The 85,559-nt window shown below is 69.6% G+C and carries 68 protein-coding genes and 6 pseudogenes (1 of these 74 cut by a window edge); 37 read left to right on the top strand and 37 right to left on the bottom strand.

All coding sequences use genetic code 11. The features are described from left to right. Positions 1 to 149: 149 nt before the first annotated feature. A complete protein-coding gene (locus ACFYM0_RS33435; protein WP_388508088.1) occupies positions 150 to 527 on the bottom strand; it encodes a hypothetical protein in 378 nt (125 codons plus the stop codon). A 134-nt stretch (positions 528 to 661) separates the two neighbouring features. Here ACFYM0_RS33435 and ACFYM0_RS33430 point away from each other — a divergent pair, with 134 nt between their 5' ends. Both ACFYM0_RS33430 and ACFYM0_RS33425 read left to right on the top strand, forming a co-directional pair. Further along, positions 662 to 2,071 (top strand): hypothetical protein, encoded by a 1,410-nt coding sequence (locus ACFYM0_RS33430; protein ID WP_388508086.1) that lies wholly within the window; start codon positions 662 to 664, stop codon positions 2,069 to 2,071. An 85-nt stretch (positions 2,072 to 2,156) separates the two neighbouring features. After that, entirely contained in the window at positions 2,157 to 2,573 is a 417-nt protein-coding gene (locus ACFYM0_RS33425; protein WP_388508084.1) for a PAAR domain-containing protein, read from the top strand. Between the two features lie 38 nt (positions 2,574 to 2,611). Here the strand turns inward: ACFYM0_RS33425 and ACFYM0_RS33420 are convergent. The 9 genes and pseudogenes from ACFYM0_RS33420 to ACFYM0_RS33380 form a co-directional block, all read right to left on the bottom strand. After that, positions 2,612 to 2,716: pseudogene (locus ACFYM0_RS33420) on the bottom strand (hypothetical protein); the annotation flags it as partial. A 138-nt stretch (positions 2,717 to 2,854) separates the two neighbouring features. Beyond that, positions 2,855 to 5,668: a stealth conserved region 3 domain-containing protein gene (locus ACFYM0_RS33415; RefSeq protein WP_388508082.1), complete on the bottom strand. Its 2,814-nt coding sequence runs from the start codon at positions 5,666 to 5,668 to the stop codon at positions 2,855 to 2,857. Next, positions 5,665 to 6,669: a hypothetical protein gene (locus tag ACFYM0_RS33410; RefSeq protein WP_388508079.1), complete on the bottom strand. Its 1,005-nt coding sequence runs from the start codon at positions 6,667 to 6,669 to the stop codon at positions 5,665 to 5,667. Before ACFYM0_RS33410 ends, ACFYM0_RS33415 begins: the two co-directional genes overlap by 4 nt. Beyond that, positions 6,662 to 8,431 (bottom strand): stealth family protein, encoded by a 1,770-nt coding sequence (locus ACFYM0_RS33405; protein WP_388508117.1) that lies wholly within the window; start codon positions 8,429 to 8,431, stop codon positions 6,662 to 6,664. The genes ACFYM0_RS33410 and ACFYM0_RS33405 overlap by 8 nt, the downstream gene beginning before the upstream one ends. Positions 8,432 to 8,599: 168 nt before the next feature. Further along, a pseudogene (locus ACFYM0_RS33400) lies at positions 8,600 to 8,740 on the bottom strand (transposase); the annotation flags it as partial. Positions 8,741 to 9,078: 338 nt separating this feature from the next. Then, entirely contained in the window at positions 9,079 to 9,777 is a 699-nt protein-coding gene (locus ACFYM0_RS33395) for a CE1759 family FMN reductase (RefSeq protein ID WP_388508078.1), read from the bottom strand. Continuing rightward, entirely contained in the window at positions 9,774 to 10,871 is a 1,098-nt protein-coding gene (locus tag ACFYM0_RS33390; protein WP_388508076.1) for an LLM class flavin-dependent oxidoreductase, read from the bottom strand. The genes ACFYM0_RS33395 and ACFYM0_RS33390 overlap by 4 nt, the downstream gene beginning before the upstream one ends. A gap of 239 nt (positions 10,872 to 11,110) precedes the next feature. After that, complete coding sequence (locus ACFYM0_RS33385) at positions 11,111 to 11,368, bottom strand: hypothetical protein (protein ID WP_388508074.1); 258 nt, start codon at positions 11,366 to 11,368, stop codon at positions 11,111 to 11,113. Between the two features lie 169 nt (positions 11,369 to 11,537). Continuing rightward, positions 11,538 to 11,857: pseudogene (locus ACFYM0_RS33380) on the bottom strand (hypothetical protein); the annotation flags it as partial. Between the two features lie 970 nt (positions 11,858 to 12,827). On the opposite strand from ACFYM0_RS33380, the gene ACFYM0_RS33375 reads away from it, so the two are divergent. Together ACFYM0_RS33375 and ACFYM0_RS33370 are read left to right on the top strand one after the other, a co-directional pair. After that, positions 12,828 to 13,565: a hypothetical protein gene (locus tag ACFYM0_RS33375; RefSeq protein ID WP_388508073.1), complete on the top strand. Its 738-nt coding sequence runs from the start codon at positions 12,828 to 12,830 to the stop codon at positions 13,563 to 13,565. Between the two features lies 1 nt (position 13,566). After that, positions 13,567 to 15,252, top strand: coding sequence for a hypothetical protein (locus tag ACFYM0_RS33370; protein WP_388508070.1), 1,686 nt, complete (start codon positions 13,567 to 13,569; stop codon positions 15,250 to 15,252). A 154-nt stretch (positions 15,253 to 15,406) separates the two neighbouring features. Here the strand turns inward: ACFYM0_RS33370 and ACFYM0_RS33365 are convergent, their stop codons facing one another. The 4 genes from ACFYM0_RS33365 to ACFYM0_RS33350 all read right to left on the bottom strand — a co-directional run bounded on the left by ACFYM0_RS33365 (position 15,407) and on the right by ACFYM0_RS33350 (position 19,233). Further along, a complete protein-coding gene (locus tag ACFYM0_RS33365) occupies positions 15,407 to 16,432 on the bottom strand; it encodes an FUSC family protein (protein ID WP_388508068.1) in 1,026 nt (341 codons plus the stop codon). Positions 16,433 to 17,106: 674 nt separating this feature from the next. Next, on the bottom strand, positions 17,107 to 17,778 hold the full coding sequence (locus ACFYM0_RS33360; protein WP_388508066.1) for a class F sortase: 672 nt from the start codon (positions 17,776 to 17,778) through the stop codon (positions 17,107 to 17,109). Continuing rightward, entirely contained in the window at positions 17,775 to 18,626 is an 852-nt protein-coding gene (locus tag ACFYM0_RS33355) for a hypothetical protein (RefSeq protein WP_388508063.1), read from the bottom strand. Before ACFYM0_RS33355 ends, ACFYM0_RS33360 begins: the two co-directional genes overlap by 4 nt. A 172-nt stretch (positions 18,627 to 18,798) precedes the next feature. Further along, on the bottom strand, positions 18,799 to 19,233 hold the full coding sequence (locus ACFYM0_RS33350) for a YbhB/YbcL family Raf kinase inhibitor-like protein (protein ID WP_388508060.1): 435 nt from the start codon (positions 19,231 to 19,233) through the stop codon (positions 18,799 to 18,801). A 911-nt stretch (positions 19,234 to 20,144) separates the two neighbouring features. On the opposite strand from ACFYM0_RS33350, the gene ACFYM0_RS33345 reads away from it, so the two are divergent. Next, on the top strand, positions 20,145 to 20,603 hold the full coding sequence (locus ACFYM0_RS33345; RefSeq protein WP_388508058.1) for a hypothetical protein: 459 nt from the start codon (positions 20,145 to 20,147) through the stop codon (positions 20,601 to 20,603). A 653-nt stretch (positions 20,604 to 21,256) separates the two neighbouring features. Here ACFYM0_RS33345 and ACFYM0_RS33340 read toward each other — a convergent pair. Beyond that, on the bottom strand, positions 21,257 to 21,475 hold the full coding sequence (locus ACFYM0_RS33340) for a cold-shock protein (RefSeq protein ID WP_388508114.1): 219 nt from the start codon (positions 21,473 to 21,475) through the stop codon (positions 21,257 to 21,259). A 348-nt stretch (positions 21,476 to 21,823) separates the two neighbouring features. Here ACFYM0_RS33340 and ACFYM0_RS33335 point away from each other — a divergent pair, with 348 nt between their 5' ends. From ACFYM0_RS33335 to ACFYM0_RS33285, 11 genes and pseudogenes are all read left to right on the top strand, one after another. After that, positions 21,824 to 22,267: an MFS transporter gene (locus ACFYM0_RS33335; protein WP_388508055.1), complete on the top strand. Its 444-nt coding sequence runs from the start codon at positions 21,824 to 21,826 to the stop codon at positions 22,265 to 22,267. Positions 22,268 to 22,843: 576 nt separating this feature from the next. Beyond that, the gene (locus tag ACFYM0_RS33330) at positions 22,844 to 23,107 is read left to right on the top strand and encodes a DUF4404 family protein (protein ID WP_388508052.1); all 264 of its coding nucleotides are present in this window, start codon (positions 22,844 to 22,846) and stop codon (positions 23,105 to 23,107) included. A 519-nt stretch (positions 23,108 to 23,626) separates the two neighbouring features. Further along, a pseudogene (locus ACFYM0_RS33325) lies at positions 23,627 to 23,740 on the top strand (IS5/IS1182 family transposase); the annotation flags it as partial. Positions 23,741 to 24,831: 1,091 nt separating this feature from the next. Then, the gene (locus ACFYM0_RS33320) at positions 24,832 to 26,718 is read left to right on the top strand and encodes an amidohydrolase (RefSeq protein ID WP_388508049.1); all 1,887 of its coding nucleotides are present in this window, start codon (positions 24,832 to 24,834) and stop codon (positions 26,716 to 26,718) included. A 100-nt stretch (positions 26,719 to 26,818) separates the two neighbouring features. Then, positions 26,819 to 27,481, top strand: coding sequence for a hydrolase (locus ACFYM0_RS33315; RefSeq protein WP_388508046.1), 663 nt, complete (start codon positions 26,819 to 26,821; stop codon positions 27,479 to 27,481). A gap of 48 nt (positions 27,482 to 27,529) precedes the next feature. Then, positions 27,530 to 28,054 carry a DoxX family protein gene (locus tag ACFYM0_RS33310; RefSeq protein ID WP_388508043.1) on the top strand — a complete coding sequence of 175 codons (525 nt, stop codon included), beginning with the start codon at positions 27,530 to 27,532 and terminating at the stop codon, positions 28,052 to 28,054. Further along, positions 28,035 to 28,766 carry a YoaK family protein gene (locus ACFYM0_RS33305; protein ID WP_388508040.1) on the top strand — a complete coding sequence of 244 codons (732 nt, stop codon included), beginning with the start codon at positions 28,035 to 28,037 and terminating at the stop codon, positions 28,764 to 28,766. Before ACFYM0_RS33310 ends, ACFYM0_RS33305 begins: the two co-directional genes overlap by 20 nt. A gap of 93 nt (positions 28,767 to 28,859) precedes the next feature. Continuing rightward, positions 28,860 to 29,783: a pirin family protein gene (locus ACFYM0_RS33300; RefSeq protein ID WP_388508037.1), complete on the top strand. Its 924-nt coding sequence runs from the start codon at positions 28,860 to 28,862 to the stop codon at positions 29,781 to 29,783. Between the two features lie 673 nt (positions 29,784 to 30,456). Next, a complete protein-coding gene (locus ACFYM0_RS33295; RefSeq protein ID WP_388508035.1) occupies positions 30,457 to 31,230 on the top strand; it encodes a type 1 glutamine amidotransferase domain-containing protein in 774 nt (257 codons plus the stop codon). Positions 31,231 to 31,591: 361 nt separating this feature from the next. Continuing rightward, positions 31,592 to 32,548: a hypothetical protein gene (locus ACFYM0_RS33290; RefSeq protein WP_388508032.1), complete on the top strand. Its 957-nt coding sequence runs from the start codon at positions 31,592 to 31,594 to the stop codon at positions 32,546 to 32,548. A 425-nt stretch (positions 32,549 to 32,973) separates the two neighbouring features. After that, entirely contained in the window at positions 32,974 to 34,635 is a 1,662-nt protein-coding gene (locus ACFYM0_RS33285; protein WP_388508030.1) for an FG-GAP-like repeat-containing protein, read from the top strand. Between the two features lie 1,054 nt (positions 34,636 to 35,689). Here the strand turns inward: ACFYM0_RS33285 and ACFYM0_RS33280 are convergent. Then, positions 35,690 to 36,550, bottom strand: a complete 861-nt coding sequence (locus tag ACFYM0_RS33280; RefSeq protein WP_388508027.1) for an MBL fold metallo-hydrolase — start codon at positions 36,548 to 36,550, stop codon at positions 35,690 to 35,692. A 543-nt stretch (positions 36,551 to 37,093) separates the two neighbouring features. On the opposite strand from ACFYM0_RS33280, the gene ACFYM0_RS33275 reads away from it, so the two are divergent. The 3 genes from ACFYM0_RS33275 (at position 37,094) to ACFYM0_RS33265 (ending at position 41,685) form a co-directional block, all read left to right on the top strand. Beyond that, positions 37,094 to 38,398, top strand: a complete 1,305-nt coding sequence (locus ACFYM0_RS33275) for a sensor histidine kinase (RefSeq protein WP_388508024.1) — start codon at positions 37,094 to 37,096, stop codon at positions 38,396 to 38,398. A gap of 1,764 nt (positions 38,399 to 40,162) precedes the next feature. Continuing rightward, entirely contained in the window at positions 40,163 to 40,879 is a 717-nt protein-coding gene (locus tag ACFYM0_RS33270) for a hypothetical protein (RefSeq protein WP_388508021.1), read from the top strand. Beyond that, entirely contained in the window at positions 40,879 to 41,685 is an 807-nt protein-coding gene (locus ACFYM0_RS33265) for a hypothetical protein (RefSeq protein ID WP_388508018.1), read from the top strand. The genes ACFYM0_RS33270 and ACFYM0_RS33265 overlap by 1 nt, the downstream gene beginning before the upstream one ends. On the opposite strand, the gene ACFYM0_RS33260 is transcribed toward ACFYM0_RS33265, so the two are convergent. After that, on the bottom strand, positions 41,653 to 41,934 hold the full coding sequence (locus tag ACFYM0_RS33260) for a hypothetical protein (RefSeq protein ID WP_388508015.1): 282 nt from the start codon (positions 41,932 to 41,934) through the stop codon (positions 41,653 to 41,655). The two genes, ACFYM0_RS33265 and ACFYM0_RS33260, sit on opposite strands and share 33 nt — an antisense overlap. Before the next feature lie 237 nt (positions 41,935 to 42,171). Between ACFYM0_RS33260 and ACFYM0_RS33255 the strand changes: the two genes are divergently transcribed. Both ACFYM0_RS33255 and ACFYM0_RS33250 read left to right on the top strand, forming a co-directional pair. Next, the gene (locus tag ACFYM0_RS33255; protein WP_388508012.1) at positions 42,172 to 42,594 is read left to right on the top strand and encodes a hypothetical protein; all 423 of its coding nucleotides are present in this window, start codon (positions 42,172 to 42,174) and stop codon (positions 42,592 to 42,594) included. A gap of 260 nt (positions 42,595 to 42,854) precedes the next feature. Next, positions 42,855 to 42,959 (top strand): annotated as a pseudogene (locus tag ACFYM0_RS33250) (ABC transporter ATP-binding protein); the annotation flags it as partial. A gap of 442 nt (positions 42,960 to 43,401) precedes the next feature. Here the strand turns inward: ACFYM0_RS33250 and ACFYM0_RS33245 are convergent. Continuing rightward, on the bottom strand, positions 43,402 to 45,489 hold the full coding sequence (locus tag ACFYM0_RS33245; RefSeq protein ID WP_388508009.1) for an N-acetylmuramoyl-L-alanine amidase: 2,088 nt from the start codon (positions 45,487 to 45,489) through the stop codon (positions 43,402 to 43,404). Positions 45,490 to 45,849: 360 nt separating this feature from the next. Between ACFYM0_RS33245 and ACFYM0_RS33240 the strand changes: the two genes are divergently transcribed. Beyond that, the gene (locus ACFYM0_RS33240) at positions 45,850 to 47,508 is read left to right on the top strand and encodes a hypothetical protein (RefSeq protein WP_388508006.1); all 1,659 of its coding nucleotides are present in this window, start codon (positions 45,850 to 45,852) and stop codon (positions 47,506 to 47,508) included. A gap of 933 nt (positions 47,509 to 48,441) precedes the next feature. Here the strand turns inward: ACFYM0_RS33240 and ACFYM0_RS33235 are convergent. After that, positions 48,442 to 48,978, bottom strand: a complete 537-nt coding sequence (locus tag ACFYM0_RS33235; RefSeq protein ID WP_388508004.1) for a transposase — start codon at positions 48,976 to 48,978, stop codon at positions 48,442 to 48,444. Positions 48,979 to 49,476: 498 nt separating this feature from the next. Here ACFYM0_RS33235 and ACFYM0_RS33230 point away from each other — a divergent pair, with 498 nt between their 5' ends. From ACFYM0_RS33230 to ACFYM0_RS33215, 4 genes are all read left to right on the top strand, one after another. After that, entirely contained in the window at positions 49,477 to 50,133 is a 657-nt protein-coding gene (locus ACFYM0_RS33230; RefSeq protein ID WP_388508001.1) for a hypothetical protein, read from the top strand. Between the two features lie 599 nt (positions 50,134 to 50,732). Next, positions 50,733 to 52,394: a hypothetical protein gene (locus tag ACFYM0_RS33225; protein WP_388507999.1), complete on the top strand. Its 1,662-nt coding sequence runs from the start codon at positions 50,733 to 50,735 to the stop codon at positions 52,392 to 52,394. Continuing rightward, positions 52,379 to 53,992: a penicillin-binding transpeptidase domain-containing protein gene (locus tag ACFYM0_RS33220; RefSeq protein WP_388507997.1), complete on the top strand. Its 1,614-nt coding sequence runs from the start codon at positions 52,379 to 52,381 to the stop codon at positions 53,990 to 53,992. Before ACFYM0_RS33225 ends, ACFYM0_RS33220 begins: the two co-directional genes overlap by 16 nt. 461 nt (positions 53,993 to 54,453) lie before the next feature. Further along, positions 54,454 to 55,389, top strand: a complete 936-nt coding sequence (locus tag ACFYM0_RS33215; protein WP_388507995.1) for a helix-turn-helix domain-containing protein — start codon at positions 54,454 to 54,456, stop codon at positions 55,387 to 55,389. On the opposite strand, the gene ACFYM0_RS33210 is transcribed toward ACFYM0_RS33215, so the two are convergent. The 3 genes from ACFYM0_RS33210 to ACFYM0_RS33200 form a co-directional block, all read right to left on the bottom strand. After that, the gene (locus tag ACFYM0_RS33210; RefSeq protein WP_388507993.1) at positions 55,376 to 55,939 is read right to left on the bottom strand and encodes a hypothetical protein; all 564 of its coding nucleotides are present in this window, start codon (positions 55,937 to 55,939) and stop codon (positions 55,376 to 55,378) included. The two genes, ACFYM0_RS33215 and ACFYM0_RS33210, sit on opposite strands and share 14 nt — an antisense overlap. Positions 55,940 to 56,251: 312 nt before the next feature. Beyond that, positions 56,252 to 57,070 carry an alpha/beta fold hydrolase gene (locus ACFYM0_RS33205; protein WP_388507991.1) on the bottom strand — a complete coding sequence of 273 codons (819 nt, stop codon included), beginning with the start codon at positions 57,068 to 57,070 and terminating at the stop codon, positions 56,252 to 56,254. A 43-nt stretch (positions 57,071 to 57,113) separates the two neighbouring features. Next, entirely contained in the window at positions 57,114 to 57,722 is a 609-nt protein-coding gene (locus ACFYM0_RS33200) for a TetR/AcrR family transcriptional regulator (RefSeq protein ID WP_388507989.1), read from the bottom strand. Positions 57,723 to 57,862: 140 nt separating this feature from the next. Between ACFYM0_RS33200 and ACFYM0_RS33195 the strand changes: the two genes are divergently transcribed. Continuing rightward, positions 57,863 to 58,666 (top strand): alpha/beta fold hydrolase, encoded by an 804-nt coding sequence (locus ACFYM0_RS33195; protein WP_388507987.1) that lies wholly within the window; start codon positions 57,863 to 57,865, stop codon positions 58,664 to 58,666. 103 nt (positions 58,667 to 58,769) lie between these two features. Then, entirely contained in the window at positions 58,770 to 59,000 is a 231-nt protein-coding gene (locus ACFYM0_RS33190) for a hypothetical protein (protein WP_388507985.1), read from the top strand. A 77-nt stretch (positions 59,001 to 59,077) separates the two neighbouring features. On the opposite strand, the gene ACFYM0_RS33185 is transcribed toward ACFYM0_RS33190, so the two are convergent. Next, the gene (locus ACFYM0_RS33185; RefSeq protein WP_388507983.1) at positions 59,078 to 60,724 is read right to left on the bottom strand and encodes a prenyltransferase/squalene oxidase repeat-containing protein; all 1,647 of its coding nucleotides are present in this window, start codon (positions 60,722 to 60,724) and stop codon (positions 59,078 to 59,080) included. A gap of 1,169 nt (positions 60,725 to 61,893) precedes the next feature. Beyond that, entirely contained in the window at positions 61,894 to 63,630 is a 1,737-nt protein-coding gene (locus ACFYM0_RS33180; protein WP_388507980.1) for an amidase, read from the bottom strand. A gap of 143 nt (positions 63,631 to 63,773) precedes the next feature. On the opposite strand from ACFYM0_RS33180, the gene ACFYM0_RS33175 reads away from it, so the two are divergent. Further along, on the top strand, positions 63,774 to 64,499 hold the full coding sequence (locus tag ACFYM0_RS33175; protein WP_388507978.1) for a TetR/AcrR family transcriptional regulator: 726 nt from the start codon (positions 63,774 to 63,776) through the stop codon (positions 64,497 to 64,499). A gap of 135 nt (positions 64,500 to 64,634) precedes the next feature. Beyond that, positions 64,635 to 64,942 (top strand): annotated as a pseudogene (locus ACFYM0_RS33170) (NUDIX hydrolase); the annotation flags it as partial. Here ACFYM0_RS33170 and ACFYM0_RS33165 read toward each other — a convergent pair. Then, positions 64,885 to 65,376: a MerR family transcriptional regulator gene (locus ACFYM0_RS33165; protein ID WP_388507975.1), complete on the bottom strand. Its 492-nt coding sequence runs from the start codon at positions 65,374 to 65,376 to the stop codon at positions 64,885 to 64,887. The pseudogene ACFYM0_RS33170 and the gene ACFYM0_RS33165 overlap by 58 nt on opposite strands. 6 nt (positions 65,377 to 65,382) lie before the next feature. Here ACFYM0_RS33165 and ACFYM0_RS33160 point away from each other — a divergent pair, with 6 nt between their 5' ends. After that, complete coding sequence (locus tag ACFYM0_RS33160; protein WP_388507972.1) at positions 65,383 to 65,670, top strand: hypothetical protein; 288 nt, start codon at positions 65,383 to 65,385, stop codon at positions 65,668 to 65,670. 151 nt (positions 65,671 to 65,821) lie between these two features. On the opposite strand, the gene ACFYM0_RS33155 is transcribed toward ACFYM0_RS33160, so the two are convergent. Continuing rightward, positions 65,822 to 66,379 carry a hypothetical protein gene (locus ACFYM0_RS33155; RefSeq protein ID WP_388507970.1) on the bottom strand — a complete coding sequence of 186 codons (558 nt, stop codon included), beginning with the start codon at positions 66,377 to 66,379 and terminating at the stop codon, positions 65,822 to 65,824. Positions 66,380 to 66,481: 102 nt separating this feature from the next. Here ACFYM0_RS33155 and ACFYM0_RS33150 point away from each other — a divergent pair, with 102 nt between their 5' ends. Continuing rightward, positions 66,482 to 66,724 (top strand): hypothetical protein, encoded by a 243-nt coding sequence (locus ACFYM0_RS33150; protein WP_388507968.1) that lies wholly within the window; start codon positions 66,482 to 66,484, stop codon positions 66,722 to 66,724. A 41-nt stretch (positions 66,725 to 66,765) separates the two neighbouring features. Here ACFYM0_RS33150 and ACFYM0_RS33145 read toward each other — a convergent pair whose 3' ends face one another. After that, positions 66,766 to 67,551, bottom strand: coding sequence for a GNAT family N-acetyltransferase (locus tag ACFYM0_RS33145; protein WP_388507965.1), 786 nt, complete (start codon positions 67,549 to 67,551; stop codon positions 66,766 to 66,768). A 532-nt stretch (positions 67,552 to 68,083) separates the two neighbouring features. On the opposite strand from ACFYM0_RS33145, the gene ACFYM0_RS33140 reads away from it, so the two are divergent. Beyond that, on the top strand, positions 68,084 to 68,770 hold the full coding sequence (locus ACFYM0_RS33140; protein ID WP_388507962.1) for a response regulator: 687 nt from the start codon (positions 68,084 to 68,086) through the stop codon (positions 68,768 to 68,770). A gap of 29 nt (positions 68,771 to 68,799) precedes the next feature. Here ACFYM0_RS33140 and ACFYM0_RS33135 read toward each other — a convergent pair whose 3' ends face one another. Both ACFYM0_RS33135 and ACFYM0_RS33130 read right to left on the bottom strand, forming a co-directional pair. Beyond that, positions 68,800 to 69,228: a hypothetical protein gene (locus ACFYM0_RS33135; RefSeq protein WP_388507959.1), complete on the bottom strand. Its 429-nt coding sequence runs from the start codon at positions 69,226 to 69,228 to the stop codon at positions 68,800 to 68,802. A 300-nt stretch (positions 69,229 to 69,528) separates the two neighbouring features. Then, entirely contained in the window at positions 69,529 to 70,347 is an 819-nt protein-coding gene (locus ACFYM0_RS33130; protein ID WP_388507957.1) for an SDR family NAD(P)-dependent oxidoreductase, read from the bottom strand. 898 nt (positions 70,348 to 71,245) lie between these two features. Between ACFYM0_RS33130 and ACFYM0_RS33125 the strand changes: the two genes are divergently transcribed. After that, positions 71,246 to 71,371 carry a hypothetical protein gene (locus ACFYM0_RS33125; protein ID WP_388507954.1) on the top strand — a complete coding sequence of 42 codons (126 nt, stop codon included), beginning with the start codon at positions 71,246 to 71,248 and terminating at the stop codon, positions 71,369 to 71,371. Positions 71,372 to 71,447: 76 nt separating this feature from the next. Here the strand turns inward: ACFYM0_RS33125 and ACFYM0_RS33120 are convergent, their stop codons facing one another. The 8 genes from ACFYM0_RS33120 to ACFYM0_RS33085 form a co-directional block, all read right to left on the bottom strand. After that, positions 71,448 to 73,991, bottom strand: a complete 2,544-nt coding sequence (locus ACFYM0_RS33120; protein ID WP_388507952.1) for a DUF4118 domain-containing protein — start codon at positions 73,989 to 73,991, stop codon at positions 71,448 to 71,450. 43 nt (positions 73,992 to 74,034) lie between these two features. Beyond that, positions 74,035 to 74,724 (bottom strand): response regulator, encoded by a 690-nt coding sequence (locus ACFYM0_RS33115; protein WP_388507949.1) that lies wholly within the window; start codon positions 74,722 to 74,724, stop codon positions 74,035 to 74,037. A gap of 122 nt (positions 74,725 to 74,846) precedes the next feature. Next, on the bottom strand, positions 74,847 to 75,563 hold the full coding sequence (locus tag ACFYM0_RS33110; protein ID WP_388507946.1) for a potassium-transporting ATPase subunit C: 717 nt from the start codon (positions 75,561 to 75,563) through the stop codon (positions 74,847 to 74,849). 4 nt (positions 75,564 to 75,567) lie between these two features. Beyond that, the gene (kdpB, locus tag ACFYM0_RS33105; protein WP_388507943.1) at positions 75,568 to 77,673 is read right to left on the bottom strand and encodes a potassium-transporting ATPase subunit KdpB; all 2,106 of its coding nucleotides are present in this window, start codon (positions 77,671 to 77,673) and stop codon (positions 75,568 to 75,570) included. Further along, positions 77,670 to 79,334, bottom strand: a complete 1,665-nt coding sequence (gene kdpA, locus ACFYM0_RS33100; RefSeq protein WP_388507940.1) for a potassium-transporting ATPase subunit KdpA — start codon at positions 79,332 to 79,334, stop codon at positions 77,670 to 77,672. Before kdpA ends, kdpB (ACFYM0_RS33105) begins: the two co-directional genes overlap by 4 nt. A 6-nt stretch (positions 79,335 to 79,340) precedes the next feature. After that, on the bottom strand, positions 79,341 to 79,430 hold the full coding sequence (gene kdpF / locus ACFYM0_RS33095) for a K(+)-transporting ATPase subunit F (RefSeq protein ID WP_266875664.1): 90 nt from the start codon (positions 79,428 to 79,430) through the stop codon (positions 79,341 to 79,343). Continuing rightward, the gene (locus ACFYM0_RS33090; protein WP_330299843.1) at positions 79,427 to 79,582 is read right to left on the bottom strand and encodes a hypothetical protein; all 156 of its coding nucleotides are present in this window, start codon (positions 79,580 to 79,582) and stop codon (positions 79,427 to 79,429) included. The genes kdpF and ACFYM0_RS33090 overlap by 4 nt, the downstream gene beginning before the upstream one ends. Positions 79,583 to 79,691: 109 nt before the next feature. Beyond that, positions 79,692 to 80,444: a DUF4118 domain-containing protein gene (locus ACFYM0_RS33085; RefSeq protein ID WP_388507937.1), complete on the bottom strand. Its 753-nt coding sequence runs from the start codon at positions 80,442 to 80,444 to the stop codon at positions 79,692 to 79,694. Between the two features lie 277 nt (positions 80,445 to 80,721). On the opposite strand from ACFYM0_RS33085, the gene ACFYM0_RS33080 reads away from it, so the two are divergent. From ACFYM0_RS33080 to ACFYM0_RS33070, 3 genes are all read left to right on the top strand, one after another. Further along, complete coding sequence (locus ACFYM0_RS33080; protein WP_388507934.1) at positions 80,722 to 82,605, top strand: APC family permease; 1,884 nt, start codon at positions 80,722 to 80,724, stop codon at positions 82,603 to 82,605. Positions 82,606 to 82,883: 278 nt separating this feature from the next. Continuing rightward, complete coding sequence (gene kdpB, locus ACFYM0_RS33075) at positions 82,884 to 85,037, top strand: potassium-transporting ATPase subunit KdpB (RefSeq protein ID WP_388507931.1); 2,154 nt, start codon at positions 82,884 to 82,886, stop codon at positions 85,035 to 85,037. A gap of 297 nt (positions 85,038 to 85,334) precedes the next feature. Further along, a protein-coding gene (locus ACFYM0_RS33070; RefSeq protein ID WP_388507928.1) for an APC family permease crosses the window boundary here: on the top strand, positions 85,335 to 85,559 show its start. Its footprint extends 1,713 nt past the window's final position; the window shows 225 of its 1,938 coding nt (coding positions 1–225); the start codon lies at positions 85,335 to 85,337; the stop codon falls past the right edge of the window.

Here is an 85,559-nt window from a genome sequence, read left to right as displayed (position 1 = left end):
GAAAGGCCGTCCCTGCGGGGTTCGTGGATTCAGTGTCTGCCCGTGGAGGTTAGAGGAGGGCTAGAGGAATCGGTGCGAAGGACTGTCCGTTCAGGATGTCTTTGTTTCCTTTCTTCCCGAGGCACAAGGGAAATGGCCGCGGGCCGGGCTCAGACGACTTCCGTGCCGCTGATGCCGACCCGGACCGTGTCGGTGCCGTCGAGTGACACCCGGTAGCGGCACAAGGAGATCGGCCGCCTCATCGCCATGTCATGCCATCCGAACCCGCTGAAACACAACCACACCGGGGAGGTCTGGTCCGGCCCGATGGTGGCGGTCGCTTCGACCCCCACGTGGTCGCGCAGCGCCACTGTGCACTCCAGGTGCCCGGTACCCGGGCGGGGCATGAAGCGGAACGACACGGTATCCGCCCGGATGAAGACCATGCCGTCGCGGATCTCATTGCACCCGATGTCGAATTCGAGCAACTCGGAGTCGCCCCACAGGTCCGGCACGGAGTAAGGCTCTGTTGTCACTTTCACATCCATGAATGCATTCTCCAGCCCGCCGGACCGTCTCGAAGGGTGTCGGCCGGTCGTCTGCACGAACGCGAAAGGGGTCTGCCCGTCGTCCTGACCGGGTGTCGGTGCCCGGCCAGGACGCGCGGCCCGAGAGTGGCTCCATGGGAGTCATCGCGTCGCTGGACGATCGGGAAATCGCCGTAGAGGCCGGCGAGAGCGCGACGTGCGCCGTCCGCCTGCACAACGACGGTCGCACCGTCGACACGTTCACGCTGGACGTGCTGGGAGAAGTCGCCGCCTGGACGTCCATCGAGCCGGAGAGCGTCAACGTCTTCCCCGGTGATGACGCGGTGGCCGTGGTCACCTTCGCCCCTCCCCGCTCGGCCGAAGTGCCCTGTGGGACGAAGGCCTTCGCCCTGCGCGTCATGGCGCAGGAGGACACCGACGGGTCGGTGATCGAGGAAGGCACCGTCGAGGTGCTGGGCTACTCGGAGGTGGCGGCCGAACTGGTACCGCGCACCGCCCGCGGCGCCCGGACGGCGCGTACCAAGCTGGCCGTCGACAATTTCGGCAACGGGCCGGTCACGGTCCAGTTCACGGGCAAGGACGAGAGCGGGGCCGTCGCCTTCTCCTTCAAGCCGGCCCAGACGGTCGTCGAGGGAGGGACCACCCAGCTGATCCCTGTCCGGATGAAGATGAAGCAGCGCTTCCTAACCGGGCAGCCCAAGACCGTACCCGTCGAGATCGGCCTGACCGCCTCGGACGGCGCCAAGCTGGAGACCACCGGTGTGGTGGTCCAGCCCGCGCTGTTGCCCCGCTGGTTCCCCAAGGCGTTGACCTTCGCAGTGGCCGGAGTGATCCTACTGACCGTAATGGGGCCCGTCCTCTTCGACGCCAGGCCGACCTCCAAGGCCATCAGCGGGGGCCGGGCGGATGCTGCCGGCGGCCCTGGTACAGGCACCGGAGCCGGTGCCCAGGCATCACCTTCTCAGGGCCCGTCGCAAACGCCCGGAACCCCCCCGTCGCCTACGCCGCAGCAGACCGGCGGGGCGGCCCAGGGGCAGGGACAGAACGGGGGCCAGGCACCGCCGGCCGGCTCCACCGGCGGGGGTGGAGAAGGTGGCGCCGGCGGCTCGGGTGGTTCCGGTGGTTCCCAAGGCGCGTCCACCGGTGACCGGTCTGACGGTTCCGGAGGCGCCGCCAAGCCACCGGCCGGCGGAGGAACGCAGACGGTCTCGGAGAACATCCGCATCCCGGGCCGGGGCAACACGGACAGCTCCGGCTTCCTGACGAGCAGCCGTGTGGTGGGCCCCGGTCAGACCATCACGGTCGGCGAGGTCGTCGTCAGCAACCAGGTCGGTTCCGCCGGCACCATGGAAATCCGCAAGGACAACACCGTCCTGCTCGAACTCGATCTGGCCACCACGCCGAGCAGCTACCGCAAGCACTTCCCCACCCCCATCACCTTCAAGTCCGGCGAGAAGATGGTGGTGGCCGTCCAGTGCGAGTCCGAGAGCGGCACGTGCACGCCCGGTGCGCTCTTCCCCTCCGCCAAGGTAACCAAGGGCTGAGCCACGCGTACGCCCCTCCTGCACAGCGCAACTGCCCTCCCGGCCCGCTCCCTCTGATCCCCCGCTCCCGAAAGGCTGGTACGACATGCCCCGACTTCCGGCGGCCCGGCTCGGTGACAAGGTCACCGGCACCGACATCCACATGGTGATCCCCCCTCCGCCCAGCCCTCCCACCCCCCAGCCCATGCCGTTCCCGTACCAGGCCACCCTCACGGGAGGCTGCTGCCCCACCGTGCGCATCGGCGGCAAACCTGCGGCGACCCTGTCCACCACGGCGACGATCAGCCCCCCGCACGTTCCTCCCGGCCCGATGGCGTTCGCGCCCCAGGTCCCACCCCCCACGAACACGGGCACCGTCATGAAGGGCAGCGCGAGCGTCCGCATCGGCGGCAAGCCCGCGGCACGCGTCGGCGACACCGTGCAGACGTGCAGCTTCCCGGCGCCCGCGCCCAACGGGCGGATCATGCCGCCCGTCCCGCAGCACGGGGTCAGCATCGGCTGAGCGGCCCGACCGGTGCGCAGCGGCACCGGTCGAACCGCTCACCGGCCGGTGGCCGCGGTGCGGGCAGGACGTCGGTCGTCCCACGAGGGATCGGGCGGCCCGATGACGGCGACGTCCGCCACTGCGGGGTGGTCGGCGAGCGCCTGCTCGACCGACTCGGGACGAGGGTCTCGCCGCCCGTGCGGGGCGTCCGTCTTAGGCTCCCCTCGGCAGTGCCGGCGCGCGACGCCACCGGAGTGCCGCGGCCGAGCCGATGCCGGCGGCGCCCGGAGAGCCGAGCCTCAGCCCTTCTCGAACCGTGACGGTACCGGGAAGTAGGCGTTCAGGAAGGCTCGTACCACGCGGTGCTGTTCATCCTCGGGCACTTCGGCGTCCGCCGATTCGCCGATGCAGAAGACGTCGCGATTCCGTTGGGCGAGCAGCCGACCGAGCACGGAGTGGTGCTCGCGGTCACCGGCGTCCACGTAGCCGCAGGCGAGCGCGGAGGGGACCGACGTCCCGGTGAGGTATCCGTAGTGGTGGTGCAGGGACGAGGTGATCGAGAGGTCCGTTGCGGACCGGAACGGGGCGCTCGCGGTCGCGGACACCTGGTCGGGGAACCTGTCGCCGATCTCGGCCAGCACGCTGCGGCGCAGCGGGTGGGGTGCGTGGAGGAAACCGTGGGTGGCGACGCGGCCGAAGGCCTGCTCCAGCAGCGCGCGGTTGTTCTTCGCCGCGGCGAAGTAGCCCTCGTCGTCCGGGGTCCTCGGACCCGGCGGGACGGCGGTCGGCGAAAAGAACATCTTCGCCGTGCCGTTGCTCAGGAAGAACGCGCCCGGGGCGAGCGGACGGCCGAGGAAGACGTCGTCGTTGACGTAGAGGAAGTGCTCCGACAGCCCCTCGACGCGGTGCAGCTGGCTCTCGATCGCATGGGAGTTGAACGTCGGCAGCCAGGACGGCTCCGGGAAGAGGTCCCGGTGGGAGACGACCTCGAGGCCCGGCTGCCGGGTGTCCAGCCACTCGGGGATCTGATCGTCCGTGACGAGGTGGATCGTGCGCACCCACGGCGCGAACATCTGGAGGGACCTGAGCGAGTAGCGCAGTTCGTCCCGGTTGCGGAAGCGGACGTCCCCGCTGTCGGCGCCGTCGAAGGGCATGCCCATGCGGCGCCGGACGCGGTCGCGCCGCTGCCGCCAAGCCGGATCGGTGTCGTCGACCCACGTGTAGACCACGTCGATCGGGAAGTCGACGTCGGACATCAGTCTGCGGGTGAACGCGGCCGTCGTCGGGTAGGCCCGGTCACCGATCGTGAGCGTGGCGGTGGGTGCCAGCGAGGGGAGGCGGCGGCCGACGAGCGTCGGCAGGCGCGGGCTGCTGTGCCACCCGTCCTCGTCCTCCTCCCAGAACTCCACCCTGCAGCCGTAGGCCGGCCCGTACCGCAGGGTCCGGCTCGAAGTCGTGACGGGCTGGAAGATCCGCACGCCGGCCACGTCACCGACGGTGTCCAGGCACTCGGCCAGGACCGCGCCCGGTGCCGCGCCGCGGGGGGTGATCAGTTCCCCGTAGACGGGCTTGCCGTGCAGCAGGGCGGCGAGGGAGCCGAGGGCGCGTCCGCGGTGCTCGACGGGAACGGCCAGCGAGTAGTGCGCGGTTCCGCCGTCGCGGACGAGCACGAAGGGGACGCCGGCCGTCGTGAGGGCGTGGGAGGCGATCTCCAGGTTGAGGCGGGCCATCGTGGGGGCGTCGATGTCGTCCCGCTCCTCCGCCAGCCGACCCGCGGAGCGGATGAGGGTGCGGCTTCGGGCCTGGATCACCAGCTCGCGGGCCTTTTGCTCGGCCGTTGAGTCGGGGAGCAGGCTGACCGGCGCGGCGAGGCCGAAGCTGCCGGTCCCACCCTCCGTGATCCGCCTGGCGGCACGGTCCGCCCGCGCCGCCAGGCGTGCGGCGGTGTCGCGGCCGGTGAGGAGGCCCTCGAAGAGCCCTTCCCACCGGGCAGTGATCTTCTCGCCCGAGAAGCGCTCTCCGACGCCGGTGCGGGCGGCCCTTCCGAAGGCCCGGCGGCCGTCGTCGTCGCCCATCAGACGAGCCGTGGCCTCGGCCAGCGATTCGACGTCGCCCGCCGGTACGAGGAATCCGTCCACACCGTGCCGGATGATCTCGGCGGGGCCGGTGACGACGTCGTAGGCGATGGCGGGGACGCCCGCGGCGAACGCTTCCACCAGGACGAGCCCGAACGCTTCGTTGCGCGACGGCAGCAGGCACAGGGCCGCTTTGGCCCACTCCTCGTCCATGCGGTCCGTGCGGCCCATCAGTTCGACCCTGGACTGGAGTCCCAGTCCTTCCACGAGTTGGCGGAGCCGCACCTGCTGCGGGCCGTCCCCGAAGATGCGCAGCGTCCAGTCGGGGAAGTCGCCGCAGACGAGGTGGAAGGCACGGATCGCATGGTCCACCTGCTTCTCCGGCGTCAGCCTCGCCGCCATCACGATCGTCTTGCTCTCGAGGTCCGAGCGGGGTCGGTAGCCGTCGGGCAGGGCGTTGGGGATGACGGTGAGTTCGGGCGCCGCGTCCCGGAGCGATTCCGCGAACCAGTCGCGGGTGCGCTCGGTGAGGGAGACGAGGGCGTCGACCCGGGGGGCGTAGACGAGGAGGGGTTCGCCGGAGGTGCCGCGGAGCTGGGAGGCGCGGTGCTCTTGGTGGACGGTGACGACTCGCGCGGGCGCGAGCTCCACTGCGGCGGCCATCAGGGCAGGGGTGGTCGTGACCAGCACGTCCGATTCGAGGGAGCCGAGCGCTGCGGTCATCTCGATGTCGGAGAGCCGGTTGAAGGCGCCCTCCCAGGACGGCTTGACGATCTCGCTGGGAAGCGAGACCAGGGTGTGGCAGGCCGCCTCGTCAAGGGTGGAACTGCGGGTGGGACGAGCGGCGGGGCCGGTCTGGTCGACGAGGTAGCGCCGCTTCACCTTCCGGCCCGCTTCGAAGAACGGCTCCGGCCGCGTTTTGAAGATGCTGAGGACCTCCACGTCGTGGCGGTCGGCGAGCTGGTTCGCCTGGGTGTACACCGCCATCTCGGTGCCGCCCATTTCGTCCGCCCAGGTGAGCAGGTAGGTGACCTTCACTGGAGTTCCTCCGGGCTGCGGGCTGCTGACAGGTGGTCGGCGCAGTCGACGACGAAGGCGCCGGCAGCGGTGACGCGAGGGTGGACACGCACCACGGAGCCGTCGGCGAGGGCCACGATGCGGAAGGCGGAGCGGTGGACCCGCCGGAGATGCCGGACGTCCGTCAGCTTCCGGGCGATCTTCAACCGGGTGCGTCCGGCCCGGAGATACAGGTCCCAGGTCGGTGCGTGCCCGGGTGCTGCGCGCATCGCGGCGAGGGGGAGGTCGAATGCGAAGCGGTCGCCCTGCCAGTCGGGGCGGACCGTGACGGGGTGGCGGGGGCCGCCGCGCGGCACGGCCTGCGCCGTCGTGTCGGCGGTGGGGGTTGCTCCGACGAGGCGGCCGTGGACGGTCACGCGGTCCCAGAGGGTGTCCAGGGATACCAGTTCGGCGTGCGGGCGGGGACCGCGGACCTTCAGCAGCGCGAAGTCGTCGAGGGACCGGACCACCCGGAACGTCGCCCCGTCGGCCGGCGACGGGCAGTGGTCCAGCGTGGGGTCGTCGGGAGGTCCCTGGACGGCGGCGGCAGCCCTGACCTCCGTACGCCGGGACCGGCCGGCGGGATCCGTGACGATGAGGGCCGCCCGCCACAGGCCGTCGCCCAGCACGGGCCCGCGGGCGCCGGACTCCGGGTGGTCCGCGTGGCGCAGGGGGGCGGTCACGGTGAGCAGCACGGTGCCATCGGTCCGGGGTTCCGGTTCGAGGGGAGTCTGCACGCGGTCGGCGCCGCATTCGAGGACGAGGTGGGCCGTGCTCACGCTGTCGCCGGGTACGGCCACCGCGAAGTTGAGGGTCCGGCCGCCGGCGACCGACAAGTGCAGGGGGCGCAGCCACGGCCGGGGACGGATGCCTCCGGAGAAGGCGGGGACCGTGTGCGACTGCCGCGTCCGGCGACGGAGACGTACCGCGGCCCGGTGGACGCGTCTGGCTGCGCCCACGGCGTGGCGCAGGGGCCTACTCACCGGTACCTCCCGGTCGGGCGGCGTTCGTGTCGTTCCCGCGCTCGTACGGGCCGGGCACCGGGAAGTAGTCCTCCAGGAACGGGTGCATCAGCGCCTGCTGTTCTTCGGTGTCCTGCCCCGTGGAGACGGTGTCGTTGATGCAGAAGACGTGGCGGTCCCGGTGTGCGAGGAGTCGGTCCAGGCGGGTGGGGGTGTTGGGCTGGGAGAGGTCGAGGTAGTCGTACCGGAGGTCGCCTGGGACTGCGCGTGCGCTCTGGTAGGCGTAATAGTGGTGCAGGCTCGACGTGATGGACAGGTCGTCGATGCTGCGGAAGCGGTTGGCGGCGGTGACGGCGTGCGGCGTGCGGAACTTCTCCTCGATCTCCGTCAGGATGCTGCGGCGCAGGGCGTGCGGGGTGTGCTTCATCTTCTGGGTGAACGTGGTACCGAATTGGCTCTGGAGCAAGGTCCGGTTGTTCTTGCCGGCCGCCGCGACGGGAGGGTCGTCCGTGTGGGGCACGCCGAGCGGGACGAGTGCCGATGAAGGGAAGAACTTGCCGATCCCGTTGGCGTGGAAGAAGTCCTGGGGAACGGTGGGGCGCCCGAGGAAGACGTCGTCGTTGAAGTAGAGGAAGTGCTCCGACAGGCCCTCGATGTGGTGGAGCTGGCTCTCGATGGCGTGCGAGTTGAACGTGGGCAGGAGCCCCGGGTCGCTGAAGATGTCCCGGTGGCTGATCACCTGGAGGCCTGGGCCGGACGTGTCGAGCCAGTCGGGTGTCTGGCCGTCGGTGACGAGGTAGACGGTGCGGATCCACGGGGCGTACTGGTGCAGGGACCGCAGGGAGTAGCGCAGCTCGTCCCGGCTGATGTAGCGCGCGGCGTTGGCGGCTTCGGCGTGGTAGCCCGTGCCGCCGGCCGCGGCCCGGCGGCGCAGCCAGTCCGGATCCCCGCCGTCCACCCAGGTGTATACGGCGTCGATGGGGAAGCGGACCTCCTCGGGGAGCGGGTCGGCGAATTCGGCGCGGGTGCGCACCTGGAGCGGCGCGGTGCCGGCGGGGCCGGCGAAGGGGGACGCCAGGCTGGTGAACAGGGCGTCGGAGACCTCGACGGGTGCGGTGTCCAGCGGGACCTGTGCCGTGGTCCGGTTCGGGCGGGGGGCGATCAGCTGCCCGTCCTTGCAGGTCCAGAACTCGATGTCGCAGCCGTACTCCGGGCCCAGCACGAGCTGCAACTGCGGGTTGCCGTAGTACCGGGTCAGACGGATCACGTCGGCGTGCGCCAGATCGCGCCAGGTGGACGGCAGCCAGCCGCGGCATCCTGCGCGGGCCTTACGCCCCCGCCCGCCCGCCGACGAGACGTACGTGGGCCGGTCCTTGCACAGCTCGGCCAGCGCCTCGAACACCGCGGGGCGGTCGTCGGCCGACACTCCCAACGCCGCCGCGCTGTCGCTCAGGCCCCGGACGGCGAAGTAGTCGACTCCCGCCCGTTCCAGGGCCGAGCAGACGGCGGCGAGATTGCGCCCGCGCGCCTGGAGGGGAGACAGGTCCGGTACGACGGCCACCGCTCTCGGTACGCCTTCCACCGGGCACAGCACGCGCCCCCGTCCGGAGGACACCTCGGGGAAGCGGCGCGCCTCCCAGGTCGCCCGGAGGCCCGCCACGGCTCCCCGGGCGGACGGCGCGGCGGCCAGTCGTGCCTTGACCTGTCTGCGGGTCTGCGGGCCGATGCAGTCCGCGAGGGTCCGGCGTACGCGCCGCGGCAGGCCGCGCCGGTACGCGCGCACCCACCACGACACCTCGGGGTTCTGCCGCAGCGCTATTCCTGCGGATTCGTGTGCGGCCGGATCGGATCTGCGATCGGCCAGTGCGTCCCGATTCACCAGTGAACCTCTCGCGGGGCGGCAGACGGAATGGATCTGCCCCCACTGTCGGCCGGGCCGCATTCCGCCGAATCCGCCGATCGGCCCCCTGCCGCGGGGGACGTCGCTTCCCCCACCGGCCCGGGCGGCGAGGTGGGCGGCGCTGGGGAAGGAGGTGCAGTCGCCGACGCTGACCAGGAGAACGGCTGCGGTCCTGACGCCGGCTCCCGGGACCACGACGGTCTGCTCGTCCAGGGTGTTCTCACGCGCCAGGCCGTGGGAACGGCAGGGGAGGGGCAGGGGGACGGCGGGCTAGCGAACCGCCGGCGAGCCCACCGCGCAGGGGGGCGAGGAGGGGCCCTGGCCGGCATCGGCGGCCGGGTCGTTCCCGAGCGCGACGTCCGTACGGTCCACCTGCTCACCGTCGCCGCGCTCCACGAGCGCCTGAGGACCGGCAAGCCCCGGGACCCTCCGATGCCGACCCCCTGTTCACCTGTGTACCGGGCGGTCTCGGGGGCACCGGAGGGTACGACGGCCTTGCGGACAGCCAGGAGCAGGGGTGAAGGCGGACGTCATTCGGCGCGTAGTGCGGCGAGCCGTTGTTCGAAGGGGATGACCCGGAAGCCGTCGGCCGGGTCCACGGAGGTGATGGCGCCCGTCAGCGATCGCGGGGCGATCGCGGCGGTGGTGTCCACGTCCGGGACGGCTGCGGCGCCTGTGGCCGGGGCCGGTTCCGGGGCGGCGCGGGCCGTGAAGCGGGCCAGTTCGGTGCCGGCGCGGGTGATCCGGCGGTCCAGGCCCTCTTCGCCCCAGTCCTCCGAGGCCGCGTACACGGCGGTTGGCAGGACGAGCGCGCGCAGGTAGGTGAACAGCGGGCGCAGGGCGTGCTCGGTGACGAGGGAGTGGCGCGCGGTACCGCCGGTGGCGCCGAGCAGTACGGGCTTGCCGGTGAGGGCGTCCTTGTCGATGAGGTCGAAGAAGGATTTGAACAGGCCGCTGTAGGAGCCGGCGAAGACGGGTGTGACGGCGATCAGGCCGTCCGCGGCGGCCACCGCGTCGAGGGCGGCGGCCAGCGTGGCGGACGGGAAGCCGGTGACGAAGTGCCGGGCGATGTCGGTCGCGAGGTCGCGGAGTTCGATCACCTCGACCTCGACCTCGACCTCGACCTCGCCCGCCTCCGTCCGTCGGAGGGTCGCGGCCGTCAGGCGGTCGGCGAGCAGCCGGGTGGAGGAGGGGGTGCTGAGCCCTGCGGATATGACGACGAGCTTCATGCCTGGACCGCTTCCTCGGTGGTGCGGGCCGCGGCGACGCGGGCGGCGTGGGTGGGGGCGTCCGGGACGCCGGCCGGGCGCAGGCTCGCGAATTCCTTGCGGAGCACGGGTACGACTTCCTCGCCGAGCAGGTCGAGCTGTTCGAGAACGGTCTTCAGGGGCAGGCCCGCGTGGTCCATCAGGAAGAGTTGGCGCTGGTAGTCGCCGGCGTACTCGCGGAAGGAGAGGGTCCGCTCGATGACCTGCTGCGGGGAGCCGACGGTCAGGGGCGTCTCGGCGGTGAATTCCTCCAGCGACGGGCCGTGGCCGTACACCGGCGCGTTGTCGAAGTACGGGCGGAACTCGCGGACAGCGTCCTGCGAGTTCTTGCGCATGAACACCTGGCCGCCGAGTCCGACGATGGCCTGTTCGGGGGTGCCGTGACCGTAGTGGGCGTAGCGCTCGCGGTACAGCTTCACCATCTGCTCGGTGTGGGAGGCCGGCCAGAAGATGTTGTTGTGGAAGAAGCCGTCGCCGTAGTAGGCGGCCTGCTCGGCGATCTCGGGCGAGCGGATGGAGCCGTGCCACACGAAGGGCGCGACGCCGTCCAGGGGGCGCGGGGTCGAGGTGAAGGACTGCAGCGGAGTGCGGAACTTGCCCTTCCAAGTGACGACGTCCTCGTCCCACAGGCGGCGCAGCAGCGCATAGTTCTCGATGGCCAGATCGATGCCGTCGCGGATGTCCTTGCCGAACCAGGGGTAGACCGGTCCGGTGTTGCCCCGGCCCATCATCACGTCCATGCGGCCGTCCGCGACGTGCTGGAGCATCGCGAAGTCCTCGGCGATCTTCACCGGGTCGTTCGTGGTGATCAGCGTGGTCGACGTCGACAGGACGAGCTTCTCGGTTCGGGCGGCGAGGTAGCCGAGCATCGTCGTGGGAGAGGACGGGACGAACGGCCGGTTGTGGTGCTCGCCGGTGGCGAAGACGTCGAGGCCGACCTCCTCGGCTTTCTGTGCGATGGCGAGCATCGCCTTGATCCGCTCGTGCTCGCTGGGCGTCCGTCCGGTCGTCGGATCGGTGGTGACGTCACCGACGGTGAAGATCCCGAACTGCATGGCTGGCTCCCGTTCAATGTTGTTGACTATTCAACTATATCGATAAACGGGAGGTCTGGCCAAAGCATTCCCGAGGGGGCTTGGGCGCTGCGACCGGGTGGGGTCGAGTCCGCCCGCCAGCAGACCGTAAGGCCGGCACCGGGCTGCTGCATCGACGCATCGCAGCGACGATGTGCCTAGTGCTGCGTCGGGGGTCGGCGGCGGGGCCGGACGATGACCGGTGGAGCGCGGGACGCACGTCAGCCAACCTTGAGGCTGAAGGACCAAGTGGCGTTGGTGCCGTCCTTGGCGATCTGCTGGGTGAAGTCCTGGTCAGCGGCGGCGTTGGAGGCGGCCGCGGGCGGGGCGTCGGCCGCATGCGCCAGGGCTGCGCCGCCGATCGAGACGATGGGTACCGCCAGGAGCAGTGCGGCACACGCAGCGGTGCGCAGGGTGCTGCGACCGGGGCGTGCGGAACCGGAGGGGCGGTCGGTCGAATGGACATGACGTTCCTTCATGTTGGACTTTGCCTGTCCCTCAAGCGATATTCCGCCATGACCACCGGGGCCTGCTCCAACGGACAAGAGGAGGGGTGCCGTCCTCCTGACGAACGTCATGTGCCGCCCGCGGGACCGGCCTGCCCCGCGGGCGGCACGGCCTCAGCCCGCGGACCGGGCCCGGCCCCGCGGCGGCCTGCACGGCCGCCTCGGCCGGAGTGCGGGCCCCGGTCGTGCTCAGACCCCCGCTGCTCTCCAGGTGGGCGCGGACGAACCACTGGAAGAGCTCCAGCCGCGCCAGCTGGCCGATGAGCATGTCGTGGGTGACGGGGTCGAGGACGTCCGCGTCGGTCAGTGCGGCCCCATGACGTTCCAGTGTGCGTGCTTGAGGGTGAGCGCCAGGTCGTTGAGCGCATGCAGGCGCATCTGCAGTGCGCCGATCAGCGGGGTGGACTGTTCCTTGCTGAGTCCGGGAACAGTGAACGGGGCCTCCTGGGGGGACTGGATCATGGGAAAGTACTCCTGAGGCCGTGAGGTCCCCGACCGGCGTCGACGCACGCATCCGTCCGCGTCCGTCCGCCGGGTGCCCGACGGCCGGGCACCGCCTGGTCGGGAGACGCGGTTGACCAGGCCAGGCTAGGTCGCCGCCGGGGCCCTGAACTGCCCCGATCGGCGCCCTCGGAGGATGGCTCGGCGCAGCCCGTCGACCTACGTCCTTTGGTCGGCGGGAGGGCACGACAGCGGGACGGCACAGGATCCGACGCGGCTCAACGCCCGCCGACCACCGGTCGCACCGGCAGTTCTACGGCCACCGAGGGCCCGTGGGGCACTACGCCCTTCAGGATGACTCGCCCGCCCGCCCGCCCATGCCCTCCGCCCGGACCCGCTGCGACGACATCCCGAGGTGGCCCTCCTGGGCCTTCGCGACTCACCAGCGGCGCGGAAGACCAGCTCGTCCACGGCAGTGGGGCCGGCACTCCGGAAGGAGAACTCCACCTCGAAGCCGCCCCGCCGCGCCCCTCCTCGAACAGGGACCGCAGGGTCGCTTCAGGCCGGCCAGTTCGACCTGGTCCGGTGCAGCTCCTTCACCGGCGAACGGAGCTGCCCGGGCCATCGGCGAGGGCGGACTCCAGGCGGGTCAGGTGGCCTGTGGTGTCTCCTCGGCCCGTCCCGCCCCCGGCCCATCTCCTCCACATGGAGCTTCGCAGGCAGCACGCTCTGCAGGGCGCCGTCGTGGAGCACCTCGAGGATCCGTCCCGCCCGTGCGACGTGCCCGATCCGATTCCGTGCGTGGTCCGGACATGCACACATCGGCTCGACCGTACCCATATTCATGTGCCTCTCCGTCTACCCCAACAGACCCGGGCCAGAGGCCTTCGCGCCCTAGGCTCCGACACATGCCCAGTTCGTCACAACGGGAAATCAAGAATCCGCCCGCCGCCGCGACTCCCGCAGCGCCCGCAAAGGAAACATGACACTCATGGAAAACATTGTCCAGCCGAATGAACTCTGGGTCACCCATCTCGCATCCGGGGCACTCGACGATTCGGTCATCGCATGGCACCGGGACATGTGGCTGTCTCATCGGGGTGACCTGGTTTCGTTCAGGTCGTGGCTGAACGGCCATTCCGTGTGGGCTCCCGACCACCCCGAAAATTGGGCGGGGGTTGCAGCTCTCTGCACACAGACATCGGAAGTTCCGGCGGAGTCGATCCTGGCCGCCTGGGTGTGGCGTGCCGCTTTCCTCCGCCTGGCGCACTACAGCAAGTCAGCCGAGTTCTTCGCGTACATCTCCGACTGTGACGACGAGGCCCGCGCCGCTTACGTGGTCCATTCTCTCGAACTGCACAAGAGCCAGCTGAAGGACTGCGTGCCCGCACTCACGTCACACCCCCATGGATTCAGCGAGCTGGCTCTCACCATGAACCTGAATGTCCTCGAAAACCTTCTGGCAAGAGCAGACGAGCATCACGTAACGGAACCCGCCAGGGGCGAAAGTGGGTCGACGGATTCTCGAAATGCCGTGCTGGAGGTGGGCGGCCCTCAGATCGGCCATAAAAAAGAAGTCGAAGCCGTCGAAAACCTTTTGGATTCCTACGTGGAAGCCATGAAGGGGCAGATACCGGAAGCGATGGACCGCGGTATCGCAGCCCAGATTCTTGCCCAAGCCCTCATCGGGCAAATTACACAGAAGATGACCGACACGGGAGTCAAGTGACATGGAAATCGAGAAGAAGGAAGAACGGGAATTTCAAATTCTGTGCGCAACCGAGGCGAGGAGGCTGCTCGATACACATGGAATAGAGTACACCGAAAAACAGCTCATCAAGCTGTACCGAACCAACTGGGTCGACCGTGGAGACATTATGGTCGAACTCATCAAGAAGCGTGTCAATGTCGAAAAGAGAGCACCCGTCGGAAATAGTTGGAAGAAGGTTAGGAAGCAGGGGAACCAGAGCGGGACTTTCGTCGAGAAGTATGGTCTTCGAAAGCCTCAGGATCGGCACGAAATATCGAAGACGCTCGCGACCCGCGTCTGTACCGCACTGCTCGCCAAGCTCAACCTGGGTGCCGAAATACAGGCGATGATGTTCGAGGACGGGGACATCGTCCTTGCCGCGAACAAATCTGACGCCAACGACCACATCAGAAAGGTCGATGTCAAGGGGATCATCTCGGCCTACGCTCAGGAACTTGACGGCGAGAAATGGAATATAGAGCGGGAAGATCAGGCCGCCATGGCCCACGAGGCAGATCAAGTGCGGCAGGTGGACAAACTGATAAAAAGCGAAAAGTATCGCACCGAGAAGTCTCGGGAGGCCGCAAACGAGCAGCACCGTGTCATCTTCCTCAAGTCCCTCGAAACGATCGCCAAGCGCAGCCTCGTAAAGCACGGTGGAGGCGTTGCCGAATTCCAGTCATGGGTGACGGACCCCAATCGGAACCATGGAATATTCTGGCTCAGTACCGAGGGAAAATGCCACGCAGAGCAGGCCCTCGTGGCAGCGCTCCTCGCGAGCGGCATGAAAACCCCGGTCACCATCGCGGGCACTAAAAGGAACTGCACCACGTGTTGGCTTCTCCTCAAATTTTCAGTCGATCACTCCTTGCTCACTCTGACGTACCCACTGGGTGACAGCCCGCCTGGCGGATATTGGTCCGAGTCGTCTCGCGACAGCATGAAGCAGCTCATGGAGAATGGAGCAGAGTTCATGGATGAAAGAGGTTGGGAGCATCGCGAAGACGACATCACGGACGACGTACGAAAAGAAGCCAAGGAAATGGTCACCGCCGCACTCGTCGATACATTCGACACGTGGCTGAACGAAAACTTCCCGAAGAGGAATTACGGAACCCGGATCATTAAAAAGAGCAAGGATGAGCGCGGAGCCGTACCGAGCCCATTGGAAAGGAGAACCCCCTCCTTCACTCAGTCCGATGACGAGCGGATGCAGGAGGATAACGAGGGCGCAAAAGACAATGAGAAATTCAAGGTCAAAGTACCCAAGCAGAAAACCGAGGATAAGTCCCTCCGCCGTTTCAAGATCGTGAAATCGAGGCAACTTGGCGCTGATGCTCTGAAGCTGGACCAAGTGTGGGTGTGGGACGAGGTGAAAATAGTCGCAAAATCAGGAGGGGAACGGTACGCGACGACCACCTTCGAGGTGGATGGAAGTGGGAAGCTCTGGGTCAGGGTCAATTTTGGGAGCAGTGTCAAGGAACTGCCAACTGTGCGTGTCGGGGATTTGATACTCAAGGAGGGGGAATCCTGCGAATTCAGTGGAGTCCTCAAAGTGGGGAAGTCATCCTACAAGAGCGATGAATATGAGACGAGGAAGCGCTCGACGGAAGACCCCGGGGACGATGCGGAGCTCGCCCACAAGAAGAAGAAACAGAAGAAGTAGGTAAGTGATCAACTGCCGTGGACCGCTGTGGGAACTCGCTGCATCCGAGGCCCTTGGTTCCCGCCAGGCCGTAGCGAACTCGCATGAGGTCCGTGGTGAGCGACAGCTGTTGGGGCAGGAGAGGAGGCAGGTAGCCCGTACCCGTGGAAAGGGCTCAGCGGTTCGGGTCCAGGGCATCGAGGATGCGCAGAAAGGGACGGCGCAGGACAACCACGGCGGGCCGGGAATCCGTGCGCGCGTAGTCGGCGAGTGCGGTGCGGGCGGTGGCCGCGGCTGACCCCGGGTCGGCACCGGACAGTGACCGGCGGATCGCCTCGGCCGTGGGGGCGGCGAGCCGCACGAGTCGGGGCGCGGCGTCCGCCAGCACGGGGACGAGGTCGGGCCGGTCGGCGAATGCCGCGACCTCCTGGGCCAGCGTCGACACGTGGGTGGCGAGCAGCCCGGCGGTCTCGACGGCCCGCGCCAGTCCGGCCACCTCCCGACGGTGGTGACGGCGCAGGGGGTTGAAGCGCAGCAGGAGCTCTGCCTCGTGTGCCCGCGCGGCATGGGCTTGGACCACCGAGCAGCTCTCGGTGGTGAGGGTGAGGTTCTCGCGGGCTGGTACGGGGCCCGCTCCCACGGCCGCCACGCAGCCGTCGAGGGCGGCAGTGAGGCGGGTCCGGCAGTCGTCGGCGAGGCGGGTCAGGACACGGCGCGGGTGGGGCGGCCAGAGCAGGGGCGCGAGCACGATAGTCACCACGGCTCCGGCCCCTGTCTCCCACAGTCGGTGGAAGCCGTAGGCGTCGGGGGAGGGGTTGGCGAAGACCAGCAGGGAAGATACGGCCACCTGGAGGTTCAGCCCGCCGGCCCGTAGGACCATGCCCAGCGCCAGTCCCGCGGCCAGCACAAGAGCCAGGGCGGTGGTGGAGGGGCTGACCACGTTCAGGACCGCGATGCCCAGCAGCACACCCGCGAAGACGCCGAGAACGCGTTGGAACGACACGACCAGCGCGTTCATGGGGTCCCCGCGCAGGGCCACGAGCGGCACGATGGCCGCGTAGACCGGCGGCTGGTCGGCGCCGAGCCACAGGGCCACCTGCCATCCGACGACGGCGGTGACCAGGATCCGGGCCGCGGCGGGTCCGTCGGCGGCCACGATCGTGCGGATGCGGTCCGAGTATGCCGCGACGGGTGTGCCCACGCTGCTCATCCGTCCCTTTCACGGTGCGGTGGGGGAGAACGGTAGGGGCAGTGTGGCCTCCGTGCCTCCCGAGGTGTGCGAGGCGTACGGAGTGTCGTGGCGGATCCGCGATCAGGCGGGCCGCCGGACCGGAGGGGCGCGCCGCGAGCCACGGCCCCAGCCGGGCGACGCGTGCGCTCCTGCGCGCGGGGACGCGGGTGTGCGGAGCGACTCCGGTTACCGGTGGTGTAAGAGAGCTGGTCACGCGGTGTCGCTTCCAGGACGTAGCACGGGCCGTCCTGGTCAGCGCTCACTCGACGCCGCGCTAAGTCGGCCTGTGCGGAAGCCTGTTCGCCGCCGAGCCCGAGAACCGGCGGGGGATCGGTCCGTACGGCGCGCCCGTTGCCCCGGCGCATTCCGTGGTGGACAGTCTCGGCACCATACCCACCACCGTCCCGTGACTGCCTGTCGTCTTGGGGGAGTCGCCGGCGCTCCGACCCTGACGGCACCCCGAGCGGTCCCCGCCCCGATTCCCCGTGCGGCGGGGGCCGCTCGCGCCCGCAGACGGCTGCCGCCGTGGTGCGGCGCCGTCTGCGGACCGGGTCAACGGTAGTGGGCGTGTGCCGGTTCGTCAGGCCTGACCTGTGAAGACGGGACGACCGGCGTAGTCCCGACGGACGCCGTGCGGCCGCCGGTCAGGGGGTGGAGGAGGCGAGGGTGGCGTAGACGACGAGGTTGTCGAGGTAGCCGCTGCCCGTCGGGCCTGCCGGGACGGCGCAGGTCACCAGCCGGAGCTGAGGCGTGTTCGTGGCCCCGTATACGGCCTCGGAGGGGAAACGGGACTTCCGGTAGATCTCCGATTTCGTCACCTTGAAGACCGCCGTGCTGCCGTCCGCGCGTACCGCCTCGATCCGGGCGCCGGGCCGGAGCTCGTGGAGGCGGTAGAAGACGCCCTTGCCGTACGAACCCACCGTGACGTGGCCGAGTAGCACACTGGCGCCGGTCTCGCCGGGAGTGGGGGAGCCGTCGTACCAGCCGGCGGGGGAGTCGGCCGCGATGGGAGGCACCCTGACCGTGCCGTTGGCGGCGAGCCCAAGTGGGACGACCTTGCTGTCCACACCGATCGAGGGGATCTCGATCCGTTCTGGCGCGGACCGGGCCATGGCGGCGGGCTGCGCGGGCCCCGCAGAGGCCGGGGCCCCGACGGCTGGGATGTCGCCGTGCTGTGGGAAGGCGAGGGTGGTGAGGGCGGCCGCCACCAGGACCAGGGCGGCGCACACCCACAGCCAGACGCTCCGCCGCCGGTTGCGCTCTTGGTGCGCTGCCCCGGCGGGATCGGGCGTCGGCTGGGCAGGGAAGCCGCTCACCGCTTGTGCGCCCGCAGCCGGCGGCGGCCGAGGAAGCCGACCGCGCCGGCCGCTGCTGCCAAGCCGACGCCCTCACCGGTCTTCTGGAGCGGGCTCTGCTGCCCGCCGTCGGCCACCACACCGGTGTCGGGCGCACCGCTGGGGATGCGGTCCGGGGTCGTGGGCGCGACGGGCGTCGTGGGTGCCACGGGCGTCGCGGGCGTAGCCGTGTGCGTCGGAGTCGGAGTCGGAGTCGGAGTGGGCGGCGGAGCGACGGAGAGGTCGGTGGAGAACTGCGGGTGGACCGGAGGGGCCCCCGGGATCGTGCTCTTGGCCGTACAGGTGACGGTGACCGGGTACGTCGTCGGCTTCACGGCGTCGGGCCGCACCTGTGCCGCGGCTTCGAACCCGGACGGGTCCGAGGTGGCGATCGTTGCCTGTCCGCCGACGAATGCGTTCGAGGTGATCGAGTCCACGGCGATGGCGCCGGAGGGGCACGTACCGGAGATGTCGAGGCTGTCCGACGTCAGGATCTGGTGCCGGCCGAGGGCGGTCGACTCGATCACGAGGGACCCCGGGGTGGTGCTGCCGGTGTCCGGCGTACCCCCGCCGCCGAGGGCGGCGCCCCCGCCGTCCGTGTCCGTGCCGGAGCCGTTCGCCGCGGTGCCGCTGTCCGCGCTGCCCGTGCCGGAGCCGTTCGCGGTGGTACCGCTGCCCGTGCCGCCGCCGTCGGCGGTCGGCCCGTTCGCGAGAACCGTGACGTTGTGGATCGTGGGGGCCGCAGCGAATGCCTGCGTGGCTCCGGGGAGTATCAGTGCGGCCGCTCCGATGGCGGTTGTCGCGATACCCGTTGCAATGATCGACCTCATGCCCTGTCTCCTTCTGAGCGCGTTCCAGGCCGGATCCCCGATGGGGGCGCCTGCAATGTCGCGAGGCCCACTCTTCGCCGGGTAGGGGTGTCCCGTCGTGGTCCGATCGGGGGACCGGCCGGTGGATACGCGGTCTCTGAGGGGGGCCGCCGGGCAGCGGACCGACGCGCGGTCAGTCCCGCCGGAGGAGGCCCGTCAGTACCGCCTGCCCCAGGACGTGACCCGTCATGGAGGCTTCCCATTCCCGCCTGCCGGCCGTGTCGGAGAGGTCGAGCACCGTGTCCAGGGCGTACAGCGTGAAGAAGTAGCGGTGGGGGCCGTCCCCGGGCGGCGGCGCCGGTCCGATCCAGGTGTTGGTGCCGCGGGTCGTCCGGCCCACCACCGCCAGGTGGGCGTCCTCCCGGAACAGGCGGCGCTGCACCGCCGGGATGTTCCACAGCACCCGGTGGTCGAAGTTGCCGTCCGGGCGCCGGTCCCGCGGTACGTCCGGGTCGTGTACCACCCTCGCCAGGCTGACGGCCCCGGAGGGCACGTCGTCGAACAGCAGTGGCACGGGAGACTCACTGCCGTCCACGGAGTGCCGGGCTCTCGATTCTCGTGCCGCCATGCTCTCGGAAGACGGGTCGGTCGGCCCGGCGAGAACCCTGCTCCCCTCCGGTCCGGTCGGCCCCGGTGCCGGAGCCGGGCGGGTGGGCGACCCGCCGTACGGGGACGGCCCCAGGCGTGAGGCCTGGGCAGCAGGTGCGGCTGGGTCGGGAACTCGGCGTACCCGACGGCGGCCCGGTAGCCACCGGTATTGCACCGCAATAAATGGCTCTATATCTATTTATCGATAGCGTGCGGCTGTTGCCGGGAGCTGAGGTGCGGCGGACTGTGCTGAGCGGGTCTACTCACAGACTGGTTACTGCCGGCTCTTTCACGCCGGAGAGCGGTTGCCGCATCAGCCGTGCATGCTCCTCATGTCACGAACGGTCCTGCACCGAGCTGCTTGTCTTCTTGTTGAGCAGTGCATCCGGTGTGCACTTCCGAACCTACGGGGTGCACCGACGGGCCGGATGGACCAATCGGCCGGGATGCTGGGGGGAGCGCCCCGTCCTCCGGCAGGCCCCCTCAGAGGTCTTGACGGCGCGGAGAACTCACACTGTCGTTACCTGCCGGTAGTCGGTTCAACGAGATCTGGAATGCGCTCGTGTTCCACTTCACCGAACGCGCGCCGGTATGGGGGACGAGCGGGCCGAGCGCTTACCAGATCCCGGTCGGTCTCAACCGAGTGATCACATGTGGCGGATTTTCGTCCTCACTTTCTCCTCCACCACCGTTATGAGAACGCCAGGTCGCAGCCGTCCACCCCCACGGGGAGCTGTGCGACACGGGATGCCGTGGTGGTGCACGGCTGCCCGGACGTCGGCGGACCCTGGCACGAGCCGGGGCCGGGGCCGGCTTCCCGAACGCTTCCCCCGAAGCCTTCTCCCGGTGTTCCTTGCCGGGAAGTGACGTGGGCCCCTGATCGTCGGTGTGGTGACTTCGCTCGGCATACCGGCTTTCGAGGGGGCTCTATTGTCGACGAACTTGCTCGTTTCGACGGCGACGTCGCCGACGGTGTTGTTGGTCGCGCCGCCGAGCCGGGCGGTGTTCTCCTTGAACGTGCTTCGAGTGACCTTGGTGGTGGCCCCGTTGCGGCTGTCGATGGCACCGCCCGGGCCCGTGGCACGGTTGTTGCGCAGGGTGCTGTGCGTGACAGTGAGGCTGCGGGGCCCGCCGCCGTTGAAGATGGCCGCACCCACGGTGCCCGTGAAGTTTTCGGCGAAGAGGCTGTCGATCAGTGCGGCTTCTCCGTTGCTGCGCAGCCCGCCGCCGTCGGCGGTCGAGGTGTTCCTGAAGAAGGTCGCGGCCCGGGGGCTGAGCTTCCCGTCGTTGAGGAGCCCGCCGCGGTTGGTCGCGGAGGAGCCGTTGCGGAGGGTGAGATGGTCCCCGTGAGGCTTCCGGTGGCACCGGCGTGGAGCAGGTGGAAGGCCGTGGTGCCGGCGTGCATGATCGTGGCGTCCTGGCCGTGGATCGTCACGGCGGTGGTGATCGGGGGCAGGCCGTCCGGCCCTCCGCCGTTGTTGGGGGACAGGACGTAGACGCAGCGCCTGGTCAGCGAGAGGTCCCGCCACCGGCCGCGTTCACGTCGCTGATGGCGGCCACCAAAGCCAGGGCCTGCGGACGGGCGAGCGCGGCAGACTTCGCGGTGGCGATGGTGACGAGGAGGGGTCGCCGCCGCGATGGCTGCGGTCCTGGTCCGACTCATGGGTGAGGTCTCCTGGCGGGCGATCGACACCATCCGTCGGGGGTACAGACCGGGCGCCGCGGTTCCTGCGGGGAGGATTCCCCTCTGCGGATCGTGTCTTGAATGGGTCGCGCCATTCTTGCCACGCGTACAGGGCATTTCCGGAATTCCAGTATGAGGAAATGGGTGATCCATCGAGTCGGCGGCAGAAATGCGGGCTCGGGTGGAGATCGCGTCGCGGTGCGTCGCCGCCCGCAGCCGCACGAGCTTGACCCCGCCGTCGGTGCGACGAACTAGTCGTCACGCTGACGGCGGGGTCACCTGAGGTCGCCAGGCTGCCGGGTCTGAGCTTGTCGAGGCGTCAGACCAGGGGGAGGGGAGCGACGACCACGTTCACGGCCTGAAGGCCCTTCGGGCCCTTCTCCACGTCGAAGGTGACCCGGTCCGCCTCATTGAGCGACTTGAAGCCTTTGCCGATGATGGCGCTGTAGTGGACGAAAACATCAGCGCTCCGATTCTCGGGGGTGATGAACCCGAAACCCTTTTCGCCGTTAAACCACTTGACTGTTCCTGCTGCCATTGCTTTCCCACTTCTGGTGATTGTTGAATCAGCGTGGCCTTGGATGAAGAATCCCCGGAGCCCGCCGATTCCGATGCCTCCATCACACACCATGCGGCTCATTTCCCCACCCCTCGTCCGGCCAATTGACAGGGCAGTCAGACGGGCACGACGACTGATCAATGCGCGATCCGTCCCGGTAAGCGTCGTGCGGGCGCGTGCCGTCGGTGGCACGCCCTGTGCGAGGCCGTCCCCCTCGTCCTCGCGGGTCCCGCTCGGCGATCGGTACGGCCCCAAGCGGATACTCCGGACCGGTCAGGCCGGCTTCACCGCCGCCTCGACGGTCTGCGCGCTGGCTCCGGCACTGCGGTGCTGGTCGCCAACCGGGCCGTCCAGAGCGTGGCCGCGGCGCTGATCGCACCGCAGATCATGTCGCTGATCGTCCACCTGTTCCCCGCCGAGGGGCGGGGCCGGGCGCTGGACGCGTTCGGTGCGGTCAGTGGTGCGGCGTTGGCCGCCGGGCTGCTCGCCACCTGGACCTGCCGGCGGGGGATCTTCCTGCTCAACCTGCCTGTCGGTGTCGTCGGGTGGATCGCCGCGGCCCGGCTGCGGCCCGACTGGACAGCCCGCCCGGAGGCGCCGGCTGGACCTGTGGGGCGTCGTGCTCAGCGGCCTGGGCCTGACCGCGTTGGTCTGCGGCGCGCAGAGCGGCGAGGCGTACGCCCGGGGCAGCGTGACCCGGCCGGTCACGATCCCTTCGATCCTCGCCTTCGGACTATGGGCGTGGCCTACGCGGCTACTTCCTGCCCCTGATGATCTACGTGCAGAACGACCTCGGCTACAGCGCCCCGGCTGCAGGAGCCGCCACGGTCCCGATGTTCGCCCTGACCTCGCTCTGCGCACGGTTCGCCGGCACGCGGTCCGGCGCCGTCGGCCCCCGCGCGCTCGCGGCACTCGGGTGCGTCCTCCTTGACCGCGGGCACCGGATCCCTCGCCCTGCTGCTCGACCGGGGCACCGGGCTCGCAGTGCTGACGCCCTCGCTTCTGCTGTGCGGAGGCGTCGGCGGCGTCGGCATCGGACTGCCCGACCCCGACCCCGGCCCCGACGGTCTAGGCATGGCGGATGACCGATGGGCGGATACTCGGTGCGCCCCGGTTCCCCTAGCTTCGACGGACGGGTCAGCGAGTGGCGGCCCCTCAGTTGCCCTTTCGGCCGGACTTCGTTTGCGTCGGGGCAGCAGCACCCGGGTGCAGGGTGACGTCAAGGGACGGCCGTTGCCCTGCACCCTCGTGTCTGCGGGCGTCCACCTCGTGCCGCGTCGGGCGGCCGGTGCCACGATGCGACCACAGCCCGCCCGGACCGGCCATGCGCACGAAGGATGATCAAGATTGTCGGCACGTGAACTGGAAGGGCGGTTGATCTCCCTGCGCGAGCAGTTGGAGCGTCATCCCTCCGTCTCGCTGAAGGACCGCGAACACCTTGAAGGGTTTCTTGAGCAGGTCGAACGGCGGGGCACGGTCGATGCGGCCGCCCCGGACGGTCGTGTGGGAGAGGCCGTGACGCTGGCGGCAGAGAGGTTCGATCTGGGCCACCCCGCTCTGGCCGCGACCCTGCAGAGCATCGGAGTGGCGTTGGCGAACATGGGGATCTGACACGGGACCCCGGCCGGACCACGGCGCGGCCCGTCGGCCGGGCCCGCGCCTACGCCGAAGCGGGCTTCCCGGCCCGGCGCGATGCGTGTCCGACCCGTAGTACCGGCAGCCGGACACCTGGAGTCACCTCTCCGGGCAGTCACCGCAGCGGCACGGCCTGTTCGGGCGAACGGTGAGATGGCCCCGCTGGAGGAGGAGGCTCTGGTCCTCCGGCCCCTGGTGCAGCCAGCGGGTGAAGGACCTGCGGCACGTCGCTATGAATGCTCTCACTGTGTCTCCGTCTCTAGTCCGCGCCGAACCCTAGGCGCACCCGAACGGCGGGCGGAAAAGGATGGGATCGAAGCCGTCCGAAGCCGTCCGAAGCCGCGGAGGATGCGGTTCGAGCCGGTAGCGGCGCAGATGTGCGAATGGTTCGGGCCCGCACAGGGCCCCGACCAGGTTCTCCTCCGTGGGGCGGCTGGGTGAGGACCGACCGTCGGATCACCCGGAGGACCTCGGATCCACTGATCCGAGTAGCCCGAGAACTACCGCTGCTCCACTGCTCATCAGGTCGTCATCGACGCCGACACCGACCTCGTCGTGGTGGTCGGCCGGCCACTGCCCGGAAACCGCCACGGCTCACGCGGTTGGGAGGCAGCCGCGGGAGACCCTCCGCGACGGGCGCCTCTCAGGCGACAGCGTCCATCACGCCCGTGTAGCGGTGACTCCCGTACGGCGGCACCACGTCCGACACGCCTCCTCCTCCCGGACGGACACCCTCGAAGATCAACCCATCCCCACCCGGACACCGTGACAGCACCCTGCGGTCGGCATCAGCACGAGCAGGAGTGCAGGAGCGCAGGAGCGCTGAAGGCGCTTCGCTGCGTACCCGGCCTCCAGGACCCTGTACACCGAGTGGGGCCCTGATGCTGGGCGACCCGGATCGGGGCCGACGGCACAGGCCGTCTCGGCCGGCGGGGCCGGGAGTTCGCCTCGGTTTTCGCCCGTGTCGAGTTACGGCGCCCGAAGCCCGTCAGCAGCACGCTCGACCGGATGGTGGCCCTCACCAATTCGGTGTGGCTCGGTCCCGCGTCGACCTCCAAGCCGTCTGCCGGGGCGGTCAGACCTTCCCGCAGGCCATTCGATCCACGAACAGTCGGAGCCAGGTGGCACCCTTGGCCGGCATCGGTGGCGCGGCCGCTTTCAACGGCCCCGACAACGACCCCAAGGCGTCCCTCACAGGCCTGCCCGACAGGTCCGCCGAGGCGATCGCCCTCGACAGTGACGACACCCTCTGGACCACCTCGTGCCAGACCAACGGGCAGTGGCAGGCGTGGCAGCAGTCGGCCGGCCCGTGCGGCCAGGGCCGGCCGGCGCCGACCGCCCTGGCGGGCCCCGCTGAGGGGCGCGCGCCACGTCGTCCGCCCCCACCCGTGCCGCGGGTCCGCAGGAGCATCCTCCGGTCGGTGGACCGGCAGGGGCCCCACCCCCGCAGGGTCCCGGCTCTGTGGAACCCCTGCCCGGCGTGCCGCGGATCATCGGCCGGTTCATCGACGGCCGGTGGAGCTCCGAGGCGGACCTACGCCAAGAGGATGCCGCATTGTCGTCAAGTTGATCCTTCAACGAGTGGATGTGGGCGGGCGCACGGTGCTGCTTTCGTGTCCTTGCCGCTTCCGAGTCGCTCGTCCGGCCGTCCCAGTGGCGCCGGGCCGAGCGCTCGGGCCCATGTCACAGGAGGATTTCGGATGGTCTCCACGATGCCGGTCGGGGGGCTGGTGCCCACCGCCACCCCCGACGCTGCGGACCTCGTCGTCCGCAACGCGAAGATCCACACGGGAGACAGGTCCCGCCCCGCCGCCCAGGCGATCGCCGTCCGGGACGGCCGTGTCCTGGCCGTCGGCGACGACCAGGACACCGCCCCCCACATCGGCCCCGCGACGCGGGTGGTCGACGCGCTCGGCCGCCGGATCGTGCCCGGGCTCAACGACTCCCATCTGCACGTCATCCGCGGCGGCCTCAACTATGTGCTGGAGCTGCGCTGGGACGGCGTGCGCAGCCTGCACGAGGGCCTGGCGATGCTGCGCGAGCAGGCCGCCCGGACACCCAAGGGCCAGTGGGTGCGCGTGGTGGGCGGCTGGTCGGCCGAGCAGTTCGTCGAACGCCGGCTGCCCACCGTCTCCGAGCTCAACGCGGCCGCCCCGGACACGCCGGTCTTCGTCCTGCACCTGTACCAGTCGGCGATCCTCAACCGGGCCGCCCTGAAGGCCGCCGGCTTCACCCGGGACACCCCCGATCCACGGGGCGGCCAGATCGTCCGGGGCCGGGACGGCGGGCCGACCGGCATGCTCCTCGCGGCGCCCAGCGCCCTGATCCTGTACTCGACACTCGCCAAGGCCCCGGTCCTCGGCGACGAGGACAAGAAGACCTCCACCCGCCACTTCCTGCGGGAGCTCAACCGCTTCGGGCTCACCTCGGCCATCGACGCGGCCGGCGGTTTCCAGAACTTCCCCGAGAACTACGCCACCGTCGTCGAGCTCGCTAAGGCGGGCCGGCTGTCGCTGCGCATCGCCTACCACCTCTTCCCGCAGACCGCGGGGCAGGAGCTCGCCGACCTCACCCGCTGGATCGCCACGGCCCGTCCCGAGGAGGGCGACGAGTGGCTGCGGCTCAACGGCGCCGGGGAGAATCTGACCTGGGCCGCGGCGGACTTCGAGAACTTCAGCCAGCCCCGCCCCGAGCTCGCCGCGGACTACGAGGCCGAGTTCGAGAAGGCCGTCCGCCTCCTCATGGAGAACGGCTGGGGCTTCCGGCTGCACGCCACCTACGACGAGACCATCCGCCGAGACCTCACCGTTTTCGAACGGCTCGCCGCCGAGGGACTGTTCCCGGCCGGCAACCGCTGGCTGTTCGACCACGCCGAAACCGTCACCGAGGACAGCCTGGACCGGATCGCAGCGCTCGGCGGCGCCCTGTCGGTGCAGAACCGGCTGTCCTTCCAGGGCGGGGCCTTCGTGCGCCGCTACGGCATCGGCGCCGCCGCCGACGCACCCCCGCTGAGGGCCATGCTCGAACGCGGCTTGACCGTCGGCGCCGGGACCGACGCCACCCGCGTCTCCAGCTACAACCCCTGGGTCGCCCTGCACTGGCTGGTCTCCGGCCGTACCGTCGGCGACCTCATCGTCCGCTCGCCGGCCAACCGGGTCGACCGGTGCACCGCCCTCGCCATGTTCACCGCGGCGGGTGCGGAACTCACCGGCGAGCAGGACGTGAAGGGCGTCCTGGCCCCCGGCTACCTCGGCGACTTCGCCGTCCTGTCCGAGGACTTCTTCACCGTTCCCGAACCCGTGATCCCGCACATCGAGTCCCTCCTGACGGTCGTGGGCGGTCGCATCGTCTACGCCGCCGGCGAGTACGAGGGTCTCGACGAGGAACTCCCGCCGGTGAGTCCGTCCTGGAGCCCGGTCGCGCGCTTCGGCGGCTACCAGGCCTCCGGGCCCGGCCGGGGCGTACGCCAGGCCCAACTGATCGGCGAGGCAGCCGGCGAGTCCGGCGAACACCTCCAATGGCGGGTCCGCCGAGGCCTCGCGCCGCAGCGCGGGGACACCGTCGTCGATCCCTGCGTCTCCTTCTGAACCTTTACCGATGCGCCGGTCCGCCGGTCCGCCGGTCCGTCGGCCACCGAACCACCATCACCGATCCACCGTTGATCCACCACGAAAGGCAGTACTCCCCATGTTCGACACCACCCAGGTCACCGCGACCCCCAGCGCCGACCTGCTCACCCCCGACAACTGCGTGGTCCTCTTCGTGGACCACCAGCCGCAGATGTTCTTCGGTGCCGGCAGCGGCGACCGCACGGCGACCATGAATGCCACCGTGGGCCTGGCCAAGGCCGCCCGCGTCTTCGACGTACCGGTCGTCCTCAGCACCGTGGCCGCCGAGTCCTTCTCCGGCCCGATCATGCCGCAGCTCGCCGACGTCTACCCCGACCTCAAGATCATCGACCGCACCACGATGAACGCCTGGGAGGACGAGAGCTTCGTCGAGGCGGTGAAGGCGACCGGCCGCACCAAGCTCGTCATCGCCGGCCTGTGGACCGAGATCTGCGTGGCCCTGCCCACCCTCTCCGCCATCGCCCAGGGCTACGAGGTCTACGTGGTGGCGGACGCGTCCGCCGGCGTCACCCCGGAGGCGCACGAGCACGCCATGCAGCGCATGGTCCAGGCCGGCGCGGTCCCGATGACCTGGGTCCAGGTGCTCCTGGAACTCCAGCGCGACTGGGCGCGTGGCGAGACGTACGTCGCCACCACCGACCTGGTCAAGGAGCACGCCGGCGCCTACGGCCTCGGCGTCGTGTACGCCCAGGCCGTCATCGGCGCCCACGCCGCCGGCTGACCCGGCAGACGACGAAGAAGCAGAAGCAACAGGAACGGCAGGAACACCATGGACACCGGGCTATTCATCCTCCGGCTCGTGACGGGACTTCTCATCGCCGGGCACGGAGTGCAGAAGGTCAGCTTCCGGCTCGGAGGCGCCGGCCTGGCCGGGGGCACCGAGGAGTTCCGGCGGGACGGGTTCCGCGGCGGCCGGCTGACCGCGCTCGCCGCGGGCATCGGCCAGATCGGCTCCGGCCTGTTCCTGGTGGCCGGGCTGCTCACCCCCCTGGCGGCGATGGCCGCCGCGGGGGTGATGACGGTGGCCACCACCGTCAAGTGGCGCCACGGGCTGTGGGTGCAGAACGACGGGTACGAGTACCCGCTGTTCCTGGTCGTCGTGGCGGGAGCGCTCGCGTTCACCGGCCCCGGCAGCGCATCCGCGGACCAGGTGCTCGGACTGGATCCGTGGCCCACCTGGGTCTCGGCCACCGCCTTCGTCGTCGGTCCCGTCAGCGGCCTGCTCGTGAGGGTCCTGCTGCACCGCAACTCCTTCGCGGAAGGAGCATCCGGCGGTGCGCGCTCTGCTGCGTGACGCGGTCCGCACGCTGGTCCCCCCGAAGGGGGACCAGCACGGCCCGCTGCCGCCCGTGATGCTCGCACTCACCGTCGTCACGGGCCTGGTGGACGCGGTGAGCTATCTGGGACTTGGGCACGTCTTCGTCGCCAACATGACGGGCAACGTGGTGTTCCTCGGCTTCGCCCTGGCGGACGCCCAGGATTTGTCGGCACTCGCCTCCGTCGTCTCGGTGGCCGCCTTCCTCACCGGTGCACTGGCCGGCGGACGCTTCAGCGTGCGGTTCGCCCCGCACCGGGGGCAGCTGCTGGCCTCGGCCATGACCGTACAGGCCGCGCTGTTCGCCGGCGCCCTCGTCACCACCCTGGCGGGCCACGACGAGGTGAGCACCGCCGTCCAGTACACCTTGATCGTGCTCCTCGGCCTCGCCATGGGACTCCAGAACGCGGTCGCCCGACGGCTCGGCGTCCCCGACCTCACGACGACCGTGCTCACCCTCACCCTGACCGGGCTCGCCGCCGACTCCGGCCCCGCCGGCGGCACGGCGCCGAGGCCCGGCCGACGGATCCTGTCCGTACTTGCGATGCTCCTGGGCGCACTCGCCGGAGCCCTGCTCCTGAAGATCGGGCTCTCCCTCGTCCTGGGAGTGGCGTTGGCCCTACTGGCCGTCGGTGCGGTGGTGCTGTGGCGGCTCTCGACACCGGGTGCGCCATGGGCCGCCACGCGATGAGCCGGAAAGTGCGGACGGGCGGCCGTGCACCGGCATGACGATCACCCCACCGTGGTCGGGAACGGATCCACACGGTGGAGGGAAGGACCGGAAATGGGTGACGCCGAGGTCGACGTCCTCAGCGCCCGGGACGTCCCGCTGGGCGGACTGCGTGGCATGAGGGTGCGGCGCACGCTGCCGCAGCGGGCGCGCGCGCTCATCGGGGCCTGGTGCTTCGCCGACCACTACGGCCCCGACCTCGTCGCCGACACCGGCGGCATGGACGTCGCCCCCCACCCGCACACCGGATTGCAGACCGTCAGCTGGCTGTTCAGCGGCGAGATCGAGCACCGCGACAGCCTGGGCACCCATGCCCTCGTGCGGCCCGGCGAGCTCAACCTCATGACCGGCGGCCACGGGATCTGCCATTCGGAGGTCTCCACTGATGCCACGACCGTGCTGCACGGCGTCCAGCTCTGGGTGGCCCTCCCTTCCGCACACCGCCACGCCCCCCGAGCCTTCCAGCACCACGCCCCCGAGCCCCGCCGTATAGAGGGGGCCGAACTGCGGGTCTTCCTGGGCACCCTCGCCGGGGCGACCTCCCCCGTGCACACCTTCACTCCACTCCTGGGTGCCGAGATCCTGCTCGACGCCCGAGCCACCGTCACCCTTGACACCGACCCGGCCTTCGAGCACGGCCTGCTCGTCGACGAAGGCGACGTCCGGCTCGAGGGCACCCTCCTGCGCCCCGCCGAACTCGGCTACGCCGCCGCCGGACGCGCCGGCGTCACCCTCGCCAACGAGTCCGACCGCCCGGCACGCGCGGTCCTCCTGGGCGGCCCGCCCTTCGAGGAGGCGATCGTGATGTGGTGGAACTTCATCGGCCGCAGCCACCAGGACATCGTCGAGGCGCGGCAGGCGTGGGCGCAGGCATCCGAGCGCTTCGGCCGTGTCGAGGGCTACCCCGGCGATCGGCTGCCTGCCCCGAACCTGCCCAACGCCGTCCTCTCCCCCCGCCGGAACCCAGCCCCCCGCTGACCTCCCACCGAGAGGCCGGCCATGAGCGAGCAGACGACCACGGCCTTCGTCGTCCGTCGCGTCGAGGACCGCCGGCGCTACGAGATCCTCGTCGACGGGGAGCGGGCCGGCCCGGCCTCGTACCGAGATCGCGACGACCAACGGGTCTTCTTCCACACCGAGGTCCACACAGGCCGGGGGCTCGCCGCGGTCCTCGTGAAGCAGGCGTACCGCCGGCTGCGGGGTGCCGACCGCCGGCTCCCGCCGCCCCGCCCGCGTGCCGGGTGCGGTACCCGCCCGATGGCATGCCCTCCCACCGTGCGAAGGCGCGGACGAGGGGGTCGCACTGCCCGGTCCCACCGCGGCGGCCACCCGATCCAGAGGCAGGGACGTCGTCTCCAACAGGGCCCTGGCCCGTCCGCGACGCGCCGCGTCGAGGAGCTCGCGCCACGAGGTGCCGTCGTCGGCCAAGCATCCTCGCCCATCAACGTCCCGCCCTGTCCCTGGAGTCAAGGAGTTGGCCTCCCCGGTCAATGCCGGCGCGGCAGGAGCCCCGTAGGGTCGGCTCACCGGCCCCGGGCACAGAGCCGCCTCCCGTCGCTCCTCCGGTGCCCGGGGTCGACCGGCCCGGGTCTTGGCCCGCCCCGCCCGTCACTTGGCCTCCCGCCGTGTCCGTCCACCTCCAGGAGCACGTGTGATCCTCTTCCTGCTGCCCGCGTCCGACTACGACCCCACGGAAGCGGCGGTCCCCTGGGCTGCGCTGCGGCAGGCGGGCTACGACGTGCGGTTCGCCACTCCGGAGGGGCGGGTAGCCCTGGCAGACCCGAGGCTCACGGACAAAGGGTTTTCGTGGCTCTCTCCGTGGCTGATGACCCGGCGCGCCGAGCTGGCCGCGTACCGGCGCCTCACCGAGGATCCCCACTTCCGTTCTCCCGTGCCGTACGCCGAGGTCGACACGACCGTGGTGGCCGGGCTCTTCGTTCCCGGTGGCCATGCCCACGGCATGCGCACCATGCTGGAGGACCCCGTCGCACAGGGGTTGTTCGCGAACGTGTTCACCCGGGGCCTGCCGGTGGGTGCGGTGTGCCACGGCGTGCTCCTGGCGGCGCGCGCGAAGGACGCCGCCACCGGACGCTCGGTGCTCTACGGCCGCCGTACCACGGCCCTCACCACGCTGCTGGAACTGACCGGCTGGAACCTCACCCGCCTGTGGCTGGGGCGGTACTACCGCACCTATTCGACCACGGTCCAGGAAGAGGTCACCGCGGCCCTCGCCGAACCGGGGCACTTCCTCGCCGGTCCCCGCCTGCCGGTGCGCGACAACGCCCGGCGGCCGGGCCGCGGGTTCACGGTGCGGGACGGCAACTACGTCTCCGCGCGGTGGCCGGGGGACTGCCACCGCCTGGCGGCGGACTACCTGGACATGGTCCGCTCCCACGGCGCCGATGTGGCGGACAGAGCCGGCTGAAGCGGATTTCGGCGGGGTACTAGTACTCAAGGCGGGGCTTCCGGCCTATTCAAGGCCCGGATCGGGGCCTGCATTCTCAATCTGGGTCGTCGCAGCCGCCCTTGGCACAGATTTCGATTCCGGTGGATCCACAGCCACCTGAAGCCAAGGGTCCGGCATGTGAAAACGCCCAGGAATGAGAAACGAAGCAGGCCCCTCTGATCATCCTGGAGCATCGTTGAACCGCAAGATCGCTGTCTCGGCACTGGCCGCGCTGGCCGTCGTCTCGACCTCCGCAGTCGCACAAGCTGCTGACTCCGCCCCGCCCCGCTTTTGCCACTACAACGGCGCCCTCGCGTGTGCCGCGAATTTCCGCGAACTCGTGAAGATCGCAACGTTCGGAACGGTGCAGGACGCGCCGCTGACGCCGCCCAGCGGACAGGCCGCACTTGACACCCTGCGCAAGCGCATGGAGCAGGCCAATCCGTACCTCTCGTCCATGCACTTCTCCAACCCCGACTGGTCGGGGAGCGTGCTTTCGATAGCCGCGAACGGCTGCAAGGGCGGCATGACGCGGCCGGCCATCATGAACATCAACCGCATCGACGCCAGTTTCGACAACCGCGTCAACTCCGAGATCGGCATGAACGGCTGCCAGGTCAGCCCGGCGGAGCACCCCGACCGCACCGGGTACATCGGTCACGCCCGGCCGATCGGCTGGCACAACCCCGGCACCGCTCTGTACAACCAGATCACCTCGATCTCCTACTACCCGACCCCCACGGTGGCCGAGGCCGCGAAGGCGTGCAAGGAAGGAGCCGCGAAGTGCACCCTCAACGGTACGACGAGTTCCGCGATCGTCCCCGGTGAGAGCAAGGCCGTGGCCTTCAGCACCAACTGCACGACCGTGGTCCAGAACAGGGCCCTGTGGTGGGAGACGAGCGTGGCCAACGAGGAGTCGATGGAGACCGAGTACGGGCAGAAGCTCACCATCGGTCTTGAGTTCGGAGACCTCAAGACCGGCATCGAGGCGTCCTTCGCGCAGAGGTACGGGCACTCCACCACGAACACCACGACCTTCAAGCAGCAGGACACGGTGAACATCCCCCCGAAGACCCGGAGCATCCTTTACAAGACCCCGGTCTTCGAAGTGCTTTCGGGCACGGCCACGGCGCAGATGAACGACGGTGGGGCGGTCGTGAACCTGCCGTGGAGCGTCAAGCAGGCCGTCGCCGACGGATCCGACGGTCTGACGTGGGACGAGATCCCCCTCACGGCGGCCCAGCTCGCAGACCCGGCCCTGTGTCCGTTCTCGGGCGGCGTCACCCGGTCGCTCTGACCCGGCCGGCCCGAACAGGCCGAACGGCGTGGACCGCGTCGTAAGGAGGGCGACCCCATCGCCACACCTGCGGCGCGGTCTGACGGGCCCCCGGCGGGAGCGCGGCGGGCCGGCAGGAGCCGATCCTGTTGGTGGAGCGGTCGGACCCGGAGCGTCCTGAATGCTTCGGTCCGACCGGGAAACCTGTCCCGCTCAGCTGGGCGGGTGAACGGGGCGGCGCCACGGAGTCCGGCGCACGGCCCCGGACCACACGGGTGTTCCGATGGGAGCTCTCTTCCCGCCTGCCGCCTCCTTGTTCTGTTCTGTCCCGTTCCGACCTCAGTGCTGGGCGACGGCATGCGGTCAGGGGGCCGCCCTCGCCGTACGAGGAACTGATGCAACGTCGGACCAGGTCCAGGCTGATCGCAGTCGCTCTGTCCCTGCTGGTGGCCGTCGGTGCCCCGGCGGCACCTTCCGCCGTGGCGGACGGCCCTCCGTCCCCCGCGGCGGAAGGCCGGGCAACGCCCGGCCGGGCCGCCGACACCGTGCTCCCCGGCACGGCACCGCCCCTGCGCTTCGTCAGTTACAACATCTGCGGCAACAGCTGTGGCTCGGCCTCCTACGACAACCAGCGCCGCATCAACTCGATCGTGGCCCAGGCCGGTGTCACCACGTGGAATGCCGATCAGATCTTCCTTCAGGAAGTGTGCCGGCCTCAGTACGACGCCGTCCTCGCCAGGCTCCGCACACTCGGCTATCGCGGGCTGTACAGCCGGACGGTCCTGGGCCGGCCCGGCATCTGCGGCAACGCCGATTACGGCAACGCCGTCTTCGTCAAGGGAACGGTGCAGGAGAGCCTGGACCTGGATCTGACGGTCGGCGGGGAGAAGGAGCCGATCCGGGTCCCCTGTGTAAAGAGCACCATCCAGTACCGGACCAGCTGGGCCTGCTCGGTTCATCTGTACTGGGACGACGGCACGCTGGCCGTCCCCGAGGCAGACCGCCTGGCGGCGCGTGCGCGAAGCTGGGAGGAGCAGGGCATCCCGGTGGTCCTGGCAGGCGACTTCAACCACTCCCCACGCAGCTCCACACTCACCAGGTTCTACGACCGCGCCATGGCAGACGGCGCGATGGGGGAATTCATCGAGGCTGATCAGTCCGACGCGGAATTCTTCGACCCGACGGCCTGCACCCCCGGGGTCACCCGTGCGTGCCGCTCAGGGGAGGCCACGGTGCCCCTGCTGGGCAAGAAGCTCGACTACGTCTTCCTCAGCGCCGGCGACTTCACCTCCCCCGCCGCCGACGTACGGCCCCTGGATCCCCTGGTCTCCGACCACCGCATGCTGCGCTCCGCCGCCGCCTGGACCGACTGCGGACCTTACGATCCGCGCCGGGCCGCGTACTTCCGACGCGATGCAGCCGGGGCACTCTTCCGGATCACGGGCAGCGGCAATGGTGCGTTCACCGGCGCGTGCAAGGTGGGTACGGGCTGGATGATCATGCGGCACGTGGTCCGCCAGCCGACTACAAATGCACTTCTGGCCATCGATACCGACGGTGGCCTGTGGCGCTACGCGCCGGATGCCACGGGCGCGTACTCAGGCGCCACTCGCACGCGCGCAGGCACCGGCTGGCAGGCGTACGACGCGGTGCTGGCACCCGGTGACACCACTGGAGACGGCCGGTCCGACCTGCTTGCACGTGACACCGCGGGCAGTCTGTGGCTCGCGGCCGGCAGAGAGGACGGAACCTACCCGGCGCCGGTTCGCATCGGCACCGGATGGCAGACCTACAGCGCGTTGGTCGCGCCCGGCGACTTTTCAGGTGACGGTCGGCCCGACCTCCTGGCCAGGGACCGCAACGGCGTGCTGTGGCTATTCCGGGGGGACGGCAGGGGCGGGTTCGCCCCGCGTGCTCGGATCGGCAACGGCTGGAACATCTACGATGCCCTCGTGGCACCCGGCGATGTCAATGGGGATGGTGTGCCCGAGCTGCTGGCCCGCGACGGATCCGGGGTGCTGTGGCTCTACCGGGGCGAAGGGTCCGGCTCGTACCGACCCCGGACGAGGGTCGATGCCGGCTACCCGACCGGCGAACTGCTCTTCTGACATCCTCCGCGACCGCGTGCCCCCTGTTCTTTGTGAGGGGGTGTGGTCGAGGGTGACGTTTCCGCCTTCTTTGTGGACGTCAGCGGGGGTGTAGGCCGCGACATTGCCTGTGACACGGAAGTCGTTGAGCGTTGCGTCACCCTGGTTGTGAATGCCGGCGCCGGGGCTTGCCCATCGGACTGCTTCGAGAAGAAGAGCTCGCACAGGCGGTCCAAGACCTCCAGGCGCGCCTCGCAGGCAATGTCGGTCGGCACCGCGAAGCCTGCCATCCCGTGCAGGGCGGCGAGTTCGGTGGGCGACAACGGTTCCTCGGAGCAGGAGGCGACCGCCGCGACAATCGAGTCCCGCTCGGTGTGGAGGAGGACATTGCACATCCATACGGCCAACCGGTGCAGGTCCGGGTAGGGGTAACAAGCACAGAGCAGACGAGTCGAATGAGCGCTCTCGATCGCGCGCCGCGTACCGGTGCTCAGGGCCCAGAAGTCGACGGGGTACCCGGCATGGCAGGCATTGACCATCTCCGTGGCCGGCTCGTCCTTCAAGTACCGCAGCAAGGCGGAGAGTCCCCGGCTCCTCACGGCGGGGTGGCACCCCGGAGCGAAATAGAAATCGGGAAAGCGCTCTTGCTGACAGGTGTCGAACTGCACGTCATTGCTCCGAGTCGACTGCCGATACGCCCCGCGCGGGGTGGGTGACGGTCCTGTCGGCCGCGAGCAGGGTAGAGAACGGGGCATCCCGCGGCGGCTCTGACGTGACGCCAGTGATCGCTTCGGGCCGGACAGGAACGAACTCTGTGGTCAGCCGCACCCACCCCTGGCCAACGCGCCCTTTTCCGCCACGCTATCCGGGCTTGCACGGCGGGGGCGAGGGCAAGGCGAGAGTGTGCCCGATCGGCCTAGACCCATCCAGGGCCACAGACGGGGGCGGTGCCGTGGTCCGGGGCGGGGTGGGATGGTCTTCGGGTTGTCGGTGTGGGGAAGGCTCATGCTCGAGCGGGGCGTCGTTGTCTGCTACGAGACGGTCCGGCACTGGTGTCTGAAGCCGCAGCTCAGCCTCAGTCCCGGTACACGATGATGAAGGCCCCGCGGGGATGGGAACCAGGCTGTCCCGCCGTCTCCGCGAGGGCGCGGCGCAGGGCGTGCAGGTGGGTGGTGGCCAGCTGGAGCGGAGGCTCGTCCGGCTGGTGGGTGGTACCCCGCGGGTAGTCGGTGTCCGGCTGCGTGGTCATCTCGATGTGGCAGCCGAGGACATGGGTGATCGGGCGGGTCGCGCAGAAGTCCACGAGCCGGTCCACCGTGGCGGCGTACGCCGCCCGGTCCTCCACGTAGAGCCGCCCGGGGTAGAGCGAGTCGCCGGTCAGCAGCAGGCCCGTGTGCCGGTCGTGGAAGACCAGAGCAGCGGCCTGATGGCCGGGTCCGGGGATGAGGTCGACGACACGTCCGCCCAGGTCGACCTCGGCGGTCCGGTGCGGCCAGTCGGCGAGTCCGAATTGGGCCGTGACCTCGTTCAGCCCCGGGCCGACGATCGTGGTTTGCGGCCTGTCGACGAACTGCCCGTCGCCCGCGATGTGATCGCCGTGCCCATGGGTGTGAGCGACCATCAGCCCGTACCGTGCGCGGGGGTTGCGGCCCAGCCAGTCCTCGATCAGTCCGTCGACGGTCGCACGCAGCGGGAAGTGGGCGGAGTCGGCGGTGGCACCGGTGTCGATCAGGAGTGCCCGCTCGTTCCCGAAGAGGAGGAAGACGAACGGCGCCTCGTAGTGAACCGACTTGTTCTGGCGCAGGATCACCGTGTTCTCGGTGTACGCGTGGACCTGGATCTCAGGGGCAGGATCGTGCTTGGGGGAGGGCCAGCCCGCGTGCCACACGGCGTCCAGGCTGCCGGGTACCGGGGCGCCGAGGAGGAAATCGATCACGAACCCAACCTATCGTCCCCGTCCTCGACCTTGCCGACGCAGGGCTAGGGCAGGGTACGGAGGGGCTCAAGGACCGTCCCCCCGACTTGAGGTACCGTCAAGAATAAAATGACCATCATAGTCGCGGGGCTCTGGAAGTGCAACGCTCCTCCATGTGACGCCTCCCGCAAGAGCGTTCGGCCGTCGCGTGAACGGGCCCTGCCCTACCCAGGCAGGGCCCTCATGTCCGCGGCCCCTCGATCGGTCCGACAAGACTGTCTGCTCCGACCCGCCCCACGGACACCCCGCACGGCCCGTTGGCTGTAGGAGCGTCAACGCCCACGCGCAGAACCCCGACACCGACGAAGATCCCAGCCATCAGTCAGCGGCGGGACGAAGCGGGGTGAACCCACCACTCGTGCACGGGCCGTCATCCCCTCACGGATCCAGGCAGGTTCGAAAGAAACCCGCGTATGACACGGGCACGAGCCCTGTCCGTCGGCGATCTCTCGGGAATACTGCATTCGGTGCAGGCGCCGGCAGCGGGACACACGGGAGCGGCCGATGGAAACCATTACGCGGCTAGGCGGGGATCTCCGGTCGGCATTGAGGCGGCTAGCCTCGGACCGGTACGAAGATTTCGATGAAATGCCCCCCGACGGACAGGATGCGCTCACCCATGTCTTTGCCGTCTACCAGGGGAAGGCTTTGCGCCTTCAGGCCATCCTGCGCCTAGTGCTGTCACTTGCGGCAGCTATCGAAGTCTACTTCTACCCGCACGAGCTAAATGATATCTTGACCCTTCTGATTATTTGCTTGTATGTGGCATACTCCGCCGTACTTCTCGTTCTCATCTGGCGTGACGTGCCTCTCCGGGCTGTGGAATGGTCGGTCCCTTTCGTGGATCTCCCCGTCCGAGCCCTCTTGCTGAGCATTTCAGGTGCATACAGTGACCCCGAATGGTCGAACCCGTTCACCTCCGGCTGGCTATTGATGATCGTCATCATCTCGGCCTTTCAGCTGCGGCCCATCGTCACCGCCACCACGGCGTGCATCGCTGTCGTATTCTATTTCTCCGCCTCCCTTGTAGGGCACCTTCACGCCGCACCGAACCTCGGGTTGACCGTTGGAAATACGATCACCATCGCCCTCGTCAGCGTGAGTTCAGTGCTTATCTCCCACATCCAACAGTCCCGTGCACGGAGCATCTCCCGGCTCGCCCATCGGCGCGCTTCAATGCTCGCGACCACCATGTCCCTTGTTGACCGCGACCGCAGGGACCTCGCCGAAGCTCTACACGACGGTCCTCTGCAGAGCGTGCTGTCGGCTCGCCTGGATATTGACGAAGTCGCTCAGTACCGGCAGCACAACGCGCTCGAGCGGGCCGACGTGGCGCTACAGGATGCTGCGCGACAGCTCCGTTCCTCAGTCACCGAGCTACATCCGTCGGTATTGGAGACGGCCGGGCTTCAGCAGGCACTGCGGGATCTTGCCCAAAATTGCGCGCAACGGGGGAAGTTCACCGTCGATGTCACATGCGAAACGGATTCGGCCGGCCATGACGCCGACCGACTGCTCTACAGCTGTTCCCGGGAACTCCTGACGAACATCGTCAAACACGCCGGGGCGTCGCATGTCACCGTATATTTCGGAATCGTGGGAAAAGAAGCGGCTCTCAGCGTAGCCGACAACGGTGCAGGGCTCCCCGCCGAAGTCTTGCACGAGCGATTGTCGCAGGGGCACATCGGCCTGGCGGCGCAGCGCCTGCGATTGGAGGAGGCGGGCGGCTCCCTGACGATCCAGGGGAATGTTCCGACCGGCACGATCATCCAAGTCCGTGTTCCCGTACGCACCTTGGCGGGCGGTTGAGCGCCCCGTACGGTCGGACCGCCGACGGCGGTGCTGTCACGTTGTCCGGTGGGGGTGAGTGGTCTTCGGGTTGTCTGTCTGGGGAGGCAGCCCGTCGTGCCGTCGTACGCGAATCGCCGCCACCCGGTCGAGATCATTTCGCACCGCGTGATCGCCTCCTGCGAGACGGGCCGGTATTGGTGTCTGAAGTTCGGTCAGACCTGCGCGAACGCGCTGAGCCGGCGGCGACGTCCTCGAGTTGCCCTTGCCTCGAAGGATGGGCAGGCAATCGAGTGAAACCATCGTGAATTCGATGTTCTAGTCCTGTAAGCGCGTTGACCACCTGGAGAGTGCAGCACCTCTTCGACCGAAGAGCCACGAGGGCGACTTGACGGCCGGAGGGACAGGCTCGTACCGCATCGAGGTCAGCAACCCTGATCCGTTGGAGAACAAGCCGACCTTCTGTCTCGGGGATGTGTCGCCGGCGAACGTCCGTGCTACGAGCATCGTAGAAAACGGTCCGTTCGAGTGTCAGATCTTCGAGCCCGGAGCCCAGGTGGGCTGTCTGAACGGAGTCGTTCTGGCCCCCGGCCAGACGGAACTGCTCGTCATCGACGTGGTCATCGATGCCAACGCTCCTTGCGGGACCGTCAACAACCGGGTCGCGGTGCAGGACACACTTCCAGGACAGGGGAACCCCAACCTCGACGTCGTAGCAGAAGACCCCACGAACATCATCGGCTGCCGGACCGACACAGGCCTGCCGACAGTCGCGAAGACGCACACACCGACGCAGTCCGCGCCGGGCGGAACCGGGTCGTTCCAGGTCTCCACCAGCAACAACGGCACGAACGCAACTCCGCCCCTGCACATGACGGACAACCTCCCAACAAGGATCACGGCCTCCGCCAGCGCGCAGGTACAGGGCCCCTTCACCTGCACGGTGGCGGGTGATCAGGCTTCGGTCACCTGCGACAACGCTGGCGGTTGCGGCCCGGCGAATCGGCGACGATCACTGTTCCAGTGGGCATCACGAATGACATCCCGTGCTCGCGCGTCACCAACACGGTGCGCGTGTCCGGGACAACGCCCGGGCAGCCGCCGTTCACCGTCGTGGCCGATGACCCCACGACAGTCAACGGCACCGGCACCGGATGCAGCAGCGGCGGTAGCTCGAGGAACGGCAAGGTTCCGGGACCGTCGGCACGGACGTCGGACGGGGCGAGGTCGACGTGCCGCGGGACCGGGAAGGAGCCTCCGCCAACCGGCCCATCTATGTGGCGTTGAACGCGGTCAGGAACCGCGGCGCCCCGCCGACGCTGCGGAATCCTTTGACCGCGCGTTCGCGCCGCCGGGAGGCATGTGGGAGTTCTCCGTCGACGTCGGCAGCCCACCACAAGTTCCTCCGCGCCCTGTTGATCGCGAGGTATGCCTCGTCCAAGTGCTGCTTGTCGCCGGGCTGCGGACGCCGCCGGTGCAGCGCGTTCGCGTATGTCTGACCGAACTTCAGACACCAACACCGGACCGTCTCGTAGGAGACAGCCACATCCCCTGCTCCAGCATCAGCTCCTCCACCTCACGGAAGCCCAGGGGAAGCGGAAGTACAGCCACACAGACCTGACCCTTCAGGAAAGCGCGAGGCTAGCCGCGCCCCGCCCGTACCGCGGCGGGCGGCGTCGCCGTGTCCGCAAGACTGGCCGGGCGGACGGACACAAGCCCGCCCGCTGCGGGGAGACTGGCCGAGGGGGAGACGATGCAACCGACGAGAGATGGACCCGTTTACGCATGAGCATCCAAGGATCTTCCTATGGCGACCTCTTCCAGCAGCTGGACGAGGATCCGGTCCTCCGCCCCGCGCTGATGGCCGAGCTGGTCACCATGCGCGGGGTGCCCAATGAGGCGGAGGTCTCGCAGCTGACCTCCCTCGCACCGTCCCTACACGTCCAGTTTGCGAGGCTGTGCACGGACCTCGCTGCCGACTACGGTGAGGCCGCCCTGCAGGAACTGTGGTGGATCGTGCAAGCCCGACCCTGCCAGGCCGGTTTTGAAGTGACGCAGGGCGAGAACTGTTTCGTCTCTCCGGACCGCCTGAGGCCGTCCGGGACGTGGACGCCTCTGCCCCCGCACCTGGCCCTGAGCGGGGGAGAGGGCCTGCATGAGCCGGCCTCTACCTGGGGCAAGAGCCAGTACCAGGCAGCGGTACAAGCGGTCTTTCTCGCCGCGGTCGCGGAGATCGAGGAAACCGGCCCGCCCCTCGGCACGGCCGATCGCGCCCTCCTCGCCCGGGAGGCCGGCGACGGCGTCCCGAAGGACGGCCTCGGCTGGTCCGACGCCGCGTTCACGGCGCTCCGGGAGGACCTGGTCTGCGGCCACGACGCCCGATACCTCTCCGAGCCTGACACGCACGCCGAAGTGACCGACGCGATCGAATCCCTCAAGAAGACGCTGAGCACCCGCATTGCTTTCCTCAAGAGCAATCTCCACACGATAGGCAAGCACTGATGGGCAACAACCAGAGCGGTTCGGGCACCAGCATGCGTGAACGCGTGACCAGGCTCGACGAGCGGCAGCGTGCGGGCTTCATCACAGCCGAGCAGGCGGAGAGAGAGTTCGCCAAGATCATGGAAGACGAGCAGAACAACCGTCTCTTCCACGACCCTGACGGCGGCAGAGACCTCACCACCCGCTTCGGGGAGGTCCGGGACCTCTTCTCCGATGTCCTCTCCCTCGAAACCTCGTACAACGCCAAGATCCGCAGCCAGGAGGCGCAGTACGAGGCCCGGATGCAGGACGTGGATCCGGCACGGGTAACGAGCGACCTGGGCGGATGGGCTGAACGAACCGAGAAGGTTCCCGGGAACGTGGCAACGGTTTTCGACGCACTCAAGGCCCACCGCACCACGCTCGACCTCCCCAAGGGATACCGGGGCGGCTGCTACGCCTCCACCTACGCACTTGTGGAGACTCTGAACGGCCGACCGACGCGGCCCTCCTTCGGCAAGGAGACTCCGGTCAAGGAGTTCGGCCCCGAGTCCCGCACCAAACGTCTCGGGGACCCGCTGCTGAAAGACGTCTCCCTCAAGGAAGTCCTGCTCCTGGTCCGCCACGCCCCGATGGGCTCCGTCTACGAGCTCCGCGGCGGGGACGACGACAGCGGCCACGTGATCGTTGCCATCGCCCCCAAGTCCTTCCTCGACCCCGAGAACGGCGTCACCGGCACCCAAGCCATCGAAGTCCTGAAACAACTCGGCAAGACGAAGTACAGCATCTGGTACTCAGGAAAACTCGCCGAAGACCTGGACCTGTGACCGCCCGACGGCATCGGCATTCATGCTCAAGCGGTGGATCATCATGGCCGGAGCTGTCTTCACCCCGCTCGGGGCGATCGGTCTGACACCGTTGCTTTCCCACCCGATCATCGCCCTCGCCGGCAAGCCGCTGGCCGGTATCCGTCCGGTGACCGGATCGCTGGCCTGCGGCAATGCCGCACAGAACCTACGGCGCGCCGGAGCCACCGTCCCTGCCGTCAGCTTCAGCATCACCAACGTCAGCGGCATGGCCGTCTTCGCCGCATCCCTCCAGCACGACATCGACCGCAAGGCAGCTGGCCCTGTTCCTTGCTGCGGCCGCCCTGGACGGACTCGCCTCTGTCGCCCCGCCCCTGGCAGCGATCTTCCCGCGCTTGTCCTGCGGGTACCGGTCTTCGGCGTTCGGGCACAGCACCTCGCGGCCCGTGCGCCGGATCGCCTTCGATCCACCCCTGGCGTTGTCACCAGCCGATCACCTTGCGGGCGATGGACAGCTCCCGGTTGGCGGTGTCAGCGTCCATCTCGTCCGCCCGGGCCGCTTCCTACCCGTACCACTCCGTGCAGGGCACCGTCGGGGTGTGGAGCAGCTACCCGCTGCGTGGTGCGCGGCCGGTCATGATCATGCCGTGGGTCCGGGCCATGCGGGCCACCGTCGATACCCCCCAAGGCCCCCTGGCCCTCTACACCGCGCACCTCGCCTCGGTCCGCGTCCAACCCGTGTCCGGCTTCGGCACCGAACGGCGCAACGACGGGGCACGAAAGCTCGCGGAGGCAGTGCGGGACGAGCAGCTGCCACGGGTCATGGTCGTCGGCGACCTCAACGTCAAGGGCGTCATCCCCATCTCGGCCTGGACCCTGCCGCGCACCGGCAGCGACCACCTGCCGGTCGCGGCGTCGGTGCGGCTGTGAGCGGCAGCTGCTCCGGAGAGCCTGGCTGACCCGGCTGCTTCGTGCTAGCCGCACCAAACAGCCACCGTCGGTGCCAGTGGGACGCACACCTGCGGCGCAGCAGCCCCGTAGGGAACGACCTTCAGGTGACACCGTGCCAGAGCACGACCCCGCCCCTGCCGCACGCCCGGGGCAGCCGGCCGAGAGGCCGGGGGCGCCGAGCCGGTGCACGTGCTGTTGGAGGAGGACGACGAGGTTATCCGCCGGTCTGTCGGCCTGGCTCCAGCAGCGAGGTCCTGTCTTCCCTCGCGGCCTCGGTACGGGAGCTGGCTCAGACGGTGGTCATGGTCACGCACGATCTGGTCGCCGCGTGTGACGTCGACCGACCAGGCCGTCTGACGCGCCCAGCCCGTACGCGCCGATGCAGAGCATTCCGCATGTTCTGCACCGCCCTTCGCACCGTACTTGCCGATAAGGCCCTCCTTGCCCTGACGGCCCTTTCGTCTTCTGGGCGCCGCGTTCGTCTCGGGAATCCTCGTCTTCGGTGACACCGCCGTCCACGCCGAACGCGCCGCCGCGGACAGGAGCTCAATCCCGATGGGGGTGAGTGTCAGTCGCAGGCCGCGGCGGGACACAGGGTCTGGTTCGCGCGTGCGCCCAAGCCTCGCTGAGCCCGGGCCGCAGGCGGCCGCTCCCGGGGGCGAGGCCGGCGTCGGAAATCCCGCACTGCTGGGTCGATGGGCCCGGGAACCGTGCGGTCACCAGCGAACGCAGGCAAGCAGGCACCTGCTCCTGATTACTGTCGGCCCCCTTCGAGGAGCCCGGTCATCACCATCCCCCGCATCCGCTGAAGTGCGCCGTCGCGCTGACGCTGGAGCACAGGGAAGCGGCAGGTGAGAACCGGAAGTCCGACATCCCCCAGGCCTTCGGTGCCAGGAGCCTTGCCCCTTCTTCGCCGCCTTGCCCGTGCAGGGGCAAGGTGTCTTTGTGGTTGACGAGGGCGAGGCGGTGGTTGTACTGGATCACGTCATAGGTGTCGCGGCCGGTGACGACGGTTTCGGGGCGGGTGGGGGTGGCTTTGAAGAAGTCGTCGGTGTGCTGCGGAGGCGCGGTGGCGACGTAGGCCTGGCCCTGCGGGAAGGTGTAGATGCCGAGGGGCGTCTGGGCGGAGGGGGACAGGCCGCTGGGGTACTCATCAGGCTGGGGGTAGGCAGTTGAGTACAGAGGTACGGTTGCCGGTCCTGTTCTGGGGCGGATGATGCGTGCGTGCAGTGCCGGCTTGGTGTTGTGACCGTGGGGGTTGTGGAACCAGGCCTTCTTTCCGGTGTACCAGATCGCCGTCCACTCTCCCTTCTGGTCTGCGACGACGAACTGCTGGCCTGCGACGACGGTGTTGCCCCAGTCGTCGATCCTGTCGCTGCCCGGTGAGCCGTCGGAGTGGATCGCGGGATCGGCGAACAAGGGCGCATCGTGGCGTGGTGCGGTGCGCATGAAGAGGAAGTTCGATGGCTCGGTCTGCGCGGTGCATCCGGTTCCCGCGCCGCCGCCAGCCGTTGAGCGGCCTGCGCCGCCGGCCGCGGGCATGGTGCTGCACACCTCGACGGTCTGGATGTTGTGACGGAATCCCGGGGCGATGGTCACTGCCTGGCCGGTGCGAACCATGCCGTGGCGGTGCTCACCCTCATGCCCGCCCTCCTTGCCGCGTGAGGCGAGAAGGATCATGAACTTCTTCCAGTCCCAGTAGGGGCCGGGGTCCCAGTGGGCTCCTGGGATACCCGCCGCCTTTGCGGTGAGGACGTTGTCGTGGCCGATGATGTGCTGCCGGTCCAGCGGCACGTCGAACTCCGCCGCCAGGTAGCGTACGAGCTTGGCTGTGGATTCGTAGGTGGCGGGGGTGAACCAGGCGGCACCCTGCGCGGCGAAGCCTTCGTGCTCGATGCCGACGGCGTGCATGTTGACCCAGTAGTTGCCCGCGTGGAAGGCGATGTCCTTGTTCGCAACCATCTGGGTGGTCTCGCTGCCGTCTGACTTCATGACGTAGTGGGCGGACACCCCGCTGGAGGGGTTCTGGAACGTGCTGATGCCGGCCTGGTAGCTGCCCTCGATGTCATGGATGACGATGGTGTTGATCTTGATTTTGTTTCCGGGCCGCGAGGCGACCTGGTAGTTGTTCGCGGCTGCCGGGACGAACCGGCAGTTCAGGGACTGCGGGCATTCGGCCTGCGCGGGCAGCGGGACCCCGCGGCGCAGGCGTAGCTTCGGTAGCTGGCCCTTGTCGGGCGTGACCGCGGGGTCGGCCGTCAGCACGATGTGCTGGCCGTCCTTGCGGGTGTGCCCCAGCCCAGTGCGGATGGAGGTGTAGACGGCGTCGGCGTAGGCGGTCGCGTTTGCCTGGTCGCCGGCCTGGCTGTAACGAGCGACGGCCGTGTACCACCGGCCGGGCTCTTTGGAACGTGTGCCCGATACGTCCTTCTGGTAGGAGGCCAGGAGGGCCGCGCCGGCCCGGATGTTCTCCTTCTCGTCCGTCCGGACTCTGTCGGGGCGGACGTGGATCAGCTCTGCCGCAGTATTCAGCGTGTGCTCGGAGGGGTCCTCGGTGCCCGTCGAGTCGACGGGCCCCTCACCGGCGCGGTTGGCGTAGGCCTTGCCCGCCGTCGTGTCGGTCAGGTGCATCGGCCCGTAGCCGCCCAGCGTGCTGGGCCGGCCCCCGTTCCCCTCCCACCAGGAAGCCTGGTAGCTGACGCCGAGCAGCACTTCCTCCGGTACCTGGAACTCGAGGGCGGCATCCGCCACGACCCGCTGGAAATCCGCCACCTCGCCGGGCGCCGCCTGCGCGCTGCCGGACGCACCGGCCAGCAGGATCGCGACACCGGCATTCACGCCGGCCAGGACGCGAAAAGATCTGTATGTGACCACGAACCGGGTCTCCCTCGGTGACGGCGGGGAACTTCCTCACCCGTCACCCTCGTCCAGACCCTCCCGGGCGACACTCCCGCTGTAGGCCCTTTGGCCCCAAGCACACCCCCTACCAGTGCTGTCACGTTGTCGGCGGCGTGATCGTTTCATGGCGTGTCGGGGAGGAAAGGGGGGGGCCAAATCAGGCTTCGGAGTCGCGGGTGGAGGGCTTGGCTGCGCTCGCGGACTCTCCCGGTTCGTCCACCAAACCGCCGCTGACCTCCGGAGGGTGCCAGGCCCTAGGCTTTCTTGACGTGGACATGGCATGGGTGCATGGTCGCTCTGTCCGCACCGTTCCCTCGTCGACTGCCTGGAGCGCAGATGCCGTCCACTCACTTCTTATCGAGATCCTCGGCCCTCCTCACGTGCTGTCTGTTCGCCCTCTTCTCCTTGCTGCTGGTCGGCGGGCCCGCCGCGGGGGCCACCATGCCCGCCGTTCCACGCGCGGCGGTGCACTCGACGTCTGCTGAAGCGATCGATCTGGGGCACTGGATGGGCCAGCGGGGCGCGCAGCTCCGCGACCGCCCCCTGAACGCCATCGCGATTCCGGGCAGCCACGACGCGGGCAGCTGGAGCATCCGCCCCGGCAGCGGACTGTGCACGTCCGGGGACTCCTACGACGTGTCCCGCGCCTACCCGGCTGTCGCCGCGAGCATGGCGCGGACCCAGAGCGGCAGCCTTCCCGCCCAGCTCGACGGCGGCAGCCGGGTACTGGACCTGCGTCTGTGCAAGGAGGGAGGCCGCTGGTACACCTACCACGGATCCCCCCTGGGCAACCTGTTCTTCGACGCCGACGGCCGCAGCGGAGAGGTCCACGCCCTCGCGGGCTGGATTCGGACACACCCGGCGGAGCTTGTCCTCGTCCGGCTCTCTGTCACCGCGCCCCCGGCCGAACTGCCTGCCGCCCAGGGCGCCGCGACGGACCTGCTCCTGGAGGCGATCGGGCGCGAACGCATCGCCCCCCGGTCCGCGTTCACACCTCAGACCCCGTACGGCCGGTTCATCGAGAGCGGGCGCAACGCCATCGTGATGGGCGACGCCCGGGAGGACCAGCGCAACGTGGTGTGGCCGCCCTCCGACTCTGACGCCCGCGGCAGCTATGCGTTCGCCTCGCTGTCCTGGTACGACTACCTGGGCGCACTGTTCAACAGCGCGGGGGCAGCGGAGAGCATGTACGCCTCTGCACTCACCCTGGACGACTTGGCCCTGAACTGGCCGCAGGGGACGCGCCCGCCGGGACTGTTTTCACTCAGCGGCATCGTCACTCCGGACATCACCGTGCCGGGCGCCGTTCTGGCGCAATGGGGCGCGGAGGTCGGCGCGGTACCCCGCGAGGTGGCCGACGCATACATGCTCAACATCGCCCACGGGTTCAACGCCCGGCTCGTGGCCATGCTGGCCGGATCCTGGCAGCGCCACCCAGCCGTGGACCAGTTCAACGCGGTGATGACCGACGACGTGAACCAGAACGGATCCGGGGTCGCCGCAGGCACCCTGCAGCGCATGGTCGTGGCACTCAACGACGTCGCCCGGCAGAACGCCTGCGGTGACCCTGAGGGCACCCCGGTCCAGCGGGGCCGCACGATCCGCTACCAGGCGCACCTGCGGGACATCGGCTGGCTGCCCACGACCGGCGCGGACGGTTCGGGAGTCGGGACCACGGGCCAGAGCCGCCCCACCGAGGCGCTGCGGATCTCCCCGACCGGTACCGGCGGCCTGTGGGTGCGCGCCCACGTTCAAGGCCTCGGCTGGCAGCCCTGGGTCCGGATCCCGGACGGTGGCACGGCCGAGGTCGGCACCACCGGCCGCGGGCTGCGCCTTGAGGCGCTGGACGTCCGCATCGAACGGGGAACCGTGGCTGGCCGCGCCCACGTCCAGGGTATCGACTGGCAGCCCAGGACGCGCGGCACCGAGATCCACCTCGGCACCACCGGTCGCAGCCTGGCCATCGAAGCCCTGGGCCTCAGTGCCTGCGACTGATCCCGCACAGGGAGACGGCCACCCCCGCGGGGCCGCCGGCCACCGGCACTATTGGTCGACGACTGCAATGAGTGAGGTGAGGTGTTGGCCCCGCTGAGTGCCGCGGAAGGCAGCATCTATGGCCGGTACGGATTCAGCCCCCGCGACCTACCAGGCCCGCTGCGAACTCGACATCGCCAGGCCCACGGCCGGGGCAGGTCGTACAGGATATGGGCCGGGTGGTCGGCCCCGGTGGTGTAGTTGCCTGCGCCGAACCGGATTGGCAGACGTTCACGATCACCGACGACGAACGCTTCGTCACCAACGCGTGGTGCGACCGGTTCAGCCACGGCTGGATCGGCCGCGAGCTCTCTGCTGACCTGACTCCAGCCGGGCTCCGGGACCACCGCGTGGACGGCCGGGCTCGGAGGTAGCGCTCAACCGGCTGCTGGGGTGGGTTGGGTTGGGGTGGGCGGGACTTGAACCGGGGCTGTCACGTTGCCGGTGGTGCGATCGTTGGATGGCGCGGCAGGGTGTGTCGGGGCCCGGCAGGGGGCGTGGTTCAGGCGGTGACGGGCACGCCGACGCGCCGGTGATCCGGTTCCAGATCGTGAACCTGACCGTCATCTCAAAGCGGTGGCGGCCGGCGGCCATGAGGTGGCGGTGGGGGCGGAAGTGAGGCGAGATCCCGGTGAACGCGGAGCAGGAACCGCTGAGCCCCGCCGACGCTGCGGAATCCTTTCATCCCGTGTTCCCGCTACCGGGTTGGCTGGTGCGGTGCGGTGCGGTGCGGTGCGGTGCGTTGGCGTGGGCCTGGTCGAACTTCAGACACCAGCGCGGGACCGTCTCGTAGAGCTCGTAACAGGATCATGAGGCGGGTTTGTTGAGGCGTCGCCAGCAGATGAGGCTGCAGGCGAGGGAGACGCCTGCGTCGTGGAGTTCGGTGCGGCGTTCTCAGCGCACGGCGAGTCGTTTGAACTGGTGGAGTAGGGCAAAGGTTTTCTCGACGACGTAGCGGAGCTTGCCCAGGCCTTTGATGTCCGGGGTTCGTCTGCGGGAGATGATGGGCAGGATCCAGCGTTTTCGCAGTTCATCGCGGTTGGAGTCGTAGCCCTCATCGCCGCGCAGGGCCTCGGGGCGGCGGCGAGGTCGTCCGGGGCGGCCTGCCACCGGTGGGATGCCGTCGACGAGGGCGAGGGTCTGGGTGACGTCGTTGACGTTGGCCGCGGTCATGATGACTTTTAGCGGGGTGCCGCGTCCGTCGCAGATCAGGCGGTGTTTGCCGCCGGTCTGCCGCCGGTCGAGCGGCGACGGACCGGTGTCGGCTCCCCCTTTTTTCGCGCGGATGTGAGAGCCGTCCACGCAGGCTCTGGACCAGTCCAGGCGGCCGGCCGCGTTCAGTTCGGCGAGCAGGGTCCGGTGCAGCTGGTCGATGGCGCCCAGGTCCTCGACGGTGCGCTCCGTGGTCCACCGGGCCGTCCGCGACTCCACCGGAACCGGCGGATTCTTCGCCGGCGGACTCGGGACCCGCGGAGCTGCTCGCTGCTACGCCCTCACCGGAGACCGCCGGGCCCTGCACGGCACCGTCCGTTGACCGGAAACATGGGGGAAGGTGTACGGGCGAGGGGTGTGCATGTTGCCTGCTGAGGGCCTGTTTTCCGGCTGGTGAGTGTCCGGACCTTCTTGTGTGGGTGTGAGGGTTGTTCGGGAGTGGGTGGCTGGGTCTGCGGGGGGCGCAGGCCTGGGCGGCGAGCTGGCTGTCCGTGGCTTTCGGCGTATGTGCGGGTGGGGGGTAATCGTCTGGGCGGTCGGGGTTCTGGGGCGGGCGGGCCCTGTGGGGATGTGCGCTGAGCTGGTGACTCGTCTCGTCAGAGGTCGACGCCGAGCGCCCGCCGCGTTCCCCGCGGACGCCACCGCACCGCGCCCGGGGTGCCACCGGGAACGGTTAGGGTGCGTCGGGAACGTGATCGCGCACCCGTGGGGGATGGAATGACAGTGCACCGGCCCGGACTGCCGCAGGACCTGCCCGCGCCGGGGGTCCTGTGGGCCAGGTGGAGCGCGGTCGCCGTGCTGGAGGCGACGACCGAGGCGGAGCAGAAGCCGCCGGGCCACCGCACGGGCTGCTGGATCGACGACCGTGGGCTGCACCTCGACGACTGCGGCTGCACCTGGTGGACGCTGAAGCCGCTGGGCGGGGACCGGTTCGTGCTCTTCGGTGAGGACGAGTCCAGCGGGGTCAAGTGGCACGAGCCGCCGGTCGACATGCTGGCCGGGGCTCCGCACTGGCTCCCCCACGACGAGCTCCGTGAGCTGATCGCGGGGAACGAGCTGGGGTGCGTGTACTGGTCCGAGAACGGGTCCTGGGCACGGGCTCCGTATCCGGCAGACCTCGATGACGACGGTCTCGACTGCGGGTTGAGCCGTTTTGTCAACGAGGACGAGCTGCTACGGGAACTCGACGGCGGCGCGGTCCTCGGGGAGGGCCGCGCCGAGCTGGTGCGCCGCGCCGAGCGGTACGAGCTGACGCCGGAGCTGCTGGAGACCCTCGTCCGCGGTTCGGGCGGTCAGCCCGCTGACCTGCCGGCCATGCTGCGCGCCCTGGGGCGCTCGGGCCTGTCTCACGGGAGCCCGCGGCCGGCGGCGTGACGTCGGGGGCTTCCCTCGGCGAAGGGGAGTCGGTGAGCGCTTGCCGATCACGGTCACGGCGGGCGGAGAACGTGATGCGGTGGTGCATTGCGCCCGCCGTCAGAGCTCGGAGCCCTTCGCCCACTTGAGCAGCGCAGCGAGCTGCCTCTCAAGGGTGTCTGTACCGGCCGTGTGTACGGCAGCTTCTCCGGCTCCGCCCTGATCAACCTGGCCCTCCGTCCGCCGACCGAGTCGTTGCAGCAGGGCTCTCACGTGCCGGAGAGCCAGACGCCCGGCATCCCCGTCTATCCGCTACGGGATGCCGAGATGCGGTGGAGAGGTTGGCCGGTCGCCGGTCCATGCCTGCTCGGCCGGAGCGAGGTTCGGCCGTGATCATCGCCCCGGTCTATTGCGTCAGCGGAGTGACAGCCGGGTGCTGGCGTAGATCACGAGGGTGCCGCCGATGGCGGCTGCTGCCGCTGACGAGGTGGATGCCGGCCTCGTTGTGAATCCGGCGTACAACCTTCGGCATGCCTCGCAGGTCAGAGTCCCCGAAAGTTCCAGCAGGCGGTAGTCGAGCAGGTTGTACAGGGGGATGTGTGAAGGGGTTCAGAACGGCCATGACCGTCATCGGTGCGGCGGTTGCACTCGGGATCGTGGGGACCGCCGTGGCTCCGGTCGCGGCCATCGCCGCGCCGGCCGCGCGGGCGGCTGTCGTCGCGGGCGCGGTGCCGGATGCCTGGGTGGAGGTGTCCAACGGCACCCATTTCCGGGTGATGGTGGGCGACCACGACGTCGCGCCGACGCGGGTGGACGTGCGGCCCGTGGGCAGTGACGTGGTCGTCGCCACGCTGGACAAGTTCTGGCACGAATCCGACACGGTCGGCTCCGAGGAGCCGGACATCGGCTGGTACGAGGCCCACGACGAGCTTCGGCTCGACGGGATGGGCGACTACGAGCTGGACGTGTACGTGCCCTCGGACGGCGGCGGCGTTGCCGGCCGCAAGGGTGCGGGCCGGTTCACCTACGCCCTCGATCCGAAGCTCGACGTGGCTTCCGATCAGCAGCAGTTCTCCCTCGACGACCTCGACGCGACCGCCACCGGATCGGTGACCGCCGTGCACCCGCGGACCGGAGAACGCGGTCCGCTGGCCGGCGCCCTCGTCAGCGTCCAGCTCGGGTGGGGCCGATCGGACGTGGTCTCCGACAGCGAAGGCAAGTTCACGACGCTGGTCGCCGCGCAGGGCAAGGAGTCCTCGCTGAGCCTCAGCGCACGCCTGAAAGAGGGCGTCGAGACTCCCTCGGCCGCACAGCCCGTGCGGATCCGGCCCCAGCAAGCGGCGTTGACACTGAGCGCGCCGTCGAAGGGACTGATCGTGCGGTACGGGGCCGAGGACTCCTTCCGCGGAGCCATCACCCGCGTGACGGACGACGGCCGGACCGTGGCGGCGGCAGGCCGAACCGTGATCGCCGAACCCCTGAAGCCCGGTGGGCTGTCGGCGAGTGCCGTATCCCGAGCCGACGGTACGTTCGCCGTCGGCCCCAGGATCACCGCCGCCGGGTCCTGGAAGGTGTCCGGTCAGGACCCGTGGCTGGTGAAGACTCCCGCGCAGACCGCGACCGTCGTCAAGATCACCCACACCACCGATGTCGTCGAGGAGAAGGTCCTCTCCACCGACCGGTACCGGAAGATGACCATCGCGGGGAAGATCGTCGTTGACGGCGTGACCACGCAGAAGGCGCCCGTCGAGATCCAGGCCAAGGTCGGGGGCGGCCAGTGGGTCACTCAGAAGACTCTGACCGTTGAATACAACAAGACCTTCACCACCACCGTGGAGGTATTCGCGGAGTTTCCCTCCAGCCCGTGGCGGATCTACAGCCCCGGGACGCAGAACATCGGTCCGAGCACCGGCGCCGATCTCCAGCCCGGACGCCTGCAAACCCGCTTCGAGCTCGTACGGGTGGGTCCCAAGCCGGTGTGCATGGGGGAGACCATGTTCGTCGCAGGGACCCTGAAGGCCTATGGACCCAGCGGCTATTCCCACAACTATCCGGGGCGAAAGGTCCGCTACTACTTCAAGCCCACCGGTGGGACGGTCTGGAAAGAAATGGGCAGCTCTCTCACCCGGGCCGACGGAACGTTCGGCGCGAAGTTCAAGGCCGTGAGCGACGGGACCTGGCGCGTACGCCACGTCGACACCGACGCCCAGCACTTCGCTTCCACCAGCCACCCGGTCTACCTGGACGTCAGGGGAGGGACTGCACCATGCGCGGCAAAGTGAAGACCGCCTTCGTCGGCGGCGTGTTCGTCCTGGTGGCGGGCGGGGTGGGGTTCGCGGGCTACGAGATGCTGGGCGAGGACTCGCACGGTGCTCCGCTGAAGGCGTCCGGGGTTACCGCCGAGGAGGTCGAGCGGACATCGCGGGACTTCCTGGCGGCGTGGGCCCGCGGGGACGCGGACGCGGCGGGGACGCTGACCGACGACCCGGCGGCGGCCACGGAGGCGCTGCGCGGCTTCCGGGAGACCGGGCATGTGCAGAACGCCGTGGTCGCGCCGGGCGCGGCGAGCGGCGCCACGGTGCCGTACACGGTGAAGGCGACCATCAGTTTTGAGGGGCACGAGAAGGAGCTGGCGTACGCCTCGGAGCTGACCGTGGTGCGGGGCAAGAGCAGTGGGCGGGCGCTGGTGGACTGGCGGCCGGCGGTGCTGCACCCGAAGCTGATCAAGGGCGCGACCCTGCGGACCGGTAAGGCGAAGAGGGACTCGATCGAGGCGCTGGACCGCAAGGGCCGGGAGCTGACCGCCGAGCAGTACCCGTCGCTGGCCCCCGTACTGGACACCCTGCGGACCCGGTACGCGGACGGGGCCGCAGGCGCGCCCAGCGTCGAGACCTGGATCGAGCCGGCCGACGCCGACACGCCGAACCAGACGCTGCTCACCCTCGCCAAGGGAAAGACGAAGAAGGTCCAGACGACGCTGGACGCCGACGTACAGGCCGCCGCCGAGCGGGCGGTGAAGAAGTACGACCGGGCCTCGGTGGTCGCCGTCCGGCCCAGCACCGGCGAGATCAGCGCGGTCGCCAACAGCCCGGTCGGCGGGTTCAACGTGGCGATGGAGGGGGCGCAGGCCCCCGGCTCCACGATGAAGGTCGTGACCGCGGCGATGCTGCTGGAGCACGGCCTGGTCGGCGGACCGACCTCCCCGGTCGAGTGTCCGAAGGAGGTGACCTGGTCGGGCCGGACCTTCCACAACAACAAGAACTTCTTCATCGAGAACGGCACCTTCCGAGACAGCTTCCGCCGCTCCTGCAACACCTTCTTCATGAAGGCGCTGGGCCCGCTGAGCGCCAAGGGCGTGGCGGACACCGCCCTGAGCCAGACGGCTCGCAAGTACTTCGGCCTGGGCGGGGTGTGGTCCATCGGGATCGTCTCCACCGACGCCCGCATCCCGGTCTCGAAGGGGCCCGAGACGGCCGCCTCCTACATCGGCCAGGGCAAGGTCACCATGAACGCCCTCAGCATCGCCTCCCTCTCGGCGACCGTGAAAAACGGCGCGTTCCGCCAGCCGGTGATCGTGCCCAGGAACATGATCAAGGGCGAGCTGACCACCGCCCAGCCGCTGCCCGGGAAAATGGCCGCCACCTTGCGCAGCCTGATGGGCGCCGCCGCGACCGACGGCACCGCCGCCAAGGCGATGTCCGCGGTCAGCGGCGACAAGGGAGCCAAGACCGGGTCGGCCGAGGTCGACGGCCAGAGCGACTCCAACAGCTGGTTCACCGGCTACGCGGACGACCTGGCCGCCGGCTCGGTCGTCCAGTCCGGCGGCTACGGCAGCGGGCCGGCGGGCGACGTCGTCGCGTCCGTGCTGAACGCACGGTAGGGCGCAGACGGCTCGGCCGACAGCGCGGAGACGGCCGGACGGGCCGAAGCGCACGATACGGCGGGAGGCTGTCGACGCCGTGGTGTGACTGCGCAGGTTCTATGACCGGCCGTTGATGTGGCTGTCGGGGCTGCTCGTTGGGGGATCAGCCGGCCACTGGATCCAGGCGGTGAGTAGGTCGCCGGGTGGGAGCACGAGTCGGACGTCGGCCCACGCCGGGAACCGCGGCCGTTTCGAGACCCACCTTGGCCGGAACGGCCTTCTCTTGGAAGGCCGTCCGCCACGTAGGCTCCGAGTGTCTCGTCACGGGCTACACGGCTCCACGCGGCACGGGCGACCCCCGAGCGCGCCCCGCCGCGCTCAACACGGCCCAGTGAGGGCGGACCTGCTTCACCACGATCCGCTGCCCGCCGCCGTGACCGTGTACCGCCGCGCCGGGCTCGGGGCCAAAGGAGGCAGACATGGCCACCATCCCGCCGCTCTTACCCCGCCCCTTCACCCGGGACGCCTGCCCCCACGGGTCGTGGGAGGTGGTGCGCGCACTGCCTCACCCTTGGCTGCGGCCCGGTGTGCGCGGGTACCGCGGCTACCGTATGGACCTCGCACACGGGCGCCGGAGGCTGGAACTCCCCGACGCCTGCGTGTCCCTGGTCTTCAATCTCGACGCACCGGTCTGGGTCACGCTTGGCACGCAGCCCGACGCCCCCGCGCGTCCGTACACGCTGCTGGTCTCGGGCCTCCAGACGCGGCCCACCTTCGGCGAACACGCGGGCCGGGTCGAGGGCGTGGAGGTACTCCTCGCCCCGTGGGCGGCCTTCGCGATCCTCGCCCACCCGATGGGCGACCTGGCCGACCGGATGGCCGACCCGGGTGAATTCCTCGGGGCGGAAGCGGGTTGGCTTGCCGAGGGCCTGTACGAGACGGACGGCTGGGGTCCGCGCTTCGCCCTCCTGGACACCACCTTGCGCAGCTGGGTCGAGTCGAGCCGGGCTCGCACGGCCGAGCCGCTGCGCCGCGCGTGGGGCGAGCTGACAGGCAGCGGCGGTGTCCTGCCCGTGGCCGAACTGGCCCGGCGCACCGGTCGCGGCAGGCGCCGCCTCGAGTACCTCTTCCGCGAGCAGATCGGGCTGACTCCGAAGACCGCGGCGCGCGTGCTCCGCTTCCAGCGGGCTCTGCGGCTGGTGAACCACGGCGGCCGACCGCTCGCCGACGTGGCAATCACCTGCGGGTTCAGCGACCAAGCGCACATGAACCGCGAGTTCAAGGCGATGACCGGGCGCCCGCCCCGGCAGTTCCTGTCGGAGCGGGGCGCCGCCCCGCCCGGTCCGGCCGGGATCGACCGGGTGACCGGGCAGGTGACCAGCGTGGTCCTGCCCGGCCGGATCAGTCGATCTTGATGGAGCTGACCCGGTTGTCCCAGCCGCTCCTCATGCTGTTCTCGATGTGGTTCGGTCCGGTGTTGCCCGGGTACCAGTACCCGCCCCCGCCGTTGTTCTCCGCGAGGTGTGCCGTGCAGGCCCCGGTCCAGTAGGAGGACGTGGAGTTGTTGAAGTTGTAGTCGGCAAGGTTCTGCCAGTACCCGCGGTCGTAGAACTTGAGATTGCGGCCCTGCTTGTCCGCGAACTGGTACAGGTCCAGGGCGGTGGCACAGGCGGCGAGGGCCTGCAGGGTGGTGGCGGTTCCGCGGAGCTCGGCCGCCTTCGCTTCCTGCTGCGCGGCCGTACGGAAGCACTCCACGACTCCGCGGGTCCGCCACACCATGCAGACCTTCGCGGCGCCCCAGTCGCCGGACATGTCCAGCTTCCGGCCCTCGAAGGAGGCGAACCGGGCCTTCGCGTCCGCGGCGGGCGTGGCGGCCGCCCCGGCGGGTGCGGCGCCCAGCAGCGTGGAGGTGGCGAGCGTTCCTGCCGCGACGAAGCCGAGCGTCGCCTTGCGCGTGTTGAACACGGAATGCGTCCCTTCGCGAGGAGCTGCCCGACGGCTGCCGGGCGGAACCCATCCTGGGACGGCCCGCTCTGCCTTTCTTGAACAAAAGCGAACCCCTGCGCGGGCGCGTTCCGACCGTGCCGCGCAAGGCCAGACAGGTCGGCAGGCAGCGGCTCGGCTGTCGTTGAGGGGGGGTATCGGCGGGTCGGTGAGCTGGGATGTTGCAGGTCTGCGTGAGAACGATTCTGCGGCGTCAGAAGCGGCTTGACCTGGGGTTGTTGTGGGTTGGTTGGGAAAGTGTCTGGGGGTACTCGGGTCGCTCGGTCGTTGTCGTCATTCGATCGTTTGACGAACGGTGACGTTGTCGAGGAAATCCTGGAGCAGGCGGTGCAGGACGTCGGGTTGTTCCAGGTGCACGTCGTGCCCGGTCCCGGGGACGCTCACGGCCGTTGTGTCCGGCTGCTGCTGCAGCATGGCCTGTGACTCTTGCGGGGGGATGATGCCGTTCTGGCCCAGGACGGCAAGCGTCGGGCAGGAGATCTTTGCCCATTCGTCCGAGAAGGCCCGTTGGGCGTTCTCGGCCAGCGAGGCGACCAGAACGTCGCGGTCGAAGCGGGGCCACCACCCGCCGTCGCGTTCCTCCAGCCCGGCGGCCCAGCCTTCGCCGACCCGGCCGCCGCCGAGGAACTGGACGGCGGTTTCCCGCGAGGGGAAGGGCATCGGCCAGGAGTCGAGCCATCCGCCGATCTCCGCGGGTGTGTCCGGGTTCGGGCCGCCGGGGCCGGCTTCGACGAGTACGAGGGCGCGGATGAGTTCGGGGTGCGCGGCAGCGGTGAGCATGGCTGTGTTCCCACCCATCGACTGGCCTATCAGGACGGGTCGCCGCAGGTCGAGTTGTTCTGCTGCGGCGACGACGTCGGCGACGTAGGCGGCGCGGGAGAGATCTCGTGGGCGGCGTTCGCTGGCGCCGTGGCCGCGCTGGTCCATGGCGACGACCCGGTATTGGTGGCTCAGGCCTCGGGAGATGTCGTCCCATTCGCCGGCGTGGCCGGCCAGTCCGTGCAGGAGGACCAGGGGGTGCCCGTCTCCGCCCCAGTCACGGCAGGAGATGCGGACGCCGTCGCGGATGACGGTGCGTTCGGACCAGGTCATATGGCCTTCTCTCAAGAGGTGGTCGGATGGGGGCTTTGCCGGGTCAGCGGTAGGCGGCGAGGAAGACGCGTACGCCGGCTGCGGCGTAGTGGTCGAGGTCGGCATCGGATTGCTGGGTGCTGCCGGTGAACATGGCCTTGTTCACCGGGATCCACAGCAGGAGACCGGAGAAGTGGTTAGCGGCCAGGAGGGCGTCCTCGATACGGAGCAGTCCCTGGTCGGCCAGTCGCTGGAAGGTGGCCGCGAGAGTGGCGAGCCCTCGTTGGAAGCCCCGCTCGTACCATTCGGTTCCCAGGTCGGGGAAGACGTCGGCGTTGGCGATGATCAGCCGCCGCAGCTGGATGACCTGGGGGTGGGTCAGGGTCGTCAGGAACTGGCGGGCGAGCCGGGTGAGGCTCTCTTCCAGGTTGGCGGCGTCGGTCGGGATGTCGGCCAGCAGGTCGATGGTGGTGTCGAGCCGGCCGGTGGTGGCCAGGACGATCTCGGCGAACAGTTTCTCCTTGTCCGCGAAGTGCTTGTAGACGGTCTGCTTGGACACCGCGGCCCGCTTCGCGATGTCGTCCATGCTCGTCCCCGAGTACCCCTTGTCGAGGAAGACGCTGGTCGCGGCCTCCAGGATCGCCTCGTGCTTGCGCGCTGAACGGCTGTCCATCATCGACTCCTTCTCCATCCGTCTCGCCCCCAGAGAAGAGTACTGGACTGACCAGTACTCATGTGGGTACTGTACCGTCCAGTTCCGAACCGCAGGGTTTCCGGCCCTGCGTACCGCGCAGACATTTGGAGTGGCTTCTCATGGACAAGGTGTTCTCCGCAGACGGCACGGCCATCGCCTACGAGCAGCAAGGCGCAGGGCCTGCCGTACTGCTCGTCGGCGGCGCCTTCATGACGCGCGGCGATTCCGCCGCCCTCGCCGGCCTGCTGGCCGAGCACTGCACCGTGATCACCTACGACCGCCGGGGCCGCGGCGACAGCGGTGACAGCGCGGCGTACGACGTCCAGCGCGAGGTCGAGGACCTGGACGCGCTGATCGAGCGCGTGGGCGGCGAGGCGATGCTCTTCGGCATGTCCTCGGGCGCCGTGCTGGCCCTGGAAGCCGTGGCCCGAGGCAGCGCCGTGACCCGCCTGGCCGTGTACGAGCCGCCCTTCATCACCGACGCCAGCCGCCCGCCGCTTCCCGTCGACTACGTCGCCCACCTGACGGAGCTCGTGGGGCAGGGGGCGTACGGCGATGCGGCCGCCTACTTCATGACCGCGGCCGTGGGCATGCCCGCCGAGGCCGTCGCCGGAATGCGCCAGGCCCCCTTCTGGTCCGGCATGGAGGCCAACGCCCGCACCCTGCCCTACGACGGCCAGGTTATGGGCGACACCATGTCCGGCCGGCCGCTGTCCGGCGACCGCTGGCAGTCCGTGACGGTGCCTGTCCTCGTGGGCAGCGGGGACGCGGGCGCACCGCACATGCTGAGCGGGGCGCGGGAACTCGCCGCACTGGCCGACAATTTCACGCTGCAGGTCTTCCCCGGCCAGGAGCACGGCATCGCTCCGGAGGTCCTCGCCCCCGTCCTGACCGGCTTCTTCACCACCGGCGAGCAGGCGTGAGCAAGGTCTTCGCCAGTCTGGGCATGTCTCTGGACGGCTTCATCGCCGGGCCCAACTCCCGCCCCGACAACCCGCTCGGTGACGGCGGAATGCGCATCCACGCATGGTCTTCGGCGTCGAGGGCTGGCGGGAGCGCCAGAGCATCAAGGGCGGGGAGACCAACCAGGACGACGACATCGTCCAGGAGAATTTCACCCGTGCCGGCGCCGACATCATGGGGCGGCAGATGTTCGCCGAAGGAGAGGTCGGCTGGCCCGACCCGCCGTCCTTCCGCGCCCGCGGCTTGAGGGTAGCCGGCTCCGCTCCCGGCGCTGCGGTTCCCGCTCAGCGGTAGCGGGCCGGACCCGGACAGGGGCGCGCTGCCCGGCAGCGCGCGGAAGTGCCCGTCTCGTAGGTGCCCGTCTGCCTGTTTCAGGAGGGGGCGGTGTAGGGGATCCGGTTGGCGGAGGTGCCGAGTCCGGTGGGTCCGGTGGGGACGTTTGCGGGCCGGGGGTTTTGGCGGGGGAGGATGTAGCGGCTGGTGTTGCGGGTCCATTCGAGGTTGCCGGCCATCACGTCCCGCAGCCCCTGCACGTACTCCTCCAGCTGTGGCTGCCATCGGGCCAGGTCGGCCGCTTCCCTGGATGTGGCCTGGTGCTGGAAGGTCCCGATCCGGGAGGCGGCGTCGTCGTTGACCACGTCCATCGCGGGCCCGGCGGCGCAGCGAAGCAGCTCCTGGACGATGACGACGGCGTTGTGCGGGTCTTCCTCGAGTTCGGTTTCCTTGTGGTGGGAGTAGAGGTCGTTGGCCAGGGTGACGTGGTCGGCGACGGCGGCCACCATCGCCTGGACCGGCTCACTGGCATACAGCTCGGCATCCAGGTCCAGGTGATGGGCGCGTTCGACGAGGCCGGCGACCCACGGCGCCCCGGCGGTCCCGCGCCGCATCTCCATGTACTCCATCAAATCCGGGGTGCGCCGCACACCGTTGTTCGAGATTTCCTGCATGGCCCGGCCGGTGTTCTTCAGCAGGTTGGTACGGAACCGTTCCTGCCAGCCGGCCGAGCGTCCCGGCCGGGTCCCAGGCCATAGCGAGGCCAGGCCCCGTTCCACCGGGTTCTCGGGCTGGGGTGCCGGCTCGTCGTGCAGGGGGAGGAACGCGGGGAGCCGGTCGGTGAACTGCCGCGCCCCGGCCTGGTCCCCGGTGCTTTTGTAGCGGGTGAGGAAGTAGTCGTCGTAGAAGGTGAGCAGGAAGCACCAGCAGGCGATCCGTTCCAGCTCTGCGGCCGAAGCGTCGGGTGCGAACAGGGCTGCGGACAGCGCCAGGTCCTGGCCGTCGAACTTCCGTGCGCTCCACCGCCCCCGCTCATGTACCCCGTCTTCTTCGAGAAGTCCTTGCGCGTGGGCCCAATTCCGGGTCCTGGTGCGTACGTCGTTGAGCAGGGGGCTGCGGCGCACGGGGAAGGGCAGGTACATCTCGGGCGGCACAAGGTCGTCTTTCGTGCGGGAGGCCGGTCGGCCGGCTGTGGCGGGCGCGGGGTGCGCGGTCTCCAGGTGGCCGAGTCCCAGGAGTACGTACGCGTCGGCGAGCGCGGGCACGTCGAAGAGGATCGGGCGCGGTCCCAGCGACTCGGGGCGGCAGGTGTAGCCGCCGTCGCCGTGTTGCTCGCGCAGCAGGTAGGCGGTGCCCTCGGCGAGCGCCGCCGCACCGGAACCATCGGCAGTCCCGGACGCACGGGGAGTACCGGGGGTGGTGTGGGCGAGTGCGGTCAGTGAGAAGGCCGTGCTGATGGGGTCACTTGGCTCGCCCGGCTGCTGGCCCCAGCCGCCGTCGTTGTTCTGCACCTCGAGCAGGAAGCGTGCGCACCGCTTGTTGAACCGCTCGGCCACCTCCATCGTCTTGGGCTCGCCGAGGTGCGGGGCGGAGCGCATCGCCAGGACGGCGCGGCAGATCGCGTTGGCCCGGCTGCGGCTCCAGCCGGCTTCGAACGTACCGTCGCTCTGCTGGCGTTCGGCCAGGAACCCGATCGCCTCCCGCAGGATCTGGGCCCCGTGCGGGTCGCTCGGTCTGCTCGACACCCACCGCGTAGGCCCAGCCCCCATCCGGCCGCTGCAGCCCGGCCAGCCGGTCACCCATGGCGAGCAGCTCCGGCCGCGGATACCCGCACGTCCCGGCCAGACCGACCCCCGCCATCGCCGTGACAAAAATCGGCTCACCGGGGATGAACGGGAACCCGCCGTCCGCCCGCTGCACAGGACCAAGCCGCCCGATACCCCGCGCCACCATCTCCTCGTGCCCCGGCACCAGCCGCGGGCCATCCCTACCCCGCCGTCCGTCAGCCTCGCGCCGTCCGGTATCGCCCGTTCAACTGAAAAGACGGGCAGGTGCCCCACCGCGTCGAGCCCAACGTCGTACAGGGGGAGCCGTGTGCGGTTATCCACCGGTAGCGGGGCTCGGCTACGGTGCCGACAGCCGGAGCTAGGTACCGGCCCGGCCGCCCCCACCCTTGACGGGGTGGCGGCCGGCACTGCCGCTTTCAGGACTCCTCGGGGGACGGGGGCTTCACACGACGCCGAAAGTACGGACCGCCTGTCCGAACGGTTGCTGGAAACCGATGCCGAGACGCTGGCCGAGCCGGGGGAGGGCGCCTACGGGCCCGACCATGCAGCGCACAGCCGTGCCGGGGTCCGCACCCCGCGCGGCGATCGGCAACGTCCAGGTCTCAGAACGGGCGCTGCTTGCCGGCGGCCGGGTGCTGGCTGGAGCTGTCCTGGCCGTCGAGGGTGGTCCGGGCATGGCGTGGTGCAATGCAGCCTCGGGCCGGTCCGGTTGGCCGGCCGCGGGGAGAACCAGCCGATTCGGCTTCTTGCGGCCGGACAGGCGCGGGCCGCTTGGCGTGCTGCGGCGCGCGTTTGAGAGCACCCCCGCACCGCTCGTGCTGGTGCAGGCGGTGGAGGGGGCGCGTCTGTGCACGGGGCGAAGGCGCGTCGGGCGCAGGCGAGGGCGGGGGCCGGGTGCTGCTGCCTCACGCCGCCACGGAGACAGGAGCGCCCGGCCCGGTCGGCGCCTGAACGGCGCTTTTGCGGAAGCGAGCTCGGATTGTGGCCCGGCTGCCTCCGCCTGCGTTGGCCCGGTGGTCGTATGCGCTGCTATGCGCTGCTTGGCCCGGAACGGCCCGGCTCCGGCCGGGCCCGGCGGCACTTCGCAAGGCTGTGACGGTATGGGTTCTCGCCCGGCCCGCGGGCCGTCACTGTGCGGGGAGCGGCGGTGTGCGCGGCGGCAAGGTGCGTCGGATGCCGGTCTGTTCGAAGGCCGCGGCGAGGGTCAGCAGGGCGTTGTCGTCGTAGGCGCGGCCTGCGAAGGTCAGGCCCACGGGCATGCCGGTGTCCCTCATCGTGCCCATGGGCACGGTCACGGTCGGGATGCCGAGGTGGCGGGGAACCAAGTTGCCGTTCGCGACCCAGACGCCGTTGCGCCAGCCGAGGTCGGCGGACTCCACGGAGACGTCCATGTCCGCGGGGCCCACGTCCGCGACCGCGGGGAACACGACCGCGTCCAGGCCCAGGCCGTCCATCCACAGCTCCAGGTCGACCCGGCGCGTTTCCTCGAGCCCGCGCAGGCCCCCTTCGAGGAGCGTCATGTCGGTGAGGGAGGCGTACGGGCGCTCGCGCACGAAGCGCGGATAGTCGCCGATCGTGTCGTCGAAGCCCTCGTAGCGGTCGGGCAGTTCGCCTTCCTGCTTCGGCCAGATGCGCGCGCCGTCGACCCCGGCCAGGGTGGACAGCTTCGGGTCGCCGTTCGCGCTCAGGAAGTCGTCCCACGCCCAGGCGGACAGGTCCTCGATCTCGAAGGTCAGGAACTCGCGGCCGACCAGTCCGCGGGTGAGCAGCGAGGGTGCGCCGGGGCGGTCGGACTCGTAGTTCGTCACGACGGGGAAGTCGACCTCGACCACCTCGGCCCCGGCGGCCTCCAGGTCGCGGCGGGCGGCTTCCCACAGCGCGATGACCGAGGGACGCGTGTCGATGCGCTGCCCGGTCTGGCCGCCGATGCCTCCGTCGGGGTTCGTGCCGGCGTCGGGATCGGCGTTGATGTACATCCGGGGAACCCCGACGCGCTTGCCGGAGAGCGCGTCGGACGCGGCCTCGGCGCCGGCGGGTGCGAGGGCCGGGTATGAGTCGGGGCGTACCTGCGACGCCGGGGGCAGCGCCACCCACGGCTGTGCGCGCCACAGGTCACCGCGTGTCTGCGGGTCGTCGGCCACGAGGACGTCGAGCAGTTCGAGCAGGTCGGCCATGGTGCGGGTGTGCGGTACGACGACGTCCATGGTCGGTACGAGCGGCCAGTTGCCGCGGACCGAGATCACGCCGCGGCTGGGCGTGTAGGCGCACAGTGCGTTGTTGGAGGCGGGGGCGCGGCCCGAGGACCAGGTCTCCTCGCCGAGGCCGAACGCGCCGAAGGACGCGGCCGTCGCGGTGCCGGAGCCGTTGGAGGAGCCGGAGCCGTAGGCGCTGGTGAGCCAGTCGGCGCTGTACGGGCTCTCCGCGCGGCCGTACACGCCGCGCTGCATGCCGCCGTTGGCCATCGGCGGCATGTTGGTCAGTCCGATGAGGACGGCCCCACCCGCGCGCAGCCGCTCGATGGCGAAGGCGTCCCGCTGAGCGACGAGGTGCTCGAAGGCGGGGGAGCCGGACGCGGCGGTCAGGCCCTTCGCGAGGTAGCTGTCCTTGGCGGTGTAGGGAATGCCGTCCAGCGGGCCGAGCGTCTCGCCCCGCGCGCGGCGCGCGTCGGAAGCCTCCGCCTCGGCGCGGGCGTCCGGGTTCATCACGACCATCGCGTTGAGGGCGGTGGCCGTACCGGGCCGGTCGTACGCCTCGATCCGCGCGAGGTAGGCGTCGAGCAGGGCGACCGAGGTGGTCTCACCCTTCTCCAGCGCTGCGCGCAGGTCGGCGATAGGGGTCTCCACAACATCGAATCCGCGCGTCATACGGGTGTCTCCTGGGTGGCTGGGTCGGGCAGGTGAAGGCGTGGTGCGGCGGGCCGACCGACGGATTTCGCGCGCCCTGCCGCACTGACTAGATTTTCAGTCTAGAGTAAGAATCTAAACTCACGGAAGGGAGGCAAGACCTCATGTCGATGTCAGAGGCCGCGCCAACGCAGCCTGGCCGCAGCGAGCAGGAGCCGGTGAGCGGGGCCGCGGACGCTGACGTCGGCGCCGCCTCCCGGCCCGCGGTCCCGGCCCGGGCCCCGGTGGACAGGAAGCGTCAGCCCAGCGGGGACGAAGCGCGGGGACGGGCGATGCGGGCCGCCATCAGCGTCATCGCCGAGAAGGGCACCGCGGCGCTGCGGATGTCGGACATCGCCGAGCGGGCAGGCATGAGCACCGGGCACATCCTGTACCACTTCGGAAAGAAGGACCGCCTCCTGCTCGAAGTCCTCGCATGGAGCCAGGCGGACCTGTGGACCAGGTTCCAGCAGGCCGCCGACCAGGCCGCGTCCCCCGCCGAGAAGCTGGACCTGTTCGTCCGCGCCTACCTGCCCCGCCACCAGGGCGACGAACGCTACGCGCTGTGGACACAGGTACTGGCTCAGCACCACGACGAGGCGGGTCGGCGGACCCTCACCGCCCTGCTGGACGGCTGGGACGAGCGCCTGGAGGCCATCCTTCGTGAGGGCCAGGACCTGGGACACTTCGCCGAAGTGGATCTCCCCGAGTTCACCATCCGGGCCGTGGCCATGTTGAGCGGTCTCTCCGAGGACGTGATGTTCGGACGGTCGCGCTGGCAGGACACCTCCGCGCACGAGTTCGCTCTGTCCGCCCTCGAACGCGAATTGCGTCCGCCCGGGCAGCCGTAACGATGCGCCCGGGGACTGTGATTCCGGCGGCAGGGATGGCTACGCGACGTAGGGAATGGGAACGGTACGACCTGTCGATCGCGGACGTCCATGCGCATCTCCGAGTCCAGGTTGAACAGGGAGGCCGCGGCCTTGATGTCTGTGGCCGATGAGTCTGAGCGACCTGTTGCCGCCGCTGTGGTGGTGTACAGGGGCGGGTGCTGTTGGTACGGCGCCGCATCGCGGAGGGCCACCTGTCCTGGCAGCTCCCGGCCGGCAAGGTGGAGCCGGGGGAGTCGTATGAGGCTGCGGCCGTCCGGGAGACACGGGAGGAGACCGGGTTGCTTGTGATTGCGCGTGGGCTGCTCGGTGAGCGAGTCCATCCCTCTACCAACAGGCCGATGTCCTACACGGCCTGCGATGTGCTCAGCGGTACGGCGCACGTTGCGGCAGCGCGGGAGGTCGGGGTGAATCCCCAGTCGGCCAGGTGCTCCAGATGAGTATCGACCTCGGTGGGCAAGGGTGACAGCTGCCCGGCGGCGAGCCGGCGCAGGCGTCCCCGTGTTGTCCGCAAGTCCCGGATCCGGACGGTGAGCTCGTCCTCGATCTCGCACAGCGCCTGCTGGAGCTCTTCGTCGGTCGCGGACCTCAGGTCGCGGATGCGGGCCAGGGGGACTCCCGCTTCGGCGAGCGTCCGGATCTTGATCAGGTCGATGGCGTCCTTCGCTCCGTACCGGCGGTAGCCGGACGCGTCGCGGTCGGGCTCGGGGAGCAGTCCCTTGTCGTGGTAGACGCGGATGGTCTTGACCGATACTCCGGCGTACCTGGCCAGCTGCCCGATGGTGATCACCCGGCGATCCTCCCACTTGACCTTTCCCCCGGGGCAGGGTTGCAGCATGGGGTCATGACGAACATGAGTTTTGATCGGGAGACGCTGCGCGCGTTGGCCGACGAGGGCAACGAGACCGCACTGGACCGGCTGGCCGACCTTGCCGACACGGCCGGCGACCTGGAGCAGCTGAGCGAACTCCTGGACGAGGGATCCATGCATGCCGGGCTTCTGCTCACCCGACGGGCGGTCGCGGCCGGCGACCTGCGTGCGTTGCAGCGGGTCTCCGACGCCGGGTACGAGGAGGCCGGAAACGAATTGGACCGGCTCTTGAAGGCGCCGACCGACGGGCATCGGCTCTGAGGATCGAACCGGCGCGTCGACCTCACGGAGAGCACGGAGAGCACGGAGAGCACGGAGAGCACGCAGGGCACGGAGAGCACTCTGGGGACGCTGGGAACGGCGGCCGCCGGCCGCGGGTCCGCCGTGACGCTCACCCTTCCCCGGCGGCCGGTCACCGCAGGCCGGAGGCCCTGAAGACAGTGAAGGCCGTCTCGCGGTTGATGCGCTCCGTCAACTCACACAGGGCGATCACCCCGTGCCGCAGAGTGCCCTGCCGGATGGACGTGCGGGCGTCCACGTCGAAGCGGTGCCACATCGCCGGGTTACGGACCAGGACGGTCGGATCGATCTCGGCCCGGTTTCCCTCCGTGTCACGGAGGATCATCCGCTGAGCCACCCTGTCGGTCCACCTGACCGAGACGAGGGAGTCCGTGCGGACGGTGTGCTCCACCAGCAGTCCTCGGGCGCTCAGCAGACCGGGACCTACGCAGACCCTGGAAGGCAGCAGGATCACGAACACGAGGGCGGCCAGCCCGGCCCAGAGGGCGCCGCGGGCCGCGTCGAGCCTGCCGCCACTCGCGTCCATGGCCAGGAGGGCCGCGTACAGGAGCGAGGCGACACCGATTGCCGCGCGCCTCTCGACGGCCCAGTGGATGTCGCATGCGAGAGGTACCGGAGGCTCCGCCGCGGAGTGTGCGCCGGTCGCGGGCTGCGTGAAACGTCGTTCCATGCGGGTGACGTTAGGGCCGGTACGAGTCTGGGCGGCGGGCCCTGACACACCGCTGATGTTCCGGTTACGGCATTTTGACGGGGAAGGCCGGTGGAGCCCAGGTTGCGGGATCAAGAGGCCGGCGGCCCGCGAGCCCGCCTGGATCACGCCCGCGACCGCCTGGAGGAAGCCGACCTGGCCGAGTCCGCGGACCACGTCTACCGGCTGCTGCGCCGCGACCTGGTCCGGGTGGAGGGCGTAGAACTGCAGCGCCTCTACGACGAACACCACATCAGCGACACCACCCGCCGCCGGCTCCAGCGCTCCCTGGACCTGGAGGAGGAACGGCTGGACCTGGCGACCTGAGATGCGCGGGGGCGGGCCCGGCAAGATGCGAAAGAGACGGCCTACGCCGGCACCGCAGTGGCGCGGACCGTACGCACCCTGGCGCGTCCCGTGACGTGGTGGACGTACTCGCGGCTCAGCCGGAAACCGGCCGACCAGGCCAGGCGCCGGCTGGGCCGGTTGTCGCGGGAGCAGCACCAGCTCGCGGTGCGTCCGCGTGCCTGTACGTCGCCCGTCAGGCCGGCGATACAGGCGAGTGCGAGGTGCTCGCGGCGGCGGTCGGGCACGGTGACCACCGCGATCTCCTCGTAGGTGCTGCCGAGGAAGTAGGTGCAGGCGACGGAGAGGATCCGGTCCTCTCTGAACGCCGCCCAGCCGTGGCCGGAGGCGGCGAGGCCGACGAGGCCGCCCCAACTGGCATGGATCCAGATGTTCTCGGAGTGCAGCTCGCAGAGCGCCGGAGCGTCCTCCGGCGTCAGCCGCCGCACGGTGACGCCACGCATGGGCCGGGGGAGGAGCGACTTGGCCTGGTGGACGTACACCATCCGTTCCCAGGGGTCGACTCGCTCGAAGGTGGCGCCGAGGGAGGGCCAGAACCGTGCGGGCGTCTCGACGTACTGGTTGGCGAACCGGCTCAGGGCATTCGGGGTGAGCACGCTCGGGTCGCCGCGCAGCAGCACGTGGTCCGCACAGGTGACGGCGAGGACGCGGGGACGGTCGGGACGGTCGGCCCACCAGACGCCGGAACCCGTGGTCAGCACGTGCTCGGCGAGGGTCCCGGGACCGGGTGAGCCCGTCGGGAACCAGCGGCTCAGGGTGGGCAACTCCTGCGGGGAGATTTCGATCATGAACTGTCTCCAGTGCTACGCGGGAACGCGGGCGAGGGGCGGCGTCCGGCCACCGACGGGCGGACGGAACCGGAGCGCGTGAAAAGGGGCGGCCCCGTGCCCGTCAGGTATGGGAGCGGGCACGGGCGCGAGCGGCCACCCGCCTTACGGGCGGAGGGAAGGACGGCCGCGGACGAGGTGGTGCGTCAGGGCACCGGCGGGTGAGCAGCGCGCGGGGCCGGGAGCACCGTATGCGGTGGCCGGTCGTCGTGGCGCAGACCGCTGTTCACGTCGCCCATCCAACTGCCTTGCGAGTCCGGACTCAAGGAGGTCGGCCCGTCCTTGACACGACTCTGATACGGGTGGTCGCAGAGGGTCCGGGAGTGCCGGGCCATGCATGCTCCGCCGGGCATCAGTGGTGCGTCAGAAGGGCGTCAAGGTCACGGCTGCCGGCGTATGGACGTCGTCAACGCCTGCCGTGGCGGACGGAATCCGCTGTTTTCTGGTGGTCGCATGTCCATGGGGGACGTAACGACAGGGAGGCGGCACGCCGATGACCCGGGTGCTGGTGGTGGACGACGAACCGCAGCTTGCGCGTTTGCTGGTCATCAATCTGAAGGCGCGCACCTATGAGGTGGACTGCGTCCACGACGGGCGCGCGGCACTGGACGCCGTGGCGGCCCGCCGCCCGGACGTGATCCTGCTCGACCTCGGTCTGCCCGACATGGACGGGATCGAGGTGATCAAGCGGCTGCGGGTCTGGTCCCAGGTGCCCGTCCTGGTGGTCTCCGCCCGCCACGACTCCGGGGAGAAGATCCAGGCCCTGGACGCGGGCGCCGACGACTACATCACCAAGCCCTTCAGCATGGACGAGCTGATGGCCAGGCTGGGAGCCGTCGTACGCCGTACGCCGGCAGACGTCGTGGCCGTCGCGAGCGAAGCGGTCGTGGAGACCGAGGAGTTCACCGTCGACCTGCTCGCGAGGAAGGCCAGACGCGGCGGGGTGACCATCAGGCTTACGCCGACGGAATGGCACCTGCTGGAGGTCCTGATCCGCAACCGGGGCAAGCTCGTCACCCAGCGGCGGCTGCTCCAGGAGGTGTGGGGGTCCTCGTACGGAACGCAGACCAACTACCTGCGGGTGTACATGGCCCACCTCAGGCGGAAACTGGAGGCGGACCCGTCGCACCCCCGCCACCTGATCACCGCCCCCGGCATGGGGTACCGCTTCGACGCATGAGCGCGGCGAAGCCGGCGGGCGCTACTGGCCTACCGCCGGGCCGACGGTGCTCCGACCTCGTAGGCGGTGCCGAGGAAGTAGGTGCAGGCCAGTGCCACGATGCGGTCGTTCTGGAAGGCGGCCCAGGCGTAGCCCGAGCGGGCGAGTGCTTCCGGTCCGCCCCAGGTGCGGTGGATCCAGCTCGTCGCGGACGGCAGGGTGGCGAGCGTGCGTGCGTCCCGGGCGTTCAGCCTGCGTACGATCACGCCCCGCGGCGCCCGGGTGGCCGGTACCGGGGAGCGCCTGACGTACACCATGCGCTGCCACGGCACGACCCGGTCGAACGCGGCCCCGATGAGGGGAAGGAAGCGGCCCGGAGCCTCGATGGCGCGCTCTGCGAAGACCGCGAGGTCCTTCACCGTCAGAGCCTGCGGGTCTCCGCGCAGGAGTACGTGGTCCTCGCACTCGGCGGCGATCACGCGCGGCTGGATGACGCGGTCCACCCACGAGCGGCCGGCCTCGGTGGTCAGGATGTGCTCGGTCAGGGCCGCCGAGCCCGGGGCCCCTGTGTGGTACCAGCGTTCGAGGTCGGGAGTCGGTGGGACGGCAGGTTGATCATGGGGCTCCTTGTCGGGACACGGTGGCGGGGCGGCCCTGTTCGGAGGGCCGCCCCGCGGGACGGACTGGCGGCTAGCGGCAGGGTTTGCTGCCGTGGTTGGAGCCCTTCTTGCGGCGGGACCTCTTCTTGCGGGCGCGCTTGGACATGTGCGTGGATCCCTTCAGGCGGTGTGGCCGACGAGGAGGTCGGCGAGTTTGTTGAGGCGCTTGATGGTTCGGTCCTCGGTGGCGGCGGCGGCCGGGGCGACGCGCTCGGAGCGTTCGTAGTAGGCGCCGTTGACGATTTCGGTGGCCGGGTCGCAGAGCCGTACGACGTGCTCGGCGCCCTCGGCGGCCGGTGCGCCCTCGTGCCCGTAGAGGGGGAGGAGGCCGGTATCGCACACGCCGGGGTTGACGGAGACGGCGGTGACGCGCGGGTCGGCGGCGAAGACGGTCAGGGCCAGCTGTGACTGGGCGTACGCGGCGAGGCGGGAGTAACGCCGCACCCTCTGTGGGTCGTTCCACTGGATGGCGCCCGAACGGTGCAGCGCGGACGAGACGTTGACGACGCGTCCCCCGGGGTCGCTGGTGAGGGCGGGCTCCAGCAGGTTCGTCAGCAGATAGTGGGCAAGGAAGTTGACCTGGAAGGAGATCTCGTTGCCGTCGGCGGTGAGCGTGTGCCGTTCCGGCGCGGCGATGGCCGCGTTGTTGACGAGCACGTCCAGACGCGGGTGCTCCCGTACGACGGCGTGCGCGAGGTTCTCGACCTCCTCCAGCCGGATGAAGTCGGCGGCGAGCGGCCGCAGGAGAGTGTCGGAGATGCCCGCGGAGGCGATCAGCCGGTCGGTGGCGGCCTGGGCCTCCTCGGGGGTGCGGCCGTGGACGAGGACGGTCGCGCCGAGCTCGGCGAGCCGGCGGGCGGTCTCGTAGCCGATGCCGGAGGTGGCGCCGGTGACGAGGGCGGTACGTCCGGACAGGGACGGGGACAGGGGCGAGGGCATGTCGATTCCTGGAAGCCGGCATGGCTGATACCACGGAGCCCCGGCTTGGAGCAGGGGGCGTGGGCTCAGGTCATGCGGTGAAGGTGTGGATGCGTACGAAGCTTCGACCGGCCCCATCGGGGGCGGTCGGCAGATACGCGGAGGACGCGCGGCCGATATCAGACGGCCGGGCGGACAGCGGGCGCGGTCGGCAGCACCGACGCGACATCGGCACTACTCCGCCGTGACGGTGGCCGATCGTTGTAGCGCGGACCGCTGTTCATGACTCCATCCCAGCGCACGGGGTCGGCGGCGGCAAGCTCCTGAACGTGACTTTGACGGCCTTCTGATGGCCGTCGGGTGAGGGGGCGGTCCGGCCCTCACGGAGGTCATCAGGGGCGCGTCAAAGATCGCCGGTCGTGCGGAAGGAACGCGTCAAGGGGTGTTGTCGCGGCCCTCGGCCGGAAGCAGACTGGCGGAGCGACGGAGCCGGGTGACGGTCCGGCGGCGCGCGGCTGGAGGCCGGTGACCTGAACACCGCCACAGGGGCACACGATCCGAACCACGGGGGTAGGGGTCAGTGCGACCGCGCGCAGGTCAACCGTCGCGCAACACATGAGCCGTCCGGCTTCCGGTGGGGGATACCGGAACCGGACGGCTCGCGTGTATCGGTCACGGGCGCCTGCAGCTATTCCTCGTTCGCCACCCGGCAGCCCGTGGACCCCCGCGGCTATGGCGGCCGCCACCTCAGAGTGATCGGCGTCTGGGCTTTGCCTGCGTACTGGCCCTCGTGCTCGGCCTCACCGCCTTCCTGGACAGCATCGCTTGCGCGGTCGTGGCCGCCATCGCGTGCGCGCTGCCGGCGGCCGCGGCAGCCTGGCGGGAGGCACGCGTCGTATGACGCCCGAAGCCTCGAAGGATGACGGTCGAGAAGGGGCAGGTCGGACGCCGGCCCCGGACTTGGCGATGTCTGACCGGGGAGGGACTGGCCACCTACCGGCGCCACCTCGCCGCGCTCACGGCGATCGCGGGCCCGCTGAGCTGATGCGGGGGACGGACGTCGGCCACACGAGGTGACCGGCGGCCGCCGGGCGTGACCCTGGGCGGCGGCCGCCGCGCTCTCAGGTGACCGCGGAGGTGGGGAGTTCGGCGCTGACCGGCGGGGTGCCACCCGCTATGGGGAGGGTGATGACCATGGTGAGGCCGCCGCCGGGGGTGTCCTCGGCTGTCAGGGTGCCGCCGATGGCCTCCGTGAAGCCCCGGGCGACGGCGAGGCCGAGACCCACTCCGGCGCCGCGCGGGGCGTCGCCGTGGCGCTGGAACGGTTCGAAGATGCGGTCCTTGGCCTCGTCGGGGACTCCGGGGCCGCGGTCGACGACGCGCAGTTCGACGCGGCTGGCGAGGGCACTGGCCGAGACGTTGACCGGTTGGCCGACGGGGCTGTACTTCACGGCGTTCTCGACGATGTTGGCCACGGCCCGTTCCAGCAGACCGCGGTCGACGGCGATCATCGGCAGGGTTTCGGGGATGTCCAGGACGACGCTGTCCTCGGGTACGCCGCCCAGAGCCATGGGGACGACCTCGTCGAGGTCGGTCTCGCGGATCAGCGGGACGACGGTGCCCGTGTTGAGGCGGGACATGTCGAGGAGGTTCCCGATCAGCGCGGCGAGGCGGTCGGCGCCGTCCTCGATGCCTTCGAGGAGCTCGGCCTTGTCCTCCTCGGACCATTCGACGTCGTCGGAGCGCAGCGAGCTGACGGAGGCCTTGATTCCGGCGAGCGGGGTCCGCAGGTCGTGGCTGACGGCGGCGAGCAGCGCGGTGCGGATGCGGTTGGCTTCGCCCAGTGCGCGGGACTTCTCGGCCTCGTCGACGAGGCGCTGGCGGTCGAGTACGACGGCCGCCTGGGCGGCGAAGGCGCCGAGTACGCGGCGGTCCGCGGCCGGGAGCACCCGACCGGTCAGGGCGAGGGCCATGTTGTCGCTTATGGGCAGGTCGACGTCCGCGTCCTCGGGCCGGCTGACGGCGCCGGTGCCGACGGACGCGGCGGTGGTCCAGGGGTCGACTTCGCTGGTGCGTTCCAGGAGGACGACCGACTGCATGGCGAAGGTCTCGCGCAGCCGTTGCAGGAGGGCGTCGAGGGAGTTCTCGCCGCGCAGGACACTGCCGGCGAGGAAGGAGAGGATCTCGGACTCGGCGCGCAGCCGGGCGGCTTGATGGGTGCGGCGGGCGGCCAGGTCGACGACGGAAGCCACCGACACGGCCACGCCCACGAAGATCGCGATGGCGACGATGTTCTTGGGGTCGGAGATGGTGAACTCGTGCAACGGCGGTGTGAAGAAGTAGTTCAGCAGCAGGGAGCCGAAGGCCGCCGAGGCCAGGGCGGGGAGGAGTCCGCCGAGCAGGGCTGCCGCCACGGTGAAGGTGAGGAAGAGCAGCATGTCGTTGGCGAGCCCGAGGTCGGGGACGACCTGATTCAGCAGCAACGCGAGCAGCGCCGGGCCGGCCACGCCGGCGATCCAGCCCCAGATGATGCGCGAACGCCCGAGCCGTGCGCCGCGCGCGACGGGCAGACCGCGCCCCTTGGCGGCTTCGTCGTGGGTGACGATGTGCACGTCGAGGTCGGGTCCGGACTCGCGGGCGACGGTGGCGCTGACGCCGGGGCGGAAGACGGACTGCCAGGAGCGGCGGCGGCTGACGCCGAGGACGATCTGGGTGGCGTTGCAGCCGCGGGCGAACTCCAGCAGCGCGTCGGGGACGTTGTCGCCGATGACGTGGTGGAAGGTGCCGCCGAGGTCCTCGACCAGGGTCCGCTGGACGGCGAGTTCCTTGGGCGAGGCCGAGGTCAGCCCGTCGCTTGCGGCGACGTAGACGGCAAGGACCTCGCCGCCGGAGCCCTTCTCGGCGAGGCGGGCGGCTCGGCGGATGAGCGTACGGCCCTCCGGTCCGCCGGTGAGGCCGACGACGATGCGTTCGCGGGCCTGCCAGGTGGAGCGGATGTTGTGCTCGCCCCGGTACTCCTGGAGGTACTCGTCGACGCGGTCGGCGACCCACAGCAGGGCGAGCTCGCGCAGGGCGGTCAGGTTTCCGGGGCGGAAGTAGTTGGACAGGGCCGCGTCGACCTTGTCGGCCTTGTAGACGTTGCCGTGGGCCATCCGGCGGCGCAGGGCCTGGGGGGACATGTCGACGAGTTCGATCTGGTCGGCCCGCCGGGCGACTTCATCGGGGACCGTCTCGCGCTGACGGACCCCGGTGATCGTCTCGACCACGTCACCCAGCGATTCGAGGTGCTGGATGTTGACGGTGGAGACGACGTCGATGCCGGCCTGGAGGAGTTCCTCCACGTCCTGCCACCGCTTGGTGTTGCGCGAGCCCGGCACATTGGTGTGGGCGAGCTCGTCCACGAGCGCGACGGCGGGGCGCCGCGCCAGAATCGCGTCCACGTCCATCTCGGTGAAGGTGGAGCCGCGGTACGAGATCTCGCGCCGCTCGATGAGTTCGAGGCCGTGGAGCATGACCTCGGTGCGCGGGCGGTGGTGGTGCTCGACGAAGCCGACGACGCAGTCGGTGCCCCGCTCGATCCGGCGGTGTGCCTCGGAGAGCATCGCGTACGTCTTGCCGACGCCCGGCGCCGCGCCGAGGTAGATGCGGAGCTTGCCGCGTCCCATGTTCCGTCTCTTCTTCTGTGTGCTGAGGAGGGGGGGCAGGTGATCAGGGTTCGAAGCGGTATCCCATCCCCGGTTCGGTGATCAGGTAGCGCGGGTGCGAGGGGTCCGCTTCCAGTTTGCGCCGCAGCTGGGCCATGTATACCCGCAGGTAGTTCGTGTTCTCCCCGTACGTCGGTCCCCAGACCTCCAGCAGCAGCTGACTCTGCGTGATCAGGCGGCCGGGGTGGGTGATGAGGATCTCCAGCAGGTGCCATTCCGTCGGGGTGAGCCGTACGGTGCGCTCACCCCGGTGCACCTTCTTCGCGATCAGATCGATGCTGAACTCGTCGGTTGTGACGACGGAGACCTCGGCCGCCTGGGAGGCCCCGGGTGCCTCCTGTCTGCGGGTGGCCGCCCGCAGGCGGGCGAGCAACTCGTCCATGCTGAACGGCTTCGTGACGTAGTCGTCCGCGCCGGCATCCAGGGCCCGGATCTTGTCCTCCGAGGTGTGCCGGGCGGAGAGGACCAGGATGGGAACCTTGCTCCAGCCACGGACACCCTTGATGACTTCGATGCCGTCCATGTCGGGGAGCCCGAGGTCGAGCACTATCACGTCTGGCTTGCGGGCGGCTGCGAGCCGCAGGGCCGTACCGCCGTCGGCGGCTTCCTCGACCTCGAACTTGCGCGCCTGAAGGTTGATCTTCAGTGCGCGGACGAGCTGCGGGTCGTCCTCCACCACCAGCACCCGGGTCATCGGTGTGCAGCCTTCCTTCGTTGCGGGCACGGCAAGAAGCCGGCGGAGCGCACGGACCCTCCCAGCGGTAGCTGGGGGAGCTCTGCGCCCCGCCGGCTTCGTTGACCGAGCGTTGTGGAACATCAGCTCTTGGACAGCGCCTTCAGGGCGATGTTGAGTTCGAGGACGTTGACGCGGGGCTCACCCATGAAGCCGAGGGTGCGGCCGGTGGTGTGGTCGGCGACGAGCTTCTCGACCTGGTTGACATCGAGCTTGTTCCGCTCGGCGACCCGGTGGACCTGGAGCTTGGCGTACTCGGGGGAGATCTCGGGGTCGAGGCCGGAGCCGGAGGAGGTGACGGCGTCGGCCGGTACGTCCTCGGGCTTGACCGTGTGGCCGGCGGTGGAGTTGTCCGCGATGACGGCGTTCTTGGCGGCGATGACCTGGGCGCAGAGGGTGCCCTCTTCGGCCTGGTCGGTGCACTTGCCGTTGATGGCGCCGTCGTCGGCGGAGCGGTTGGTGGCGCCGGAGAGGATCAGCGAGTACTGGGTGTTGACGCTGTTGCTGCCGAGGCCGTTGGAGGGGCGCGGCTGGAACCACTTGAGGTCCGGCTTGACCGCTTCCTCGGCGTCGTTCGGGTCCTTTTGCGGCAGGTTGTAGGTCTGGCCGATGAGGGAGGAGCCGACGACCTGGCCGCTCCTGTCCTTGATCTCGGAGCCGTTGGCCTTGTCGTTGAAGACGGCCTGGGCGATCCCCGTGACCGCGAGCGGGTAGAGGACCCCGCAGATCACGGTCAGAACGAGCAGGGCTCGCAGGCCGGCGCCGATCAACCGTGCGGTGTTGCCTACAGAGTTGTTCATAGCCTTAGCCGATTCCGGGGATGAGGGTGATGAGCATGTCGATGATCTTGATGCCGATGAACGGGGCGATGAGGCCGCCGAGTCCGTAGACCCCGATGTTGCGGCGGAGCATCTTGTCGGCGCTGGTGGGCCGGTACTGGACGCCCTTGAGGGCGAGCGGGACGAGCGCGATGATGATCAGCGCGTTGAAGATGACGGCCGACAGGATGGCCGACTCCGGGGACGCCAGGCCCATGATGTTGAGCTTGTCGAGGCCCGGGTAGACCACGGCGAACATGGCGGGGATGATCGCGAAGTACTTCGCGACGTCGTTGGCGATGGAGAAGGTCGTCAGTGCGCCCCGGGTGATGAGCAGCTGCTTGCCGATCTCCACGATTTCGATGAGCTTGGTGGGGTTGGAGTCCAGGTCCACCATGTTCCCGGCCTCCTTGGCGGCCGAAGTGCCCGTGTTCATCGCGACGCCGACGTCGGCCTGAGCCAGAGCCGGGGCGTCGTTCGTACCGTCGCCCGTCATGGCGACGAGCTTGCCGCCCGCCTGCTCCCGCTTGATGAGGGCCATCTTGTCCTCGGGGGTGGCCTCGGCGAGGAAGTCGTCGACACCCGCCTCTTCGGCGATGGCCTTGGCGGTCAGCGGGTTGTCGCCGGTGATCATGATGGTCTTGATGCCCATGCGCCGCAGCTCGTCGAAGCGTTCGCGCATGCCCTCCTTGACCACGTCCTTGAGGTGGATGACGCCGAGGACGCGAGCACCCTTGTCGTCCTCGACCGCCACCAGCAGCGGGGTGCCGCCGGCCTGGGAGATCCGGTCCGTGAGGGCTTGAGCGTCCTCGGCGACCTGGCCGCCCTGCTCCTTGACCCAGGCGACAACCGAGCCGGTCGCACCCTTACGGGTCTTCTTGCCGTCCACGTCCACACCCGACATACGGGTCTGGGCCGTGAAGGCGATCCAGTCGGCGTGCGCCAGTTCGCCCTGGTGGCGTTCGCGCAGGCCGTACTTCTCCTTCGCCAGGACCACGATCGAGCGGCCCTCGGGGGTCTCGTCCGCGAGGGAAGAGAGCTGCGCGGCGTCCGCCAGCTCGGCTTCCGTCGTGCCCTTGACCGGAACGAATTCGGAGGCCTGTCGGTTGCCGAGGGTGATGGTGCCGGTCTTGTCGAGGAGCAGGGTCGAGACGTCGCCGGCGGCCTCGACCGCACGCCCCGACATGGCCAGGACGTTGCGCTGGACCAGGCGGTCCATGCCCGCGATGCCGATGGCGGAGAGCAGGGCGCCGATGGTGGTCGGGATCAGACAGACCAGCAGCGCGGTCAGCACGATCATCGACTGCTTGGCGCCCGCGTAGATCGCGAAGGGCTGGAGGGTGACCACCGCGAGCAGGAAGACGATGGTGAGGGACGCCAGGAGGATGTTCAGGGCGATCTCGTTCGGCGTCTTCTGCCGGGACGCGCCCTCGACCAGGGCGATCATCCGGTCGATGAAGGTCTCGCCGGGCTTCGTCGTGATCTTGATGACGATCCGGTCGGACAGCACCTTGGTGCCACCGGTGACGGCGCTGCGGTCGCCGCCCGACTCGCGGATGACCGGGGCGGACTCGCCGGTGATGGCGGATTCGTCGACCGAGGCGACGCCTTCGACGACGTCACCGTCACCGGGGATGATGTCGCCGGCCTCGCACACGACCAGGTCGCCGATACGCAGCTCCGTGCCGGGGACCTGTTCCTCGCCCTTGCCGTCCTTGGTCAGGCGGCGGGCGACGGAGTCGGTCTTGGCCTTGCGCAGGGTGTCGGCCTGGGCCTTCCCGCGGCCCTCGGCCACTGCCTCGGCAAGGTTCGCGAAGATCGTGGTCAGCCACAGCCAAGTCGTGATCGCCCAGCCGAACCAGTCCGTCGGGTCCTTGATCGCCAGGACGGTGGTGACCACCGAGCCGATCAGGACGACGAACATGACCGGGGACTTGATCATGACGCGGGGGTCGAGTTTCTTCACCGCGTCGGGGAAGGACTTCAGCAGCTGCTTGGGGTCGAAGAGGCCGCCGCCCACGCGTCCGGCCGACGGCTTGTGGCCGGTGGGCACGTCCTGGTGCGGAGCCCTGGTAGGTGTGGCGGTGCTCATGATGCGAGCCCTTCGGCGAGCGGACCCAGCGCCAGGGCCGGGAAGTAGGTCAGACCGGTGACGATGAGGATCGTGCCGACGAGCAGGCCGGTGTAGAGCGGCTTGTCGGTGCGGAGCGTGCCTGCCGTCTCGGGGACGGGCTTCTGCTCGGCCAGTGAGCCGGCCAGGGCCAGGACGAACACCATGGGCAGGAAGCGGCCCAGCAGCATGGCGATGCCGATGGTGCTGTTGAACCACTGCGTGTCGGCGTTCAGGCCGGCGAAGGCCGAGCCGTTGTTGTTGGCGCCCGAGGTGTAGGCGTAAAGGATCTCGGAGAAGCCGTGCGCCCCGCTGTTGGTCATGGAGTTGCCCGGGGTGTCCAGCGCCATGGCCGCCGCGGTGAAGCACAGCACCAGGGCCGGGGTGATGAGGATGTAGAGCGCCGCGAACTTGATCTCGCGGGTACCGATCTTCTTGCCCAGGTACTCCGGGGTGCGGCCGACCATCAGGCCGGCGATGAACACCGCGATGATCGCCATGACCAGCATGCCGTAGAGGCCGGAGCCGACGCCGCCGGGCGCGATCTCGCCGAGCTGCATGCCCAGCAGCTGGATGCCGCCACCGAGCCCGGTGTACGAGGAGTGGAAGGAGTTGACCGCACCGGTCGAAGTGAGCGTGGTCGCGACCGAGAAGATCGCGGAGGCGCCGATGCCGTACCGGGTCTCCTTGCCCTCCATCGCGCCGCCCGCCACGTCGAACGCCGGGCCGTGGTGGGCGAACTCGGTCCACATCATCAGCGCGGTGAAGCCGATCCAGATGGTGGCCATCGTCGCGAGGATCGCGTAGCCCTGGCGCAGGTTCCCGACCATCCGGCCGAAGGTGCGGGTCAGGGAGAAGGGGATGACCAGGATCAGGAAGATCTCGAAGAGGTTCGAGAACGGGTTGGGGTTCTCGAAGGGGTGCGCGGAGTTGGCGTTGAAGTAACCGCCGCCGTTGGTACCCAGCTCCTTGATGACTTCCTGGGAGGCGACGGCGCCGCCGTTCCACTGCTGCGTGCCGCCCGTGAACTGGCCGACCTCGTGGATGCCGGAGAAGTTCTGGATCGCGCCGCAGGCGACGAGGACGATCGCGCCGACAACGGAGATGGGCAGCAGAATCCGGACGACACCGCGGACCATATCGGCCCAGAAGTTGCCGAGTTCACCGGTGCGGGAGCGCGCGAAGCCCCGTACGAGGGCCACCGCCACGGCCATGCCGACCGCCGCCGAGACGAAGTTCTGCACCGCCAGACCGCCGGTCTGGACGACGTGGCCCATGGCCTGCTCGCCGTAGTACGACTGCCAGTTGGTGTTCGCGACGAAGGAGGCGGCCGTGTTGAAGGCCTGGTCCGGGTCGATCGCGGAGAATCCGAGCGAGCCGGGCAGGATGCCCTGGGCCCGCTGGAGGCCGTAGAGGAAGAGGACGCTCACGGCCGAGAAGGCGAGGACGGCGCGCAGATACGCGGGCCAGCGCATCTCGGCCGACGGGTTGGCGCCGACGGCCTTGTAGATCCACTTTTCCGGTGTGTAGTGCTTTTCGGAGGAGTAGACCTTGGCCATGTAGTCGCCCAGCGGGCGGTAGGCCAGCGCGAGTGCGGCGATCAGTGCGAGGAGCTGGAGCACACCAGCGAGAACGGGACTCATCGGTGGCTAGAACCTCTCCGGGTACACGAGGGCGAGGATGAGGTATCCGAGCAGGGAGACGGCCACGAGGAGGCCGATGATGTTTTCGGCGTTCACAGCTTGGTCACCCCCCGGGCGATAAGGGCCACCAGCGCGAAGACCGCGACCGTGGTGACGACGAAGGCCAGATCGGCCACCGTGAGCTCCTGGATGAAGAGGGAAGAAAAGAATCGGCCAGACGGCCGATGACGAGATAACCGTGTCTTCACCCCGGCGTTAAGACGCCTTGACGGTGTCCATACGCCCGTAAGGGAACTCTTAACGCCGCACTTACGCCAAGGGCCGTGAACTGCCGGTCAACCGTCCGTCAACGGCTGGTCAGCCCTGGTGGGAGAGGCCGGCCGTGTCCAGGGCGGCGCCCGCCTGCGCGGCCAGGGCGACCGCCACCAGACGCGCCTCTTCGGAGGGCAGGGGGCGTCCGGGGAGCGGGTCGAGGAGGAAGCGGCCGTAGTAGTGGCCGCCGCCGGTCACCCGCAGTTCGGTCTCCTCGTCCGGCCAGTCGGCGTACTCGGTGATCAGGTCGCCGCGCCGGAGCCACAGACCGCCGCCGTGCTCCAGGCGCGGCAGGTTCCCCATCAGGGTCCCGTACTCGAAGCGGCAGCCGCGCAGCCCCAGCAGGCCGACGAGCTCGCGGCGCACGTACTCGACCACGCCCTCGGGCGACCCGCCGGCCTCGGCGAGCCGGGCGGTCCCCTGGAGGCTCGACAGGTGCGCGGTGTCGGTGACCACGGCGGCCTGGAGCCGGCGTGTGCGCACGGCGAGCTGCGAGACGATCAGGCCGACGCAGAGCAGCAAGACGGCCGTCTGGATCTCGTCACCGTCGGCGATCGTGAACCGCTGGTAGGGCCGGGTGAGGAAGAAGTCGAACCAGGCGGCCGCCGACAGCGCGGCCAGGGCGCCGGCCGCCCGGGTGCCGAGAGCGGCGACCGCGACCACCGCGACGACCATGATCAGAGCCTCGTTGGTCGCGGAGAGCCCCGTGCGGAAGGGCACGAGCGCGAGCCCAACGAGGAAGGGGGCCACGAGCGCCGTGAGCAGCACGGCACGGTCGTGGAGTCGGTACCCGGACATGTGATGCCTCCTGACCGGAGACGCAGGTCCTGACCAGGACCGATCGGGTCCGGTCAGGGCGACCTGACACGGCCGCCCACAACAAGCGTGCCCCCGCCGAGGCGGGAGTCACTCACGTAGGCGCGGTCTTGACGCACCTCATACGAATCTCGGGCCCCGGCGTAAGGAGTGCGTGAAGAGTGGGTCGGCGGCCGTATGGAATGCGCCAAGAGCCCTGGTCATCCGGCCGCGCGGTCCGGACGCTGTCCTCACTTTGTCCAACGGAGGAACAAGCGAGATGTCCATACACATGGAAAAGTCGACGACGGCAGGAAAGACGCCGGGCACGGAGGAGCCTCCTGATCCCGGCGCACGGACGCAGGGGGCGAAGGACCCGCACCGGCTGACCGCCCTCCAGGGCCTGGCCGCCCTGTCGCTCGACGCGATGGCCTCCGTCGCGTACGGACCCGAGTCGATCGTGCTGGTCCTCGCCGCGGCCGGCGCGTACGGGATGGGCTTCACCCTCCCCGTCACCCTGGCGATCGCGGCGCTGCTGGCCGTGCTGGTGGCCTCGTACCGGCAGGTGATCGCCGCGTTCCCGGACGGCGGCGGCTCGTACGCCGTGGCCAAGAGGCACCTGGGCCGGCGTACGAGCCTGGTGGCCGCGGCCTCGCTGATCCTCGACTACGTGCTGAACGTGGCCGTATCCGTCACCGCCGGTGTGGCCGCGCTGACCTCGGCCTTCCCGGAGCTGTACCCGGAGCGGGTATGGATCTGCCTCGGGATCCTCGTCCTGGTCACGGCGGTGAACCTGCGGGGGGTCGTGGACTCGGCCAAGGCCTTCCTCGTACCCACCGCCGTGTTCGTCGGGTCGATCCTGGCCATGGTCGTGGTCGGCCTGTTCCGCGACGGTCCGGTCAGCACCGCCTCGGCCGCCGGGCACGCCTCCGCTCTGGGCGAAGGAGCCACCACGGTCGGTGCGCTCCTGCTGCTGAAGGCCTTCGCGGCCGGCTGCTCGGCCCTGACCGGAGTCGAAGCCGTGGCCAACGCGGTGCCGTCCTTCCGGGCCCCGGCGGCCCGCCGTGCGCAGCGCACCGAGGTGGCGCTCGGAGCCCTGCTGGGTGTGATGCTGATCGGGCTGTCGGTCCTGATCGGCCGCTTCCACCTCCAGCCGGTCGAGGGGGTCACGGTCCTCGCGCAGCTCGCGGACGCGTCCTTCGGTCACAACGCGGCCTTCTACGTGGTCCAGTTCGCCACCATGGTGCTCCTCGCGCTCGCTGCGAACACCTCCTTCGGCGGCCTGCCCGTGCTGATGAGCCTGCTGGCCCGCGACAACTTCCTGCCGCACTTCTTCGCCCTCAAGGCCGACCGCCAAGTGCACCGCCACGGTGTGGTGTGGCTGGCTCTCGTCTCCGCCGTGCTGCTGGTCTTCTCGGGCGGTGACACCAACACCCTCGTCCCGCTCTTCGCCATCGGCGTCTTCGTCGGCTTCACCATCTGCCAGGTCGGCATGGTCCTGCACTGGTACGGCGAACGCCCCAAGGGCTGGCGGGCCAAGGCGGCCCTCAACGGCTTCGGGGCGCTGCTCACCGGGGTCTCGGCGATCGTCGTGACCGCGACCAAGTTCACTGAGGGCGCCTGGCTGATCGTCCTCGCCCTGCCGCTCATCGTCCTCGCGTTCGAGAAGATCCACCGTGCCTACGCTCAGATCGGGGAACGCCTGGAGCTCGGCCGTATCCCGCAGGCTCCCCGGCGCTCCCGCTCCCTGGTTGTCGTACCCGTTTCCGGGCTGTCCCAGTTGACCTGCCAGGCCCTGACCGCCGCACGCTCGCTCGGCGACGAGGTCCTCGCCGTGACGGTGACCCACCCGGCTCCCGAGGACCGAGAGGCAGCCGAAGCGCTGCGGCGGGACTGGGAGTTGTGGAAGCCCGGCGTCGAGCTGATCGAGCTCTCCTCGGACACCCGCTCGCTCGGCCGTCCGGTGTCGGGGTACATCCGAGAGCTGGCGCAGACACATCCGGGAACCCAGGTGACCGTGGTCATTCCGGAGACGGAACCCGCCCACCTGTGGCAGCGGATGCTGCAGAACCAGCGCGGTTCCGTCGTCGCCCATGCGGTACGCCGCGACACGGATGCGGTGATCTGCCGACTGCGCTTCCGCATCACCGACGACGTGACCTGAACGCGCTGACCTGCGTTGACGCACCCCTGACGGATGCTTGACGCAGCTCGTGCGCCGCCGTCAAGACGGCGCCAATTCCTCTGCGTACATGGGGGACAGCAGGACATCGGGCGGTAGTTTCCTGCTTGTTGCGCCGCCGGGGGCCTCGATCACTCACATGACGGCCGAGGGGGTCCATGGGGTAGTCCCCGGCGGCGGCACCCCTCTCTCACGCCACCCCTGCCCGGCTTGCCGGCAGGGGTGTCTTGCCGAAGCCGAACTCACCAGAAGGTCTTTTCATGCCTCCCGCCGCCTCCGCGCAGCACATTCCTCCGGGTCTCGGCACCCCTCCCAGGACTCCGGTCAACCGGCCGTCCCGGAAACGGCCCGGGCAGGCGAACATGCTGGAGCCCGAGCTCCTCGCCGCCTCGGCCCGCGAGGCCTTCGCCAAGCTCCACCCGCGCGAACTTGTCAAGAAGCCGGTGCTGTTCGTCGTCGCGGTCGGATCGGTCCTGACCACGCTGTCGGCGCTCTTCCACCCGTCCGTCTTCACCTGGGTGATCAGCGTCTGGCTATGGCTCACGGTCCTGTTCGCCAACCTCGCCGAGGCCGTCGCCGAAGGCCGCGGCCGAGCTCAGGCCGAGTCGCTGCGCAAGGCGCGTACGGACACGGTCGCGCTGCGGCTCAACCACTGGACGTACGGGGCGAACCTGCGGCACGCCGAGACCGAGGCGGTCGCGCCGGCCGAGCTCCAGCCCTTCGACTTCGTCCTCGTCGAAGCGGGGGAGCTGGTGCCTGCCGACGGGGACGTCGTCGACGGGGCGGCGATGGTGGACGAGTCGGCCGTCACCGGGGAATCGGCCCCCGTACTAAGGGAGTCGGGCGGCGACCGGACCGGTGTCACGGGCGGTACGACCGTCCTGTCGGACGCGATCGTCGTACGGGTCACCTCGCGCCCCGGGAACAGCTTCATCGACCGCATGATCGCCCTGGTCGAGGGCGCCACCCGACAGAAGACCCCGAACGAGATCGCCCTGAACATCCTGCTGGCCGCGCTGACCGTCATCTTCATCCTGATCGTCGTCACCATCCAGCCGATGGCCGCGTACGCGGGCGCCGCCCAATCCACGACCGTCCTGGTCGCCCTGCTCGTCACCCTCATCCCCACCACGATCGGCGCTCTGCTCTCAGCGATCGGCATCGCGGGAATGGACCGGCTCGTCCAGCGCAACGTCATCGCGATGAGCGGCCGAGCGGTCGAGGCGGCCGGCGACATCAACACCCTCCTCCTCGACAAGACCGGCACCATCACCCTCGGAAACCGCGAGGCCGCGGCCTTCATCCCGCTCCCCGGCGTGGACCACGTCAAACTCGCCGATGCCGCCCAGCTGTCCTCCCTCGCCGACGAGACCCCGGAAGGCCGATCGGTCGTCGCCCTCGCCCGGCAGCACGGACTCGATCTGGTGGCTGTGGAGGACCTGAGCAACCCGCGGTTCACCGAGTTCAGCGCCCGCACCCGGATGAGCGGCATCAACCTGAGCTGGGCGGGCGGCGCCGGCTGCGCGATCCGCAAGGGCGCGGTGACGCAGGTGTGCGACTGGGTGGTGGCGCGCGGCGGGTCCGTACCGGCGGAAGCGGCCACCTGGTCGGCCTCCGTGTCCGAGTCCGGGGGCACGCCCCTGCTGGTGGCGGTCCACGACTGGGACGGCCCGCGGGTGCTCGGGATCATCCACCTCAAGGACGTGGTCAAGGAGGGGATCCGGGAGCGGTTCGCGGAGCTGCGCGCCATGGGGATCCGTACGGTCATGGTGACCGGCGACAACGAGCTGACGGCCCGCGCCATCGCCGCCGAGGCAGGTGTCGACGAGTACCTCGCGGAAGCCACCCCCGAGGACAAGCTCGCGCTGATCAAGCGGGAGCAGGAGGGCGGCAAGCTCGTCGCCATGACCGGCGACGGCACCAACGACGCCCCGGCGCTGGCTCAGGCCGATGTTGGCGTGGCCATGAACACCGGTACCTCGGCCGCCAAGGAGGCCGGGAACATGGTGGACCTGGACTCCAATCCCACCAAGCTCATCGAGATCGTGGAGATCGGCAAGCAGCTGCTCATCACGCGCGGCGCGCTGACGACGTTTTCGATCACGAACGACGTGGCGAAGTACTTCGCGATCATCCCCGCCATGTTCGCCGCGGCCTACCCCGGCCTCGGTGCACTCAACATCATGGGGCTGAGCAGCCCGACCTCCGCGATCACCTCGGCGATCATCTTCAACGCCCTGATCATCGTCGCCCTCATCCCGCTCGCCCTGCGCGGGGTCCGCTACAGGCCGGCCTCCGCACACGACCTGCTGCGCCGCAACCTCGGGGTCTACGGCCTCGGCGGCCTGATCCTGCCCTTCGTCGGCATCAAGCTCATCGACCTGCTGGTCTCCACCATCCCCGGCCTCGGCTGAAGCCCGTCAAGGGCTTCCTTCACCACAGACCATGGCCGCGACAGGCCGGCCTGCGTTGATCCACACTCCGCTGGTTCCCCACGGGGGCGGCCCCCGTCCGGGCCGCCCCCACTCCTCGTACGGCTGCTGCTTGAGAGGCGGGGGCGATGCCGGTCGCTACGCCGCCGGTGGGTCTGTCCGTGTTAAGGACGCGTCAGGATTGGTTCACTTGCGTGCATAAGTGATCAGGCTGCGTACGCTGGCTCCGCTGTCGATGTCGATGGCTGATTCTTTGCCGTACGACAGGAGCCCACCACGATGGCCACCCCTGCCCGCACGTCGCGCCTGCGGGCGTGGATGCTGGAAGGCTTGACCGCCGAGAACAGTTCGCCCGCCGCCAAGGAGGCGGCGGCCCAGCCGCACGGCCGTCCGTGGTGGCGGGTCATGTGCCTGACGGGTCTCGACTACTTCTCCACCCTCGGCTACCAGCCCGGTATCGCGGCGCTGGCGGCCGGACTGCTGTCGCCGCTTGCGACGATCGTG

It is taken from the genome of Streptomyces sp. NPDC006487, assembly GCF_042870555.1.
Classification (GTDB): domain Bacteria; phylum Actinomycetota; class Actinomycetes; order Streptomycetales; family Streptomycetaceae; genus Streptomyces.
Note: the sequence above shows the minus strand (reverse complement) of the source record. Positions and strands in the feature narration are given on the sequence as shown.

Bases quoted from the DNA above. Each gene is read 5' to 3' on its own strand.
- ACFYM0_RS33435 (WP_388508088.1), bottom strand. From the start codon at position 527: ATGGATGTGAAAGTGACAACAGAGCCTTACTCCGTGCCGGACCTGTGG.
- ACFYM0_RS33430 (WP_388508086.1), top strand. From the start codon at position 662: ATGGGAGTCATCGCGTCGCTGGACGATCGGGAAATCGCCGTAGAGGCC.
- ACFYM0_RS33425 (WP_388508084.1), top strand. From the start codon at position 2,157: ATGCCCCGACTTCCGGCGGCCCGGCTCGGTGACAAGGTCACCGGCACC.
- ACFYM0_RS33395 (WP_388508078.1), bottom strand. From the start codon at position 9,777: ATGAAGCTCGTCGTCATATCCGCAGGGCTCAGCACCCCCTCCTCCACC.
- ACFYM0_RS33390 (WP_388508076.1), bottom strand. From the start codon at position 10,871: ATGCAGTTCGGGATCTTCACCGTCGGTGACGTCACCACCGATCCGACG.
- ACFYM0_RS33385 (WP_388508074.1), bottom strand. From the start codon at position 11,368: ATGAAGGAACGTCATGTCCATTCGACCGACCGCCCCTCCGGTTCCGCA.
- ACFYM0_RS33375 (WP_388508073.1), top strand. From the start codon at position 12,828: ATGGAAAACATTGTCCAGCCGAATGAACTCTGGGTCACCCATCTCGCA.
- ACFYM0_RS33370 (WP_388508070.1), top strand. From the start codon at position 13,567: ATGGAAATCGAGAAGAAGGAAGAACGGGAATTTCAAATTCTGTGCGCA.
- ACFYM0_RS33355 (WP_388508063.1), bottom strand. From the start codon at position 18,626: ATGAGGTCGATCATTGCAACGGGTATCGCGACAACCGCCATCGGAGCG.
- ACFYM0_RS33350 (WP_388508060.1), bottom strand. From the start codon at position 19,233: ATGGCGGCACGAGAATCGAGAGCCCGGCACTCCGTGGACGGCAGTGAG.
- ACFYM0_RS33340 (WP_388508114.1), bottom strand. From the start codon at position 21,475: ATGGCAGCAGGAACAGTCAAGTGGTTTAACGGCGAAAAGGGTTTCGGG.
- ACFYM0_RS33320 (WP_388508049.1), top strand. From the start codon at position 24,832: ATGGTCTCCACGATGCCGGTCGGGGGGCTGGTGCCCACCGCCACCCCC.
- ACFYM0_RS33315 (WP_388508046.1), top strand. From the start codon at position 26,819: ATGTTCGACACCACCCAGGTCACCGCGACCCCCAGCGCCGACCTGCTC.
- ACFYM0_RS33310 (WP_388508043.1), top strand. From the start codon at position 27,530: ATGGACACCGGGCTATTCATCCTCCGGCTCGTGACGGGACTTCTCATC.
- ACFYM0_RS33300 (WP_388508037.1), top strand. From the start codon at position 28,860: ATGGGTGACGCCGAGGTCGACGTCCTCAGCGCCCGGGACGTCCCGCTG.
- ACFYM0_RS33275 (WP_388508024.1), top strand. From the start codon at position 37,094: ATGGAAACCATTACGCGGCTAGGCGGGGATCTCCGGTCGGCATTGAGG.
- ACFYM0_RS33270 (WP_388508021.1), top strand. From the start codon at position 40,163: ATGAGCATCCAAGGATCTTCCTATGGCGACCTCTTCCAGCAGCTGGAC.
- ACFYM0_RS33265 (WP_388508018.1), top strand. From the start codon at position 40,879: ATGGGCAACAACCAGAGCGGTTCGGGCACCAGCATGCGTGAACGCGTG.
- ACFYM0_RS33260 (WP_388508015.1), bottom strand. From the start codon at position 41,934: ATGCCGCTGACGTTGGTGATGCTGAAGCTGACGGCAGGGACGGTGGCT.
- ACFYM0_RS33255 (WP_388508012.1), top strand. From the start codon at position 42,172: ATGGACAGCTCCCGGTTGGCGGTGTCAGCGTCCATCTCGTCCGCCCGG.
- ACFYM0_RS33240 (WP_388508006.1), top strand. From the start codon at position 45,850: ATGCCGTCCACTCACTTCTTATCGAGATCCTCGGCCCTCCTCACGTGC.
- ACFYM0_RS33230 (WP_388508001.1), top strand. From the start codon at position 49,477: ATGACAGTGCACCGGCCCGGACTGCCGCAGGACCTGCCCGCGCCGGGG.
- ACFYM0_RS33225 (WP_388507999.1), top strand. From the start codon at position 50,733: ATGACCGTCATCGGTGCGGCGGTTGCACTCGGGATCGTGGGGACCGCC.
- ACFYM0_RS33220 (WP_388507997.1), top strand. From the start codon at position 52,379: ATGCGCGGCAAAGTGAAGACCGCCTTCGTCGGCGGCGTGTTCGTCCTG.
- ACFYM0_RS33215 (WP_388507995.1), top strand. From the start codon at position 54,454: ATGGCCACCATCCCGCCGCTCTTACCCCGCCCCTTCACCCGGGACGCC.
- ACFYM0_RS33205 (WP_388507991.1), bottom strand. From the start codon at position 57,070: ATGACCTGGTCCGAACGCACCGTCATCCGCGACGGCGTCCGCATCTCC.
- ACFYM0_RS33200 (WP_388507989.1), bottom strand. From the start codon at position 57,722: ATGGACAGCCGTTCAGCGCGCAAGCACGAGGCGATCCTGGAGGCCGCG.
- ACFYM0_RS33195 (WP_388507987.1), top strand. From the start codon at position 57,863: ATGGACAAGGTGTTCTCCGCAGACGGCACGGCCATCGCCTACGAGCAG.
- ACFYM0_RS33190 (WP_388507985.1), top strand. From the start codon at position 58,770: ATGGTCTTCGGCGTCGAGGGCTGGCGGGAGCGCCAGAGCATCAAGGGC.
- ACFYM0_RS33180 (WP_388507980.1), bottom strand. From the start codon at position 63,630: ATGACGCGCGGATTCGATGTTGTGGAGACCCCTATCGCCGACCTGCGC.
- ACFYM0_RS33175 (WP_388507978.1), top strand. From the start codon at position 63,774: ATGTCGATGTCAGAGGCCGCGCCAACGCAGCCTGGCCGCAGCGAGCAG.
- ACFYM0_RS33165 (WP_388507975.1), bottom strand. From the start codon at position 65,376: ATGCTGCAACCCTGCCCCGGGGGAAAGGTCAAGTGGGAGGATCGCCGG.
- ACFYM0_RS33160 (WP_388507972.1), top strand. From the start codon at position 65,383: ATGACGAACATGAGTTTTGATCGGGAGACGCTGCGCGCGTTGGCCGAC.
- ACFYM0_RS33155 (WP_388507970.1), bottom strand. From the start codon at position 66,379: ATGGAACGACGTTTCACGCAGCCCGCGACCGGCGCACACTCCGCGGCG.
- ACFYM0_RS33145 (WP_388507965.1), bottom strand. From the start codon at position 67,551: ATGATCGAAATCTCCCCGCAGGAGTTGCCCACCCTGAGCCGCTGGTTC.
- ACFYM0_RS33140 (WP_388507962.1), top strand. From the start codon at position 68,084: ATGACCCGGGTGCTGGTGGTGGACGACGAACCGCAGCTTGCGCGTTTG.
- ACFYM0_RS33130 (WP_388507957.1), bottom strand. From the start codon at position 70,347: ATGCCCTCGCCCCTGTCCCCGTCCCTGTCCGGACGTACCGCCCTCGTC.
- ACFYM0_RS33125 (WP_388507954.1), top strand. From the start codon at position 71,246: ATGACGGTCGAGAAGGGGCAGGTCGGACGCCGGCCCCGGACTTGGCGA.
- ACFYM0_RS33120 (WP_388507952.1), bottom strand. From the start codon at position 73,991: ATGGGACGCGGCAAGCTCCGCATCTACCTCGGCGCGGCGCCGGGCGTC.
- ACFYM0_RS33115 (WP_388507949.1), bottom strand. From the start codon at position 74,724: ATGACCCGGGTGCTGGTGGTGGAGGACGACCCGCAGCTCGTCCGCGCA.
- ACFYM0_RS33110 (WP_388507946.1), bottom strand. From the start codon at position 75,563: ATGAACAACTCTGTAGGCAACACCGCACGGTTGATCGGCGCCGGCCTG.
- kdpB (WP_388507943.1), bottom strand. From the start codon at position 77,673: ATGAGCACCGCCACACCTACCAGGGCTCCGCACCAGGACGTGCCCACC.
- kdpA (WP_388507940.1), bottom strand. From the start codon at position 79,334: ATGAGTCCCGTTCTCGCTGGTGTGCTCCAGCTCCTCGCACTGATCGCC.
- ACFYM0_RS33085 (WP_388507937.1), bottom strand. From the start codon at position 80,444: ATGTCCGGGTACCGACTCCACGACCGTGCCGTGCTGCTCACGGCGCTC.
- ACFYM0_RS33080 (WP_388507934.1), top strand. From the start codon at position 80,722: ATGTCCATACACATGGAAAAGTCGACGACGGCAGGAAAGACGCCGGGC.
- kdpB (WP_388507931.1), top strand. From the start codon at position 82,884: ATGCCTCCCGCCGCCTCCGCGCAGCACATTCCTCCGGGTCTCGGCACC.